We start from the raw sequence: 115343 nt of genomic DNA on the forward strand, positions 1-115343 counted from the left end.
ACTTTAGTCACCGCATTAGACGTGGTTTGTTCGAATACACCACCCAAGACAACTGTCTCACCATTATTCACCAAGACATTGGTATTGATCGCATTTTTATTTAAAATGGCCTCACCGTTTTGGGCATAACTATTGATCGAGTCATTGGCAATATTCAGTTCCATCAAAATTTTACCGTCTGGGGTAATGTTGGGTGTGACTTCCAGACTGAGCAATGCTTCTTTAAATGAGGTTGTGGCAGTTGATCCTGCTGCCGAATTGGTGGTGGACTGATACGGCACTTCCACACCGGTTGCTACTTTGGCTTTTTGCTTGTCGGCGGACATCACTTTCGGTGTTGAAATCACCTCACCGTATCCGTCAGCCTGCAAGGCAGACAGCTCCAGGTCCAGCATAAAATCAGACAAACTGATTAAACCAAATGAAATACTGCTGGCGCCTGCTGTCGATACCCCTAAGTCAACACTTAAGTTATTGTTAATGGTGTCGCCATTACGCAAGTTCCATAAGGTTGAATTTTTACCTGTGACCTGTAAATCATTGCCTGTCGACAAGACGCCCCATTTCACTCCCATTTCTTTACTAAACGAGGTCGATGCACGCACAATCCGTGCTTCAATCATGACTTGTTTCACCGGAATATCCAGCAAATCAATCATGCGTCGGATCTGGTCAATCTTTTGCGCAGTGTCATTTAAAATAAGAGTGTTGGTACGCGGATCAAAAGAAATCGTGCCACGCGGGCTTAACAAAGTGCCAACGCTATCGCCCAAAGGCTCCACCGTCGCACTACCAGTCGTAGCAGTACTGGTAGTACCGCTGTTTCGACCTTGAGTAATCAATTTTTCAATATCTACCGCTTTGGCATATTTAAGCTGAATAAACTCGGTTTGTAGCGGCGAGAGCTTGGTACTTTGTGCAATCGCTTTGGCTTCATCTTCTTCAGACTTGATCATCTCGGTGACAGGTGCTATCCAGATCACATTTCCATTACGGCGCTTGTCCAGATTTTTTGTTTTTAAAATAATATCCAGCGCCTGATCCCACGGCACGTCTTTAAGGCGCAAGGTAATATTGCCTTGTACAGAATCTGCGGTCACCATATTGATATTGGTAAAATCGGCCAGTAACTGTAATACGCGGCGTACTTCAATGTCTTGAAAATCGAGTGAAATCTTCTTACCCGTATAGTTTTGGTTGTTTTTTGAGTTTAGTCTGACATTATCTTGTGGACGCTTTAGACTGATGGTGAGTTTATTTTCGGCCTGATACGCCATGTATTCATAACTGCCCGTCGACTGAATCGAGACCACACCGTTGCTGCCATTATTGAATGCATCAATCGATGCCACAGGCGTTGCAAACTCGGTGGTATTCAGGCGGCGCGCCAGATGCGTCGGAATTTTTATGCCGGGAAAACGCACCACCACCTTGCTGCCTTCTTGCTGTACATCGACAGGCGTGGTACTGCCTTGCAGATCAATCACTACCTGCCCTTCACCTTGTGCTCCTTTTTGAAATCCAATATTTCCAATAGAAAGCTGGTTTTTTAGGGCTGGAGCGGCAAGTGGAGTCGCGGCAGAGGCCAGATTATTAATTTTAAGAATGAAGACATTGCCTTCTACACGCGTAGTAAATGCACCTGAATTTTTAAGATTCACCGTGACACGGGCGCGTTTTTCATCTGCACTGACTTCAATTCCCGAGGCTTCATTGCTGGTGATCGCAATATTGCGTTTGGCCAGTTTTTGCGTGGCTTGATCGAAATCCAGAATCAGACGAGAAGGCTGCTCAAGTTGATACGACTGAGGTTGTGGCGGCAGTCCATTAAACATAATCCGCACTTCGGTCCCTTGTCCCGGAATCGTCATCGGGACGACATTGGTAATGGCGACCTGCGCACTTGCAACTTGCATCACGGCATAGGTCACACTTGCCATCGTAAATTGACGAATTACCTGTTTCATCGAGACTCCCCCAAGCATAAAAACGTTCAAGCTTTTTCTCATTATTATTCCCCTGTGCACTAGGGCTTCGGTCCAATTAAAACCAAAGATCGTGGCCGTTCAATAAATCCATCACGTCCATCTGGCACAATTTCCATTAAATCAATTTGTGTGGGTGAGATGGCTACAATCCGCCCTTCATTCAGCCCCATATAATTGCCAATTTGTACCCGCTCAATTTCACCATCAGGCGTTTGAATTAATGCCAGAATTTGGCCATTGATGCGGCGCATACTGCCTTTCATGTTTAATGATTCAAGCGCATAACTTTCAAGTGGCTGTTTGGGTCTGGATAGATTTGGGTAAACGCGTTTTCCAGACATCACCTTGAGTTCTGCGGCAATCGAGTTCGGCAAGAATGGATTGCGTAACTGATTGGCAGAATAAAGGTAGGGCGGAACAGGCATAAATACAGGCGCAGGCTCAATCGGTAACGGTGGCTGACTTCGAATAGCGGCCATTTGCTGCTGCACACTGTCAATGCGTGAGTCACAACCCGCAAGCCCCAGCACCACCACACTCAAGCACAGAAGTTGACGTATCATTAAGGTGTCCCCCCTTGTGCTGCTGCGGGTGCGGCAGATGGCTGAACCGACGAGGCAGCGTTTTGCTCGTCTACACCGATATAACGATATGTTTTCGCCTTGACGCTGTAATCGACCTGCGGAATATCCGAGGTTTCTTTGGCAGGTTTTGCTTCAATGACAAAATCATGCATGGTCACGATACGCGGCAAGGCCGAAATACCACTGACGAAGGCACCAAAAGCATGGTAGTCACCCGTGGCTTCAATCGAAATTGGCTGCTCTACAAAAATTTCTTGTTTGACCTCATTTTCAAGCCGAATATTTTTAAATTTTAAACCCGAGTTCACACCCGTCATGTTGATGTCTTCGACCAAGCCCGGAATCTCACTTTCCTTTGGAAGTTGCGTCAGTTGCTGATTAAAGCTGGCCTGCATTTCGACCAATTGACGCTGATACTGCTGTAGATTGCGTAGTTTGGATTCTTTTTCTTTAAACTCATTCAGAAGGTTTTGTTCTTGCGCACGCGCGGTCTGTATGGTGTCTAACTGCGGACGAATCATGACAAAATAACCAAGCGCCACCACTAAGAAAAAAATAAATATCCAGCAGGTGATTTTGACCGATTTGGGCCAACTCCCGTAATTGCTCATGTCGAGCGTATTAAACTGCTGAAAAAACTTATCCACCGTCATGCGTTTTTTCTGCACAGGTTCTTGCTCAGGTGCCGTGTGATCGACTGGATCTCGTTTCATGGCTTGGCCCCCGCATTGGCTGCTGTTGCAGTGGTGGTTGGTGGCGCATAGGCCACACCAATTTCACCCAAATCGACACTGACCACAAAACTGCCGTATGCTTCTTCAGGTCTTGGCACAACAGACGTTGGCGCCTTCTCTTTGGTATCGTCGACCGCCAGAAATGAATTCATAAAAGCATTACGATACCAAGGCGATGCCTCAAGGTTGCGTAATAATTCGGCTACGGTATTCGGGCTTTCGGCTCGGCCTTCTAGCGTGAATTTATCGCCAGTCCGGGTAAATTTGGTCAGATACATATTGTTTGGTGTAACCCGAACAATTTCATCAATGAGGCGAACTGCCACAGGACGCTGCGATTGCAAGCCCTGAATCAGTTTCATCCGTTCTACAATCGCATCTCGCTGCTGCTGTAAACCATCGAGTGCTTTGAGTTGATGGTCTAAGGCTTGATTGGTAGTAATAAGTAACTGATTGGCCTGCTCTTGATCATTAAGCTTGAAATTAAAATACGTCCAGCCCAATGCAACGGCAGCGCATCCGAGTATTGCCACCAAACCACTGAGTAAAATAAATTCTTTTTTACGCTTTTCTCGCAGTTTATCGCGCCATGGAAGGAGGTTAATGCGTGTCATCATCGAAACTCCTCAAGGCCAGCCCGCATGCCACCATGAGCGATGCAGCATCATTTTCGATCTTGCGAACATCCACCTGTGGTGAAAAATCCATTTGTAAAAACGGATTGGCCACCGTCACCCGATAGCCCAGTTTTTGCTGCAACAATCGGGCTAGCCCCGGAATATTGGCATTTCCGCCTGCGAGCAAAATATGGTCAATTTCGTTGTACTGCGAAGATGAAAAGAAAAACTGTAATGAACGCGCCGCCTGCTGAACCAGCGCTTCTAGGTAGGGCTCAAACACTTCTGCGGTAAAATCCTCGGGCAACGAGCCGTCTTTTTTGGCACGTCCTGCTTCTTCATAAGACATTCCATAGCGTTTTTGAACGTCTTGAGTGAGTTGTTTACCGCCAAAAACCTGCTCGCGGGTATAGATAATCTTGCCCTTTTGCATCACCGACAGCGTGGTCATGGTATGGCCAATATCTAAAATTCCCACCGTACTTACACCCATCGGCAAGGTATCGGCAAAAACCTGAAATGCACGCTCCATGGCATAGCTTTCAACATCTGCCACCTTAGGCGTTAAACCTGCCAGCTCTAGCACTTCAACACGCGTATCGACATTTTCGGTACGTGTCGCTGCAATCAGGACATTGACCCGATTAGGATTGGCTGGGCGTTCTGGCGTGACTTCAAAATCAAGACTGACTTCATCTAAAGGAAATGGAATAAAACGCTCGGCATCCATTCGAATCTGAACTTCTCGCTCATCATCGGTCATGTCGGCATCCATTTCGATCAGTTTGTGTACGACCATTGAGGTGGGCACTGCAATGGCCGCTTGGGTCGCTTGTGGATTGGCCAGATTGATGGCGCGCGTCAATGCGTCGGCCACCGCTTCAGGATTAAGAATATTTTTCTCAACTACACTGCTTTCTTGCAGCGGAATCAAGCCATAACTTTCTACACAGTAACGATCATTTTTGGCAGAGAGCTCGAGTACTTTGACCGAAGTCGAACTGATATCAACCCCAACCAACCCCTTATTGGTTTTACGGTATAATCTGAGCACGTAAATGGTGTCCTATTATTTTTCTGTCCCCAAAGAAGCAAGGGCTAATTTTATCTAGGTCATTAATTTTATGCGGATACAATATCTCATCTAACAATCCGCTATTCTAAAGGATATACTGACCCACAATTAGTTTGCGTTAAGCTCTTATTAAAACCCACTTGTTATGAAAAAGCTATCCAGTTCAGGCCGCGTTCACCCATTTTTTTTGTTCATTATCATGGTACTTGTCTCAGTTCCGATGGGTTTTTATGGCATGTATCTCTATATTGCCCCGTCTTTGCCTGAAATGAGCTCCTTGAAAAAGGCGCCGTTGCTTAAACCATTACAGGTTTATACCGCAGATAATCAATTAATCGCAGAATATGGCGGTAAACTTTCAGTTCCGGTTGAATATAATCAAATTCCACCACATTTTATTCATGCTTTTTTGGCAGCTGAAGACTCATCTTTTTTTGAGCACAGCGGGATTAGTTTTAAGGGTTTGGGGCGTGCATTAAGTGAAACCGTAACCGGTTCAAATGTACAAACGGGTGGCTCGACCATTACCATGCAGGTGGCGAAAAACTATTATTTATCGCCAGAGCGTACTTTAAAACGTAAACTGACTGAAATTTTCTTGGCGCGAAAAATTGAGCAAAACCTGAGTAAACAAGAAATCTTGACGCTATATGTCAATAAAATTTTCTTGGGAAAAAATGCTTATGGTATCGCGGCTGCCGCCAAGATCTATTATAACAAAACCCTTGATCAGCTCAGTATTGCTGAGATGGCCATGATTTCGGGCTTGCCTAAAGCACCCTCTAAGTACAATCCAGTGGTTAATCCAGAGCGCGCACTTGAGCGCCGAAACTGGATTTTAGGACGCATGTTGCAACTTGGCTATATCAATCAGACCGAGTATCAACAAGCAGTGGCCGAACCTATCAATCTCGATATGCCAGACCGTGGTGTAAGTAACCGCTTCCCGTATATTGGTGAAATGGTACGTGTAGAGTTGGTCGAAAAGTTTGGTGAACAGGCAGTCGATTCTGGTTATAAGGTTTACACCACCATCAATAGCCAGCGCCAAGCCTATGCCGAGCAATCGGTACAAGATGGGCTTGAAGCCTATGATCGCAGACACGGCTGGCGGGGTGCAGAGGCACATGACAAACCGCTGAATCAATTTATTCCTTATGCCAATACCTTTCCTGCAGAAGTCATTAAAGTCGGAAGCAATACATTTGAAGCACGCATGCAGGATGGACAGACCGTCACGGTGCCTTGGTCGGGAATGTCGTGGGCACGCCGCTATCGCAATGCCAATAGCGTAGGCGAATTGCCGTCACGCGCGTCGCAGATTGTGAAAGTCAAAGATATTGTGCGCTTACGTCCGAATGACGATAAATCTGCTTGGTCATTGGTGCAAATTCCACGGGTTCAAGGTCAATTAATTGCACTGAATCCAAATGACGGTTCGATTGAAGCCGTGGTGGGTGGATATAACTTTTACCAATCAAAATTTAACCGCGCATTACAAGGCTGGCGTCAACCGGGTTCGACCATCAAGCCGTTTATTTATGCCTTGGCCATTGAGCGTGGTATGACACCGTACTCCATGGTCAACGATAGCCCGATTACCATCGGACGCTGGTCGCCGAAAAACTCCGATGGCCGCTATCTAGGCATGATTCCACTACGTCGAGCGCTGTATTTATCACGTAACACCGTTTCGGTGCGCTTATTACAAACTGTGGGCGTTGAACGGGCCCGACAGTTGCTGATGGATTTTGGTTTGCAAGACAATCAGATTCCACGCAACTTCACGATTGCCTTGGGTACCCCGCAAGTCTTACCGATCCAGATGGCAACTGGCTATGCCACTTTTGCCAACGGCGGTTATCGTATTCAACCGCACTTTATCCGTCGTATTGAAGATGCTTACGGCAAAGTTATTTTTGAAGCAAAACCTGAGTATGCCTGTATTCCTTGTATCAATGAACAGCCTGCTGCTACAGATACAGCACCTCAAACCCCAGATGATGAAGTGATTGAGGTCAATAACCAGACCTTGCAGCAACCACCCGCTCCTGCTGTAACAGCATCTGAAGATACTGCCAACTATCGTCAAGCACAGCGGATTTTAAAATCCAGTTCAGCTTATGACATGGCCAATATTCTTCGGGATGTTATTTTGCATGGTACAGGGCGCGCGGCGCTTAAAATTGGTCGTGACGATTTAGGCGGTAAAACCGGTACCACTAACGATGCCAAAGACGCCTGGTTTGCAGGATTTAATGGCAAACTCGTTGCAGTGGCATGGGTCGGTTTCGACCAGCCTACAACGCTGGGCCGACGTGAATATGGCGGTATTGCAGCACTACCGATCTGGACCAACTTCATGGATCAGTCGCTAAAAAATACACCATCTGCGTGGGTACGTCTGGACAAAAATGCCAAAGCGCCAATTTCACGCGAAAAACCAACCATTGAAATTAATAATCGCAATGACGATAAAGCCTCACCACCGCTGGCACGTCCGCTATATGTGCCTGCGCCTGTGGCACCTGTTGCAACACCTGACAGTGATTTTGCCGATTTACCGGGTGAAGAGATTCAGGTTCCACCATCGAATACCGCGCCATCGACACCCAAGAAAAGCGATGCGCCCAAACGCGGCGATGCGCTAGAAGGCCTGATTAATCAGGTCACTTAATCGAAAAAAAAACAGCCATCAAATTGATGGCTGTTTTTTTCGGACTTTAAATAGATAAAGCTGGAAACTTGCGGTGAGGTGCATGCCCTCTTGCGCTTCAAGTGCTTCTCGTTTTTCAGCTTTAGCTTTATACGCATATGGCGTCATGGCGATTAAATGCTTGAGTTGGATTTGATTTAAATCAAACGTACTTTCCACACTCACAGATTTAACCAGTTCGAAATCGTGCTGAAGCTGCTCGACAAACTTTTCAGGAGTATGCGGATTCACTTCATCAAACAAGGCCGCGCGCATACCAAGTAAATGCTGGGGTGCTGGCGTGGCCACTATCAAGTAACCTTCCGGTTGAAGGACACGTAAAATTTCCTTTTGGGGAATCGGACTAAATAGACTGGTGCAGACATCTATGGACTGATCCAGTACCGGTAGCACTGCGCCAGTTCCAACCACCCACGTCACCTGTCGATTCAGTTTTGCTGCACGTTGAACCGCCGTCTTGGCGATATCCAGCCCAATACAGTGCTTTACATGCTGTTGCATGGCATCGGTGTAATATCCTTCGCCGCAGCCAATATCGAGCAAGTACTTTGGATTTAAGCTGGCGAGTTCAGCTTCTAACGCATCGCGTAAAGGCTGATAAAATCCCTCGCTTAAAAAAGCACGTCGGGCCTGAACCGACTCAGGGGTATCGCCCGGACTTTTACTGTGCTTGTGCTGCACCACATGCAAATTTACATAGCCTTGTTTGGCCACATCGTAGCTATGTCCTTGCGTACAGCGCCAAGTCATCTGATCAAGCGCCAGTTTGTCGCCGCACACCGGGCACATCAACACATTCATATTCGGTTTCCTCATAAAAAAAGCCGGCGGTGCCGGCTCTTTTTGTCTGATGGGTAGCTTAACGCAATTTTAAAGTCATTAGCCCCAAAACCACCAGCATAATTGTAATAATCCAGAAACGCGTCACGACCTGCGTCTCTTTCCAACCTTGTTTTTCGTAATGGTGATGCAGCGGCGCCATCAAGAACACCCGCTTATTGCGCATTCGCAGCGATCCGATCTGTAAAAATACCGAAACGGCTTCCATCACAAAGACACCGCCCATAATGGCAAATACGATTTCCTGACGCACCATAACTGCAATCGTGCCCAGCATCGCACCCAGTGCGAGTGCACCGACATCACCCATAAAGATTTGCGCAGGGTGTGCGTTGTACCATAAAAATGCAAGACCTGCACCCACCATCGCCGAGCAAATCACCACCAGCTCAGAGGTATATTTCACATATGGAATATGCAAGTAATTGGCAAAACGGATGTCACCAGCCAAATACGCAAATACCCCTAAACCTGCTGCCACCATCACAATCGGCATAATGGCCAAACCATCCAAACCGTCGGTCAGATTGACCGCATTGGAAGCGCCATTGATTACCAGATAAGTAAATACAATAAACGCCAGACCCAAAGGAATGGCCGACAACGGAATGGTGAGATTTTTAAAGAATGGGATCAATAAATCCAGCATGTTGGCAGTGTGAATCGGATTGTCTTGATGTTGTGCAATCACATACAAACTGATTCCCGCACCAATAGAGGCCAGCGACGTCCAGAAAAACTTTTTACGTGCAGGCAGTCCAGCATTGTCTTTATAACGAATTTTGATCCAGTCATCGGCCCAGCCCACAGCGCCAAAAACCACCATCACGCCCAGCACAATCCAAACGTATGGATTGGATAAATCTGCCCAGAGTAAGGTGCTGATTCCAATCGAGAGCAAAATGAGCACACCACCCATCGTGGGTGTTCCCATTTTTTTGGCATGATTTTCAGGTGCAAAAGAACTAACGGCCTGACCGTATTTCAATGCTTGTAGTTTACGAATCATCATCGGACCAAGCATCAAGCCAATTGCCAGTGCCGTAAGGACACTGAGCAACGAACGTAATGTTAAATAACGAATCACTTGGAACGAGCTGTTATAGCCCGATAGATGTTCAAACAACCATAACAGCATTTAAAGTTTCTCCATCAAATCAGCCATCAACGTTTCCATATGGGTATAGCGAGAACCTTTAAACAAGAAACTCATGGACTGGGGTTGATGTTGGTGTGTTAATTCAATTAAAAATGGCAGCGCGTCTGCCTGTGTTGCAAACGCAGTTAATTTTTCTGGATGCTTACTACGCTGGGCACCCTGTTGCATGGCGGCCGCATACTCACCTACCGCCACGACATAATCAATCGCTTCGAGCACAAGATCATGCCCTAAATCGAAATGTTCCTGCGTGCTGGCGTCACCGAGCTCACCAATATCACCCGTCACCATCACTTTTACACCGGTCTGCTGCGCCAGTACGCCTGCGGCAGCCCGCATGGATCCCGGATTAGCATTGTAGGTATCATCGATAAACAGATGCTGCTGGTGACGAATAAAGTTGAGTCGTCCTTTAGCGCCTTGCGCATGCTCAAGCCCTGTCACGATATCATTCAGCTCAATACCCATTGCCAACGCAAAGGCAGTTGCGGCCAATGCATTATCGACATTGTGTTCACCGGCAAAGGGCAAAATCACATGCGCTTGACCACGTGGAGTATGCAGATGAAATTCACTCGATTGTGCATGCAGCACCACATCCGTGGCATATACCTCGCCCCCGTCACCAAAACTTAAATGTTTTTGGGTCCGGACGGCTTGGCGAATCTGCTGGGTAAAGTCGTCATTGGCCGGCACAATTGAAGTGCCTGCAGCATCGATATGATGATAGATCTCGGATTTTGCACGGCAGATACCATCACGCCCACCAAACTCACCCAAATGTGCCGTACCGATATTTAAAATACCCGCCACATGAGGTTGTACCAGTTGCGACGTATAGTCAATTTCGCCCTGATGACTGGCACCCAGCTCCATGACCGCATAACGGTGCTCGGGTTTTAGCTCAAGCAGCATCATCGGTACACCCAAATCGTTATTTAAGTTACCGCGCGTGACCAGCGTCGGCGCCAGTCGCGACAAGATGCTGCCCAACATTTCTTTGGTGGTGGTTTTACCACTACTTCCAGTTAGCGCCATGACCTGTAAGTCTGGATATTGCTGACGACGATAAGCGCCCAAATGCCCAAGCGCCAAGCGGGTGTCCGAAACCACCAATTGGCAGATGTCTAAATTTAGTGGACGCTCTACAATCGCGATCTGACAGCCGTTGGCAGCCACCTGTGCCACAAAGTCATGGGCATCAAAGCGCTCACCTTTGAGGGCAAGAAACACATCGCCGGCTTCGGCATGGCGTGAGTCTGTTAAAATTCTTTTAATTTGCGTACTTGGCGCACGCCCGTTGTGCCAATGGCCTTGGGTCGCGTGCTGTAATTGTGCTGCGGTCCACGGCTCAAGTGGCACCGTACTGGTTGTCGACGTATGCATAAAAAAACCTACTGCGCAGAAGAGGCCGAAGAAATCGATTGATGCTGAGCGTCTAGGGCATTTTGTACCTCGACAACATCATCAAACCAATGGCGTACACCCTGAATATCCTGATAATTTTCGTGGCCTTTTCCAGCGATCACCACAATATCGCCCGCTTGTGCATGATTGACCACATAACGGATTGCATCACGTCGATCATGTAGTTCATACACCTCATGACCAGAAAAATCGATGCCGGCTTTCATATCTGTAAAAATCTGCTCTGGATTTTCTGTCCGTGGATTATCCGATGTCAAAATGACTGGATTTGCGCCATTTAAGGCTGCTTTGGTCATCAGCGGGCGCTTACCCCGATCTCGATCGCCACCACAACCAAACACCGCCCACAAACGCTGCCCGACATGACGCTGCAAAGTTTTCAACACTTGTTCAAGCGCATCTGGTGTATGGGCATAATCCACTACAAAAACGCGCTCTTGATCGCGGATCACTTGCATACGCCCTGGCGCGCCTTTGAGCTGTAGGGTGCTTGCACAAAGCACTGCCAGATCAAAACCGGCTTGCTCTGCTGCAATTAAGCTAGCAACCAAGTTTTCGACATTAAAATGCCCAAGCAATGGGCTGTGTACCGGATACTCGCCCTGCGGCGTAACCAAAGTAAAGCGCGCACCTTCCAAGCTAAAGCTTAAATCTTTAACGCTATAGTCTGCGGCCTGTTGAAGCGAATAGGTAAGCACTTTAGGCTGAGCGGGATTCGCGCGAGCCACTTGCAGCATGAGCGGTGCAAAGGCATCGTCTAGATGAATAATTGCAACTTTTAATGATTCAAAGGCAAACAAACGCGACTTGGCTTCTGCATACGCTTCCAGCGTGCCGTGGTAATCCAGATGATCACGACTTAAATTACTAAATACCGCGATTTCAATGGCACAGCCTTGCAGTCGGCCTTGCTCTAGTCCATGCGAGCTGGCTTCTAGCGCAGCAAATTTGGCGCCTTGCTGTGCATAGTCATGTAAGGCAGACTGAAGCTGTAGTGCGTCGAGTGTGGTGTGCGTCGATGGATTTAAATGCGGTAAAATTCCGTTACCAGTGGTGCCCATCACGGCACAGGTCTGATGTTGCAAGGTCAATAGCTCTGCAATCAGGCGTGAAATAGTGGTTTTACCATTGGTCCCCGTGACGGCGACAATCCGTGCAGGCTCAACAGGTGCAGTATGCTGCAAATAAGCACGTTGCCAGATACCCATGCGGTGGCGGACATCTGGACACACCCATTCTTTTTCCAGCCCCAAAGGCTGTTCGCAAATCACACCTAAAGCACCATGTGCCAGTGCCGCTTCGGCAAAAGCACGGGTTTTTTCTGGCTGTGAATAACTGGTCAGTGCAATAAAAAGCTGATCTTTTTTAATAAAACGGCTGTCGAGACAAAATCCCTGAAACGGTTGATCTCGCCAGCAAACCGCCGCATCTACTGCAGCGATCATTTGAAATGAAACGCGCATTCTCCACCTCTTATTGGCGTTTTAAAATTGGATTACTTGGCGTATCCAATGGTTTATCGAGTGGAACATTCATTAAGCGAAGTGATTCTTGCATCATTCTGGTAAATACAGGCGCTGCCACCAAACCGCCGTAGTAACGTCCTTGCGGGTTTTCCACCACCACAATCATGGCCAAGCGCGGATCACTCACTGGCGCTACACCCGCAAACAGGGCGCGGTATTCATTTTGTGCATAGCCTTTACCATCGGCACGTAATTTATGCGCGGTTCCTGTTTTACCCCCAACACGATATCCCGGAATATTGGCCTGTGTTGCAGTTCCCCCAGGCATTGTCACCTGCTCAAGCATCATCAGCACCTGATCGGCAATTTTTGGGTTGAGGACCTGCTCACCTTTAGGCTTTTCATCCAGTTTACGCAGGCTCAATGGCATTTTTACCCCATGATTGGCCAGCATTGCATAGCCTTGCGCCAACTGTAAAATGGTGGCATTGAGGCCATAACCATAAGCCATGGTTCCAATTTGCGACGGGGTTAGCTTGCTTGCAGGTAAAATCAGACCACCACTCTCGCCGGGAAAATGCACGGCTGATCGCTGACCAAAACCGACACGGCGGAAAAAGGTCGGAATCGAATCTTTCGGTAGCGAAAGGGCAATTTTGGCAGAACCGACGTTGGACGACTTTACAATAACCCCTGTCAGGGTAAGCGCACCATAGTTATGCGTATCGCGAATGGTATGCCAGCCTAAACGCATCGAGCCCGGTGAGGTATTGACAATGGTATTTGGCGTATATTGACCACTTTCGAGCGCTGCTGCCACCGTAAAGGGCTTCATGGTCGAGCCCGGCTCGAACATATCAATCGCGCCGCGGTTACGCATGGCATCCTTATTTGACAGACCATTTTTGTCATTCGGGTTATACGATGGCCAACTCGCCATCGCCAGAATTTCACCGGTTTTTACATCTACTGCAATGGCAGAGGCCGAACGCGCATTGTTGGCCACACCCGCAGCAGTTAACTCACGATACATGATGTATTGCAGACGTGAATCGATACTCAAGGTAATATTTTCGCCTGGCTCACCCTCTCGAATAACTTCGGAGATTTTTAAACGATTACCGCGCTTATCACGAATGACTTTTTGCTCACCATCAATTCCGGCCAGTTGCTTGTTCAGCTGCATTTCCAAGCCTTCAACCCCAATGCCTTCGCTATTGGTTAAACCAATGATCTGGGCATTGGCCTGCGGCTGTGGATAGAAACGCTTATAGTTTTTCTCGGTATAAACACCCTGAAAATTACGCTTCATGATCAGATCTGCTTGCTGCGGCGGAATCTCTTTTTGCAAAACCAGATAGCGCGAACGCGGTCGGGCATACATCTGCTTTTTGAGTTCAGCACGATCCATCCCGACTGCATCGGCCAGTTCATCCAGATTAAGGTTTTTGTCTGGTAACTGTCGCTTGAGCTTGCGATTGTTCGGATCTTTTTTCAGCTCGGCAGAAATTTCATCGTATTCTTTTTTGGTATCGAAATAGTCACGTGGATCAACCACGACCCGCATAATTGGCGTACTGATCGCCAGTGGCACGCCATGACGATCACTAATCACGCCGCGCATCGCTTTGAGCTTTTCTGTTCTTAAAATATTGGCATTGGCCTTATTTTGCAGAAAATCCTTATTGATCACCTGTACATAAAAGGCACGTGCAATCAAAATGGCAAAGCAGAGCAATACCACCGCCCACAGTAAGTAGAACCGCCACAGATCAAACGCCAGTGTGGGTTTCTCTGTAATAGATTGCTGTTTTTTTCTTGTTTGCTTGGTTCGCTTGTCGATCATACAGCAGGCCTTAGTGTTTTTGCTCAGAGGTCATAGGCAATGAAATGACTGCCGTTTGCGCAGCAGGTGGAGAGTACATGCGTAATTGGGTTACAGCACGTGAACCAATTTGCGCGGTTGCACCAAAGGTTTGTTGCTCAATCAGCAAGCGTCCCCACTCGGCATTCAGATCATCTTTTTCACGCATGAAGCCGCTCAGTTCTCGATAATCGTGCCGATACTCAAACACCTGAAATACCACCATCAGCGCACTAACAAAAACCAGAATCACCATTGTGGCATATACCATCATTTTTTTTATCGGCAATGATCCTGCTTTGTCCACGTTGTCTTTTTTATCCATGCTCTGCCTTTATACTAAACGTTCAGCAACCCGAAGCCATGCACTGCGCGAACGCGGATTGGCTTTTACTTCTTCTTCACTGGCCCGTATCCGGGAAATTTTCTTTAAACGGCGCGTATCGATTTGCTGTTGCGGCATGCCCCAGCCAGAATCTTCTGCAATGGTCGATTCCTTTTGAATAAACTGCTTAATCAATCGATCTTCAAGCGAATGGAAACTAATCACTGCCAGACGGGCCTCAGGTTTGAGTAAATCGACCGCCTGTGGCAAAAACTGCTCGATATCTTCAAGCTCTTTATTAATGGCAATTCGAATCGCCTGAAAGGTGCGAGTGGCTGGGTGTTTATGTTTTTCCCACTTCGGATGTGCAGCTTTTACCAACTCCGCCAGTTGTGCTGTAGTTTCAAGTAAACCCGCTTGCTTAATGGCTCTGGCAATACGGCGGCTGTATCGTTCTTCGCCATACTGATAAATAATATTGGCTAACGCTTCTTCTTCAATATGCAGCAACCATTCTGCGGCGGTCTGACCCTGAGAGTTGTCCATACGCATATCGAGTGGCCCGTCTTGCATAAAACTAAAACCACGTTCGGCCTGATCGAGCTGCGGAGAAGACACACCAAGGTCTGCCATAATGCCATCGACATGCTCAATGCCCCGCTGGTTCAACTCGGTTTGAATATCGGCAAAACTGGCATGAATAATGTGAAAGCGTGAATCTTCTTGCTCGAGCTGGTGTGCCACCGCCAACGCTTGCGGGTCTTTGTCAAATCCGTAAACTTGCGCATCTGGGCCCAGTTTGGAGAGCAATAAACGGGTATGACCGCCACGGCCAAAGGTGCCGTCAATATAAATTCCTGTGTCGCGATTGGCCAGTAAGGCATCTACAGTTTCATGAAGTAAGACAGAAATATGCGACATAGGTAAGGCGTCAGAAAAATGTTAAAAATTTAACTGCACATTATCACCTTGTTTGAGCAAAGCTCCAAATGTCTTTTTGTAGGGAAATATTACTTTTTATCGATAAATTCATTTAATTTTTCTTTTTTGTTTAGCTTTAAATCAATTACTTAGCACAGTCTGACTCAAACTGAAAGCAAGCAGGTGAATTTTTGGCCTTTTACCCTCACTTCAACTGCTCAAACATTCAGCAGATATAACCTCCCTTCAGATCATGCGACATTACGGCTTTTCTGTATAAATCTGATCAAAGATGGCGCCATTCACAAAATGGGTCTTTTGCGCTTTGGCCCAGCCACCAAAGACGGAGTCGATGGTAAATAATTTAATCTTGGGAAATTTCGCTGCATATTTTGCTGCAACCTGTGGATTTCGCGGTCTAAAGTTGTATTTGGCTGCCAGTGTTTGCCCCGCAGGTGAATACAGATAATTCAAATACGCTTTGGCCAGATTACGGTTTCCATCCTTATCGACCGTTTTATCGACAATCGCCACCGATGGCTCAGCCAAAATCGAAATTGAAGGATAAATAATTTCAAACTTATCTTTGCCAAGGCCCTGTGTCGCCAGCAGTGCTTCATTTTCCCAAGATAATAGAACATCACCAATGCCTCGTTCGGCAAAAGTAGTCAGCGAGCCACGCGCTCCCGAGTCGAGTACTTTGACATTTTGATACAAGGCCTTAACCAAGGCACGGGCTTTGCTGTCATTACCTCCCGGTTGTTTCAGCGCATATCCCCATGCCGAGAGGTAAATCCAGCGTGGTGCTCCTCCAGTTTTTGGATTTGGCGTAATAATTTCCACGCCCGGTTTGGTCAGATCATTCCAGTCTTTAATGGCTTTAGGGTTACCTTTACGAACCAAAAATACAATGGTCGACGTATACGGCGCTGCATTGTTTGGAAATTGCTGCTGCCAGTTTTTCTTGATCAGACCAGCATTGACAATTTCGTCGATATCATTGGCCAAGGCCAAGGTCACCACATCGGCCTGTAAACCATCTATGACCGCCCGTGCCTGCTTTCCAGAGCCACCATGTGACTGTTTAAAATTAATCTCCTGCCCTGTTCGCGATTTCCAGAAGTGTGAAAAGGCTTGGTTATATTCCTGATAAAACTCACGTGTAGGATCATAAGACACATTTAAAAAGTCTTTTGCTGCATGCGTTTGTACTGCACCCCACCCCAGCAATGCCACAAAAGACAACTTTAAAATATTTTTCATTATTGTTCACCTTTACTATTTTTTGATAAGAAAAACCTCTTTAAAGCATAAACAAAGTTACAAACGAATAGTTATACGAAAAAAATCAGTCTTCATCGCTATTTCTGCTATGCATAAATTTTCGGCTAAACCCATGTTTATCATCAGATTAAGTGTAGCCCGGCTTAACAAATAGGAATCATTCTTACAATCTTCATTGTTTGTACATAGTTTTTCTAAATAATAGATTTGGAGCAGCGGAGTCTCTCTAGCGCACTAAAAGCTCACCAAGTTCTTTGTCTTTTTGTAAAAAATGTGACGTAGTTCAAATTTTATATTGATAAAACATGGTGAATTTGTACAATTAGTGCTACGTAAGATGGACGCTAAAAACAATTCATCGTTGTAATTTTGGGGAAATGAACATGCAGTTTGTTAAAATTTTGGGGCTCAGCTTGAGCTTAAGTATTCTAGCGCCTATGGGATTTGCTGCATCACTCGACAATAGTGCAGTCAAAACATCTGGAATCACCACTGCTCCGTCGCCTTTAATTGAAAAGGCGCTCAATCAGCAAAAACGTAATGTCTCGGCCTTAGGCAACGACAACGACCTGATCATGCTCAATAGTCTGCGCGTGACCGCATCTCAAAACTTTTTTGCGACACAGCATCAGCGTTTTTCACGTTTTGTCCAGTCGCTCTTTCAACCACATAGCTCGTAATTTTCTAAACGTAGCCCCCACTACGTGATTCATCAAAAGCCTGATCTCTGACTAAAATTAATGGTCTAGATATCAGGCTTTTTCCGTTATACTGTCTCTCAAATTTCATCTTGTTTTTTTAGGCCCTATGAAAGTTCGTACGCGTATTGCACCCTCTCCAACTGGTTTTCCCCATGTAGGTACAGCTTACATTGCTTTGTTTAATCTGTGCTTTGCCAAACAACATGGCGGTGAATTCATTTTACGTATTGAAGATACCGATCAGCTTCGTTCGACGCCAGAATCTGAGCAAATGATTTTGGATTCTTTGCGCTGGTTAGGATTGAACTGGTCTGAAGGGCCAGATGTGGGCGGTCCACATGCGCCGTATCGTCAATCTGAACGTATGGGGATTTATAAGCAATACGCACTGGATTTGGTTGAAAAAGGTCACGCGTTTTATTGCTTTGCAACCGCAGAAGAACTCGACCAAATGCGTGCCGAACAGCAGGCGCGTGGCGAAACCCCAAAATACGATGGTCGCGGACTCAAGCTTTCTGAAGAAGAAGTACAGCGCCGTCTGGCTGCGGGTGAACCCCATGTAATCCGCATGAAAGTACCTGAAGAGGGAATTTGTAAATTTAACGATTTACTGCGTGGTGAAGTCGAAATCCCTTGGGCACAGGTCGATATGCAAGTCTTGCTCAAGACAGACGGTTTACCTACCTACCATTTGGCCAACGTGGTGGATGACCACCTCATGGAAATTACACACGTTTTGCGTGGTGAGGAGTGGTTACCGTCTGCGCCAAAGCATCAGTTGTTGTATCAATATTTTGGTTGGGAAATGCCAACGCTGTGTCATATGCCGTTGCTACGTAATCCAGACAAATCCAAACTTTCCAAGCGTAAAAACCCGACATCGATCAATTACTACCGCGATATTGGGGTATTGCCAGAAGCATTGCTGAACTACTTGGGCCGCATGGGCTGGTCTATGCCAGACGAGCGTGAAGTCTTCACGCTTCAAGACATGATTGAGCATTTTGATATTCAACGTGTATCTTTAGGCGGTCCAATTTTTGATGTCGACAAATTAAACTGGCTCAATGGGCAATGGATCAAATCGCTTACGCCGGGGCAATTGCTTGACCGCCTGCTCAACTGGAAAAATGATCGTGCGACGCTTGAAGATATTGCTGCTGCGATTCAGCCACGTATCAACTTGCTGTCTGAGGCAGTGAATTGGGCTGGTTTTTACTTTAATCATATGCCTACCATTACGGCAGAGATGTTTGAAAGCAAAAAACTAAGCAGTGAACAGGTTCGCCAAAGCTTGCAATTTGCAATCTGGCGCTTAGAAAGTCAGTTTACTTGGAACAACGAGACCGTGAGTCAGATTCTGATGGATCTTGCCAATCAAATGGACATCAAGCTGCGTGATTTCATGCCTGCGTTTTTTATTGCAATTGCCGGATCGACCAGCTCTACCCCAGTGATGCAATCGATGGTGACCTTAGGCCCGGATTTAACCTTTGCCCGTTTACGTCGTGCGCTTGAAATTGTAGGTGCACCGAGCAAAAAAGAGCTAAAAGTGTGGGAAAAACTCAATGAAAGCTTGAAATTGCCGAAAAATGAAGCAGTTGATCAATCTTAATTGATTTTATAGTTGACGGATGAGCGCAATCCCCCTAATATTGCGCTCACACAGACTGGGGTCATAGCTCAGTTGGTAGAGCGCTACAATGGCATTGTAGAGGTCAGCGGTTCGATCCCGCTTGGCTCCACCAAATCTCAGATTGTGTAGCCTCACAAGTCCCTATCGTCTAGAGGCCTAGGACATCGCCCTTTCACGGCGGTAACCGGGGTTCGAATCCCCGTAGGGACGCCAAATTCAAGAAAAGCCGCTGACTTACAGCGGCTTTTTTTATTTCTGATTTTGCTGACTCTTCGCTAAAATGAGAAAAAAGCCAGATGGAGATCCCATGCAATACCGTTGCCCCAAATGTCAAAGTGTAAAAATCATGCCGGTTAGTCAAGGCACCACCAGCGCACGCCCCGTGGTTCCTAAAAGTCTGGTGATTTTGCTGCCTTCTATTTTTATTCTGCTGTTACTGGTTCTGATCAGTTTAAGTATGTGGATTTTTGGAGATGGCGCTGGCACCAACCTGCAAATTGCAACCGTGGTGGTTTTTGTGGTGGCTGCTGGTTCTGGTTTGATGTTTTGGCGAGATTTACCAGATTTTAAATTGTCGATGCAATCTTTTATGCAATCGCAAAAACACTGGAAATGCCGTGAATGTCATCACGAATGGCAAATCTAAGTCATCTGATGTGACATATTAAAAAAAACCATCTGTTAGTGCAGATGGTTTTTTTCTGGGTGTGCATGAGTATGTGCATGTGCCACACATTCATCTTCTTCTATCTGTAAGGTAATTTCAGCAATGCCATGTTTGTGCGACAGCATTTCATAGGCCGCATGGTACAAAGCATTACGATCCGCAGTAGGTGCAAACAAATGAACCGTCAAATGAATGTTTTTAGAGGTAATGGCCCAAACCTTAAGCTGATGAATACTTTCAACTCCCTCTAAATTTAATAAATCCTCTCGAAGCTGTTCCACATCAATTTCTTCAGGCACTCCTTCTAGCAAAATGTTGATGCTCTGACGTAGCAAAATCCAGGTACGAGGCAAGACCCAAAAGCCAATCGCGACCGCAATAATGGTATCGACCCAATACCACTGGGTGAAGTAAATCACGATTGCCCCGATAATGACCCCAACTGACCCCAAAGCATCGCTGAGCACCTCAAGATAAGCGCCTTTCATATTCAGATTTTCAGTGGCACTCGACATCAAAATTTTCATCGAGATTAAATTAATGATCAAGCCGAGACTGGCCACAATCAACATGCCCATACTCTGGATTTCGGGAGGTTGGCTAAAGCGCTGATAGGCCTCGTACAAAATATAGATCGCCACCACAAACAACATTAAGGCGTTAAATAAGGCCGCCAAGATTTCAAAGCGCTGATAACCGAAGGTTCGTTTGTCATCTGCCGGGCGTTTGGCAATTTTGATGGCCACCAGTGCAATTGCGAGGGCAGCAGCATCGGTAAACATATGCGCCGCATCGGACAACAACGCTAAACTTTGTGTAATGAAGCCAGCCACCACTTCGACGACTAAAAAAATACAGGTCAATACCAATGCAAAGGTTAACTTTTTGGCATTGTCTTGTGTCACAACAGCATGACTATGATCATGCCCGTGATGTGTCCCCATACTGAACTCCTTATTTTTGAATCGATGTGTTGTAAATAGACGCCTCTATGTACGTTTTAAAATAGTCAATCGAGTCTTCATGACATCATGATGTAACATGAAGACCCGTTACAGTGGTTTAATGATCGGTAGCAATTGCGTGTTTTTGTTCGCGTCGCTCATTCATCCAGCGATATACCACGGGTAAGATCAGCAAGGTGAGTAGCGTCGAGGATAAAATCCCGCCAATGACCACAGTTGCCAAAGGCCGCTGTACTTCGGCTCCTGTACCTGTGGCCAGTGCCATAGGAATAAAACCAAACGATGCCACACATGCTGTCATCAACACTGGGCGCAAGCGGAGAATCGCCCCGCGCCATGTGGCGCTATGCACATCCAGAGTCGAGCGCAACTCCTTAATAAAGGTCAGCATCACCAGCCCATTGAGCACGGCTACTCCCGAGAGTGCAATAAATCCGACACCTGCCGACATCGACAAGGGAATATCACGAAGCCAAAGCGCCACAATACCGCCCGACAACGCAAATGGTACGCCACTAAAAACCAGCAAGCTTTCGCGCAGGTCGTGAAATACCGCCATGAGCAGAATAAAAATCATCAGCAAAGCCAGCGGAATCACGATTTGCATGCGTGCGGCGGCTGAAGCCAGATTTTCAAATTGCCCGCCATAACCCAGCCAGTAACCACTCGGCAATTTTTGCTGGGCCAAGCTTTGCTGCATCTCGGCCACAAAAGAGCCGAGATCTCGATCACGTACGTTGGCGGTCACAATGACACGGCGTTTGCCATTTTCACGGCTCACCTGTGAAAAGCCCAAAATCGTTTCCACTTTAGCCACATCTTGTAATTGAATCAGGCCACCATTAGGCAATTGCAACGGCAGCATCGCCAGTTGCTGCGGGGTACGCAATTGATCATCTAGTCGAATGACAAAGTCGAAGCGTCGGTCTCCTTGTAAAATTTGACCCACACTCGCGCCCCCGATACTGGTTGCCACCAGATCCTGAATGGCTTTGATCGAGAGGCCATATTGCGCGGCCAAGGCATGATCGATCTTCACATTGAGCAACGGCAAGCCATCGGTTTGCTCGACTTTGACCTCACTGGCGCCTGAAATGGTTTTAAGCTGCTGAGCGATTTTTTCTGCTTCACGATTCAGAACTTCTAGATCATCGCCAAACACCTTGACTCCGATATCACTACGTACGCCCGAGATTAGTTCGTTAAAACGTAATTCGATGGGCTGGGAAAACTCGCTGTTATTGCCCGGTAGCTGTGCCACGGCATCCAACATACGAGCACGCAGTTCATCTATGGTTTCGGTTGAGTCTGGCCATTCTTTACGTGGTTTAAGCAAAATAACGGCATCTGAAATATTTGGTGGCATCACATCGGTGGCGACCTCTGCCGTGCCTGTTCGTGCAAAAATCGCTTTGATTTCTGGAAATTGCTTTAAAAGCTGTTGTTCAACCTGTGTCTGAATTTTTAGTGATTCCTCAATTCCTGTGCTGGGTGCACGCATCAGTTGCAAGGCAAAATCTCCTTCACTGAGCTGTGGTGCAAATTCACTTCCCACTCGGGTCGATATCGCGGCTGTAATGAGTAAGATACCAACCACACCGGTAAGCACCACACGACGCCATGCATACGCCCAATCTAGCAACGCTGCATAAGCTCTTTTCAGTGCCAGCATCCAACGGCTTTCGGTTTCCTTCACTTCTCCAGTCACCCAAAGGGCAACAGCCGCGGGTACAAAGGTAATCGACAAAATCATGGCGCCTAAAAGTGCCAAGACCACCGCAATCGCCATAGGATGAAACATTTTTGCCTCAACACCAGACAATGCAAAAATGGGCAAGTACACCACCATAATAATGAATTGACCAAAAAGCAGCGGCCGACGAGCCTGTTTTGCTGCCAAAAAGACTTCTTTAAAACGCTCCTGACGGGTGAGTAGACGGCCTTGAAGCTGCTGTGCTTCGGCCAGTCGACGGATACAGTTTTCCACAATAACCACTGCACCATCGACAATGATGCCGAAATCAAGTGCGCCCAGACTCATCAGGTTGGCACTGATGTGCTGCTGAGCCATACCCGCTAGCGTAAATAGCATCGACAGCGGGATCACACACGCGGTAATCAATGCCGCCCGAAAATTACCCAGAAAAATAAACAGCACCACAATCACCAAAATGGCGCCTTCAATCAGGTTTTTGGCCACGGTCTGAATGGCACGATCCACCAAGGTACTGCGGTTATAGACGGTTTCCAGTACCACACCCGCGGGTAGAGAGGTCTGGATTTGTGCCACTTTGGCATCGAGTGCCTGCGCCACGGTTTTGCTGTTTTCGCCCATCATCATCATGGCGATGCCGAGCACGGTTTCTTCGCCATTGTAGGTGGCGCCACCCGTGCGCAGATCATGTCCGATCGAGACCTTTGCAACATCCGAGACACGTATTGGCAAGCCACTTTTGGTCTCTAGCGTAACATTTTCGATGTCTTGAATACTGCTTAACATGCCTGGCACACGGACGGTGAGTTGCTGACCATTGTCCTCGATAAATCCTGCACCACGGTTCTCGTTATTGTCGGTCAGGGCTTGTTGCAGTGTCGTAAGGGAAAGATTAAGCTGCTGCAACCGATTTAAATCTGGCGATACAATATAGGTTTTATTGTATCCACCAATGCTATTAATTTCGGCGACTCCCGCCACACGCTGCAATTGCGGACGTACAATCCAGTCTTGAATTTCCCTAAGATCCATTGCTGTGTAGGATGAGCCATCGGGCTTTTTAGCCTGAGGTTCAGCCTTGATCACCCACTGGTAAATTTCTCCCAACCCTGTCGAAATTGGCGACATTTGTGGATCGACACTCGCTGGAAGTGCACTTTTTGCTTCCTGTAAACGCTGATTAATCAGCTGACGTGCCCAATAAATATCGGTTCCATCTTTAAAAATAATCGTGACTTGCGACAAACCATAGCGGGAAATCGAACGGGTTTGCTCCATGCTGGGCAATCCGGCCATGGCATTTTCAATGGGATAGGTAATCCGCTGCTCCACTTCGGTTGCAGTAAAACCATTGGCTTGTGAATTGATTTGAACTTGTACATTGGTGATATCGGGAACAGCGTCAATCGCCAGATTTTTGTAGCTGTAAATGCCGATACCGATCCATGCGACCATAAACAGCAACACCCAGATGGCATTCTGGATGGCGAACTGGATCAAACGATCGAAAAGCCCTTGTGCAGGCGGCAAGCTATCTGTGTGCTTAGTGTCCATGCTCAGCCTCGCCTTTTTCCAGTTCAGATTTCAAAACGAAGCTTCCCTCACGCACATACTGCTGCTGTTGGGTCAGTCCAGAGACAATTTCAACCCATGCACCATCGCTCGAGTAGCGACCAGTTTGTACGGGCTTTGGCTCGAAGCGCAGCCCTTTTTTATCTTGAGAGACCACAAACACCACCGACTGGCCTTCTCGTTGCTGAATCGCACGCTTGTCTACACGTAAAACAGGTGCAGCATGAGGTGTTTCGAGCAGCACATTAACCATCAAATTCGGACGTAATTCTTTGGCCGCAGTCAGCACCTTGCCACGTACTTGCAGACGACCAGTGTCTTGATCGGCCTGTGCGGTTAAGCTCTGAATTTGTGCCTCAAACTCATGTTGGGTTTGCAAGGAAACAAATTTTATTTTTTGACCCGGTTGCATGGCGACTGTGCTGCTATTGGGCAAAATAAACTCCAGCCATAATTGATCGAGCTGATCAATGACAAACAAAGGTTTACCTGTCGCGACTTGCTCGCCCACCACAATATCTTTGCTGCTGATGGTGCCACTCAGCGGCGCACGCACAGCGTATCGACCCTGACTTCCTGCGCTGGCCCCGTAGGCCGAAAGCCGCTGTGTCGCCGCCTGAACCTGAATTTGTGCCTGACGATAGGCATTGTATGCACGCTGATAGTCCTGACGTGCAGACACGCCTTGATTCATCAGTTGCTTCTCACGTTGATAGTCTTGCGCTGCAAGATTGAGTGCTTCACGTGCCAGACTTAAATTGGCCTGTTGATCAATCAACTCGGGAACAAACAGCGTCGCCAAGACTTGCCCTTTTTTAACCGACTGTCCAAGACTGACATTCACTTGCTCGACTTGCGCCATAAAAGATGCTCCCACATGCGCCTGTGCATCGGTATTGACCACCAGTTTTGCCGGATGCCGGGTCTGTTGCTGAATTTCGCCCAAACGCACACGATCGGTCACAATGCCAAATTGCTGAAGCTGCTGGGCTGTAAAGATCAGTTCTGGCTGCTCTTCTTGATGCGCCTCTGTGGCTTTTTCTTGATGTGCTTCATGACCGGATTCTTCAGTCTTAGCCTCTTGCGCCTCTGCATGTGCATGCTCAGCTCCACCCCCATTCATAGCACTCGATTTTTTGCCGGAAAATAGCAACATGCCTGCCACGACCAGACTGATGATCAATACCAGCACCACCCAAAACCACTGCGATTTTTTTGTTAACATTAGTTTGCTCCATTACCAGTATTGAGGCTTTGCGTGTCTTGCCAGAGGGTATACTGGAGTTGTTCCAAGGCATCGGCCGACATAATCGTATCGGGTGAAATCCCGAGTGTGCGTGCTTCAAGTTGCAGCGTGCTTTGCCATGCCTGTTTCAAAAGTTGATTTTTTTTAAGCTGCTGCTCATGCAATTGCAAAGCAGCTTGCTGTACATCGGTTATGCTGAATTTTCCCGCCTGAAAACCGAGTAGCATTTTGTCGAGTACCTCGACTGAGAGCGGGATCTGCTGTTTTTGCATCAACTGATATTGCATATTTAACCCTGTTAACTCGGTTTGAAGTCGCTTGAGCTGATTGAGGTTTTGCTGCGCATAAAAACGCTGCTGCTGATCTAACAGTTGCTGCTTGGCGGCATAGCCCTGCAAGGCATACTGCTGCCGGTCAATCAGATTCAGTGGAATTTCAACAGCGGCGCGGATTTGATTATCACGTCCGCTCATGCCTGCCTGCTTGCTCTGTACCACTCCAAGCGTGACGGTCGGATTGGGCCGACGTTGTGCTTTTAAATAATCTATTTCTAAACGCTGCTGCTCGGCCTGCAACTGCATGGCTCGTGTATATAGGTTGGGTTTCGCATCGAAAGAAGTACTTGTAGCGGGCCAGATCGCTGCGGTGTCATCTGCCACCTGATAGTTCGTGATTGACTCTCCCCAAAGTGCCGCCATTTTTTGTTTGGCCAGATTTAAGCCAAGTTCACTTTCTTGAAAGGCACGTTGATTTTCAACATGATTCATCAGACTCCGATCAAAATCGACCTGTGCGATACTGCCCGCTTTATAGCGTAAACGCGCAGCATCCAGAATTTTTTGGCTACTGCTGAGTTGCTTGAGCAAAATGGCATGCTGCTGATCAGCCACCACCACCTCGGCATAGGCAGCTTTAACAATCAGTTTCAGCTGCGCATCGAATAACATTTGTCGATGATTAACCTGTTGCACCTGTATCTGTGCCAATCGCGTTGCGGCGCGGCGTTCACCAAATAGATCCAGTTTTTGACTAATCCCAAACTCAAGCTCTTGATCATCGCCAGATTGAAAACCGGTCTGTTGCACAGTCACATTTGGATTAGACCATAGCTGGCTTTGCCGAACGGCAGCATGGGCTATTTTTTGCTGGGCCTCCCAAATGGGAATATGCGCCTGATAGCGTTGAACTTTTGCTAAAATCTCGGCGTAATGAAGAGCAGATGATGTGGTTTGAACAGCTTTAGAATGAGCTGGAGATGTGTATTGTGCTGCATATAATGGGGGTGAAACCCATAATGCGCCCAGTAATATCCCGCCGAGCATCAATGAAGCGCCATGCGTATCCACGCGCAATACGCGCGGTAAAGATAGAAAAATAGACATAAAATAACCCTATGAAATAGTTAATATTTCTGGTGGGTTGTTTTGGCTACCCCACCAATAGCGGGGTTAAAATAGGCGGCGGGTTCGGGTGAAATAAATGCGGCGACTGATACGCGTTTGCCCAGCTATAATGCTGCTGAATCAGCTGACCCAAACGTAATGGCTCTGTGGCAGATTGCTGCTCAGCAATAGACAATACGTGTAAGCAAGTGGGTAAATGATCGTGATGATCCTGAAACACCGCAGGATTAGAAGATGCAGATACGCTGGATGAATATGCAGCGTGTGACTCTGCCACTGGCGCATGATGACCAAAATGATACGCCACCGTTGCAGTGGTCGATTCGTGTGCACAAAACGCGGCCGCCACATTCCAAAAAGTTTGGAACATGAACAAACTCATCAAGACGGTTATCCAAACAGTCGAGCGCTTCATACAAAGCCATCATTTAAAATCGTGCCAAGTATAGCAACGCTGTGGCATGTAATAAAATTACTTTTACCCACACATGCTGATATAAAAAAACCAGCCCTTAGGCTGGTTTTTCATGCAGGAATTAACCTGTAATTTTTTTGTATTTGCTGCGCTTTTGCACTGCATCATCACCTAAGCGAGACTGACGGTACGCTTCGTATTCTGCATAGTTACCTGTGTAGAATTCTGGCTGTTCATTCTCAAATGACAAGATGTGCGTTGCAATACGGTCGAGGAACCAACGGTCATGCGAGACCACCATTACAGTACCCGGGAACACCAGAATAGCATCTTCAAGCGCACGTAAGGTTTCAATATCCAAATCGTTTGATGGTTCATCCAGCAAAATAACGTTGGCACCCATTTGCAAGATTTTCGCCAGTTGTAAACGGTTACGCTCACCACCAGACAATTCACCTACACGTTTTTGCTGATCTTGGCCTTTAAAGTTAAAGCGACCAATATAAGCACGCGATGCGATTTCGTAATCACCAATTTTTAAGATATCCAAACCGCCAGAAACTTCTTCCCATACGGTTTTGTTGTTATCTAAGGTGTCACGAATCTGACCTACATACGCCACTTTCACTGATTCGCCCAGTGTGACCGTACCGGTATCAGGCTGCTGCTCGCCAGTCATCATACGGAATAAGGTGGTTTTACCTGCACCGTTTGGACCCACGATACCAACAATTGCCGTTGGCGGAACGGTAAAGGTCAGGTTTTCATAAAGCAAACGGCCATCAAATGATTTGCTGATGCCTTCAACCTCAACCACTTTGTTACCCAAACGCGGGCCAGGTGGAATATAGATTTCAGAGGTTTCATTTCGTTGTTGGAATTCTTTCGAGTTCAGCTCTTCAAAACGCTCCATACGCGCTTTGTTTTTCTTTTGCTGACCTTTAGCATTCGAACGAACCCATTCAAGCTCTTTCTTCAAGGCTTTGGCAAATGATTCTTCTTGCTTTTGTTCCTGCTCTAAACGCGCATTCTTTTGTTCTAACCAAGAGGTATAGTTACCTTGGTATGGAATACCATGCCCGCGGTCAAGCTCCAAAATCCACTCGGCGACGTTATCGAGGAAATAACGGTCGTGCGTAATCGCCACGATGGTGCCCGGGAAATCTTTCAAGAAACGCTCTAACCAAGACACCGATTCGGCATCCAAATGGTTGGTTGGTTCGTCAAGAAGCAACATGTCTGGCTTCGACAACAGCAAACGGCACAGTGCAACACGGCGGCGCTCACCACCAGAAAGCAAAGAGACATCGGCATCCCATGCTGGAAGATTCAAGGCATTTGCCGCAATTTCCAACTGGTTGTCGAGGTTATGTGCATCCCACGTTTGAATAATTGCTTCAAGCTTTTCTTGCTCTTTGGCTAATTTGTCAAAGTCGGCATCTGGATCTGCATATTCAGCAAAAACCTGATCAAGGCGCTCAAGCGCATCGAGGGCTTCACGCACGCCATCTTCAACGTTGCCACGCACGTCTTTATTTGGATCTAGCGGTGGTTCCTGCTCGAGGTAACCAATTTTGATGCCCGGCTGTGCACGTGCTTCACCTGAGAAATCTTTGTCTACGCCCGCCATAATACGAAGCAAGGTCGATTTACCTGCCCCGTTTAAGCCGAGCACACCGATTTTGGCACCCGGAAAAAATGATAAAGAGATATCCTTGAGGATTTCGCGCTTTGGCGGAACCATCTTGGACACTCGGTTCATCGTGTAAATATATTGGGCCACTTAGGACTCCTCAATTGAAAAACCAACAGATCGCAATGAGCGAAAAATAGCAGCTATTATATGCTGAACGCGGCAAAAAAATAAGGCGTGATTGAGTTTAATCGGTTTTTATGACTGATAAATGTCGTCAAAATTGTTTCCTGATATAAAAAATGCATGACGCTAGATCATGCATTTTTTATTGATATCCCGACTCAAAGATGCATACTTTTAAATAAATTTATTTAATAAAATTATTCACCAACAAATTTTTAACGTCATCTACTCGGCCCGACATCAAGGCCTTGATTGCATAAAGTGAAGTAGACGACACCTGATTCAGATTCGGATCTGGCGGCATTACCAGTTCCATCGGATTAGTATGCACATCGAGTAATGCCGGGCCATCATGCTTTAAAAATTGTTCGACTGCTTGCTCTAAACCAGCACCGTGCGTTACGGTCTGCCCATGCAGCCCAATCACACTGGCCAGCTTGCCAAAATCAGGATTAACCAAGTCCGTATAGTGGTCAAGCATTCCTTCCACTTTTTGTTCAAGCTCCACAAAATTCAGTGAACTGTTGTTAAACACCACAATCTTGATCGGTAGTTTTTCCTGAATGGTGGTGAGTAAATCACCGAGCAACATGGCCAAGCCCCCATCTCCACAAAGTGCAATAATCTGACGCTTCGGAAAGGCTTTTTGTGCGCCAAGTGCCTGTGGCATGGCATTGGCCATCGTGCCGTGCAATAAACTGGTAAAGGTTCGGCGTTTACCGTTTACATCAATATGTCTGAGCACCCAGACCATCGGTGAGCCACCATCGCCAAAGAAAATTGCATCCTGATCGGCGTAACGGTTCAGCAAAGACACCAGATACTGCGGATGAATCAGTCCGTCTTTTCCGACGCGTTCCTCTTTATGGCGTGTTTCATCACTCTGATGTTTCAGTTCAAGACAATGATCCAAAAATGCGCGTTCTTGACGTGTTTCAAGCAGTGGCAATAAGGCATTGAGCGTCGAGGAAATTTTACCTACCGCACCGAGTGTAATGGGATGGCGTCGCCCTAAATGTGTCGGATCAATATCGATCTGCAAGATTTTGGCATGACTTGGATAATACTGTGCCCATGCAAAATCGGCCCCCAGCAAAATCAGTAAATCGCAATCCATGAGGGTGTGATAGCCCGCTTTATTGCCAAAAATACCCGTCATGCCCATGTTGTACGGATTGTCATATTCAACAAAATCCTTGGCACGTGAAGTATGGGCAACAGGTGCTTTTAACTTCTCTGCAAAAGCCACGAGCTGATCATGTGCATCTTCACATCCTGCACCAGCATAAATACCAATTTTTTGATGCTGTGAAATCAGCTCAACGATCTGCTTAAGCTCGGATTGACTTGGCAATATGTCTGGATGTGTTTGGCGTGGCACGAAAGGCAAGCCTGCTTCAGCCGATGCTTCACTGATGTTGGCTGGCACAATGACCACGGCGACACCACGCTTGGTCAGGGCAGCCTGACACGCCATACTCATGATATGTCTGGCCTGAGAAGGCTGCGTGATTTCTTCACAAAAAACCGAATTTTTCGCATAAACCGATTTAAAATCGACATATTGCGGGAAGTCGATAAATCCTGCCATTTCGGTCGAAATCTGGCTGGCAATCAAAATAACGGGCGCACGATTTCGGTGTGATTCATACAAGCCATTAATAAAGTGCAGACTGCCCGGCCCGCAAGAACCAGCACATGCCGTTAAGTGACCACTGAGTAATGCATCCGTACCTGCTGCAAAGCCACCTACTTCTTCATGGCGCACATGAATCCATTCAATTTTACTCTTCGACATAGAGTCAGTGACATGGTTTAGGGTATCTCCCACGATACCGTAGCAACGTTGAACACCTGCTTGCTCCAGCACCTCAATGATAATATCAGATACTTTTTGAGTACTCATTATTTCACTTCTCCAGCTTTTTTATCATGAATTGAATAACTTGTATTTTTATAGTGTTCTTGCCACGCTCAGACTGCCAGTAAGTTTTTGTGGCGTTCTCTCAACATCGTGTAAAGTCATAAAGATGCTGGGCAAACATCCAGCTCAAAATTATTATGCTTAAACCTGCTGAACTTTCCATAAAAACGTCTAAATCACGCATAAAGAATATGCTAAAAAAATGGATCATTCTTTGATCATTTCAATAAAAACAATGACACATCGCTACCAAGACGAAACACTGGCTATTCATGCCGGTTACCAGCCCGACCCCACCACCAAAGCCGTGGCCGTTCCGATTTATCAAACCACGTCTTATGCCTTCGACAATACCCAGCACGGTGCAGACCTCTTCGATTTAAAAGTACAAGGCAATATTTATACGCGAATTATGAACCCTACTACAGCCGTGCTGGAGCAACGCCTTACCGCACTCGAAGGGGGAATTGGTGCCTTGGCACTGGCATCAGGTATGGCCGCCATTAGCTATGCCATTCAAACCATCACCGAAGCCGGCGACAATATTGCGTCTGTGTCTACACTGTATGGTGGCACCTATAATTTATTTGCGCACACCCTCCCCAAGCAGGGCATTGAGGTACGCTTTTTTGATTACCAGCAACCAGAGCAGTTGCACAGTTTAATTGACGAGAAAACCAAACTGGTTTTTGTAGAATCGATAGGCAATCCTTTGGGTAATATTATCGACTTAGAAGCAATTGCCCAGATTGCCCACGAATATGGCGTGCCCGTGGTGGTCGACAATACTGTGGCCACTCCCGTGCTGCAAAAATCGTTTGAATTTGGTGCCGATATTATCGTGCATTCATTGACCAAATATATTGGCGGTCACGGCAATAGCATTGGTGGCGTGATTATCGACAGCGGCAAATTTCCTTGGGCGAAATATCCTGAGCGCTTTAAAGTGTTAAATTCGCCAGATCCGAGCTATCACGGCGTCAATTATGTCGAGGCTTTGGGAGAAGCCGCATATATTGCCCGTGCGCGCGTGGTGCCACTTCGTAATACAGGCGCAGCGATTAGCCCTTTGAGTGTTTTTCTGATTTTACAGGGCCTTGAAACACTCTCTTTACGCATGCAAAAACATACCCAAAATGCGCTTCAAGTTGCGAAATATTTAACACAGCATCCGAAAGTCAAATGGGTGAATTACGCGGGTTTAAAGCAACATCCGCAGCATGCGCTGGCTCAGAAATATGTGAAGGGTACGCCCTCTGGCATATTATCCTTTGGTGTTGAGCATGGTCGTGAAGGCGGAACGCGTTTTATCGATGCACTGCAACTCTTTACCCGCCTCGTCAATATCGGAGATGCAAAAAGTCTGGCGTGTCATCCTGCTACCACCACACACCGTCAGTTAAATTCAGATGAGCTCAAGGCTGCAGGTGTTTCAGAAGATATGGTTCGACTCTCGGTTGGAATTGAGCATATTGACGATTTACTTGCCGATCTGGAACAGGCATTGGCTCGGGTGTAAATGATCTTTTATAAAAAGCGCCTCTCAATAGAGGCTTTTTTTGTTGTACTGCTTCAATATTTTGTGCTAAAAGTAAACTTATCCGCTAGATTCAATTAGAGCAATTACTCTAAAAACTTTTGTAATTTCATGGACTTATGACTAGATTTTTTCTTTAAATCAATTTAGATTAATTTCATCGACGAGTCTCATTTCACCCTATTGAAGAACCTAATCGACTAAAATAACTATAGCCATTGCTTTGTGACATAAATCAGGGAAAAACGCGTGAATAAAAAACTTGAAGCTCTTTTTCAACAGAACGTAAAAGGTAAAGTTGCCTTAATTACAGGTGCCTCTAGCGGTATTGGTCTGACAATTGCCAAACGGATTGCTGCTGCGGGAGCACATGTTTTACTGGTGGCCAGAACTCAAGAAACGCTTGAAGAAGTAAAAGCTGAAATTGAGCAAAAAGGTGGGCATGCCTCTATTTTTCCGTGTGACCTGACCGACATGAATGCCATTGATGAACTTTCTAAACAGGTTATGGCACATGTCGATCACGTCGATTACCTGATTAACAATGCGGGGCGTTCAATCCGCCGTGCCGTTCATGAATCGTATGATCGTTTTCACGATTTTGAACGAACCATGCAGCTCAACTACTTTGGTGCAGTGCGCTTGGTCTTGAATCTCTTGCCTCATATGATCAAACGTAAAAATGGTCAGATCATTAATATCAGTTCGATTGGTGTTTTGGCCAATGCCACACGTTTTTCTGCCTATGTGGCGTCTAAAGCTGCCCTAGATGCATTTAGTCGTTGCCTGTCTGCCGAAGTCCTCAAGCATAAAATTTCAATCACCTCTATTTACATGCCTTTGGTTCGTACGCCAATGATCGCGCCGACCAAAATTTATAAGTACGTTCCGACACTTTCACCAGACGAAGCGGCCGATCTGATTGTCTACGCGATTGTGAAACGACCAAAACGTATTGCGACCCATCTTGGACGTTTGGCCTCAATTACCTATGCCATTGCACCGGATATCAATAATATTCTGATGTCGATTGGCTTTAATCTGTTCCCAAGCTCGACAGCCGCCATTGGTGAACAGGAAAAATTGAATTTGCTCCAGCGTGCCTACGCCCGTTTATTCCCGGGTGAACACTGGTAAGTTTGTATAAAAAAGCCTCTCTATATGAGAGGCTTTTTTATAGAATATGAAAAAAAATAAAGAATTAAACGAATACAACGAAATTATAATTTTACCTTTAAATTGAAAATTTTTATCAGCGATTAAGCCGCATTATGATTAAAAAATCTACATGTATAGTAATATTTTTATATGTGCTGTAGCAATAATTTATTCATAAATTGCTTGAGTAGGCACTATTAATATCGTGTTAGTTAGTATCACTTAGAGAATTAGATAAATTGGCCTAATAATGACTACAGGGACCAAAAAAAATATAAATTATATTTATTCTTCTGAATTTACTACAATTATTATTTGGTTTTAAAGTAATAGTACTTAGAATATCCGTTATCTTGATTGCATTCAAAATTCCACCCATTTTTTTTAAAAAAATTAATTGCATTAACGTTTCGTATAGAGACTAAAGCTTTCCAACAGTCTGATTCATTAAAAGAATTACTATTAATAATTTTATTTAAAATTTTGCTACCATATCCCTTATGTTGATAATCTGGATTAATTGAAAAATCAGATATAGCATAATAATTATACTCAGACTGGGGTAAATAAATACCACATACTGCCAATAGAGTATTATCTTTAAAAATACAAATCTGTTTAAAATCTTTTTGATTTAGTACAGAATCCAACCACTCCTGATCTATATGCTCTAAAGCAGAAGAAATACTTTCATGCTTAAACCATTTATCGTATTCTAAGAAATCATGTTCAGTAAAGTCTTTAATATTTATTTCCATTCAAACTTCCTAAATCAGTTTTTGTATTATTTTCAATTATTTCATGCTTATGAGTGATAATAATTTAGATTTTTAAAAATCTTTACAACCGACAAATTGAAAGTGATAAGTTATCGAGCAACATGTGAACAGAGAACCTTACACAAGCATTACGTAGGCAATGACGTATATGAGATAAAGAGCACCAACGCTGATTCATCATTCAGATAGAGGCTCTCAACTATGCTCTTAATTATATCATCATGCTTTACGGGAACGAATCAATGACATACTCAAGCAGGCATTTTTAACTACACTATGTAAAGCGATGAGGAATTTAGACCATTTAATTCTGAATTATTTTGTGATTTATAACCGCTATATATCAAAATTAATTTCAAACCCGCTTACCCGTAATCAAATGAATAAGAAAGCGAAAACCGAGTGAATTGCTTAACTCGGTTTTAAATAAAATACTGTCAATCTATTTCATGATGGGACAAAATATCAAGTCGGGATTAGAGAAAGTTGACTTTGCCTGTTTTCACATCATAAATGGCGCCTACAATATCAATCTGTTGATGCTCAAGCATCTCTCGAAGTACGGCACTGTGCTTGATAATGTACTGAATATTGTAATGCACGTTCATGGCAGTCACCTGATCAATAAACGCGGGCGTGAGACTACGAGGCTGCATGATGTCATAGACATTATCCACCGAGTGCATCAGTGGCCCAAGTACATATTGAATATGCGGCATTTCCTTAATATCTGCCACACTTTGTTTCTGCAAGCTCAGCTGGCAGGCACTGGTCACGGCCCCACAGTCGGTATGACCCAACACCACAATCACTTTTGCGCCTTTGGCCTGACAGGCAAATTCAAGTGAGCCGAGCACCTTCTGACCGGCCACATTTCCTGCAATGCGTAAACTGAACAAATCACCGATGCCGACATCAAACAGCATTTCTGTCGGTGCACGCGAATCCATACACCCCAGCACTGCTGCAATCGGATGCTGACCTTCATCTGCCGTAACGCGAATCTGGCGATAGATATCGCGCTGCAAACGCTCATTTTTAACAAAGCGCTGATTGCCCTCTTTAAGTAATTTCAGCACATCCGATGGCTTAAGTTTGGACTGCAAATCACGTGTGCTGATGTCGATATCCAGTACAGCATCATCGAGTTCTTGATAATGTTGTTTAAAACCGATCAGCTTTAAATCAATCTGGCGTTTTATTGCTGTTTCGTTTTGGTATTCCTGAATCACTTGATAAATATCAGGATCGATACTGTCTGACTGTGTGGCATCAATCACCAGTTTTTCATGCTTATGTACCCGTTCAAGCGCAGAAATAAGCGATGCCCGATTTAAAAAAGTCACCTGAGAAGGCAGTTCGATTCGGGTAATCACACCGTGCAAATGCTTTTCACGATATACACGTACGCCTTTATGCAGATTTCCATACAAGATAAACACGATACTGCTGGCCAAACCAATTAAAATCCCGACAAGCAAATCGGTCAGTAAAATCGCCACCAAGGTAATCATAAATGGAATAAACTGCGTCCAGCCTTGCTGATAAAGCTTTTTAAACAGACCTGGATGGGTGAGTTTAAAGCCCGTTAAAATCAAGATTGCGGCCAGCGCAGACAATGGAATCATGTTCATGAGTGGCACAAAAAACAGCACCGCGAGTAACAATAATATTCCATGAATAATGGTGGAGCATTTACTGCGTGCGCCAGTATTGGCGTTAACTGAGCTACGCACAATCACTGAGGTAATTGGCATTCCACCAATCAAGCCCGAAATAATATTGCCTGTGCCCTGCGCCCAGAGCTCACGGTTCGGTGGTGAAGCACGCTTGTGTGGATCAAGTTTGTCGGCGGCTTCCAAATTTAACAACGTTTCAAGCGAGGCCACCACTGCCAACGTAATCGCACCGGTATAAATCAGTGGATTGGTGAGCGCGCTCCAGTCGGGAAAAATAAAAGCACTTTCTGTCGCATTGAGCAAATTAGGCAACTGAATCAGATTTTCAGTCTGAATGGCCCATGGTGACTGTAAGTAGGTCAAGACGTAGTTCAGCACTGCTGCAACCAAAACTGCAATCAATGCCGAAGGTAAAACCAGTTTTTTTAAAGGGGTTTTATCCCAGACTAAAATGACCACAACACTAAGCAACCCAATGGCCATGGCACCGGCATCTAGCTGAATATTGGGATTGATACCCTGATCGCTCCAGAGTTCGCGCCAAGAGAAATTTCCAAGCCCAAGCAGATACGGAATCTGCGTTGCAATCAAAATCACACCGATCGCGGCCAAAAGCCCTAAAATCACATTGTTGGGAATATAATTTGCAAAGAAACCTAGCTTAAACAGACCGAATAAAATCTGTAAGCCACCCGCAAAGATAATACACAATAAAAAGGCGGCATAATTGCCGCCTAACTGTTCTAACTGTACCAAAATCACTGCCGTCAGGCCCGCGGCAGGTCCGGCCACACTAATGTGCGAACCGCTTAAGAAACCCACCACAATGCCACCAACAATGCCTGCCAGAATTCCGGATAAAATCGGGGCACCAGAGGCCAGTGCAATACCCAGACACAAGGGCAATGCCACCAAAAAGACCACCAGTCCCGAAAGCGCATCTTTAATATGTAACCTGTTTTTGACTTCAAATAGCGTCATAAAAATAACCATTTTTTAAAATAATTTAAGCGCAACTTCGAGTTTCTCTAGATGAAACATCGACTCATTTTCCTCATGAGCGCCTTGATATTGTCTGACAATCTTTGTGACTTAAAGTTGAGTTCTGCTGTTGGGTTGTTATTGTTGAGGCATATTTCGCTACTTTTTTGTTGATCTTCAGATTCACCTCATGTTGCGCTCTGGTTTTATTATTGAAATGACAATACCTAAAGCAAAAACAATAGGCGTAAAAAAACCTCCCATCCAGGAGGTTTTTTTATTTCAGTTTTACTTACAAACTTTTTACTTAGAACCTTTGATGCCGGCTTGGAGCAACAAAGCACCTAGGCCGCCAATTTTTTGTTCTTGAGGCTTTTCTTGCTTAGCACGCTGTGGCTTTTTGCTCGAATCGCCTTGACGTGCAGCCTGCTGTGGACGCTTATGCTGTGGCTTACGCTCAGGACGTGGCTCATTATTTTCGCGACGTGGCGCACGCGCAGCTTTCGCCGGCGCTTCTGAACCTTCAGGACGCATACTTAAATTGACACGCTTACGCTCAACATCGACCTGAATCACTCGAACTTGTACGATCTGACCCGGCTTCACCACTTTGTGCGGATCCGAGACAAACTCATTCGCCAGTTCAGAAATATGCACCAGACCATCCTGATGGACGCCGACATCCACAAATGCACCGAAGTTGGTGACATTGGTCACTACACCTTCAAGCTGCATGCCTTCAGTGAGCTGTGCCACTTCGGTTACGTCATCACGGAATTTGGCTGTGCGGAATTCTGGACGTGGATCGCGGCCCGGTTTTTCAAGCTCTGTCAGCACATCTTGAACGGTTGGTAAACCAAAGGTGTCATCGACAAACTCATCTGCTTTGATCTGGCGAATAATTTCCGAATTACCGATCAGGTCTTTTACAGTCGTGGCTTTGGCTTGTACCATTTTTTCCACCAAACCGTAGCTTTCTGGATGGACAGCAGACGCATCAAGTGGTTCAGAACCATTCAAGACACGCAAGAAACCTGCTGCCTGTTCAAAGGTGCGCTCACCCAAACGTGGTACATTTTTCAACGACTGGCGGTTGTCAAAACGGCCATGCTCTTTACGATATTCCACAATTTGCTGAGCAATCGCTTTGTTTAAACCGGCGATGTAACCCAAAATGGCAGACGATGCGGTATTCACATCGACACCCACGGCGTTTACGCAGTCTTCAACCACCGCATCGAGCGTTTTTGCGAGACCCGTCTGATTGACATCATGCTGATACTGACCCACACCAATCGATTTCGGATCGATTTTTACCAGCTCCGCCAATGGATCTTGTAAACGACGGGCAATAGATACGGCACCACGAATCGATACATCCAGTTCAGGCAATTCTGCTGCTGCCAGCTCGCTTGCCGAGTAAACCGATGCCCCTGCTTCACTGACTGTTACACGTGTCAGTTTAAGATCGGTATTGGCAGCCATCATTTCAGCAACAACGGCTTCAGTTTCACGGCTTGCTGTACCGTTGCCAATTGCAATCAGATCCACATTGTATTCACGGCACAAGCGTGCAAGCTCGGCAATCGAGCCTTCTTTGTCTTCTTTAGGTGCAAATGGGTAAATGGTACTGTGCGCCAATACATCGCCCGCTTCGCTGACCACAGCCAGCTTTACACCGGTACGAATACCAGGGTCGACACCTAAAGTGGTGCGACTGCCCGCTGGTGCAGACAATAATAAGTGACGCAAGTTTTCTGCAAATACCTGCATGGCTTCAGCTTCGGCTGCAAGGCGTTTTTCGGTCAGCAAAGAATGCTCGATTTGCGGACGAATTTTACCTAACCAGAACAGTTTTGCCGTTTGCTTTAAAAAATCTTGACGGGCTTGTGGCTGTACTTGATCCAGATTGTATTCGGTTTCAATGCGTGCCAAAGGTGCATCGTCTTGTCCGTCTACCTTAAGGCCCAACACATTTTCTTGACGACCGCGTAGCATGGCAAGTAAACGGTGTGAAGGAAGTTTGTTTAAGTTTTCAGAAAACTCAAAGTAATCACGGAATTTTTTACCAACTTCTTTTTTCTCATCAGAAGCCACCGTACTTTTGAGGCTGGCCGTCTTGGCGAACAGGCTTTTAAGCTCTGTGGTCAAGGCAATGTTTTGTGCCCAGTCATCAATAATAATATGTTGCACGGCATCGAGCTGGCTCTCGGCATCTGGATAATCGGTATGCTCAAATCCAGCCAGCGCCTCTGTCGGTTCAATTTGCTCGGCAACAATGCGCTCTGCTACTGGCCCAAGACCGGCTTCACGTGCCTTGAATGATTTACTGGTGCGCTTTGGACGATATGGCGCGTAAATTTCTTCAAGTGCATTTTTGGTTTCGGCAGCGTTAACACGTGCCAATAAATCATCGGAAAGTTTGTTCTGTTCTTTTAGCGACTCAATGACTTTTTCACGACGTTCATATAAATCACGCAGATAAGACAAGCGTGTGTCGAGTTGGCGTAGTTGCGTATCGTCTAAGCCTTGCGTGACCTCTTTACGGTAACGGGCAATAAAAGGAACACTGGCACCTTCATCAATTAAACGGATGGCAGCTTCTACTTGGTTTGGACGTACGGCAAGCTCGCTTGCCAACTGCTGAACTAAGTCAGTCATCGTGTTCGATTCCACAAGGATTAAGTTTAAAAGCACTGATTATAAAGACCGAGACTATAAAATCCACACTTGTTTTACTTATTCAAAACGTTTTTTTGAATCATGCGCTGGGTTTTGACAAAAATTCGAATCAATTACAGTACATTTATTCTATTTAATAGGTCTGATCGGTCACTCAAACAGATGTGATATTTTGCACATTTAATACATCATTTACGGGCTGCTGTTTTATTTTAAGGAATCTGGCACCGAACGTACAAATTTCATCAACTTGTCACTTGTAAAAACAGTCACTTAGAGGCATAAATACAAAGAATGGTGAACAGGGATTAATCTGGAATATTCATGAAAGATATACAGTGCATCAAATGCTTTTAAGATGTTGTTTTTTGGTTTCAAATTTCGCCGAAAATTGTAATTTTGAGCAATTTGATACATAGTCTAAACAAGAATATCGGCATTATACTGCATTGATCCAATAATCTATAAATTATGACTTAAATAAAGGGAGTACATCATGAGTTTAGTTGTACCTGCTGAACATACTGAAACTGTACATAACGACACCGATCGCGTCGAACGGATTCTTGTCGTCGATGACGATGTACGTTTGCGCACCCTTTTGCAACGCTTCTTGGAAGACAAAGGTTTTGTTGTTAAAACGGCCCACGATGCAACTCAAATGGATCGTTTGCTTCAGCGCGAATTATTTTCTTTAATTGTTTTAGATTTTATGCTTCCAATGGAAGACGGTTTGAGTATCTGTCGTCGTTTACGTCAGTCTAATATCGACACCCCGATCATCATGCTGACTGCACGCGGCAGCGACTCTGACCGAATTGCAGGGTTAGAAGCTGGTGCAGATGACTATTTGCCAAAACCGTTTAATCCAAACGAGCTACTGGCACGTATCCGTGCGGTACTGCGTCGTCAGGTTCGTGAAGTGCCGGGCGCCCCAAGTCAGCAAGTTGAAGTGGTGAGCTTTGGCCCATGGTCACTCGATCTTTCTACACGCACCCTGACTCGTGAAGGCCAAGTGGTGACACTTACCACAGGCGAATTTGCAGTCTTGAAAGCCTTGGTGCAACACCCACGTGAACCTTTGACCCGTGACAAACTGATGAATTTGGCGCGTGGTCGTGAATGGGGTGCAATGGAACGTTCAATCGATGTACAGGTTTCACGTTTGCGCCGCCTCATCGAAGACAACCCAGCACGCGCACGTTATATCCAAACCGTGTGGGGCGTGGGCTATGTATTTGTTCCAGATGGTGCAGAATAAGGCATAATTTAGACTTAGGATGATTGAGTGAAGCTCGACCCCATCGACCCGCAAGCGTATACCGATTACGTTGCGTATTCCGAACGTAAACGAACCCGATGGGAACGCTTTCTCGACAAAATTAAACCGCGTTCAGCTGCAATGCGCACCACGGTGCTGGTGCTGTTCGTGGTGGTGTTTAGTCTGATGATGTCGCTGTGGTTTTTTTGGCGCACCTTATATTTGCCTGAAATCCAGCAACATGCGCGCTATCTGGCTGTCGAGCTAGAACTGGTGAATAACCCCGACATTCGTATTTTCCATCGTGATGTTGAGGTTGATGTCGATACATGGCTTAAAAACAGAGTCGGAATCGAGTACGTTACAGACCCCAAAGAATATCCCAATGTCCGCGACAAAGTGATTGCGGATTTCTTTACCAATCATGTTGAAGATAAACTGGCCAATGAGCTAAAAGTCGATAATGTCATTGTGTATTTCCAGTTTAAGCCAAGCCCACGTATCTGGATTCAAACGCCAGAAATGCACGGCAATTGGGTTCGTGAACCCTTAAAAACCTATGCCAACTATAGCCCTGAGCTGGTGTTTGGCTGGCTACTTGGCGTTCCGCTTCTGTCTGCCATTATTATTTTGACTTTGGTGCGTCAGCTTAACCGCCCACTGCGCCGCTTACAAAATGCAGCCAATGCCTATAGTAAAACCGGTAAGGCGCCCTATTTGGGCACCAACCACGGTCCATTAGAAATTCGTCAGGTGAATCAAGCGTTTAATCATATGATTTATACACTTGAGCAAACCGAACGTGATCGGCAAATCATGCTGGCGGGTATTTCCCACGATTTACGTACGCCGCTCACTCGAATTCGTTTGACTGCCGAAATGCTACCCGATGAGTTTTTACGAGAAGGGCTGGTCTATGACGTCGATGATATGGACGCCATTTTAAATCAGTTTATTTCGTATATGCGCGATGGCTCCGACGAAGAACTACGCGACACCAATATTAATATTTTGCTGCAAGAATTGGTGGTTCAATTTAAACCACTCGAGATTCACTTCGAAGCACAAGATGTTCCGATTATTCCTGCACGTAGCTTGTCGCTAAAACGCCTGATTGCCAATCTGATTAACAATGCCAAACGCTATGGTGCAGAGCCAATCGAGCTGACCGCACAGGTCGAAGGCGATCATATTCTGATTATTGTTGCCGACCACGGCGAAGGTATTCCAGAAGATCAGATCGAAGAACTGATGCAACCCTTTGTCCGCGGTAATTCAGCGCGAACAATTCAGGGCAGCGGTTTGGGGCTAGCAATTGTCAAACGGATTGTCGATATCCACCAAGGTGAGCTACTGATTCATAATCGTCCTGAAGGTGGGCTCGAAGCGCGTATTTTATTGCCTCTTCCAAAGCATTTAACCCCTGAGCCACTACCAGCCAATCCGATTGAAAAAATTAAGCAAAGTTTCTCAGATCGATTTTAAGCCGAACATATTTTCAGCAGGCCTGTTTGAGTCGCTACTTATTTCTCAATGTTATTTTCTAGATAAATAAATGAGTTAGGCGTACATCACAAAACGTGATTATTGTATTTTTTTCAAAAATTAGACCTTAGCCTAACACGGCGTCAAAAGTAAACGAACAACGGTACAATCTGGCATGTGAACTAAAACAGATTGAGAGTAAACCCATGTCTTTAGATCGTATCCGATTGGCCTCATTACACAACAAAGTGATTAGCGCAGATGATGCTGCAGCATATATCCAAGACGGCATGACTGTAGGTATGAGCGGATTTACTCGTGCGGGAGAAGCGAAAGCGGTCCCACAAGCTTTAGTTGAACGTGCAAAACAAAACCCGTTAAAAATTACATTAATTACGGGCGCGAGTTTAGGGAATGACCTCGATAAACAGTTAACCGAAGCGGGTGTATTGGCGCGTCGCCTACCCTTCCAAGTCGACAATACCTTACGTCGTGCCATTAATAATGGCGAAGTAATGTTTATTGATCAGCACTTGTCTGAAACAGTTGAACAAATGCGTAATTTACAGCTCAAACGCCCAGACGTTGCTGTAATTGAAGCCATTGCGATTACTGAAGATGGCGGCATTATTCCTACCACTTCTGTTGGAAACTCTGCAAGCTTTGCCATCTTTGCTGAAAAAGTGATTGTTGAAATCAATACCTCTTTAAGCGAAGCGTTCGAAGGCTTACACGATATTTATATTCCGTCATACCGTCCAACACGTCAGCCAATTTCACTGACCAAAGTAGACGAACGAATTGGTACCAGTGCCATTCAGATCGATCCTGCAAAAATTGTCGGGATTGTATTTAACGACACTGCGGATTCGCCATCGACTGTGACACTTCCAGATGATGAAACTCAAGGCATTGCCAACCACCTGATCGCTTTCTTTGAAAAAGAAGTGGCTGAAGGTCGTTTACCCCAAAATCTCGGCCCTCTTCAAGCCGGGATTGGTTCAATTGCCAACGCCGTACTGACTGGCCTGAAAGATTCAAACTTTGAAGATTTGGTCATGTACTCTGAAGTACTTCAAGACTGTACCTTTGAATTGATCGATGCTGGAAAAATGAAGTTTGCATCGGGCAGCTCGATTACCCTGTCGGCGAAATGCGGTGAAAAAGTGTTTGGCAACATTGAAGCCTACAAAGACAAGTTGGTACTTCGTCCGCAAGAAATCTCAAACCACCCTGAGTTGGTACGTCGTTTAGGGATTATCGGCATCAACACTGCACTTGAGTTCGATATTTACGGTAACGTCAATTCAACGCACGTGTGTGGAACCAAAATGATGAACGGCATTGGCGGTTCGGGCGATTTTGCACGAAATGCACACTTGGCTATCTTTGTCACCAAGTCGATTGCAAAAGGCGGTGACATCTCGTCGATCGTCCCAATGGTGTCGCATGTCGATCATTCTGAGCATGATGTTGATATCTTAGTGACCGAGCAAGGTCTGGCCGATTTACGTGGTCTGGCACCGCGCGAGCGCGCTGTGGCGATTATTAAAAACTGTGTTCACCCACTGTATCAAGATGCGCTTAATGACTACTTCAACCGTGCATGTGCTAAAGGCGGACATACGCCACACCTGCTACGCGAAGCATTGTCTTGGCATGTAAATTTTGAAGAAAATGGACACATGCTGGCCATCGAGCCTGAAGCCAAATCTGCTTAAGCCTTCCTTTTTTTTACCCAAAGCACTCTGATCACAGGGTGCTTTTTTTATACAAAAAAAAGGCTTATCAAGTGATTTCTTTTCTTTTATCTTAAGGCTTAAACATCACCACAAGAAGAACAACCCATGTTTATGATTCGCCAGTTTAGCCATACCGATATCGAAGATATTGTCAGTTTATGGGAGCTTTGCGGGCTGAGCCGTCCGTGGAACAATGCTGAAATTGATATTTTCCGTAAAACTGAACAAAACGATGGGCTATTTTTAGTGGCTCTTCGCGACGAGCAACTGGTAGCGACCGTCATGGGCGGTTACGACGGCCACCGTGGTTGGATCAGCTATCTGGCCGTTCATCCGCAGTATCAGCGTCAGGGCGTTGCCACTGCACTGGTTCAGCAACTAGAAAAGCGTCTGATCGCGCGTGGCTGCCCCAAGGTCCAGTTGCTGTTACGCAAGGACAATCTGGATGTACAAGGCTTTTACGATGAATTGGGCTACGAAGAAGTCGATGCCATTTGTTTAGGTAAACGACTGATCTCGGATTAGAGTATCGAACTAACATGCTCTTGGTGGGTTATTAGCGTACCTGTACACCCACACGTAGCAGCACTGGAAAGCGCACCTCAACGATCTGATTCAGATCGGCGCAAGCTGCATTTAGCTCCTGTAATGGATCTGTACCTTTTTGCAAAATATAATGCTGAACAGCAGACCATGTGCCTAAATACTGTATTAATTGCTTAAAACTCCAACGCAAGCGAATGTCAAAGTTCGGCATCTGGATTTCCTGAAATGGAAATGGAATGGTACGGTAATGCTGATCGATATAACGCCGCTCTGGATCCCAATGCCCTCTCAAGGTGTGATGATACAACTGCTGAATCTGCATATGGAACAAGGGATCATCCACCTCAATCAGTCCATATCCAATAATGGCAAAAATGCCACGGGGTTTCAGGGTACGCTTTACCTCGGCATAAAAGGCCTCAAAGTCAAACCAGTGTACGGCTTGCGCCACAGTAATCAAATCAAAGCAATGGTCGGGAAAGGTGGTTTTTTCGGCAGGTTGAACCTGATAACTGATGTTGTCGTAATATTCGGCATGATCGAGCTGGCTTTGACTGATGTCTGTGCCGACCACCTGCTCAAAATAAGGTGCCAGCATATGCGTGAGCTGGCCCGAACCTGCACCACAATCCCATGCCAGATCACGCGTATGCACGTAACTTAAGAGATGCTGAAGCATGGCTTGCGGATATATCGGTCGAGCTTGCTGGTAACGCCGACTGTCCAGTGAAAATAAATCCTTCACGCCTGATTGTCCTTATATTTTATTCTTCCTGTATAGCGCTACTATAAGTGAAAATTTTTACAGGCAAGCTAAAATTGTCAGACAAAAAAAAGCCCCTGATCGAATCAGAGGCTTTTTTGAATATGGTGGCGTGAGGCAGGATCGAACTGCCGACACACGGATTTTCAATCCGTTGCTCTACCGACTGAGCTATCGCGCCGATGGGATGTATTAAGCCGTATCTGTCGGCATTAGTCAACAAAAAATCGTGATTTTTTAACTAACTGCGTAAAATTTCGCCCAAAAAAAATCCCTGATGGGATCAGGGATTAGAAACTTTCAAATATATGGTGGCGTGAGGCAGGATCGAACTGCCGACACACGGATTTTCAATCCGTTGCTCTACCGACTGAGCTATCGCGCCGATGGGGCGTATTAAACAGGTTTCGTCATCAAAGGTCAAGTCAGTTACGCGTTTTTTTATTTAAGCGGCTATTTTTAAACCAAACCACTCAATAAATGGCTCCGATCAAGTCGATAGTTTGCCAATATGCGCCAAACAGCGGTGAATGGCCCCACAGCCCGGCTCAAAACTGTTTACACCTTTTTCTTCTTCAAGGCGGCATGCCTCGCTGACCAAGCGCTCGGCGACACCTCGGCCACGATTGGCTGGATGCACCACCACATATTCAAGAATCTTGCTTTCTCCTTGTCCTGTACACCAGATTGCACCTATAATCTTGCTGTTAAATTCGGCTGTATAAACCGTGGTATACTGAGCCAGATTTTGCTCTAATTGTTCAACTGCATCTTGCCCGTCACCAAATTCAGGACTTGTATCGTACAGTCGCTCAAGCTGGGTGCGCATTTCTTCGTTTTCGAGTGAAGTATAAGCATGTACGGTTATAGGCATTGATTAACCCTCCTGAGCAAGCGATGGTGCTGTCACTTTTTTTGTCACAGCGAATTGATCTTTATATTCATCATTTTTGACGTTTTTTGAGGAACGTGTCCATGACAGAACGTATCAGTGAAGTGGTAAGAAATACCAATGAGACCAAGATTCGAGTTCGTTTGAACCTCGACGGATCGGGTCAGGGTACACTGAACACTGGAGTTCCATTTTTAGACCATATGATTGATCAAATCAAGCGACATGGACTATTTGATATTGATATTCACTGTGATGGCGATCTGGAGATCGATGACCATCATACTGTCGAAGACTGTGGTATCACCTTAGGCCAAGCCTTTGCACAGGCTTTGGGAGATAAAAAAGGTTTACGTCGCTACGGTCATTTTTATGCACCGCTCGATGAAGCCTTATCGCGTGTGGTGGTCGATCTGTCTGGCCGTCCGGGTCTGTTCATGGATATTCCGTTTACGCGCGCTCGCATTGGCAGCTTTGATGTGGATCTGTTTTCCGAATTTTTCCAAGGCTTTGTCAATCATGCCCTGATGACACTTCATATCGACAATCTCAAAGGTAAAAACAGCCACCACCAAATCGAAAGCGTATTTAAGGCCTTTGCCCGTGCCCTGCGTATGGCCTGTGAAATCGATCCGCGTGCGGCAGGTACCATTGCATCGACCAAAGGGAGCCTGTAATGACCCGTGTAGCCCTTCTCGATTATGGTATGGGAAATTTACACTCTGCGGCAAAAGCGCTTGAGCATGTGGGGGCTACGGTCGATGTGACCAATGACCCGAAACTGATTGCCAAAGCCGATAAAATTGTCTTTCCGGGTGTTGGTGCAATGCGTGATTGTATGCAAGGTATGCGTGATGCCGGTATTGACGAAGTCGTGCGTCATGCTGCATTTAATAAACCGGTACTGGCGATTTGTGTGGGCATGCAAGCTTTGCTTGAGCGTTCGGAAGAAAATGGCGGAGCGGATGCGCTGGGTATCTTTGAAGGTGTAGTGAAGCACTTCCCCGATATCGATGGCCTTAAAGTACCGCATATGGGCTGGAATCAGGTCCATCAGGGCGATCCGAGCCATCCAATGTGGAACAACATTGAGCAAGATGCCCGTTTTTATTTTGTGCATAGTTACTACGTTGAGCCAAAGCAGCACGACGTGATTGCAGCAACCTGTGACTATGGTCTGCAATTTTGTACGGCAATACACAAAGACAACCTGTTTGCCACGCAGTTCCACCCAGAAAAAAGTCATACCGCAGGCTTGCAACTGCTCAAAAACTTTGTGGAATGGAACATCTAAACCTTTTTTAGCCACTTCGCCTAAGATCAGGCGAAGTGGCAGCAATAACATTTTTGAATCGTATGTTTGACTATATTTTTAATGATTAAATCATTTCCATAACAATAGCATTGATGAAAAGGCCTATAAAAATGACGATACCTGATAATACTCCGCCTGCCCTACCTGGCAGCATTGATCACCCTTTAAACTCCCGAGGCCGTATGGGCCGTTTGTCCTTTGCAGCATGGAGCCTGCTCTCTACCATTTTGGTGGTGGTTGCCGTTCTGGTTATTAGTCTGATTTTTACAAGTTTTCCTTCTGAGTCGACGGCCGTGCAATTGATCAGCACGTTATTGCTGATTGCCTGCTATGTGGTGTTTTTATTTTATAGCTTTATTTTTATGATCCGCCGACTGCACGACCGTAACCACAGTGGCTGGTTGTCTCTGTTGTTTATTGTGCCGCTGATTAATGCAATTTTGGTGCTGTATTTACTGTTTGCCAAAGGCGATGCAGGCGCCAACCGATTTGGTCTGCCACGTGGCACACCGGGTTGGGAAAAAGTATTGGGCTGGATGTATCTGGTGCTGTTGCCGATTCTGTTTATTGTTGGCTTTAGTACCAGCATGTTCAGTTCGTATCAAGAATATACCGAGCGCGCGACGGTGTTTCAGCCAGATACATTGCCAATCCAGCATTCAACACATTCGACACGTTTAAGCAGCTGATTTCGCGAAAAACCGATACTTATGGGCTTAGCGATTTGCAATTAGTTTGTTAAGATGGATCAAATTTTAGTTACATGATGATGCAAGGAACGAAAACATGCTGATCATCCCTGCAATTGACCTGAAAGATGGTAAATGTGTTCGCTTAAAACAAGGCCGTATGGAAGACGATACCGTTTTCTCTGACGATCCGGTGGCAACGGCACAGCATTGGGTCAATGAAGGCGCGCGTCGCTTACATTTGGTCGATTTAAACGGCGCTTTCGCAGGTACGCCAATTCATAAGCCTGTCGTTGAAGCGATTGCCAAAGCTCAGCCTGAACTGCCAATTCAAATTGGTGGTGGTATTCGTTCACTTGAAACCATTGAGCATTATCTCGATGCTGGCGTTTCTTTTGTGATTATTGGAACCAAAGCTGTGCAAGAGCCTGAGTTTGTCGAGCAGGCTTGCAAACAGTTTGCCGGTCATATCATTGTGGGCATCGATGCCAAAGATGGCATGGTGGCAACCGATGGCTGGGCCAATGTGACCAACGTGAAGGCCACCGATTTAGCCAAACGCTTTGCAGATGCAGGCGTATCAAGCATTGTCTATACCGATATTGCGCGTGACGGCATGATGCAAGGCGTTAACGTAGAACAGACCGTTCATTTGGCGCAGTATTCTGGCCTACCTGTGATTGCCTCAGGCGGTGTGACCAATCTGGACGACGTGCGTTTGCTCAAAGGCCAGCCGGGAATTTTAGGTGCCATTACTGGTCGTGCCATTTATGAAGGCAGTTTAAGTCTGCGTGAAGCACAGCTATTGCTGGATCAAAACGTACTGAACTAAAAATATTAGTACAAAAAAAGATGCCCCTTGAGGCATCTTTTTTTTGCTATTACTGTGTACTTATCCATTGGTCCACGGCTGTGCCGGTGAGCCGATCCAGGCCGATTGTGCCGGAATTTTTTCGCCTTTCATGACCAAGGTCAGTGGCCCAAGTAAGCTTTGATCGCCCACCTCAGCATTGTACAGCACGATACTGCGACAATGTACGGTCACATGCTGCCCAATTTCCACACGACCGATTTTCATGATGCGATCTTCAAACAAATGTGTTTGCGGCCCACTAAAGCTATTGAGTTCGCTGTAATCTCCAATCGAGACACAGTCAAATTCGGTAATGTCTGCGGTGTCCATATACACTTGCTTACCCACTTTAACGCCCAATAAGCGCATCAAGGCTGGGAGTAACGGCGTACCGCGCACATAGTTGAGGCAGTTTGGTATCGCGATCGATTCGTACAGGCTGGTAATGCCCTCACTTACCCATACAAACATGGTCCACATCGGGGCTGAACGCGGCGTATAACGACCAATCAATGCCCATTTCAGCAATACAATCACCAAGAAGCTGGCAATGCCGTACACCACACCAGACACCGCTAGAGTCAGTAACCCGATTGCCCAGCCCTGATGTACCACGTGGTCAATCACAGACAATACAATCATGTAACCCATGCCAATGGAGAAGGCCAGCGGCAATACAATGCGTAACCCTTCAATTATACCGCGCATGAAGCGACGACCAAGACTTGGACGGAAAGTAAGATGCTCTGGAAATTCACCAACCGATTCGCGCGCAGGCAAGCGTAGTGCAGGTGAACCAAACCAGGTTTCACCACTTTTTAAAACATCGTGCTCTGGAATTTTCGACTGCACGCCAATCAGTACGCCATCTGGCAAGCTTGTGCCGTCGGCAATGTAAGCACTGTTGCCCACAAAACTACGGCAACCAATCATGGTCGGCTGCAATACCATCCAGCCGCGGCTAATTTCTTCATCACCAAGCATAACTGCATCGGCAATAAAGCTCTCGTCACCCAATGACAATAGTTCAGGCACCACACCGGTTGCAGTCGAGACTTCGCTGTCACGTCCAACCTTGGCACCCATAAGGCGAAACCAGGCAGGTGCATAAATCGTGGCAAAGAGGCCGTGAAGGGTTTGCAAACTGGTTTCAAAAATCTGGGTAGCAAACCATTTACGATAATAAGTACCACTGTGTAACGAATAGGTACCTGCTTTTAAATTCGGCAAGATCACTTTTCGTAGCAGTGCAGCAAAGAGTGCGGTAAACACCACCATGACCGCACTGGCCGGAATGGCAAACAGGAAGTAACGGAACGCGGTAGACACACTGTTGGATGCCTGCAAAATACCGTGAAAGTAGTTCACATCAAACCAATCGACCAAAATAAAACTTGGGAAAATCGGAATGAAGAACAAGCAGCTAATAAATACCACGCTCAAAGCGTAATAACCCAGCTCTACTACTTTACGCCCTGCCGATGCTTGGGCACGTGAAGGCAAATGCGCAACATCTAACTGCTTGCTATAGCGTGCTGGTGCACCATCCCACACTTCAAAAGCGGGCACGGTTTTACCGTTACTTAAGGCAGAGAGCGCATTTAAATGGGCGTACTCTTGCAGTTCGGTATTTTCTTCAAGCACACTGTACGAACCGACATAGCTTTCTTTTTGCAGGCGGATCTTGCCGAGTACCAACTGCCCTTGCTCAATTTTGGCATTTTCCAGATTCACCTGCGAACCCACACTGACCCCATCTTCAATGGTTAACAGATTAGGCATACGGATATGCACCGATCCGATATGAACGTTTTGTCCAATCTTGGCACCCAAAGCTTTCAGATACAGATTATTGAGTGTTGAACCTGCCAGCAAATAATGCGGCGCAATGCCTTTTAAACGATCGGCCAACCACCAGCGGAAATACGTTTTGCCCCAGAGTGGATACTGGCCCGGACGAATGCCTTTTAACAGTAAACGACTGCCCACAATTGAAATGGCAAAACTGAGGATCAGGCTAAGTACGTATACACCGAGCGAAATACCCATGGCGCGAAGCACGCTGTCACCCGGACTTCCCGTAAAGTAATGGTAGCTAAAAAATGGCGCCAGCCATTGCAAAATGGTCAAGCCAATCAAGACTGGAATCACCATCATTTGTGCCACACCACAGCGGATACGTTTGGCATTATCGATATGATAGGCTTTGACTTCACGCATTTGCTGCTGCTTGGCCTGTTGCAGCATAAACTGACTGATCGCGCCGACTTTACGAAGCTGGTAAATATTTTGAATGGTCATTTGTGCATATTGCGGATATTCACGCAAATGCGAGGTTAAAACGGCAGCCAGTAGCGAGTGCCCACCTAAATCATCAAAAAAATCTGCCGAAAGCTGAATGGCCTGATTCGGAAAAATTTTCGCCAGACAATCAAATAAAATCTGTTCGGCTTCGTTTTGTGGCTCGTCAGATACCGCGCTATCGATGTGCTGACTTAACTCCAGTTTGCGCAGCGCGTTACGATCAATTTTACCAGAAAGTAGGCGTGGTACCTGATCGACCAGTTCAAAGCGATTCGGCACCATGTAGGCCGGTAAGCGTGCTTTTAAATAGGCACGAATGTCCTTCACCTGAATGCGGTCTTTTTGTTCCTGATCGAGAACAATAAAAGCCACCAACTGGTCCATATCGTCGTCACGGCGCAGCACCACGGCCGCGGTTCCGATGCCGTTTAAATCACACAGGCTGGCTTCAATTTCACCCAGTTCGACACGAAAGCCACGAATTTTGACCTGATCATCGGCACGGCCAAGGCATTGAATCTGTCCGTTTTCATCCAAACGCGCCAAATCACCAGTACGGTAAAGTTTAAGTTCGTGCTCGTTGTTGGCCCACGTGTTTTGAATAAATTTTTCTGCTGTAAGTTCCGGCCGCCCAAGATATTCACGTCCGACACTTGGCCCAAAAACACACAATTCGCCCACTTCGCCCTGTGGCACCAGCTCAAGCTGGTCATTGAGTACCAACATCCCGTAGTTCGGTAATGGCACCCCAATGGTCACCGGTTCGTTGGCATAGACCCGTGCCAGACTTGAAGTAACCGTAGTTTCTGTAGGTCCGTAGGTATTAAAAATCTGGTGATGCGGTAAATCCCAACGTGCAACCAGTGCTTCGGGGCACATTTCACCGCCTAAATTGATAATCCGAAGGTTGGGTACATCTTCTGGAAATAAAGCCAGTAAGGTTGGAACTGCATGCAGCACCGTGATGTTGTGCTGCTGTAGCGCTTTACATAAACGCTCTGGGTCGGTTACCAGATCTTTGGGGGCAATCCAGATGCTGGCCCCCACCAGATATGAAATCCAGACCTCTTCAAAAGACATATCAAAGGCAACTGAAAAGCCTTGATAGACTTTATCGTCATGCCGAACTCCCAGCACTGAGTTTTCAGAACGTAAGAAATGACAAATATTGGATTGTTCAATCACAATCCCTTTGGGTTTTCCGGTCGAACCCGAAGTATAAATAATATAGGCCGGATCGGAGCGCGCCGCACGCTGCATCACAGGCGGAAAATTCGTTGGCTGGTTCAGCTCGGCCACAGGCCACACGGTCTGAGCCAGTTGGGTCAATTGTGCTGCCCAGTCTGTGCTGGTCACAATTCCCTTGGCTTGTGCATCGTCTAGACAGACCTGAATGCGCTCGACAGGTACATCCATATCGAAGGGTAGCCATGCCGCGCCTGCCTTACAAATCCCGGCTTGTGCGATTAACAGATCGGCACCGCGCGGTAGCCACAACCCCACAATATCACCAGCCCGAATACCGCGTGCGATCAGTTGCTGCGCAATCTGATCGGCTTGTGCTGCAAGCTCTGCGTAGCTGATCTGACGATCTTGATCGATTAAGGCAATATGCGTCGGGTACTGTGCTGCCGTGGTGTCTAAAATATCTGAGAGAACCTCAGCCTGGATAAAGTCGGGTCGCTGTTCGCCACGAATGACTGAAGGAATATGAATTATTGCGTTCATAGGATATCCAAATGTTCGCCATCGATTGTATTTATCGTTCATTTTGCGGAACAAAATTGAGGATAAACCCCGTGGTCGATCTGCTGCGGTTAATATCAGCGCATCACCACAAACAAGCACCCAAGAGTTTTATTTATTCTTTAGGCAGATTGTTCAGGTTTTATACTAGGCAAGATTGCTTAATTCAGAATTAAAAAAATTACCTGTTTTTTTAATCTGATTTTAAGCTTTCATATTCGATTATGAATAAGTAAATGTATTTTATTCAATTTCAAAAAGATCAAAAATAATCATGGAGAACGCTTTACAAAATCTGTGTAATTATTTACGCGTGTCAAACGTGTAGTGTTCAGTGGTTGCTTTTTTTGCATCGGCTAACAATTGGTCTAGATTGATCACCTGATCGGCCAGTGCTATGCAATCTTGAGCATGCGTCACCATAACAACACTAGGCACTTGTTTTAAAATAAAAAACATAACGTGTGCTGCTGTTTCAGCATCTAGGGCGGATGTCGGTTCATCGAGCAACAATACTTGAGGTTTTGCCAACAATGCCCGTAATAAACTGATGCGCTGTTTTTCTCCACCTGAAAGATTTTTAGTTATATCCTCTAAAGGAGTATCTAAGTCGATATTATTTTTTTCTAAAATCTTGTCGAGTTTGAAGTCTTTTAACCATTGTAATAATTCATGATCAGAATAAACATAATGACTATTATAAATTAAATTATCTCGCAAACTTCCTGAAAAAATAACTGCATTTTGCCCAACAAAAGCCACCTCATTAAATATGTCTAAAGCAAAATCTTGAGAAATATCTAAATCTTTATAATACAACCGACCCGACTCAAGCTTGGAGAGGCCAATTAAATAATGCAACAGCGAGGTTTTACCGCGTCCTGTTTGTCCGATAATGACATAACGTTTATGCGCATGAATCTCCAGATTAAAATCTGATATTTTCTGTTTGCCCAGCATCAACGTGGCATTGAAAAAACGATACAGTACCGGAGCAGCATGATTTCCAATGCGCTGGTGCTGATAATTTTCATGTGGTAGATCAAAATACTGTCGATAAATTTTTAATGCCACGACATTGCCATTCACACGCATCAGGCTTTGAGAAATCATTAAAAAGGGCATGGTTAGCTGAATGATATAAGTACTGACTAAAACAAAATCCCCCGAAGTGATTTGTTGAGTTTGAGAAATATAGGCGGTATAGAGCATAAATCCGAATAGGAACACAAATACAAAAAACACCTGTAGCATCATTAAAATGCCAATATGCAGATTGGTTCCTTTAATTACCTTACGGTACTGCGCTAAAGTATGTGCAAGACGTTTTTGCTCGAAAGCCTGTGCATGTTTAATTTTAATTTCATAGCTTTGCGAGACTTTTTCCAGTATCGCCTGATTAATCTTGTTTCGCTGTGCATACATGCGGTCAAAAATATGACTGCTTTTTCGACTTAACCCAAAAGAGGTGACAAACGCGACCAAAACAGCCAGTACAAAAAATAAGCTAAAGGCGGCATTAATGGTTTTAAACAGCACTACAAAAATAAAAGAGAGCTGCAATACAATTGGCCCGAGCAAGATAAAAATTGAAAAGGTCATTTCATTGATCGCACTGCCACCACGCTGTAAATCCGTGATGAAAGATGCCACTTCAATCTCATCTTGCTGAGATTTTGGCAATGTTAAAAAATTTTCAACTCCCTTGGCCATTAAGGAGGTTTCAAAATTCACCGACATCACCATGCTGTACAGATTTTTACCCCAACTGAGTAATTGAGACATAAGCCATGCCATGGCATAAGCAATGACCAACAAATACAGCAGTTTAATTTCAAATAGAGAACGAATCTGCAAGCTTCGATTTTGCTCAACCTGATCAATCAGCAATTTCATTAAATAAGGAAATAGCGTTTCAAAGAAAGCCACCAGCAAGACCAATACGAACATGCCGATAAAATCCCACTTTAAGCGCGGGTGCTGCTGTACACTGATTTTGCAGGCAAAAATATAATTTGCAATCGGTTCGAAATTACGAAGAAACTTCATCATGCTATTATTTTAATTTAATCGTTATTGAGTAGACCTTCAGTCACGATCTGAATATTTTTTATTAGATACATCCAGATATAAGCAAACTGAATGAATGCAGAAAAAAGAGTCTGAATACACTCTTTTCTCTGCGAGTGCGATGAACAATTAAAGATACATCGCCTTATTGTCATTTAACGCAATCAAACCACGAATTGCACGGTAGACAATCCAGATCCACGAAAGACCAATCACCGCCACACAGAAGGTACTCGCAGACAACGCCACGCCAGCAAATAGATTGTCGTTATTGCCTGTGAAAAATAAAAAGAAAAATGGCACAAAGGCAATAATATTCCAGAACAGATACCACCAAAAGGTACGGATCTGCCATGTAAAGTGCGAGGCAAGCCAAGTGCCTTCTACATCCTGACGCTTCACATAATTGATAATGAGCGCGATAATGGCCAGTAAGCCGGCACTAAAAATTGCAGCAATATATAAAATATAAAGGACCAGTGTGAGGGTTTTATTAGATTGAAGTTGTTCAGCAGGAAGATTCATACGTCACCTTTTCGTTTTTCTATTTAAGGCCTCTCTAATGGATCAAAACATTCAGCGGAGAGACCAACCACAGTAATAAAATTATATTTAACCCTATGGTACAAAAATAAATCTTACGAAAAGGTTGTTTTTGTGTTTTATGTCGCAATCTTTGTTGTGCCAGCCACGCAGCCGGCCAGCCACCCAAAAAAGCCACCACATGCAAGGTACTTTCCGCAATACGCCGAGTACCGTTTTGCGCGGCTTCTTTGTCTTGTGCATATAACCAGTAGCTCAACACATTCATGAGCGTAATAAAAATAAAGCTAAAGGGTGGCAGCAGCTTGCTAAAACTCAAAACGGCCACCACCACAATATACAGCACAGCAGCCAGCTGCATAGGCACCAGCGCAGGACGCGCCGCAGGCACCACCGAAGGCGCCTTTGAACGACTTGGCGCGCGGCTATTTTTGGCTTTGACGTAGACCACCTGCTTGGCCCGAAAACGCCCCTGCTCGTCTAAAATTACCACATAATCCAGTGCACAGCCCACCAAAGGACGCGGCCCTTTGCGGGCAAAGTCGCTGATATGTAAAAACACACGTTCTTTGTTCATATCGTCGGGTTGAATAAAGCCATAGCCTTTTTCATCAAACCATTCGACTAAGCGTCCCTGATCACGCATGGCAATGTCTTCCTTAGGCAGCAACAACCTGTAAACGATTGATTAACATCTGACGCATTTCAAGCGGATTTTTTTGCATGATGTCGTCTCCCGTACGCCCTTCTTCCAGATTACGCTGAGCCACTTGCAAACGCATTAACCAAAAACGACAGGCTGCCATAGCCAGATAAACACCCAGACAGGCCTGTTCATCTTCAGTTAAAACACGCACGCGCTGATAGGCTTCAACAAACGCATCGGCATGGGCCTGATCCAGCTCTGGCAACGGATAGCGTGTACAAAAATCATTGATGGTAATGGCGATATCAAACAAGAAGTCATCTTGATTGAGTTCGGAAAAATCTAAAATACCTTCCAGCACATCACCCACAAACAAGGTGTTGTCTCTAAACATATCCGAATGAATCCAGCCGCGAGGTAAATCGGGGTGCTGGGTACGGGTCTGGTTAAATAGCGCGTAAACATAATCCAGCAATTCAGCATCTTCCGATGACATTTTTGGCTTGAGTTGCTGGCCCACAGCAGTCCAGTAGGCATGATTACGGCGCACACCACGTTCGAAGGTTTTGTGTTGCAACGCCAGATGCAACTCGGCCTGCGCTTTGGCGATGGCTTCAATCTGGGCTTGTGTAGCCGGAATCGGGTGCTCGCCTGCAATACGCGGCGCAATCTGTGCCGGTTTGTTGGCAATGCTATGAATATATTTGCCCGCATAGCTTAAAGGCACCGCCACAGGTACGTGATGCTGGCCTAAATGTTCAAGCACAGGGGGCAATTCGCTGGCACCTTGTTCGTCAAGTTGTTCAAACACAGTCAGCACATACTGTTTGTGCGCGCTGTCGACTATAAAGTAGTTGGTGTTTTCAATACCTCCCTGAATTGGAATCAAGTCAATCACCTCTAATCCGTAAGGCGATGCGAATGCTTGAACGTCCTGTAAACTCAACGGGGTATAAACCGACATAGAAAACCTGCGTGAAACAAATATAAGTTTGATAGAATAGCCACACAGTTTACCAAGATTCTTGATGATCTCGGAAAATTTATTTATTTAGACTCATACTGTTGGATGTCACAATGCTTGCAAAACGTATTATTCCCTGCCTTGATGTCGACAATGGCCGTGTCGTAAAGGGCGTACAATTTTTAGATATCCGTGATGCAGGTGACCCTGTGGAAGTCGCACGCCGCTACAACGAACAAGGTGCAGACGAAATCACTTTTCTGGATATTACAGCAACGCATCATGGACGTGACACCACCTATCGTACAGTCGAACGCATGGCAGAAAGCGTTTTTGTTCCGCTCACCGTAGGCGGTGGCGTACGTAAAGTTGAAGACATCCGTTTATTGCTCAATGCAGGTGCAGACAAGGTCAGTATTAACTCGGCCGCGGTGTTTAATCCGGAGTTTGTACAAGAAGCCTCACAACGCTTTGGCGCGCAGTGCATTGTGGTGGCCATCGATGCCAAAAAAACCGGCGAAAACAAATGGGAAATCTTTACCCACGGCGGACGCAAACCTACCGGTATCGATGCGCTGGAATGGTCAGTCAAAATGGCCGAATACGGTGCCGGCGAATTGCTGGTGACCAGTATGGATGCCGATGGCACCAAAGCCGGTTATGATATCGCTCTGATGCGCGAAATTAACAACCGCGTTTCAATTCCGACCATTGCCTCTGGTGGCGTAGGGAATTTGCAGCATTTGGCCGATGGTATTTTACAAGGCGGTGCCGATGCCGTGCTTGCAGCCAGTATTTTCCATTTTGGTCAGCACACCATTCCAGAAGCCAAACAGTTTTTGGCAGCGCAAGGCATTGAAATGCGTCTTTAATTGGCAGCACATCATCAGGCCACCTTGCGTGGCCTGTTTTGTTGATGGGTGCAATCGGTAGCAGTCAGCGCAGTGGGTGTCCACTTTACAGGGCGTAAGCGCTCAACCACATGGGTGAATCGCTGTGAAACAGCCCGAGGCAACCAAATACCCAGCGGATTGGCCTCTTTTAAATCGGGTGAAGATACCACACGTGTTCCAAGTAGATAATCAAACCACGGTTTGGTTACGCACCAGTTGGCATCCTGATTGGCATTCATATGATGATCGACATGCCATGGAATACGGCGCTTGGCCCAATCGGGCTGTAAATGCGCTTTTCGATGCACATAAAAATAATTGATTGCACTGTAGGCCGCCGCAATGGCCATGCCTTTGGAAAGCGGTGCAAATACGACCATAGAGGTCGCTGCGACCACGCCAAGTGACAGCAGTTCATTACGTGTACGCCAGCTGGCTAGCCCCTCGACATAACAGTCATCATGAAAATGCTGTGTTTTTACTTCACGATGATGTGCCCAGTGTGACGCCATACTTCGAGGAACCGGGCTATAGCGCGGCTGTCCTATACGGTGTACGCCATGCAGAATATATTTATGTGCCACCCATTCAAAGCCGTTGGCCACAATTAATCCGGCAATAAATCCTTTAATCATAGTGTTCTCCTCAATCCTGACTTGAATATATGAATTTTTCTGTGCTATGTATTGACGAAAAACCACGCAATATTGACAAAACACGACAACATGGAAAGTCGCTATGCTCACAGTGAAAAATTATGCAGGCTCGGTTTATGGCGGACTTGGGCAACTCCTGATGTGCTATTGCGAGGCCGAACAGCTGCCAGTACCCGACCGTTTACAGGCGATTCAACGGCTTGAGCGCTTTGACTATGTAGTGTGGCGTGAGCTATTAGATGAGTTGTATCAGTTACGCCCTATAGCGGGGCTGGGCTTAAAAATTGCGAGCCACGTACAACCTAAACATTTGGGCATTTTGGCTTATATTGCGCTGTCGTGTGAAAGTTTGGGCGATGCACTCAAGCGCTATCAAGATTTTTATCGACTGGTTTACGATGGTAGCCCGCTGAAGGTCGAGCAGTACGGTGCTTATTTTTCTATTCGCTGGGAAGAACCCGAACCCCACCCGACCCAGCTTACCGACGAAATTGCCATGGCGCTGATGCTGCAATTTTTACAGCAGTTTATGTGCAAAACCCGTATCGAGCTGTATGAAGTGCATTTTATCAATCCACTTCCCAAAGATGCGCCAGTCTATAACCGTTATTTTCAGTGTCCGGTACGGTTTTCACAGCCGAAAACCCAGCTTTTGATTCCGCTTAGTGAAGCCAGCAAGGTCGTGGGCAATGCCGATCACACCCTACAGCAATTGCTGATGCAGCAAGCACACGCCCTGCTCGATCGCTTGCCACACTCGACCCAACTCGACCAGCGCTTGCAGCAAATGATTTTAAAAGGCTTACAGCAAAACCAGTACCAGATTGAAGTCATTGCACAGCAGCTGGGTACTTCGGTACGCCAGTTACAGCGCCATTTGCAGCAGCAACACAGTAGCTATCAGCAGCGGGTACAGCAAGTGCGCTACATGCTGGCCACCGAATACCTGAGCGATCCGCACCTCAGCCTGCAAGACATCGCCTTGTTACTGTGTTATTCAGAACAAAGTGCTTTTCAACGGGCCTTTAAACACTGGTCGGGGCAAACACCGCAGCAGTGGCGACAGCAATCACGCCGTTAGGCAAATGGATTATCGATTTCGTCGGGATCGGGGCGCTCTAAACGTTCGGGCAAAGGTGATGCCTCAAGCTCGGTCACCACAGCATTAATGACACTTTGTAAGGCTTTGGCAAATGCTAGGCCTTGCTGATCTTTGGTCAGTTGTAGATTGCCATAAACGCTCACGCAGTCGGTCTGGTTTTCGATGGTAAGATCGTCAATTGCCATGGACTCGGTGCCATTGACATAAGGTGTAAACATGCTCGGCCTTTTCTTATGATTGTATGAGTGTTTTAGCTTGCAGCGATTTGCGCGTGATTGCAACGGGCAAATCGCTGTATGCTGTTAGCGTAAAATCTGCAAGAAATAGTGCAGTAAGGCATCGACCAGTTGCTTGATTAAAGCCTGCTTGGTGTCGTCGTCGATTCCGTCCGAAGACGACGGTGGCATCGATCCGCTGCTTTGCTGGGTAAACTGCTTGCTTGTGGCTGCAATGGTGTCAGAAGATGCCTCTTCGGCACATTGGCTCTCGCCATCCCAGTGTGCATAGGCCAGTGGTTGGTTTGGCTTAACCTGCGCAGCGGTTTTAGGCAGCTGATAGACATTGCGTTTTTGCTCTTCGGTCAACTGCGGGAACAGGTTGATTCCGAGTTTTTCCTCTAAATAACACACACTGACCACATTGACCTGCAACGAGTTGTTGTTGGGTGCATAGTACGCGCCAACGGCACCTGTTTTCGGGATATACACCGCCTTATACACCGCAGTCGGGACAATCACGCCACGGCCAATGGTTTTTAGGCGTTGCCCTTCAAATAATGGCCCGGTGACCACGTAGACATCTTGCTTTTGCTTGACCACAATCGCACGGGTGGCCTCTTCAAGCTCACGCCAAATATGCTGATTGTTTTTGGGTGCCTGTGGCACCATGTTTGCCAGTGAGAAACTGTCATGCTGGGCTTTTAAATCGCCCATGTCACCGTTGGGTGCCATATGCCCGCGGTCGTAGCCCGAGCCACGATAATCGCTCAATAATGCGCGATGTGCTGCATTGCCTACACGGGTTTCTTCATGAAAACTGTCTTCACGCTTGAGCTTCACGCTCAGGCGCGCTGGATTGAGATATTCGGCCGACCACAATGGTGTTTTGGAAACCCCGGAATACATCACATTAAAGCCGTTAAAGCACAGCGCATAACTATTGTTTTGCAGGCTCTGCTTCATCAGCACAGGTGGAACGTCACGGTAAAACTGATTCAAACAGCCCGTGTTATGTTTGAGCGGTGATATCCACTGGCTGATTTTGCCTTCGCCAAAAGCGACCGCAAAACTGCCCACGGCCACTACGCCCAACAGGAGTTTTCCCATGTACTGATTCTTTTTTCGTGCCACGCGCGATTCGATATCTAAACCAAAACAAAAGCTTAACAAGCCCGGATTTGCCTGTACATCAAGGCACACCCCAATCGATCAAAGCATCAACACAAATTGATCAATAAATAATCTATACGCGTAACAATTTGTCGTTTTAATTTTATTGTTCGCTTTCAAAGTGCTTGTGTTTCGTATCTTTGATTGAAACAGCCGTCAGGGTTATGACAAGGTAGACCCCTGTAAACGATAAGATGAAAAATAGGTATTACATATGAAAGCCCAGTTATTGTGTTCAGTCGCGTTGATTACAGGTACGCTTAGCATGACCGCATTTGCCGAAGCGCCTGTACAAGCAGGCGAAACGCTTGAAAGCTTATCGCAAGTGAGAGTATCGACCACAGTGAATGGCCAGCCAGGCTCAATTGCAGATTTGGTTAACAGCGGTAAAGTGCAAGTGATTGCAGGTGCTCAGCCTAGCGCACCAGCGATGCAACCAGCGCCCGCTCCTGAAATGGCGGGTGGTGCCGAAGCGCCTATGCAGGCGCCAGCAAATGCAGCGATGCCAGCACCCGAAGCCGCAGCGATGCCGGCACCTGAAGCAACTACACAACCATCTGGTGCAGCAGCGCCACAGGCTCCACATGCCAACGCCATGCCTGAGCAGCCTGCGCCAATGCAAGCTGAATAAGCCAACCGGCATAAAAAAACCAAGGCAGTTGCCTTGGTTTTTTTATGTTCAGATTTCGATTTGACTGCCCATTTCGACCACACGGTTAGGCGGGATCTGATAAAAATCACTCACCGGACTGGTATTACGTTGCATCGAAATAAACAGCTTTTCACGCCAAGGCGACATGCCGTCTCCTACGGTATGAATGAGACGATCACGAGAAATAAAGAAGCTGATTTGCATCATGTCAAATTCGAGACCCAATGCCTCATAAGCCTGCTGTAACGCTTGCGGAATGTTGGGCTGATCTTTAAAGCCGTAATTCATCGAAATACGATAAAAATGATCGTCCATTTTTTCAATCTCGATCCGATCGGCATCGCTTACATACGGAATATCCTTGGTAAACACTGTCACCATGATATTGCGATTGTGCAACACCTTGTTGTGCTTGATGTTGTGCAACATGGCATGCGGCACAATATTCTGATTACCGGTCAGAAAAATTGCATCGCCCGGTACAAAATGAGTTTCCGAGCTTAAACCGATACTTTTAATAAACAGCCCTATCGGTAAGGCATCGGTTTCCAAACGATGATGCACAATTTCACGGCCACGTTTCCATGTCATCAAGATGGTAAACACCACCACCCCAATCACAAACGGCACCCATCCACCAGACAGAATCTTAAGCGAGGTCGACGCCACAAAAATTGCATCGAGGGTAAAAAACGGAATAGCAAACAGTGCCACTTTCCACCACGGCCACCCCCAGGCACCATGTGCAAGTACCGCAATCAAAATGGTGACACAGAGCATGGTCATGGTGACTGCTACCCCGTATGCACTGGCCAAATTGCTGCTTTTTTCAAACAGGATAATCAGGATAAATACTGAGATATACAGCACCCAGTTGATAAACGGCACATAGATCTGGCCTTGCTCGACATCGGAGGTATGAATCACGGTTAAACGCGGTAAATAGCGCAATTGAATGGCCTGATTAACCATAGAAAATACACCGGTAATTACCGCTTGCGAGGCAATGACGGCGGCCGCAGTGGCCAGCCCGATCATAGGAAAAAGCGCCCACTCGGGTACCAGTAAATAAAACGGATTCGACACCGCTTGCGGATCGCGCAACAACAGCGCGCCCTGACCGGCATAGTTCAGCATCAGGCTTGGACACACCACAATAAACCACGCCAGACGAATTGGCATACGCCCGAAATGGCCCATATCGGCATATAAGGCTTCTCCACCTGTCATGGTGAGTACCACAGAACCCATGGCCACAAAAGCCACAAACGGCTGATGTATGGCAAACTCAAACGCCCAGATTGGATTGATAAACCATAAAATATGTGGAGTTTGAATAATACTCCATAGCCCAAGTGCGCCAATGGAGATAAACCAGAGCATGGTGATCGGGCCAAAAAACTTGCCCATGGTGGCCGTACCATGGCGCTGAATTACAAACAGTGCCGTAAGAATACCCAGCCCAATTGGCATAAGCCATTGATCAAATGCAGGCGTGGCAATACTTAAGCCCTCGATGGCCGAGAGCACCGAAATGGCAGGCGTGATAATACCATCGCCAAAAAATAGCGAGGCACCAATAAAGCCCAGCGCAATCAGGTAGATTTTTTTGTTGGGATCAAGCTGTTTGATACGCAGCAACAAGGCCAGTAGCGACATAATGCCGCCTTCGCCGTTGTTGTCGGCACGCATGACGATGCTGACGTATTTGAAACTGATGGAGAGCGTAATGCACCAAAAGATTAAAGATAGGATGCCAAAGACCGTCGCTTCAGAGATATTCACATGCGCACTGGTGAACGTCTGAGCAAAGGCATACAAGGGACTGGTCCCGATATCCCCAAACACTACCCCTAAGGCGGCTAAAGTCATCGCTGGAAGCGCGACTTTTTTTGCAGAACTTTGCATATAATATCTTCGATTTGGAACAGTATTTTTTCGCAATATTATCACTAAGTTCTAAGTTTTTCTCTAAATCAATTGTTTCATACTTGGCAGAATACAAAATATTCGCTATTATCGCTCGCCTTGGTGAGGTGTCCGAGTGGCTGAAGGAGCACGCCTGGAAAGTGTGTATACGTTTACGCGTATCGAGGGTTCGAATCCCTCTCTCACCGCCAAAATATACGAAGTAGCCACCGTAACGAAAAAGCTTGATCTTGAAGAGGTTGGGCTTTTTTTATGTCTGAACGAATCTGATTTCAACTATTGTAATCTTGATATATCGGCAAGATATAAATGATAGGCAGGATTATTTAGTTGTAATTTTACCCCAAACTCTAAACGGAATGATCAGCGCATACTGAAAAGTACCCTTTTCAGAGCACTCTCGATGGGGTGGATTAGAAACAGTAAAGTTATTATTAAAGAAACAACCTACTTACACGACCTTTCTATATTTGAAAAAGATCCGTTCCCTACTTTAGGTAATTTGCCAATTGATCAAATTAAAGGGAAAGATGCACTTGTCTGTGCTAAAAAATTGAAGAACGCGACGCACAAGAAATAACTAAACGCTCAATACTTTCAACTGGACGTATTTTCCGCTTTGCGATTCGTAAAGGCATTAGTGAGAATGATCCTACATCTCACTTACAAGAAGCCCTAAAGCCCCGTAAGTAATAAATATGGCGCGTCTGGATATTTCCGAATTTCTTGCCTTTTTTTGAACGTATGGATCGCTATCATGACAAACTCATTATTAGATAAGTCCTACATTTAATGACTCTCACCTTTGTAAGAACAGCAGAGCTTAGAATAATGGAGTTGAGTGAGATTGATTTTGATAATCATTTATATCTTATTCTTGCATACAAAATGAAAATGGCTCTACTTCATATTGTTCCTTTGTGGAGACAAGCTGTTGAGTTAGTTGAGGGGATAAGACCTATCACAGGTAACAAGCAATTCGTTTTTTTAATCACAGTAAAGCGAAACCCTTAAGTAATAATGCTCTTTTGAGGGCAAATCGAACAATGGGATATATGGGAAAAATGACAGGGCATGGATTCCGAGGACTTGCATCTACAACATTATATGAACAAGGTTATATGCATGATGCGATTGAAATACAACTAGCACACACCGTTGGCAACTCGGTTTCTCAGGCTTACAACCATGCCCAAAATCTAGGCTACCGAGTTAAGATGATGCAGGAGTGGTCTGTTTTCATTGATGAGTTGAGGAATAAATAATCCTTCAACATAAAACAGAGCCCCAGAATATTAAAAGTTGGAAAGTAATTTTTAGAGGAAGCAAAAGATAGTCTCAATCGATTACTCATTGACGTTAAGGACTTTTTCTACAATGATGTATTCATTAGGAATTACGATCTGTTTCTCAATATTTTTAACTTTATAAGAAATTAAGGTATTTTTACCAATACCCTGAAATAAGACTTTTATATCTTTAAAGATAAAAATTTTATGCTGGCTCAGTTGTTCAGTAGTCGTTTTTGGTAGTTCAATCAAATTGGCATAAGGTTCTTTAATATACAGAGTAGTCTTTTCTATTCTAACACCTGTTTTTTGCATCGTGAAATCTAAGAATATTTTGCCAATATCTCCAATAAAAAACATAGGTACAATAGGAATAAGGATAAGAAAGAACGATATTTGTATACTGTCTTTAATATGTGTTTCTAATCTCTTTAATTTAGCTCTTGCGAATGTTTTAAGATTTTCACTGGCATCAGAATCATCAATAATATCTTGCATGTTCTCAAACTTATTACTAAATTCCTTTATCTTCTGCCTATTTATGAAAAAAGCATAGTAAAACAGAGAAATAAAGGATGAAGTAAGAGCTACGTAAAGGCTAATTTTCCAGTGCAATAGCAATAAATCCGAAATAATATGTAAAAAATATAAAGATATTCCTAATGTGAGGATGCTAATTTTTGGAAAGGGAAATTTTTTGCCTATTCTCGTATGTGGTGGTGAATACTTATCTACGATGCTAAAGATAAGGTATACCATTGGCATCAAGGAGATACCAAAGAAAAAGAGTACCATGCTTAATCCCGCATAAACGATAGAACATGCAACAAAAATAAGTAAGAAAATAAGTGTATCACCAAAACTAATTTCAGAAGGGATATATCCAATAGTTAGAAGATAAGCAACTAAACACAATATTCCTATTGCAACAATAGCTTTAATTATTGTTAACCCCACCTCATGCCACTGCATAAAGTTATTTAAAAGTCTTATTATTAAGTAACTCATTAATTGTCTGACCAAATTTGCGTAATGCTATTTTTAATTTCTATAGTTTGACTATCCCACCCTAGTCAAAATTCAATGTTAACACATTGATTTAATTAAATATATACCAAAATAATTTAACTTAAAGACTACTTACTCAGTAAACAGAAAAAATAGAACTTATGAAAAGCTAAAATTAACCACTTTTTTACCATTTGATAAACTGGAATGGGAGACTCGAACTCAATTTGAGCCTAGCTCTGACGTCTTAGATTGTCATACAATAAATCAATTTTTCTAGCTTTTTATCATTCCTGTATGTTTGAAATCTCAATTTTGCTAATATCCTCTTCAACTTTCGCTTTATCCTGATGTTACATTCAATATGGCTATCAAAAAATCTGAACTCTATTCTTCACTTTGGGAAAGTTGTGACAACCTGCGTGGAGGCATGGACTCAAGCCAATATAAAGACTACATTTTAGTTTTGCTGTTTATAAAATATGTCAGTGATAAAAAAGAACAATTAGATTTTATCGATATTCCTGAATCTGCCACTTTTAGTGCCATGATTGAGTTCAAAGGTAATCCTGAGATTGGTGACTTGATTAATAAACAAGTTGTAGCACCTCTTGCTGAAGCCTGCGCGCTTAACGTTAAGGCTATGCCAGACTTCAATGACTCAACCAAATTAGGTGATGGTCAGGAAAAAGTAGATCGTTTAACTGACTTAATTGCAATTTTCCAGCGTCCAGAACTCGACTTTTCTAATAACCTTGCGAGTGGTGACGACTTACTTGGTGATGCCTTTGAATATCTTATGGGACACTTTGCTTCAGAAAGCGGTAAGAGTAAAGGTCAGTTCTATACTCCAACTGAAGTAAGCCGCATCGTAGCATCAATTGTAGGCATTGATGAATTTAAAGCACGTGGCGATACTACTGTTTACGATCCTACATGCGGTTCTGGCTCATTATTACTTCGTGTAGGTGCAAAAGCCAATCGGGATGTTTCTCTTTACGGTCAGGAAAAAGATGCTTCTACAAGTGTATTAGCACAAATGAATATGTTCCTACATGGATCACCAACAGCAGAGATTCGTCAAGGGAATACTTTAGCCAGCCCTAAATTTATTGAAAATGGTGAATTACAACGTTTTGATTTCATCGTAGCAAATCCCCCATTTTCAGATAAAAAATGGTCTATGGGTCTCGATATTTCGACTGCGGATGCTGATACTTATGGTCGTTTTGAAGATTTTGGTATTCCACCCGCCAAACAAGGTGACTATGCTTACCTACTTCACATTGTCAAATCTTTAAAATCGACAGGTAAAGCGGCATGTATTCTGCCTCACGGTGTTTTATTCCGTGGTAATGCTGAAGCCGATATTCGACAAAAATTGGTGGATTATGGCTTTATTAAGGCCATTATTGGTTTACCTGCTAACTTGTTCTACGGTACTGGTATCCCTGCTTGTATTATCGTGATTGACCGTGAACATGCCGCAGCACGAAAAGGCATTTTAATGATTGATGCCAGCCAAGGCTTTATTAAAGATGGTGCAAAAAACCGTTTACGTGAGCGTGATCTACATAAAATCATTGATGCCTTTAAAAAGCCTGAAGAACATGATGAGCGTTATGTTCGTATTGTCGGTTTAGATGAAATCATTAAAAATGGTTATAACCTTAACTTGCCACGTTATATCGACAATAGCGAAGCTGAAGATATCCAAGATATTGAAGCGCATTTACAAGGTGGAATTCCAAACGCAGATATTGAAGATTTAGCAGACTATTGGAAGGTTTGTCCTCAGCTTAAAACCAAACTCTTTAGCTCACTACGCGATGGTTATGTTGCCCTTAACTGTGCGACACATGAAGTAAAAAGCTTTATTAACCAAGATGCTGAGTTCGTTGCATTTAAAGAAAAAATGCAAGCGCATTTCCAAGTATGGGCAGATCAAGCTGAAGTCAAACTGAAAGCACTCAAAGCCAATGAATTTGAGCCTAAAGAATTAATTACTGAGCTGTCAGAATCTTTACTTGCCCACTATAAGGGTCAAGATCTTGTCGATCATTACAGTATCTATCAAATCTTAATGGATTACTGGGAAGGCATTATGCAAGATGATGCTTATATCATTGCTGCCGATGATTGGGAGGTCAATGCTGAACGTATTATCGAAACAGTTAAAGCCAAAAAACAAGGTGGTAAAGACCAAGTTAAAGATAAGGGTTGGAAAGCTGATCTTGTTACAAAAGAAAGCGTAATTAATCGTTATTTCAAAGACCGTCATGATGAACTGGTAAGTGAACAAACCAAGTTAGATGAACTGACTCAAGAACTAACCGAGCATGAAGAAAATCATTCAGGTGATGAAGATATCCTTGAGCAAGGGATTAAAGAAAAAGATGTCAAAGAACTTTGGCAGGCAGAAATTTTAGATGTTGCACCAAAAGCATATGCAGCCGATTACCGTCAATATGAAAAAGCACAACAACAAGAAGAAATGGCGAAAACTGAGTTAACACAGCTTGAACTTGCTCATCCGATTGTGCGACAGATGGTTAAAGATAAAATTAATACGACGAATAAGATAAAAGCATTTGCTGAACATCAAGCTCAAGAGTTGGTCGATATTATTTTTAACTACGATGAAACGCTAAAGTCTTTAAAAGCAGCTCAGCGAACCATAAAGACCAAATATGAGATCTTTGATTCAGGTATTTCAGCAACGTTAAGCAAAAATGAAGGTGCTGACTTATTTGATAATTTTGATAATTTGTCTGTTCTTTACCGTTGGTTAGACTTAAGCAATAAGATCAAAACTGCTAAAAATAAGGTTAAAGAGCTGTTTACAAAGCTTGATGACGATACCTATAAATATTTCTTCACTTTAACCGAGTCTGAAATTAAAGAATTAGTCACTGATGATAAATGGCTTGCCGATTTAGCCAAGCAAATTAATGCTGATGTTGAACGTGTGGCACAACGTTTAACTGTACGTGTACGTGAGTTGGCAGAGCGTTATGAGTTTACTTTAGGGCAACTCACACAAAGTGTTGAAGAGTTAGAAAAGCAAGTTGAAGCTCATTTGGTTGCAATGGGGTTTGAGCTATGAATATAACAACAAGACCAGCTAACTATAGAACACTATCTCTATTTGAAATTGCAGATAAAAATAAAGCTCAATTTAATGATGGAGATTGGATAGAAGCACAATATATTGTAGATCAGGGTATAAGACTCGTTCAAACTGGTAATATCGGCAATGGTTTTTTCATATCAAGAGAAAAACATAAAAAGTTTATTTCTGAAGAAACATTTAATCAGCTTAAATGCAAAGAGCTGAAATATGGTGATATTTTAATTTGTAGATTAGCAGAACCTGCTGGTAGGGCTTGTATTTATACGGAAAATGAAAAATCAATTGCTTCCGTTGATATCACTATTTTTAGACCTAATCCTGAAAAGTACAATTTAAGATACTTAGTTTATCTAATGTCTTCGAATGCATGGTTTTTGAAAATATTAGAAAATGTTGGTGGTACTACTCATAAACGTATATCTAGAAGTAATCTTGGTAAGCAGATTTTAAAAGTAGTCCCACTAGCCGAGCAACAAAAAATCGCTCAATCCTTAACTGATGCAGACAATTATATTTCTGCATTAGAAAAACTCATCGAAAAGAAAAAGATGATCAAAGAAGGTTTAATGGTCAATCTTTTAACAGGTAAACAGCGTTTAAAAGAATTTGCTTTTAATGAGGATGGTACAGCAAAAGGCTATAAAGAATCTGAGTTAGGAAAAATTCCTGCCGATTGGGAAATTGGAAATTTAGGCAACTTAACCACACTCAAAGCCCGTATTGGTTGGCAAGGCCTAACCGTTGCAGAATATTTAGATCAAGGTGACTATTATTTAGTAACAGGTACTGATTTCAACGAAGGTTTTATTGATTTTGATCATTGCCCTTATGTAGATAAATCAAGATATTCACAAGATCCTAATATTCAGCTTAAGAATAATGATGTTCTTGTCACAAAAGACGGAACCATTGGAAAAGTCGCTTATATTGAAAATCTCGACTTACCTGCTACTTTAAATAGTGGAGTATTTGTAGTTAGACCAATCGGTTCAGGTATCAATAGTAAATTTCTTTATTATATTTTGATGTCCAAATATTTTGATGATTTTTTAAAAAAAATTACTGCTGGATCAACGATCACTCATCTTTACCAAAAAGATTTTGTTCATTTTGATTTTGTATTACCCACTTTAGACGAGCAGAACTCAATTGTAAGCTGTTTATCTAACATGGATCACGATCTTATGATCTTAGAGGGAAAGCTAAATAAAGCTAACAACATTAAACAAGGCATGATGCAAAAACTACTCACTGGCGAAATTCGTTTGGCCTAGAGCATTTATAAAATTTTAGGGGGGGAGTAATCACAATATGACTTTAGAAACAATCAATATGGACTATACCGTAAACAATGAATCACATACCCAACAACAAGTCATTGCTGTATTAAAAACCTTGGGATTTAGCTATTTAGGTAATTGGCAGTACCGTGAAAACAATAGCAATATTGAGCCTGAATATTTAACTGAATTTTTGAAATCGCAAGGTCATTCAGATCATGAGATCAGCAAGGTCTATGACGAGTTAAATAAAGTCTTCTCGAATAGATACGATGGCTTATATGAGGTCAATAAAACCTTCTATAGTAAATTGCGCATGGGCGTTGGTGTCAAAATTAGTGCCGAAGAAAATGAAAAAACTATTTTTCTCGTCGATTGGAAAAACCGAACAAATAACCGCTTTTATGTGGCTGAAGAAGTCACCCTGAAAGGTGTCGAAGCAAACCGTCGCCCTGACCTAGTTTTATACGTCAATGGTATTGCCATTGGAGTTATTGAACTCAAACGTGGTAGCGTGTCATTAGGTGAAGGCATTGCCCAATTGGTATCCAATCAACAAACTGAGTTTAATCCTTGGTTCTTTGACACTACACAACTTTTAATTGCAGGTAACACTTCACAAGGCTTGCAATATGGTACGACCCTCACCCCATCTAAATTTTATTTAAACTGGAAAGAAGACACTGACGTCGAAGAAGATAATATTCTGTTTAAATATTTGCGCCGTTTGTGTAACAAAGAACGCTTATTAGAGATTATCTACGACTGCATTATTTTCGATGCAGGTGTAAAAAAACTGCCTCGCTCACATCAATATTTTGGTCTAAAAGCTTCACAACAATACATAAATAAAAAACAAGGCGGAATTATTTGGCATACCCAAGGCGCAGGTAAAAGTATCCTGATGGTGATGCTTGCTAAATGGATTTTGCAAAATAAACCGCATGCGCGTGTATTAGTTGTGACTGACCGTGATGAGCTTGATCAACAAATTGAAATGGTCTTTACACAATCAGGTAGAAAAGTTACACGAGCAAGCAGTAGTGCAAATTTAATGTGTGCCTTACAAAATCCTGAGGAACGCTTACTATGTACGTTGATTCATAAATTTGGACAACGTGATGTTGAAGATATTGATACCTTCATAGCTGATCTTGCCAAACAAAAATCTAAAGTTTTTGGTGAGGTGATTGTCTTTATTGATGAGTGTCACCGTACCCAAAGTGGTGATTTACACCGCTATATGAAAGCCATTATTCCACAAGCCGTGATGATTGGTTTTACAGGAACGCCTCTACTTAAAAAAGATGCTAAAAACAGTTTAGAAGTATTTGGTGGCTATATTCATACCTACTTATTTAAAGAAGCTGTAGAAGATGGCGTTATTCTAGACTTGGCATATGAGGCACGTGATGTCGATCAATACATCTCAGATCAAGATGCCATTGACGATTGGTTTAGAGAAACAGTACGTAATCGCAACTTAAATGAATGGCAAGAAGTCGAACTCAAAAAAGAATGGGGTACACGCCAAAAAATCAATAGCTCTGAGCAACGCATGCGTAAAATCATGCTTGATATTAATAAAGATTTTGTGCAAAAAATTCCACGCCTTAAACAACGTGGTACAGCAATTTTGGTGGCAACGAGCATTTACGAAGCTAGTAAATACTACAATTTAATTCAAGACAGCAACTCGCCTATTCTTAGAAATCGCTGTGCACTAATTACCTCATATGAACCAAGTCCTACCAAAGTCAGCAAATCGATTGTAGATAGTCATACCGAAACCGAAGAACAGTATATTTATGCAACCTATGAAAATATTTTACAAAATGTAAAAGCCGAGCCTCACAAAACTAAAGCAGAAACCTATACTGATAGCGCAAAGAAAAAATTTGTCGATCATCCAACAGAAATGAAATTACTGATTGTGGTCGATAAACTATTAACAGGTTTTGATGCGCCATCTTGTTCAGTCTTGTACTTAGATAAATCGATGCAAGATCATGGACTTTTCCAAGCCATTTGTCGTACTAACCGTTTAGACAGTGCCGACAAAGAATATGGTTTAATCATTGATTACAAAAACTTATTCCAAAAAATGGCAAAAGCAATTGCTGTCTATAACTCTGAATTAGATACCTCAGCAACTGAAGACGCGCAAATTGAGATTAAAAATCGTAAAATTGTGGCAAGAGAGCACCTAGATAATGCGATGGAGCAACTCAATTTGCTTATGCAAATAGTGCAACCCAATCGATGTGAAGAAGATCGCTTAAAGTTTTTTTGTGGTAACTCAGAAAATCCAGAAGACCTTAAAACCACCTATCAAAGACGTATTACGCTATATAAGTCTGTTGCTACTTTCTTCCGCGCCTTTGCCAATGCCAAAGATGAATTTGTAGAGCTTGGTTATTCAGCAGAAGAAATCAAAGAGATAAAAGCTAAAGAGACCTTTTATTTAGATTTAAGAGAAAAGGTTCGTTTACGTGCTGGTGAGTATCTTGACCTCAAACCCTTTGAAGCTGATATGCGTTATCTGATTGATAATTATATTGATGCTAAAAACTCGGTAAAAGTCAGTTCGTTTGAAGATAAAACCTTGATTCAATTGATTGTGGAAACAGGTCTTGCAGAAACCATTACTAATAAATTAAACAACATGAAGGATCGAAACTCAGTCGCAGAAACCATTGAAAATAACATCCGTAGTACCTTAATTAAAGATCATCTCGCTGACCCTGCTTTCCATGCCAAAATGTCAGGACTCTTAGTAGAGATCATCAAAATCCGTAAGGACAGTGCAGATCGTTATGCTGAGTATTTAAAAGAAATTGAGAAACTCGTAAAACAAGTGCATTCTGGTACTGTCACTCAAACAAGTTCTAAAATTGATAGCCGTGGTAAAAAAGCCCTCTTCAATCTATTGAAACATGAAGAGCAAGCATTAGAGCTCCATGACTTTGTCCTCAATAATAAAGAAGCTGGTTGGCAAACGCATCATATCAAGACCTCAAAATTACGTAATATGATCAAAAAGCAAAAAATAGAAGAGAGTTTATTAGATAAACTTATGGAAATTCTTTTAGCTCATGAAGAATACAAATGATTCTAAAATTAGGTGACATCTTAGTAGATTTAACCCAAAAAGATGTTCAGAACATACATCTGAGTGTCTATCCCCCTAATGGTACTGTGAAAATGACAGCACCACTTTACATAAGCGAAGAATCATTACAGCTTTATGCAATTTCAAAATTATCATGGATAAAAAAAGAGCAAAAAAAATTTAAAGATCAAGCAAGAGAATCAAATCGCATTTTTATTCAAAGAGAAAGTATTTATTTCTGGGGTAAGCGTTATCTACTTGAAACCAACTTTACCAAATCTCGACCAAAAATCGAATTTGATGAGTTTAATATTCGGCTGTATATACCAGAACATTACACATTAGAACAACGCATACATTATTTTAACCACTGGTATAGAAAAAAATTAAGAGAATTTGCTGAACCATTGATCTATTTTTGGGCAAATAAGTTACAGGTAACCCCTAATAAGCTATTGATTAGTAAAATGAAGACAAAATGGGGAAGCTGTAATCCTATTGATAAAAATATCAGATTGAATACAGAATTAGCTAAAAAACCTAAATCAAGCGTGGAATATATTATTGTGCATGAATTAATTCACTTAATTGAATCTAGTCATAATGATCGATTTGTGACGCTCTTAGATCAGTATTTACCAGATTGGCAATTGAGAAAAGAGCAATTAAATGAGCTACCCATTCATTTCAACTAACGATATATTTATAACTTAACCTGCATTTCTTCCCAATCTTTATAGCTTATTTGTGATTCACCCAATAGTTTCCAAGTAGAGGGTCCAGAAGTTGGACGACCAAATAACATTGCAGCAGGCGTTGAAGAACTAGTAAAAGCGACATCATGAGTAAATTCTATTTTTTCGTCAATGACACGAATCATTCCTTTATCTATTAAAGATTGTCGCTGATTAATGATAAAATTATGTTGCGATGAGGTCTGCTGTTCCTTACCAATAGAACCTTGTCTCACATAAAAAATACCGTCTTTTATATACGCTTTCGCATCTACTTTTTTATCACGGCTTAAAACAAAAAATTCTGCTTCTATTGCTTCATCTATAGTAGAAGCAAATTGAGTATTTGATTGGCTTGGGATTTTTACAACTGGTGTAAGTATGTTCACACCTAATGCAGGTAAAACGAAACTTAAATTATCTAGAAACGTGTCCATATCTGAAATATCAGCATCTGACAACCTTCCTGCATAACTTTTTAATGCTTGTTTATTTTCAATACCATAAAGTGTTTTATCTTTAATAAATTGATAAACTTGATACTCTAAATATGCACAATGCGTTTTAGTTAATGTTGTATCCTTAGATTGCACTAAAATGACTGTATCCCAAAAATCTTTATTATATTCATGGTGTTGCATTCTCTGAATACCATTCACAGTCTCGCCAACATAAACGCTATATTTACCCTCAAGCTCTTGTGCCTTGCTGATCAAAAAATAAATTCCAGAACCATGTGCATCATCTTTTTCAATAAGTTGTTTTAAACTGGCTCTTGGCGCTGCATAAACATAACCTGTCCAATTCATCAGCTCGGCTCTAACAATCCCATTATGCTGACCATCTACATAAAACAAACGAATTTGGCGCCCACGTTTTTGCATTTTTTCCCTTTAAAGTCATAGAATTTATAGAATATTAAACGTAATAAATTTCTTTTAACCTCATATTTATCAGTCAATAATTTGATTTATTTAATATAACTCAATCTATCTTTCTGGATAATTTTATACCGCTCTACAGTCTTTTATATATTAGATTAAAATGGCAAAGCAATTATGGTTAATTTATCAGTTTCTGTATGGAGTTTCCTAAATTTCGACAGCTATCCAACTTTATTTCCATTAGTTTCTATATCTAAAATCGCAACAAATTGACTCCCCTTTCCCCACAGATTATCATTCCCCTACTGGCCTACATTGCCAGTCGGTTTTGACAGACCGTTTCCTAAGAGCACTAAAAGATCAATTCTTTTGGTGTGCACCCCCGTGCTCCCCTCTGCGGTAGAACGGGAGGGGGACACCTTCGGGTGTGCTGATTCTTAGGTTCAGTCTGTCAACCCCCTTTCGTTCTACCACCATAATCAATTGACAGTGATTCGGTAGAACTTCTTAATTACCTAAGGAGTCATAGTCATGACTATTGTTAATCATTTGTCTAACTATTTATCACATCTTTCTATTTTGCCTTTGTACTTATCCAAACGCAGATCACCCATACCTTCATGATCTTTTCTTAAATTAAGATCACGGCATGTTTACGTTTAATTTTTAATATTTGGAATGCTTTTCCATAGGTTCGCTTGCCCAAAAAAATTCTAGCGCCAAAAAAATCATTCCATCATAAAAAATAAGGATAACAATAGATGAAAGGCAAAATACTCGATTATTCCGTTCAAACCAATACCGTCATTATTCGTACCGAAGACCAAAAGCATTATTCATTTTTAGGCGCTGTGTGGCGCGAGTGGATTGTCCCCATGCCGGGCATGCATGTATCTTTTGAATTAGATGCGCAAGGCGAGGTAAGTGAGGTATTTATCGATGAGCCCACCGACGAGCCACTTATTGCGCCAACAGACCATTCACCTACAGCTCTGGCCAAGGCCAACGCCTACAATACACGCGCTGCGCAGCATCAAAAAAATTTAGAAAAACAAGCCTGCTATCGCACCTTGGACTGGGTGTTAAAATGCATAAAGCACAGCTTCGATTTTAAAGGCCGTGCCCGCCGCCGCGAGTACTGGTCATTTATGGGGTGCTATGCCCTGCTCGGCTTAAGCCTGCTGGTGTGTTGCCATGTATTTAACTTGGCAAATAGCCTGTTTTGGGGCGTTATGCTCACTATGCTCATACCTGCACTTGCGGTGAGTGTGCGCCGCCTGCATGACATTAACCGCACGGGGTGGCTATTACTTATCAATTTGGTGCCCATCGTGGGTATTGTGATGGTGATCTTTTTCTTTACCCTTGAAGAAGGCGATACGCACAGCAATCGCTATGGCCCAGCCTCAAAATAAAATGTGTGTTTGGTGTAAGGGATTCAGGAAGTGAGCGGGTTGCATCACTTCCTTCACTGCGCTTACTTTGGCGCATTTTGGTCGGGTTCGTCTTGGGTTTCTGCATCATTTAAAAACTGTGCCGAATGCTTGGGTGCAATTAAGGGCGCCGTAGGCCGTGGGTGGGTATTGGTGTATTGCATGCCCACACTGGCATACATATCGTCGGCTGCAATTTCGGTTTCATAGCGCTCTTCATCGCGCTCACGAATTTCGCGAGTAATCTGCCGAATCTCGCGCTCATCGATGCCCAGCTCTTTCAGCACGGCCCCGCCAAACACAATGGCAGACTCAAAAGTCTCGCGTAAAATATAATCTACATTTTGCTTGACCAAATACAGCGAATGCTCACGGTCGTAAGATCGAACCAGCAGCTTGGCCAGTGGAAACTCATGCTGCACCAGATCGACAATTTGATTGGTCATCTCTTTCTGATTCACACATACCAAGATCGCTTCGGCATGTGCCGCTCCGGAGGCCTGTAAAATATCCAGCCGCGAGCCGTCGCCATAGTAAATTTTAAAACCGAATCTCTCGGCGTTTTTAATCATGTCGATATCGGTATCGATAATGGTCACATCCACCCCGCGTGCCAGTAAAAGCTGACTGGTGACCTGCCCAAAGCGCCCGAAACCAATCAAGAGCACACTGCCGCAAAGGTCTTTAGCCACCTCAACCTCATCCAGTGAATGCTGGCTTTTCTCTTGGGTAAAGCGCTTAAGCAAAATGCCGAGTACCGGTGTAAATACCATCGAGAGCACCACAATGGCAGTCAGATTGGCTTTAGTGCTGGCATCAATCACCTGTGCACTGGCCGCCGCGGCAAACAGTACAAAGGCAAACTCGCCGCCTTGCGCCATCAATACCCCACGATCAAGCGCCTCATGGTGCGAACTGCGGGTCATGCGTGCCACGATATAAATCATGAGGGTTTTTACCGCCATAAAAGCCAGCACTGCCGCCAAAATAAATGGCCAATTCTGCCTTACAACGGTCAGGTCGAGCGACATGCCCACACCCAGAAAAAATAGCCCCAGTAAAATCCCCCGAAAGGGTTCGATATCGGCTTCAATCTGGTGTCGAAATGTCGATTCCGACAGCAACACACCCGCCAAAAATGCACCCATTGCCATAGAAAGCCCACTCACCTGCATCAGTAATGCTGCACCCAGCACCACCAACAGCGCGGCCGCGGTCATCACTTCGCGGGCTTTAGAGGCAGCCAGCAAACGAAACAGCGGATTGAGCAGCCAGTAGCCTGCGGCAATCAGGCCGGCAATAGCAAGTAACCCAATGCCGATACTTTCAAGGCGCGAGCTGGTGGTTTCGATCACGTGCGTAGGCGCCATAAAGGCCACCAAAGCCAGAAGCGGTACAATCAGTAAATCTTCAAACAGCAAAATCGAGACAATTTTTTGCCCTTTGGGCTGGTTCAGATCGCCACGGTCACCCAGAAGCTGCATCACAATGGCTGTAGAGGTCAGTACAAAGCCTGCCGCCGCAATAAACGCAATTTGCCACTTCAGGCCAAACAGCATGGCGGTGCCGGTCAATGCCAGCGCACAGGCCACAATTTGCAAGGTGCCCAAACCAAAAATTTGACGGCGCAGCCCCCACAAATGCGAAGGTTGCATTTCAAGCCCGATAATAAACAGGTACATCACAATGCCCAGTTCGGCAATGTGTAAAATAGAAGCCGGATCTTGAAAAAACGCCAGCCCAAATGGCCCGATCACCAACCCCGCAATCAGATACCCCAGTACCGAGCCAAGACCAAGCCGCTTAAATATCGGCACCGCAATAACGGCCGCCGCCAGCAACACCACAGGCGCCAACAAACCAATCGAATGCGCTTCCTCGCTCATGCTGTTTTTCTCTTTTTTATGTTTCTTGGTTTGACTATAGGGCGAAATGCATGAATTCAAAAGCACAATTTTTTTCTATGTAAGCCAGTATGCGCTGCAATTGCACACAGTTTATGCAGATAACACCGCGCAATACTTGACCTTTGCTAAGCTTCCTGTAAAATTCAGCCTATTCAAAGATGCCGGCATAGCTCAGTTGGTAGAGCAACTGACTTGTAATCAGTAGGTCCACAGTTCGAATCCGTGTGCCGGCACCATCTTCCCTTCTGTTGTTCTTCTCTTTCTCTAATTTATTTTCTTCGCTTATTGCTTTTCTGCGGCAATTTCGACGTAACGAATCACGCCATCGTCATATAAATATCGACATAGCTTCGCGGTCATCTGTATTTTAAGCAGGTCGAGTGTGTGATCTGGTGTACCCTGCCGCTGTGTAATGTAGTCTGCAAATCCGTTTAAAACCGGTGTACTGATATCACGCAGTGATAACAATTTAAAGCCTTGCTGCTCAAGGCTTTGCTCAAGGCGTTGCTGGTCGTGTAATTGTCTTAAATCGACATCGGCCGCCCGAAGCAGATAATAATATTTCTGTTTTTGCCACATCGATAATTTATACCACTGCGCTGAAAGCATCAGGGTATGAAAGCCCAGCCGTCCGTGTGTGGCAAGTACGCGTTTGCTAGACGTTAAAAATGCCGCCAAAGGGCTGTGATAGGCAGCATCGATACATAAAGCCACATCGAAGGGCTGCGAAAAAACAGCCGGATCGAGCGCCAGAAAAGACCCTTGTAATACCTGATCGACTGCAGCCAGTTGGCTTTGCACCCGCTTTACCTGTGCCAGCTGTAATTCCACGCCCGTGACATGCTGAACATGATGCACGCTGAGCCAGTGCTGTAAGCTGGCGCCCTGACCACAGCCCAGATCGAGCAGGCGGTCATGCGGCTTTAAGCTGACCGCAGCGGCCAGTTGATCGGCCAGTTGTGCACAGGCCGTTGGGTAGTCGGCGGTCTCTTTCCAGTACCCCAGATTACTCCATGCCAGTGCGCGCGCATCGCCCAGCGCCGCCGCATTGATGGCATATTTATGCGGTAGGCGACGTGTCAGGGCGTGCGGTAGCTTCATGGTTTACTCACCTAATAACCAGACTTAATAGCCCAGTTGCGGTGCCACTTCTACTTTAGGTTTAACCCCGACAAATGGCAGCGGCGCACCAAAAATTTCTGCAATATTCATGGCAGAGGTCACTGCCGATTCTAAAATCGGTAAGCCATCACACGACCACGAACCACAGTAAAACACTTTACGATCTGGATCTTTATGGCGCTGTTGCAGCTCTTGGTTAAGCGCTACAGTTTGCGAATCGACCACGGCACGCGTCAGCTTCACCGACGAAATCACTTTTTTCGGATCGATTGGAGTAACCGGGCGCCACGTTTGAAATACGGGAGATTTACCCACTAAACTTGGCTCGACGGCGTTCATCCATACAGTAAACTGTTGACGGGTAAACTTGCGGTCCATCATGTAGCTCAGTACTGACCAGTCCTTACGTTTTGGCGGCATTACGGTGCTATCGGTATGAATCACCAGATCGCCCTGCTCAAAACGGAATTGCTTTAACAGCGCCAAATCGTCTGCAAACTGTGTAGTATTTAAAAACACATCAATTTTATCGGTTGGTGTGGCCACCACCACACGATCAAAAAACTGCTGTTCGCCCTGATCATTTTCGACCAGTACTTTTTCGCCTTGCTGTTCAACCTTCACAATCGCAGAGCCACTACGGATGTCGATACCTTGAATCAAACGGTCGACAAATGCCGGCGTGCCACCTTGCATACGCAGCAAGGCATCGCCATCGGTCAACTGACGTAAAAAGGTCAAAAGTGGTTTTGCAGGCCAGTCGCCAATGGTTTTGGGGTTACAGGTACAGATGGTATACAGCACCGGCATCACGGCGCCGTGCCAAAACACTTCTTCGATATCGTTTTGGTTAATAAACTCGGCAAGGGTAATATCTTGATTTTTAGATTTAAAAAACTGGTTAATCGCGGTTTTTAGCTGCAACATACCTTTGACCAGTCGCCAGCCATACTGCTTGATGCCCTTACGGTTGTTAATGATTGGAAAATTTCCAATGCGGCTACGCGTTGTAGTCAACCATGTTTCGGTTTTGTCTTCAAACAACCAGCTACACGCCATGTAGGTACGTACCGGAAACATGGTCATACCCAGATGCGTGGCCAAACTTAAGGTATTTTTCCATAAATACGGATTCATCACACGCAGAGGCGCATCGATGTTTCCCCCCTCAAATTCAATACTATGGCTATCCATTCCTCGACCAGGAAGGGCTTCAAATATCGTGATTGCATGTCCTGCATCTTTTAAAATTCTTGCGGTCGCAAGGCCTGCCATGCCGCTACCTATAATTGCGATATCCAAAATGATGTTCCATTCGTGAGAATATTTCTTTTGATTATGACCCACAAAATCTTAAAATGCGGTATTAAAAACTACCAGATTTAAGGGTTTTGTGCGGCGCGCCTCCTGCAATCTTTTGAGGTTTTTCATATACATATTGAAACAATTCACTAATAAAGTATTACAGATATAAAAATGGCACTCAAAACTCTGCTTTATTTAAAAAGCTGATAAAAAAAAGTAAGATAAATTAACCAATTTTTTTGTAACAGCACTTTCATCATCATAAATTTTGAGCTATCATGCTTCAAAAATGAGAACCACATCACATTAATTAAATGAGGGTTCCAAACAATCAGTGCATGAAAATAATGAAACAACAGCGTACGGCTCTTTATCAAAATTGATAAAGGGCTTTTTCTTTGGCTCTGCTTCAACGTCCTGAATACAGCACGGTGTATGACGAGCATTTGGCGTTGACCAAACTGATCAGGCTGCTCCTGCCTTCGGGTTTTGTCGAACAATAAAAAACCCGTTATGAATGGGCATAACGGGTTTTAAAGGATCAGCTATGAAACCTACTCAGAAACATCGATACACAGGTATTTCATTTCCAAATATTCTTCAATTCCGTGCTGGGAACCTTCACGACCTAAACCGGACTGTTTTACCCCACCAAATGGTGCCACTTCATTGGAAATAGCGCCGGTATTGACCCCAACCATTCCATACTCAAGTGCTTCGCCCACGCGCCACTGACGCGCTGCGTTTTGGGTAAACACATACGCAGCCAGACCAAACTCGGTATCGTTGGCCATTTCAATGGCTTGCGCTTCGGTTTCAAAGCGGAATAACGCAGCCAGCGGGCCAAAGGTTTCTTCTTTAGCAACACGCATGTCTTGGGTAACACCACTGAGTACCGTCGGTTCAAAGAAGGTGCCGCCCTGCGGCGCGAGTTTGCCGCCGATTTCGACCTTAGCGCCCTTTTGGGTGGCATCGTCGATATGCGACTGCACTTTGGCTACGGCACGCTCGTCGATCAGTGGCCCTTGCGTCACGCCATCTTCACGGCCATCGCCCACACGTAAGCCTGCCACAACTTGAGTCAGACGTTCGGTCAACTGGTCATAAATACCCGCTTGAACGTAAATACGGTTGGCACAGACACAGGTTTGACCGCTGTTACGGAATTTGCTGGCCATAATGCCTGCAACCGCCTGCTCTAGGTTGGCATCGTCAAAAATGATCACCGGCGCATTACCGCCCAGCTCGAGCGAGAGTTTCTTGATGCTTGGTGCGCACTGCTGCATCAAGATACGGCCCACTGGCGTAGAACCTGTAAAGCTGAGCTTTCTGACCACATCGCTTTCACACAGGGTTTTGCCCACTTCCACTGCATCACCGCTAATGTTGAGCAATACATCTTGTGGCAAGCCTGCTTTTAAAGCCAGTACTTCGAGCGCATAGGCTGTCAGTGGTGTCAGGTCTGCCGGCTTCACCAGCATTGAGCATCCGGCAGCAATGGCCGGCGCTGCTTTACGGGTGATCATGGCCGCCGGGAAGTTCCACGGTGTGATGGCTGCCGTAACACCAATGCCCTGCTTGATCACCAGTAAACGCTGATGCGCAACGGTTGGCGGTAAAATTTCGCCATCAATGCGGCGCGCCTGCTCTGCAAACCAGCGAATAAACGAAGCAGCATAACCAATTTCACCACGCGCTTCTGCCAGTGGCTTGCCTTGCTCGGCAGTTAAAATCTGTGCCAGATCTTCCTTATGCTCAAGCATAAGATGGTGCCACGCCCACAAGATATCGGCGCGCTGCAAGGCGGTTTGGGTTTTCCACGCCGCTTGCGCTTTTTCCGAACGTTGAATTGCGGCTTCTACAGCGGCACGGTCACTGGTTTTTACCCAAGCCAGTGATGCACCTGTCGCGGCATCTTTGACCTCAATTGCTGTGCCTGTTGCAGGTGCAGTAAACGAGATATCCGGATGTGCGAGTAAATACTGTAAACTTTCTTGAATCATGCTGTTTGTCCAACTGCTGTGCTGTGGGTTTCTGCATTCAACGCTAAAACACCTTGTTTCAAGATTTCAAGACCAGAACGGAACTGTTCAGTCGGAATCGTCAATGGATACAAGAAACGGATGACGTTGGCATACTTACCACAGGTAAGTAATAACAAGCCATGCTCCATGGCATAGGTTTGTACGGCTTTGGCCTGTTCCGCTGTTTCAAATTCTGCGGCAACCATTGAGCCTAAAGCACGAATATCGATAATCGCCTGATCGGTTGCTTGCTGAAGCTGCTCAAGTACGCTCACCAGCTCTGCACCGAGTACATTGGCACGTTCGCACAGTTGCTCTTCTTCGATGGCATCAATCACCGCGTGTGCTGCTGCAACCGCAATTGGGTTACCTGCATAGGTTCCGCCCAAACCACCCGGGTTTGGTGCATCCATCACTTCTGCACGGCCAACGACGCCTGAGATCGGGAAACCACCGCCCAAGCTCTTGGCCATGGTGATGAGATCTGCTTTGGTTTCGTAATGATCCATCGCATAAACTTTACCTGTACGGGCAAAACCACTTTGTACTTCATCGGCAATCAGTAAAATACCGTGTTTGTCGCAAAGTGCGCGCACGCGTTTTAAGAAATCGGCCGGTACAATATTAAAGCCGCCTTCGCCCTGTACTGGCTCAAGTACAATCGCTGCAACGTCGTGCGGTGCAACGTCTTCACTGAAAATGTTGTCGATACTTTCCATTGCGGCATCGACAGTAATACCACGTGATGCAACTGGATAGCGCGCATGGAACACACCGCCCGGCATTAAACCGAAATCGCGTTTGTAAGGTGCTGTTTTACCGGTCATGGCCATCGTCATGAATGAACGGCCGTGAAACGCATTACCAAAGGTAATGATGCCTTGGCGACCCGTGTATGAGCGTGCGATTTTAACTGCATTTTCAACCGCTTCTGCACCTGTAGTGAAAAATGCGGTTTTGGCAGGGCCTGCAATCGGTGCAAGTGCATTGATACGCTCTGCAAGCGATACATAGCTTTCGTATGGTGTAACCTGATAAGCAGTATGTGTGAATTTTTCAAGCTGTGCTTGAACGGCAGCAATCACTTTCGGATGACGATGACCCGTATTTAACACCGCAATACCGCCTGCAAAATCGGTAAAGGCATTGCCTTGTGCATCCCAGATTGTGGCGTTTTCAGCCTTGTCTGCATACCACTGGCACATCACACCCACACCACGTGGAGTTGCTTGCTGTTTACGCTGATTAAGTGCAGAATGTTTAGTGTCCATCTATCTATCCTCTAGTGTTATTCATTACAGCTTTGGTCACACATTCCCGCCATCTTTTACAGGATGCTTTACAATAGCTGTCTACCACTGTAATTTCGCGCGTCTTGCGTCGACTGACGAGAGCCATTTATCAACTCAGGGAGAGAGCCAATTGCGTAGTTTGCTGGGCGATCATTTATTACAACGTTTACAACAAGATGTAGACGGAAAACTTCATCAACGTTTATTTCGCTGTTTGCAAGGCGCAATTGTTGAAGGTGTTATACCCCCAAAAACGCGTTTGCCGGCTTCACGTGACCTCGCCAAAGAAATTCATGTTTCACGAAATACAGTGTTATCGGCCTATGAACAGCTTCAGGCTGAAGGCTATTTGGAGGCAAAAACCGGACATGGCACATGGGTGGCCGAGCAGTTACCCGAAGCCTTTTTAAACACGCCCAACGGCAAACAGCGCGTGGGGCTGCGGAATCCGCCGCGCTCGTATCAATTGTCGCAGCGCGGTAGCCAACTGATTGGTTATGCTGGTGCCTCGCCTTACCAATGGGGTGCATTTGTGCCAGGTGCGCCAGATGTGACCGAATTCCCACATCATATTTTTAGCCGTATTCAGGCGCGGTTAAGTCGCGAGCCAGATATTCATCACCTGATTTACAGTAATGCAGGCGGTTGCACCGAACTGCGTAGCGCCTTGGCCGATTATCTGCGCGTGGCGCGCTCGGTACAGTGTGATCCCGATCAGATCATTATTACCGAAGGTATTCATCAGGCGATTGATCTGGTGTCGCGTGCGCTGAGCGATATTGGCGATCCGGTCTGGATTGAAGATCCGGCCTATTGGGGCATGCGCAATACATTGCGCATCAATGGACTGAATATTCAGCCCATGCCGGTCGATGCCGATGGTATTGTTCCCAAGCAGTATCCCGAAGAGCCCCCCAAACTGATTTTTGTGACGCCGTCGCATCAGTATCCGCTGGGGTCGCATCTGAGTCTTGAGCGCCGCAAATCTTTGCTCAATTTGGCCAAGCGCTACGGTAGCTGGATTGTAGAAGACGATTACGACAGTGAATTTCGTTTTTCTGGGCAGCCTTATCCGTCTTTACAGGGCCTTGAAAGCGATGCGCCCGTAATTTATATGGGCACCTTTAGTAAAACCATTTACCCTGCCTTACGCATTGGCTATTTGGTGGTGCCAAAGCCACTGTTTTCATCTTTACGGATATTGGCTGCCGAGCTTTATCGCGGCGGGCATTTGCTTGAGCAAAAGGCATTGGCCGAGTTTATTCGTGAAGGCCACTACGAAGCACACATTCGCCGTATGCGGCTGTTGTACGGCAAACGGCGTGCTTATCTGGTCGATCTGATCAAGCGTTATTTAGGCCCAGAATTTTTGCATGAATACAACGATGATTCTGGTTTGCATTTGGTGCTTAAATTGCCCGACAATTGCGATGACGTTGCGGTTGCCTCGGCTGCACTCGAGCGGGGCATTAAGGTTCGGGCATTGTCGCAATATTATATGCATGCGCATGCCCACGCCGAACGTGGCCTACTGATGGGCTTTGCCTGTGTGAGTGAAAAAGACATGGTCATGGCCTTTGGGGTGTTGCTACAGTGTTTGCGCGAAGCCAATATTCCAACCCGCTCATAACGGCAAGCCAGCAGAATTGACAGATAAAAAAAAAAAGAACCTCTTCAAGAGGTTCTTTTTTTGAGCCAGATGATTTAGCTGACTGAGTTTTTATTTTCTTGCAGCATGTGTTGGCGAGCTTCCTTTCCCCAGTTAAATTTGTGGGTCAGTACGCCCAGCGCCACAATCACCAGCGCCAGTCCTGTGGTGTAAATCACCTCTTTAAAATATGTTCCTTCAATCAACATGGTCACAATCGCACCAATGATGATGAAAATGACCAGATAGGTTAACCATGGAAATAACCACATTTTAAAGTCGATGGCTTTACCTTCGGCTTCGATTTTCTTACGCATGCGTAGTTGAGAAAATGCCACGGCAAGGTACACATACAATGCCACCGTGCCGGTTGCCAGCATAAGAACATCGTATACATTCATGCTTTCACTGGCTGTGAGGTACACCGCCACGATAGAGAAAATACTTGAGAAAATGACCCCAACCCACGGACTGCTGTTGCGGTTGGTTTTTGAAAACGCTTTTGGTGCATCGCCACGCTTAGACAATGAAAACATCATGCGTGAGCAGGTATAAAGTGCCGAGTTAAAGCAGCTACACACCGAAGTCAGTACCACAAAGTTCACAATATGACGCGCTTCTGGAATACCAAGCGCAGACAGCGTGACGCTATAGGTTCCCCATGTTGGGTCTTTTAACAATGGATTGTTGTGTGGAATCAAGCACACAGTGATAAACATCGAGCCGACATAAAACAGGATAATCCGCCACACAATCGAATTTGAGGCTTTACGGATTTCACGTGCCGGATTTTTTGATTCTGCGGCTGCAACGGTCACAATCTCGGCGCCCATATAGGCAAACATGACTCCAAGCAATGCAGTGACTACCGATGAAAAGCCCCCGGGCATAAAGCCTTGTGCAGTTAAGTTGGTAATGCCTGCTACAGCAGGTTCACCCCATGGCCATAAATGCATAATAGCCAAGCTTCCCACGACCAAGAACAATACAATTGCAATAACTTTGATCAAGGCAAACCAGAATTCAAATTCACCGTAGTTTTTCACGTCTTGCAGATTGACCCAGACCAAGCCAATAATCACCATCAGCATATAGCCCCAAATGGGGATAAACGGGAACCAGCTGTTGAGAATCTTACCGGCCACATAGGCTTCCCAACCCATGAGTAAAGTCCAGAAACACCAATACAGCCAGCCAATGGTAAAACCAGCCCAACGACCAATCGCACGATCGGCATAAGTAGAAAATGATCCGCTGTCTGGATTCATGACTGCCATTTCACCGAGCATTCGCATAATCAGTAAAACCAGCAATCCCCCAATGGCATAAGCTAAAATCGCTGCGGGGCCCGCAGAATAAATCACACTGCCCGAGCCCACAAATAAAGCGCCGCCAATCACGCCGGCAATTGAAATCATGGTGAGGTGACGCGACTTCAAGCCACTTTTAAGCCCTTCGGCTTGGCCTGATTCAGTCGCTGTTTTGAGCGCTGCCATAACTATTTTCCTTAATACCTCAAAAGCAGAGGCCTGCAACATCGCCTTTGCAGTGCGCCTCTCCTTTTAACCTGTTGTTGACTGGGCCGTGCCGGCTTTAACTGCCTGTATAAGGCCCAATCGAACGTTTCCGTATGCATACTTCTAATGAATCTAATGTGTCTTTTTGGTGGCCAATAAACGAGAGCCATTTGTCTATGGTAATTGGGGGCCAATCTTGTTTTTTTGCACCAAAATAGTGCTAAAAAATGATTCGGATCAGTGCGCTCCTAAACGCGCTACGGTTAATTGAATGTTTTGATTTATTATTTTTACTTATCGCGCTTCGATATTTTCTTTAATTTAAGTAAAAAATAGTGTGTACGATATCGCTCAGATCATCATATTTTCAAAAAATATAAAAATTTAGAGATAAAAAAACCTCACGCAAGGTGAGGTTTTTAAGTCATGTATTTTAGAACGGTAAGTCGTCGTCTAGATCTGCTGGAGCAGGTTGCTGTGGCGCTTTAGGTGCATAACCACCTTGATTGCCCGCAGCATTGTTGCCATAACCGCCACCTTGATTGGCACCAGCGTTGTTTTTGTTGTTATAACCACCGCCTTGGTTGTTGTAGCCGGTGTTTTGCAGCGGTGCATTGTTGTTAAAGCGTGGCTGGTTGTAGTCCTGACCACCACCCATAGGCTGCTCGCCTTGGCTACGTGTATCAAGCATTTGCATCTGGTCGCCACGAATTTCGGTGGTATAGCGCTCTTGACCGTTTTGATCTGTCCACTGGCGGGTACGTAACGAACCCTCAATGTACACTTTTGAACCTTTACGCAGGTATTGCTGTGCAATTTCACCTAAACGGTTATTCAACACAATACGATGCCATTCGGTTTGCTCTTTACGCTCACCCGTACTTTTATCTGTCCACGATTCGCTGGTTGCAATCGAAAATTGAGTCAATGACCCGCCATTTGGAAACGTTTTGGTTTCCGGGTCACGGCCCAAGGTCCCAACTAAAATTACTTTATTCACACCACGCATGAGCTTTAATCTTCCTATCTATTTCTGTCTTTTACTTTATAAGAGTTATGATTAAATGGCTACCTCTGACCCCAACAACTGCGTTAAATGTTGTCGCGCAGCATCATCGATGACGCGTTTATCCACTTTTATATACGCTACACGCTGTTCGGTCATCACCACGACTTCTTCAATTCCGCGGATCGCCAGCAGTTTCGACGTCCACTCGGCTGTGTGAGTTACCTCAGGTAAAGGCAATACAATCGACGACAAATAGCGCGGCTGCGCCAACCCGAAGCTCACCAGCAACCACAGTATAGCAATCGCGGCCAAGATACTCCAACCCAGTGAAGTGTTGTGCAGCATCAGCAATTGTCCACCCAGCGTACCACCAAAAAAGGCACCCAAAAACTGGCTACTGGCATTGATGCCCATAGCAGTGGCTTTAGATTGAATCGGGGCAGATTTCGATAACCAAGACGGTAACAGCGCTTCCATCACGTTAAATGCAATAAAGAAAATACCCAAGCCTGTTAAGAGTACATACTTCGACTCATAACCAAAAATCAGAATGAGCAAACCTGCAATAATACCGGCAATGGCGGTCAGGAAGATGCCGCGCATTTTGCGATATTTTTCTGCCACAATGATACTTGGAAAAGCAAAAAACAAACTCACCACAAGTAGCGGCAAATACACTAAGCCATGTTTGGAAAGTGGAATATCGGCAAACTCAATCAGTTGAGAAGGCACATAAATAAACATCGCGGTAAGTAACAAATGCAGTGAAAATACCGACACATGCAAGCGGTTTAAATCGCCCATCTTGATAACTTGTTTAAGCTGAGCCAGATAACCCTGCTGATAATTTTTATGATGACGCGTGACTTTAGGCACCAACAGCAGCATCGAAATTGCCACCAGTCCCATCAGGGTGGTGACCCAGAATAGTCCGGAAATGCCCACCAGACTGGTGAGCCAAGGCCCTAGGCTAAACGCCACCACAAAAGATAAACCAATACTCATGCCCATCGCGGCCATGGCTTTGGTACGCTGCTCTTCACGTGTTACATCGGCCAGCAAGGCCATGACGACCGCCGATACAGCCCCGGCGCCTGCAATGGCACGCCCGATGATCACGCCATAAATGGTGTCCGACATGGCCGCGACCGCGCCGCCCAAAGCAAACAGCAACAAACCCAGCACCACGAGCGGTTTACGGCTAAAGCGGTCGGCTATCAGACTAAACGGAATTTGCAAAATGGCCTGACTCAAACCATAAATACCGACTGCAAGACCAATTAAGGCGGGCGTTGCGTATTGATAGGACTGCCCTGCAATTGAAAATACAGGAATAATCATGAACAGACCCAACATACGCAAGGCAAAAATACTGCTTAATGCAAAGGTTGAGCGACGCTCCAACGCATTCATCATATCGACACGCTTATCTAAACTTAATCAAATTATAGAGGATTCAAGATTAAACTTCGCCTAAATTGACGAAATTCTGATACCTGATAAAAAAGGGTGCCGAAGCACCCTTTTTAGACTACGCAAGCTAACTGAAAGCCAGCTTAATCGGTTTGCGCGTGATGCTTGCTGTATCGAATCGAAGCCAAGACAGCCCACACAATAAACGCAACCCCAATCAACCCTGTGACCACCTCAGGTACGTGTACACCAGTCCCACTTGCCAGCATGATAAAAGCCAAGGCACCAATGGCATAATGCGCACCGTGCTCGAGGTAAATGTATGCATCGAGAGTGCCCTTTTCGACCAGATAAACGGTCATCGAGCGCACAAAAATGGCACCAATGGCCAGACCGAGCATAATAATCACCACATCGCTGGTAATGGCAAAAGCACCAATCACACCGTCGAAACTGAACGATGCATCGAGCACTTCAAGATATAAGAAACCACCAAAACCCGCTTTAATCACACCCTTAGATGCCCCAGAAGCATCATGCGATACTGCATTGCCATTTTCATCAATTTCAGGCTCGCCGCCGAGTAAGTGACTCAACACCTGAACACCGATATAGACCACCAGCCCCCAGATACCCGCCATCGTCACCACAAGGCGTTTGTCGTCGGCCACATAGGTTGCCATGATCAGCAGCGCAACCAAGGCAATAAAGACCGACATTGCTGGCACATTGGCCAGATTGGCCAGCTTGGCTTCAATCCATTTAAACCAGTGAGTGTCTTTGCCGTCGTCGAAAAAGAAGTTTAAAAACACCATGAGCAGGAACGTTCCACCAAATGCTGCAATTTCAGCATGATGTTCCATCAGGCGTGCAGAATAGGTTTTTGGATCATTCAGTGCCATTTGGGCCACTTCAATCATGCCCATGTCGGCGGTGACCGCCACGATGGCCACCGGAAAAATCAAACGCATGCCAAATACGGCAATTAAGATGCCGACAGTGAGAAAAAGCATTTTCCAAAAATGATCCCAACCACGCAAAACAGACGCATTGACGACTGCATTATCAAACGACAGCGACACTTCCATCACCGCCAGAATAGCGGTAATGGTGAGTGCTTTAAACATGGTCGAAATGCCTGCTTCCGGACCATGGGTATAGCCCCAATACGCCGATAACGCCAGACAGATGACGGTAAAGAAAATGGAAAAACGAAAATGCTTCATGAATGCCCTAAATCAAAATAAGATCAAGTATTAGAATTTCGGGATGTATTATGCGCGTTTTTTAGCTGAAAGCAGATGACATTTATCACTTTTACGCAAAATATTAAGTCTAAATTAATAAAGTGGTTTACAACGCTCACGCCGATCGATTTTTGTTATAGTTCTTGGCACGCAAAAAATCGGATTTAGAGCAGACGACTTATGAGCTTTACTCAATTACTTTGGCAAAAAAATACCGCGTTATATGAGCAGATCCTCAATTTACCGTTTAATCAGGAACTGGCTGCTGGCACATTGGCGCCTGAGGCATTTTGTCATTATGTGATTCAGGATGCGCATTATTTGTTGGCCTATGGTCGTGCCTTGGCAGTGGCAGCCGCCAAAGCTTACGATGCAGACGACGTGATGCAGTTTTCTGAAGCTGCTAAAATCGCGATTGTGGTTGAGCGTAGTCTGCACAATGACTTTATGACGGCATTTAATGTGAGTAAAGAAACCTTTGAGTCGACACCACTAACTTTGGCTTGTCATCATTACACGTCATTTTTAACCGCAACGGCGTGGTCTGAAAGTTATCCTGTGGTATTGGCAGCGCTCCTGCCCTGTTTCTGGATTTATGCCGAAGTTGGCCGTGCCATTGTCAGTCAGTCGGTGCCGAATAATCCGTATCAGGCATGGATTGATACCTATGCGGGTGAAGAATTTCACACTGCCGTGCGTAATGTGATTGCAACCGTCGATAAGGTTGCAGCGCGTTGCGATGCCGATACGCTAGAAAAAATGCATGCGGCCTATACCATGGGTGCCAAGCTGGAATGGCTGTTTTGGGATAGCGCCTACCATCAGCGTCAGTGGTTAGGCTTATCCAACTAAAATCATCTATAAAAAGTGAGTCACAAATTGAATCTGCTGTTATGGCAAGATTAAAGTTCGGTTTGTGTACTCACTGCATGATGAAAAACATAGGGATCTGAAATTAATTCGTATTGCTCATCATCTGGATACGTGACTGCAATCTGATAATCGTCACCTGCAAATGCCTTGATTGAGCTTAAATCATCCCAGTAAGTCGCCAGAAAAAAATGGGCCCACTGATTCTGAATAACCTGTTTTACAAAAGCACCCTGATTTCCTGCAATCGTCTTTGCATGTTTTACGCCTGTACGCTGCAAATGTAAGGCAAAGCCTTCAGCATGTAGTAGTGGTACACATCCATGCCATGTTCTGACGATCATTTCGGTCATCTCCTCTATATATTAAATACACGATGATTCATATTAATTAAAATAAGTATTCCAGCCCAATAACAGAAGACCTGCAGCCAGTACCCACGCCAGTGTCGCCAGACTTAAGCACCACCCAATCGAGACCCGTTCAGCCAGAAAATACACCATCCCCAGATAGATTGCATAGGGAATCAATGACCATAAACCAAATAGCGCCGTTTTACGCAGTGCCTCAGCACCTTGCTGACCAAATACAATGATATGCGCAATCAAAGCAAAGGTCGGAAAAAGCGGCACCAAGCCCGCAATATAAAAGGTTTTGCTTTTAGATAAAATAGAAATGAGCAGCACAACTGCTGCACCTAGGGTGCATTTAAAAAACAAACCAAGCATGCCAATACGTCACTTTATTTGCTGAGTCGAAACAACATATGCAGATTAAACGCCAAAATGAAGCCTATCGCTACACACTATAGTAAATAAACACTTAACAGTGCTAAAAATGCAGGTAATGCCTGAATAAAAAAGATTTTTTTACTGGCGGTCATGCCGCCATAGAGGCCAGCCACCAATACGCAACCCAGAAAAAAGCTCGCCAGTGGAACAAATAACGCTTCGGGCGCGCACAATGCCCAAAAAAGACCGGCTGCTAAAAAACCATTATATAAGCCCTGATTTTGTGCCATCACTTTGGTGATTCGGGCTTTTTCAGGCGTATTTCCAAAGGCTTTTAAGCCATAAGGCCGATCCCACAAAAACATTTCGACCACCAGAATATAAACATGCAGCAGTGCAATCAGCGCAATCAAAATCAGTGCAAGCATGGTGTCCCTTCTTGTTTATTGTATTCAATGTGATAACGCTCACTATAGCCATATTAGATGATTGCTGAACAGAATAAATTGTGAACCTGATCGTTTTGATACTTATGAAAGCTCTAGCTGACTGAAAATAAATACCAAATGACGCTGACACAAAAAGTTACATGAATACGTTACAAATTGTGTAAAAAATCACAAAAAATTCTTTTTTTAAACAGTCAAACACGATTTGAGTGATTAATATAAATACAGCTTATTGACGTGTTTGCTCCAAAAACACGTGAGAAATCCAACAACTATTTACTCAATAAGGACACAATAATGGATAACACTATCAATCGCACATTTGTTAAAACAATTTCTTGGGCCAGTATCTTTGCAGGTGTACTCGCTGTACTTGCAATCTCCTTTTTGCTTTCATTACTCGGCGCTGCGCTTGGATTTTCTTTACTCGACCCGATGTCGCACGATGACATTTCCAATGGCTCTGGTACTGTGGTGACCATTTGGACGCTCATCTCGTTACTGGTCAGCCTTGGCATTGGTGCTTATCTGGCGGGTAAGTTCGCAGGTTTAGATGGTGGCATGCATGGATTTTTGGTCTGGGCATTATCACTGCTCATTGGTCTGATCTTAAGTATCATGACTTTAAACAGTGCAGTTAAAACAACAGCCAATACAGTCGGCTCAATTGCCAGTGTGACCGGAACACTCGCCTCTGGTATTGGCAAAGGCTCGGTCGAACTGATTAAAGAAAACAATATTTTAGACAACGTCATTCCCTCTATCTCTGACCTGACCGATGGCACTGATTCTAAAATTGCTCAAGCGCTTGAAAAAAGTAAGGTGCCGGAGCTTCAACCGAATTACTTAAGTTCACAAGTTGACTGGGCGAAAAAACAGACGGAAGAAGCCGTGAAACAAGTGGCGCTGAATCCGAGTCAGTACAAAGAAATCACTAAAAATCTGTTAACCACTATCGAGCAGCGCGTACAAACCATCAATGCTGCCATCAGTAAAGACGATGTGAAAAAAGCCATTATGGCCAACAATCCATCATTTACCGCTGCTGAAGCTGATCAAGCCGCAGAAAACTTTATGCAGGCACGTACTCAAGCCACGGTTAAAGTTCAAACCTTCTTTAACGATTTGACCGTCAACATCAATAATTCAGAGAAAAAATACGAACAGTTAAAAGAGCAAGTCCGTGAGCAGGCTGCTGCTGCTGCCAAAGCGGCTGCCAAAACTGCGTTGTGGTCGTTCATTGGATTGTTTATTGGAATGCTGGTTACGATTTTTGCAGGTCGTTTCGGTGCAACTGCATATCGCCGCTAATTAAATAATCTAAGTTTGCCTCATGGTACGGTGTGCCGTGCCATGACGGATCTCAGTATGATGGTTTCTCCTGCCAATCAGACACTCCGACACAAAATGTCGCACAAAAATGAAAAGTTTGGGCTTGAACATTTTTCATGCGCTATCATATACCTCTTTTAAAAATTCATTTTAGGATCGATTTATGAGCCAAAGCCATATCCGTATTCGAGGTGCACGTACCCATAACCTAAAAAATGTGTCTCTCGATATCCCACGTGATAAATTTGTGGTGATTACGGGACTCTCAGGCTCTGGCAAGTCATCTCTTGCATTTGATACGCTTTATGCCGAAGGCCAACGCCGTTATGTGGAATCGTTATCGGCTTATGCGCGTCAGTTTTTATCGCAAATGGAAAAACCTGATGTCGATGCAATTGAAGGCCTCAGTCCTGCAATTGCCATTGAGCAAAAATCGACAAGCCATAACCCGCGTTCGACTGTGGGAACCATTACCGAAATTTATGACTATTTACGTTTGCTCTATGCACGCGTCGGAACGCCCTATTGTCCAGAACACGATTTGCCGATGGTGGCACAAACCGTTTCCGAAATGGTCGATGCAGTCAAAGCCTTAGAAGAAGGTACAGCACTGATGCTGCTGGCACCTGTGGTACGTGAGCGTAAAGGTGAATATTCACAGCTCTTTGAACAACTACAAGGTCAAGGCTTTGTGCGGGCTCGTGTTGACGGTGAAATTGTCGATATCGATGCGGCACCTGAATTAGATAAAAAGAAGAAACATACCATTGAAGTGGTCGTGGATCGTTTTAAAGTACGCGATGACTTGGGCAACCGGATTGCAGAATCGTTTGAAACTGCACTGCGCCTCGGTGGCGACTTGGCTATTTTATCGTGGATGAACGCCGAACAGCCCGATCGTGTATTTTCGGCCAAACACTCCTGTCCGGAATGTGATCGTGCTGTGGCAGAGCTAGAACCACGGATGTTTTCTTTTAATAATCCGTTTGGTGCTTGTCCAGTCTGCGATGGCCTGGGCACGCGCAGCCATTTTAGTGCAGAAAAGCTGATTCCAGATCCGAGCTTGTCACTGAGTCAAGGTGCGGTACGCGGTTGGGATCGCCAGCGCCCGTATTATTATTCGATGCTGCAAAAAGTGGCGGAGCATTTTGAGTACTCGCTCGATACACCGTGGAATACGCTTGAAAAAGAGGTACAAAAGAAATTCTTATACGGTACCGGTAAAGAAAAAATCGATTTAAGTTATATCGATGAACGTGGCCGTCGACATAACCGCGTCATGCCATTTGAAGGCATTTTAACGCATCTCGAACGCCGTTACCGTGAAACCGAAAGTAATTATGTGCGTGACGATCTGGCACAGTATTTGTCAAATGCTGCATGTGATGCCTGTGGTGGATCTCGTCTGAATGAAATTTCCAGAAATGTGAAAGTGAAAGACAAAACCATTGCACATATTACCCAGATGTCGATTGGTGATGCCGAACAGTATTATCAAGATTTGAATCTTGAGGGTGCTAAAGGCGAAATTGCCGATAAAATTTTTAAAGAAATTCGTGAACGTCTGCACTTTCTGGTGAGTGTCGGTTTGAACTATTTGAGTTTGGCTCGTTCAGCCGAAACCTTGTCCGGCGGTGAAGCACAGCGTATTCGACTGGCCTCACAAATTGGTGCTGGCCTGATGGGTGTCATGTATGTGCTGGATGAACCTTCGATTGGTTTGCATCAGCGTGACAATGACCGTCTGCTACAAACCCTGATTCGCTTACGTGATTTGGGCAATACCGTGCTGGTGGTCGAGCACGACGAAGACGCAATCCGTGCGGCCGATCATATTATTGATATCGGGCCGGGTGCTGGGGTGCATGGCGGTGAAATTATTGCCGAAGGGACAGCCGATGAACTGAAAAAGCATCAGGACTCTCTCACTGGGCAATACCTCTCAGGCGCGCTTAAAATCGCCGTGCCAGCGCAGCGTTTGAGTTCACCTACACCAGATCAGACCATTAAACTGTGCGGTGCAGCCGGACATAACCTTAAAAATGTGGATTTAACAATTCCCCTAGGCATCATGACCTGTGTGACGGGTGTGTCGGGTTCGGGCAAGTCGACCCTCATTAACCGGACCTTGCTGCCATTGGCTGCCACTCAGTTAAATGGGGCCACCACGCTTACCGCAGAAAAATTTGATTCGATTAATGGCTTGCAGCATTTGGACAAGGTAGTAGATATCGATCAGAGTCCGATTGGCCGTACCCCACGTTCAAACCCGGCCACCTATACCGGATTGTTCACCCCTATTCGTGAGTTATTTGCACAGACGCCAGAAGCCAAGGCACGTGGCTACGCGGCTGGTCGCTTTTCATTTAATGTTAAAGGCGGTCGCTGTGAGGTTTGTGAAGGTGACGGCATGATCAAAGTGGCAATGCACTTTTTACCCGATATGTATGTACCGTGCGATGCCTGTCATGGCAAACGTTATAACCGTGAAACCTTGGAAGTGACCTACAAAGGTAAAAATATTTCTGACGTACTGGAGATGACGGTAGAAGATGGTGCCGAATTCTTTAGTGCCATTCCGGTGATTCACCGTCGTTTGGAAACCCTCACCCAAGTGGGGCTGGGCTATATCCGTTTAGGCCAAGCAGCCACCACACTCTCTGGTGGTGAAGCGCAGCGTGTGAAACTGGCACGTGAGCTGGCCAAACGCGATACGGGCAAAACCCTGTATGTGCTAGATGAACCGACGACTGGCCTGCATTTTCATGATATTGCCAAGCTGCTCGACATCTTGCATGAGCTTCGCAACAAAGGAAATACCATTGTGGTGATTGAGCATAATCTGGATGTGATTAAAACCGCAGACTGGGTGATTGATCTTGGGCCAGAAGGTGGTGCGGGTGGCGGTCAGATTATTGCCGAAGGTACACCAGAACAAGTGGCCGAAGTGGAGATTTCGCATACGGGGCGTTTCTTAAAGCCGATGTTGAGTTAAGTTAAGCCACCATTTCGTTTCTATAAAGGGTGAATAAGGTCGACTTATTCATCCTTTTTTTATAGTTAAATAATCATTATGAAAGCGCTACTTCCACCCGATTCTTTCCTTTGGCTTTCGACTGGAGTAAGGCGGTATCGGCTTTTTGAAATAACGTCAGCCAGTTTTCTGCTCCTACCGCTACTCCCATACTCACCGATACATCAATCTGTAATTCAATCGAAATAACCTCAATTTGGGCACGGATCATTTCTGCGACATCAAGCGCATCATTTCGTGCGATTCGCTCAATCAAAAGTAAGAATTCATCTCCACCATATCGCACCACCAGATCAAATTTTGATTCGTGAGCCATGAGTTGCCGAGCTACCGCTTGAATCACATGATCGCCTGCAATGTGTCCGTGTTGATCATTGATTTCTTTAAAAAAATCGATGTCCAGTATTATCAAGCATAAATCTGACCACGGTGCCGTTCTAGCTCCCAAATAGGCATTAAGGGCCTTACGGTTTGCTACACCACTTAAGGTATCGGTATGGGCAATTTTGCGAAGCTTGAGCTCGAGTTTATCTTTTTCCACTAAAACGTCTCTCAGCCTCGCAATTGCGTCAAAGAGCTCGACAAATTCACCATGTACGCGTTTACTTTTTGATTTTTGGCGCAGCGGCGTCTGTGGATCGAACAAGTGTAAAACTTCTTCGCGGGCTTGAATTAATGGCGATAAAATATAACGCTCAATATAGTGTAGCGTTAGCACAGACACCAGTAGAGACAACAAAGACAATATCACAGTGGTAATAAATTTTTGTTTTGCTTCTGCCTGCTGTGTAGTCGCCTCATCGAGTGTTTCTTTAACCAAATAGCTTTGTAATTCAATAATTGCACTAAATTTTTTCACAAGATGTTCGGTCAGTTGCGTTGCCGTGAGTGAATACGGTTGTTTGCGGTCACTTTCTTGAATCAGGCCAGATACCAATCCAATTCCTTGATCGAGAAATTGGATTTTCACTTGATGGTATAAATAATTATATTCCGCAGTACGCGGATATTGTGTCTGCAATGTATCGATCATTTTCCATAGGTATAGCGCCTGATACTGGGTTTGCAATGATCTTGCACGGTTTTCTTCAGGAATTTGTTGTTGATAACTAATCGAGGCAATGATATTTGAGGCCACTCGCCCAGACTGATCACGAAGATCTGAAACCAATAAAATTAAAATCATATTTCGAAACAATTCGTCATTTTGTTGATCGGAATTGATGATCTTCATTTTCAAGGCTTCACGATAATAATCCCACGCATTAAACATTTGTTTTACAGCACGATCATATTGTTGAAAACTTTTTTGTTCGGGCTGGGTCTGTGCATAACGATCGACGGACAGACGAGCTAAATTTAAATTTGGTTGTGCTTTCGTGATTAAATAATCTGCAATTTCTTTATTATCGTTTGAGCGCAGCAATTGAATTGTCGTGTTCAAAGATTGATCAACCTGAGCACGATAATCAAGTAATTGTGCACGTCGCTGATCGATTTGCTCTGGCGGACTAGACATCAGTTTATTGGCAAATGCACGTTCTTTAGAAATATGATTGGCACCCTCAGAAAGTGCTTTTAATAATTTAATTTCAATTAAAGCATCATTACTTTGCTGGTATTGCTTATAGCTGCTCAAAATAAGTGGAATTGCAATTACTAAAAAACAAAGTATTAAAATGAAAACAAAAAAGAATAAACGATGACGTATTGATGAATTGGCTTTAGTGGAAGTAAAAACAATTTGACGCTGAGGATCTATTTTTTTTGACTTCACTACATTTATTTTTTGCTGATTATGTCACCATAGTTTAACTGAAGTTGCTTAAAATTTGTCAAGAACTTGTCATAGTGAAACGATACGAGCACCGAAGCTCTGAAATCATCGTGTTTCTCAATCATAATTATAAAAATAAACAATTTTGCAAATGATGAAAAATTCCGCATCATACACTTAAGGATTAAATCATGATGTTTTTAGCTTCCTCTAAGGATGTTCTCCCAATCAAATAACATCCTTTTCGCCTAGTGACCCCTCTTGAGCACTAGGCTTTTTTTTGTCTGAATAATTGTCACGTTCCACACAATTGACACATTCAAAAGCAAAAAAATACCCAGTTTTAGGGAAAACCGGGTGAGTTGAATAATACAATCGACAGCGTTACAGAACGATAGAGGGATCATCCATTGCATTCGACGTGTATTATCAGCAAAAACAAGTACTACCCAATCAAACTACCACAATAATGATAAACAATCAACATATTTAAAATATATTGAGATTTAAATCACATTAAAACCTATTTAATTTCAGTCAGATATTCATATTCAGTTACCAATATGTAACAATGTAAAAATAGGTAAAATTAAGATTTAACTTTAAATAAGCTTCACTTTAGTAAAAATATGTGACATAAGTCACATTAAAATTACTTTTAAAGTAAGTTTTTACCGATAATTTAAATAATAACCATCTATTTTTACAATCGAAAAAACGATGTATATTTAACCAAAATGTAATATTTATTGCTTCATTTTCCATCTAGTCGATTGTTATACAGACTATTTTTCAGGTTGACACGACTCAATTTAACTGTATTTTTTTTGTGCAATATTTTTAAGTGTTTTTTTGAGCAACAGATGCCAGGCTGAAGACACATTGACTAAATAAATTGTTACAATAGAATGACCACAGCTTAATCTCTTGTTAATGCTGGAAACTCTTATGAAAAAACTCGGTTTAGCCACTGCTTTATTACTCGCCATGACCGGCGCTCAAGCGTATCAAGTTGAAGTTCAAGGTCAATCTGAATATGTAGATACGACTGCAAACGACAAAAACTTCACTGGTGACGTTGCTGGTACTTTCTATTTGAAAGATGTTGATGCGTCTAAAGGGCCTTTAGCCGAAGCCGCGTTCTTGAACCAAGCATCTAGCGTATCGCTTGGTTATAGCTACCAGCAATATGACCAAAACAACGGTCTTAACTACCACGTAGGTACTTACGGCGTGAAGGGCGAAACATACATCCCTACGCCATACCTACCAGTATACGCAAGCGCAACTTATAACCATACTGACGTTGATGGTAAAAATGCGATTTCTCGTGATGACAACGGTGACCGTTATGCATTAGAAGTGGGTGCAATGTTGCTTCCTAACTTCTTGATGAGCGTAGGTTACACAAGCGTTGCAAACCAGTTTGCATTAGATAACTTTGGTATCGTAAACAACGGTATTTATTCTGCTGTGAACCAAACTGCTGCGATCCAAAACGATCAAGACGCAGTAACAGCTCGTGCAAAATATGTTGGTCCAATCGATGGTACCAACATGGCAATCGGCTTTGAAGCTGCTGGTGCATTTGGTCAAGAAAACCAATACGGTTTAAAAACTGACCTTTACCTCACACCTAAGTTGAGCGTTGGTGCAACCTTCATCGGTAACGATGGCGAAGCAAACATCAAAGGTCAAGACCTTGGTGAATTCCGTCAAGCATGGGGTGGTAACGTAAACTACTTCGTTACTCCAGCAATCTCTGTTGGCGCATCGTACATCAAAGCAGATGCTAAAGGTTCTGCATTCGATACGCAAACAATCGGTTTAAATGCAAAAGCTCGTTTCTAATCGAAACTGAACTACGCATAAAAAAGGACTCATTTGAGTCCTTTTTTTATTGCTTCAATTAGTTGATGGTTTGGCTGCGCATCACATTTAAGAAATACAGGTGGCGTTCATACTGATCGATAATATCTTGAATCAAATCTTCTTCAGTCCAGTCCATCACATCATAGTTTTGCCCGCCCTCACGTAAAAACACTTCAGCCTGAAAATATTTATCGGTAGTTTCCTGCTCGGATTGCAGCATGAAACTTGGTGGAACTGTTTCACGTGAAACCACATGATAGATAAAATTAATTTCATTGTGATGATCCACTTTGAGCATCAAGCCTTCGTCGGTTTCATGAATCTGTACCATTAACTGACGGCGCTTAAATTCGCGCTGCAAGTTATGAAAAGCATCTTTTACGCGGCCTTGAATAAATGCATCCACGTCTGCTTTAGCGTGTGGATAATGCATGATCAGCCCAAGACGTTGCTGCCAGCTTCGTGGATTCTGAATGGCCCGCGGTGTGGTTCTTGCTTCCTGAATCGCCTGCATTTTGGTGGAGTCAATCCGTAATGCCTTGATCAGTCCCCAGCAAATGAACAGCATGATGACCGTAAATGGTAAGGCGCTCATGATAATCGCAGACTGTAAGGCATTGAGTCCGCCAGCGAGCAGCAGCACAATCGACAGCCCCGCCATCACCACAATCCAGAAAAGACGTTGCCACACCGGTGAATCATCCGTCTTGGCGGTAAGATAATCCACCACCAAAGCCCCAGAATCGGCAGAGGTCACAAAAAATAAAATGATCAACACTGTGGCCAATAAGCTCATCGGTCCAGCAAATGGCAATGAATTTAGAAACTCAAATAAAGCCACGGATGAATCACGTTGCACCGCCGCCAACAGCATCTGATTGCCTTCATGCAAAATACTGTAGAGTCCTGCGTTGCCCATAAAGCCCATCCAAATCAGAGTAAAACCTGTTGGAATCAGCATGACACCGACAATAAATTCGCGAATGGTTCGTCCACGAGACACCCGCGCAATAAACATGCCGACAAAAGGTGACCATGAAATCCACCATGCCCAGTACATGATGGTCCACCCACCAATCCAGCCATTGGGTTGATAGGCATACAGATTGAAGGTCATTTCAAATAAATTAGAGATGTATTGTCCGGTGTTTTGAACCGTGGTTTGTAATAGATAAATACTTTGGCTGGCAAAGAATACAAATGCCAGTAAAACCAGAGCCAGTATCAGATTCAGCTCGGCCAGACGCTTGATGCCCTTATCGAGACCAAATCCGACAGAAAGACCCGCCATGGCACTGACCACAATAATCAAAATAACTTTGGACCACGCTGTTGATTCAAAGCCAAATAAATAATTTAAGCCTGAACCAATCTGGGTGACACCAAAGCCCAATGTGGTGGCCACACCAAAAATCGTTCCGATTGTGGCAAAGGTATCTACGGCATCACCAATGGGGCCATGAATTTTTTTACCAATCAGCGGATATAAAGACGAGCGTATTTTTAAGGGTAAATCATGCCGATAGGCAAAGTAAGCCAGCGAAAGAGCGACGATGGCATAAATACCCCATGCATGTAGCCCCCAGTGGAAAAAGGTCACCCGCATGGCCTGCTGTGCTGCCAGTACCGTTTCAGGCTGTCCCGAAGGCGGGCTCACATAATGCATGATCGGCTCGGCAATACCGAAAAACATCAGGCCAATCCCCATCCCCGCTGTAAACAGCATGGCAAACCATGACCGATTACTGTAGTCGGGTTGGCTATGATCGGGCCCGAGTTTGATCTTACCGCTCGATGAGCAGGCAATAAACGCCAAGATGATTAGAAACAAAGCCACGGACAACACATAGAACCAACTAAAGGATTCTGTGATCCAGTTTTTGAGCTGCTGGGTCAGAAACTCAAATGAATCTGGCATTAATAAGACAATCGCCAGAAAGATCGCAATAATGATGATCGTACTGACAAATACATTTGGATTAATATTTGCAAACCTAGATGAGGTTTTGGAAGGCATACATCCCCCATATTTTTTTTGATAAAAACCAACGACAACGATGTGTCAGAAAAATTCACTGTCGTGAAAAGCAAAAAGGCGCATTAAGCGCGTTATTATTGTATAGCCTGCTGAAAAATAAAGAAGTTACAGAGCTGTAACAGGCTATGTATCGTCGTGATGATTTTTTTCTGGCAAATGCGAAATATATTGCAATGCCACCAGACGTGACACCACCACGGCCAAGAACATCACGCCCATAAACATTTGAAGAATTGAAATTACCCGTGCCGCAGGGCTGATCGGAAAAATATCGGAAAGTCCGGTAGCCGATTGTAAACTAAAACTCAAAAATAATAGGTCTAACCAGCTTTGTAAGCCCTGATGATCGGGTTTACTAAAACTCATCGGCACCAACAACTGGCAAATGTTGTATAAAAAGGCAAACCCCCATGCAATGAGTGTAAACACTGCCCCTGCTGCAAATAGCTCATCTTTGGTTAGATATCGGTCTGCAAACATATAGCGCAATAAGCCATAGGCCGCATAGAAATAAGCACATGCCTCGAACCCATGCGTCAGAATCTGAATTGAAACCTGATTAAAGCCCAGTAAAATCAAGACTGAAAAAAAGAGTGCGCCCAACACAAAAAATAAGCCCGTGAGAGTAAATACACTGGTTTCACGAATGACTCGACCAATCAATAAAAGTGCCAGTACCCCCAAAATCCAAGTCAGTACACGATAGGCACCATGATCATAAGTAAAAAAAGACAAAATCAAAATGAACAGTTGCACCACCAGTAGCCAAGCCGAAGGCAGTAAACGGAAATGTTGTTTGAAATCTTGAGCAATCGACATAAAAAGAGGCGTCCCGTTCTTGTTGTTTTCATCTGAGCGAATGTCTGAATCTTGTCGTGTGCTTTAGCAAGTCGTCAAGTGATTTTATAGAGGAAAGCGGAAATAGATCACGTTTTATGACATAACATTATCAAACTGCACTATTTGACCCGAAATAATCGGTGCATACTCAAAAGTATCAATGAAGCGAAGAGGGCTTTATATGCATATCAAAACAACACTCATGGGCTGCTGCATGGCCTCGCTGCTGTTTGTCGGATGCAGCAAAATCAATCCGATGCTAGAGCAGCATCCAGAATATATTGGTCAGTGGAAAAGTAGTCACAGTAGTTTGGTGATTGAAAAAACCGGGCAAGTGGATTATCGGCAGAACGTGACTCAGGAACAAAAAACGCCAGATCACGATTTGAAATATGCTGCCAAGTCAGACTTAAAAGCCAGTATCAGCGACTTTAATGCACAGCAGTTTCAGATCGGTCAAGGCGAATTTAGTCAGGTGTTCAAAATTGATCGCGCGCCGTATCAGATGAATCAAAAATGGCATATGCAGCTTAACGGCGATGTATACACCAAACAATAAAAAAAGCGCCAACGGCGCTTTTTTCATGTGTCTGACAGATGCACCTTAGTGATCTGAAGCACCCGAAATTCCAATACCGGTCATTGAACGCACATACTGCGCATCAAATGCTTTACGTTCTGCTTTGGCACGGGCCGAATTATCAGTCACCGAGAACAACCAGCAGCAAATGAACGACAACGGCATTGCAAAAATTGCTGGGCCATTAAACGGATTGATCGGTGTATCTGAGATTTTAAGTGTGTCTACCCACACGGCTTTAGACAGAATAATCAGGACCACAGCCGTCGTCAGGCCAACCACGCCACCAATCACGGCGCCACGTGTGGTTAAACCTTTCCAGAACATTGACAATACAAGCACCGGGAAGTTCGCACAGCACGCCACAGAGAAGGCCAAGCCAACCATGAAAGCAACGTTTTGTTTTTCAAACAAGATACCCAGAATCATGGCGAAGATTGCCAAGCCCAATGTTGCGATTTTTGACATACGCAATTCAGATTCTGGTGTGGTTTGACCTTTTTTGAATACGTTGGCATACAAGTCATGTGAAATTGCAGATGCACCCGACAAGGTCAAACCTGCCACTACAGCCAAAATGGTTGCAAAGGCAACAGCAGAGATAAAGCCCATGAACAGATCGCCACCGAGTGCATCACTCAAGTGAACCGCTGCCATGTTGTTTCCGCCGACCAATTCAAGCTTACCTGTTACTGCTGCTTTGGCAACATCAAGGAATTGCGGATTGTTCGAAACAAACAGAATCGCACCGAAACCAATAATAAACGTCAGCAAGTAGAAGTAGCCAATAAAGCCAGTCGCCACCACTACAGATTTACGCGCTTCTTTAGCATCTTTTACCGTAAAGAATCGCATCAAAATATGTGGCAGACCCGCTGTACCAAACATGAGCGCTAAGCCAAGAGAAATCGCATCAATTGGGTTGGCGGCCAGTTTCCCTGGTCCCATAATTTTTGCTGCCTCTTCCATGCTGATACTACGCACATTGGCATAAACATCGATGGCTTGGGTAAACATGTTACTGAAGCTAAATCCAACCGCTTTCATCACCATAAACGCCATGAAGGTTGCACCAGACAGCAACAGTACCGCTTTGATGATTTGTACCCATGTGGTCGCCAACATGCCGCCAAACATCACGTAGGCCATCATGAGTAAACCCACAATTACAACCGCAATGTTATAGTTCAAACCGAAAAGTAGTTTAATGAGCTGCCCTGCACCCACCATTTGCGCAATCAGATAAAACGCCACTACCACAAGCGAGCTAAAAGCTGCCAAGGTACGTACTGGTTTTTCTTCCAAACGAAATGACACCACATCAGATAAATTGTATTTACCCAAATTACGTAAACGCTCTGCGATCAAGAACAATACGATTGGCCAGCCCACCATGAAACCCAGTGAATAAAGCAAGCCATCGAAGCCTGAGCTAAAGACTAAAGCGGAAATTCCCAAGAACGATGCCGCAGACATGTAGTCACCGGCAATCGCCAAACCGTTTTGAAAACCTGAGATTCCGCCACCTGCCGTGTAGAAATCTTTGGTATTGGTGGTTTGTTTGGCTGCCCATTTGGTAATGAACAAGGTTGCACCGACAAACATCACAAACATGATAATTGCGTGCCAGTTGGTGGCCTGTTGCTGCGCTTCGCCCAAATCAGGCCCCGCAACTGCGAGGGTTGACATCAGCAAGCTGATTGCCATCAGTGCTGGCGCTTTAAATGAAGTCCATTTCATCTTAGTGCAGTCCTTTCTCATGAGTGATGTTCTCAACTTCTCTCAATGCAGCTTCATTGAGATGGTCAAGGCTGTTGTTGGCGATATACGAATACACACCGCACAAAACAAATGACAGAACAATAATGCCAAGACCAAGCGGGATACCCCAGGTGGTGACACCGCCACTAAAAGAGCTCATTAGAAACTCTTTGTTGTATCCAACCAACAGCATAAAGCCCACATAGACCACCAGCATAATGATGGTAAGAGTCCAACTGAGTGTGGCTTTTTTGCTGACCATTTTTTTAAATTTTGGATTCTGTAGAATTCTTTCTACCTGAACGTCATCCATAATCTGCTCCTTTTACCGCGGCCATCGTCGGACGCTTTTTGTAATCCTTTTTCTTCACGCTATAACGTTAGCAATGTTGTATGAGGTTCGTAACTTAGACTTTGGTCGCTAAATTTTAATCAACATGCAGGGCTTTAAAGTGGCTTAAGGTATGATAGGCCTGTGTTTTCATAGATTCGATCGCATGAACAGCTGGCTTATTATCGGCGGACTCGCCCTCTATATTTTAGTCTTATTTCTCTGCGCTTTTTTTGGTGAGCGGCATGCCAGCCGTTTAGGGCCTCGCGGACGAATGCTGCTGTTTAGCCTGACACTGGGTGTATATTGTTCATCTTGGACCTTTTACGGCGCCACGGGTGCCGCTGTGCGAGACGGTATTATTTTCCTGCCCATTTATCTGGGCCCCCTGATTTTTATCTGGTTTGGCTACGATATTTGGCGACGCCTAGGCCGTGTTCGCCAGCACCATGCTGTCTCATCGATTGCCGACTTTATTGCTGCACGGTACGGTAAAAGCGGGACCTTGGCTTCACTGGTGACCATTTTGGCGGTGATTGCGATTATTCCGTACTTAGCGTTGCAATTGCGTGCCGTGGCATTGAGTACTGCGGTGATTTTAGATCAGGCCACCGATCATTTGACTACGGCCACCAATAGCGTATTGCTCCTGACCGGCATATTGGCTTTGCTGGCCATGATGTTTGGTACACGGCAAATTGCCAATACCGAACAACATGGCGGTCTCATGCTGGCAGTCGCCTTTGAGTCATTTGTCAAGCTGTTTGCCCTGCTGTGCGTGGCGGTTTTTTTTCTGATTGAATCACCCGCCAATATGCGACAAGTGAGTGAAGATGTTGCCAAAACCTTTCACAATGTACAGATGTTTGGTGTACCAGAAACCTTCTGGATTCAAACGCTACTTGCCGGACTGGCCATTATTTGTTTACCGCGGCAGTTTCATGTGGCGGTGGTCGAGTTACGTGACGAAAAACATATTCGCGGTGCGCGCCGCTGGTTTGCGGTGTATTTAATTTTAACCACCGTGGCAATTATTCCGATTGCCAGTTGGGCACTGCATGCATCACCTAATTTTTTAACTATTCCAGATGTGGCAGTACTGTCACTGCCATTAAGTTTTAATCAGGATTGGCTCAGCTTACTGGCATTTTTGGGAGGTTTTTCGGCATCAACCGGCATGCTTCTGGTATCGTCAGTGGCTTTGTCGATTATGCTCAGTAACGATCTGATCATGCCGGCGCTCTGGCGCCTAAATTTATTATCCAGACACGATAAACGCTTACCACAATTTTTAAAGCTCACCCGACGTATTTGTATTTTGGCTGTGATGCTACTCGGGTTTTTATTTTTCCACTTTTTTAATGATATCGATCAGCTTTCAGTCTTTGGCTTACTGGCCTTTAGTGCAGTAGCACAATTTGCGCCCTCACTTATTGGAGGTTTGTACTGGCGCGGTGGAAGCCGTCAAGGCGTATATGCCGGACTCATTGTCGGTTTTTTTATGTGGACCTATACCCTGCTGTTCCCGACAATTTTAAGAAGCCTTCCAGACGCCTATCAAGCCTTCGCGCATCAGGTGCTGGTATTTGGTCCTTTTCACTTAAACCTCTTGCGCCCTGAGGCTTTGCTTGGCTTCGAATCTTTTGCGCCACTGACTCACGGGGTGATCTGGTCATTGGGCCTCAACACCATTTTGTATGTCTGGATTTCCAAGATTTATCGCCCCAGTGTGGCAGAGCAGATTCAGGCGGAAAGTTTCTTTTACTACGAAACCAAGCCTTTACCATCGCATCACACCTCAACAGATATGAGCTATCTGCATCACGATGCGGCTCGGCTTAAAGTGGGTGATTTGATTACGCTGGCCAAACGCATTACCGGTGAAGGGCCAACACAACAGGCCTTCAAACAGTTTTGTGAGCAAAATGATGTGCTGCTTAATCCCAACAGCGTCGCCAACGGCATGTGGTGGCGCTTCACCGAGCAGTATTTGGCGGGCACGATTGGGGCGGCATCTGCACGGACATTACTCACCACCGCCATGGTTAATAATGGACTGGCCTTGGGTCAGGTGGCCAATATTTTGGACCAAGCCTCGCAGTGGCAGCGCTTTAACCAGAATTTGCTCATGACCATGATCGATCACATGACCCAAGGCGTGAGCGTGGTCGATGAAAATATGTGTCTGGTGGCATGGAACAATCAATATTTAAAGCTGTTTGATTACCCGAAAGATCTGGTGTACGTCGGCTGTCCAATTGCCGATCTGATTCGTTATAACGCCGAACGCGGTGAATGCGGACCAGGCTCAATTGAAGAACATGTACGTAAGCGAATTCACTGGATGAAAGTGGGCAGCGCACACGAATTTGAGCGGATTCGTAAAGATGGCCGTGTCATTCAAATGCGCGGTAATCCTATCGAAGGCGGTGGCTTTGTTACCACCTTTGCCGACATTACGGCGTTTCGTGAAAATGAAGCGATTTTGGAAGCACGGGTCAGTGATCGTACCCAACAGCTTGAAACCGCTTTGGCCGAGCAACAGCTCGCACGTGAACAGGCCGACAAGGCCAATATGTCGAAAAGCCGCTTTATTGCTGCAGCCAGTCATGATCTGCTTCAGCCCATGCATGCTGCGCGTTTGTTTAGTACTGCATTAGAGCAAAGTGTGTCTCGTGAGGACGATCGTAAAACGCTCCAACAGCTTGATCGAGCGCTACATGGTGCCGAAAGCATGTTGTCGGCATTGCTCGATATTGCACGTCTTGAAGGCGGCTCATTGCAGCCCAAACGACAGTCTTACCCACTGCATGATTTATTGAGCGATCTCGAACTACAATTTAAGTCGATTGCAGCGCAGCGTAATATTCGCCTGAATGTCCACGATGCCAAATTCTGGATCGATACCGATCCACAGTGGATTCGTCGGATTATTCAAAACTTTGTCAGTAATGCCTTACGCTACACCGCCAAGGGCCGTGTGGTGGTGGGCGTGTTACGCCATAGCACCCGACCACAGCATATCCGTATAGGGGTATGGGATACAGGCCCTGGTATTGCAGAGGAACAGCGCATCAAACTGTTTCAAGAGTTTGAACGCTGCGGCCATACTTCGCCTTGGGGTGAACAAGGTCTAGGATTGGGTCTGGCGATTGTACAGCGTATGACCAGTTTGCTCGATCATCCGGTCGAGGTGTACTCCCAAATTGGTCAAGGCTCATGCTTTATCATTGAGGTACCTACCGTAGATGCGCCTAAAGTGATGGCACCGCAAGCACAGGCGATTCCCCTAAAAACCAAAGCTTACCGGATTTTATGTTTAGACAATGACGAAACCATTTTGGAGGGGATGAGTACGCTGTTGTCGAAATGGGGGTATGAAGTCTTTAAAGCCACAGAACCCGAACAGGCCTACACCTTGATTCAACAGCATAATATTCAGGTCTGGTTGATCGATCAGCATCTGAACAACCAGCAACTCGGCCTCGACTTTATTTTGCAGCATCGACAAGATCAGGTTCCGGTTGCACTGATTACCGCAGACTCAGATCCGGAGCTGCCACAGCGACTCAAAGAGCTCAATGTGATGTTACTCAAAAAGCCACTTAAACCGGCCGGATTACGGGCATGGTTATCTGGCTTGAAAATTTCATCTCCAACTCGCTAAAACGCTTGGCTCTACCTACCCGCTTCAGGCCATTTTTTGCAAGAAATGACCTGAAGCCATGCCACATAGACGAATGGTTGGCAAAAGTGTTCAGATAGCGCGCTTTTTTTTGGCGATTGATTGATCAAATCCAGCAAAGTACGAGTGACTATGGCAAAGTCTGACCTTTTTGTAAATGAACACTGCCATAGTTAGTTACAATTCAATAATGATTTGAAAAATAAAACTTTTATCATAAAAATAGCCATTATAAAACTTTAGTCTAATATCTATTGCATTCCAAAAAACTCATAACAGTGAAAAGCAGCCCACATCAACCCGATCGGTTGATCTCTTGCAGATATAAGAAAGGACATTCGTCATGATTACCTCAGATGATGCAGCTTCATTCGATCTACACAGTTCACAGCAATTTTATCGTGAATACAGTGCCAATGCCCTGTTACCCGATATCGATTGGAACGTTTTGTTTCCACACAGTAAACTCAAAGCAGAACACAAACAGGCCCTCGATACCATATACCGCAGTGTTGTGCCACTGGCCTTGCAAGTGTTTGATGAGTTACAGCTCGACGTGTTTGAACCGGCCATGTATCGCCCACAAGGGCTCGGATTATTTGAAAAACTTGCCCAAAAAGAAGAAGATCTCCTGCAACAGCTTGAATCGGAAGGCAACATGCTAGATGAAAAAATCCGCCATCAAATGTGGAGCATGTTACTTCGTGGCGGTGCGGTGTTGGTGTTTAAAGCATGGCTTGGACGAGTCAAACACGGTCATGAAGCACTGGATATGTCGCAGTTTGATGAACTATCGGATCTACTTTTTATCAAGACAGCACCTAAAAAGCTGGCCCAGCGCTTGAATGTCGACATGCGTGCCGAAGATGATCATATCTTTTTAATGTATGGCGACGATATCTTTCTGGATCGATTCAACAGCCTCGAAACGGCGGCCTTGTTTGTCGATTTAGGGGTGTATGATGCCACTTTTTTGAGCCTGCGCGATGATCGAGTGGCCGAGTACCTCAAACAAAAAGGTTATGTGACTCAAGATCAAATCGATGAACTGCACTGTGCGCTCAATCCGCTGTACTGTGACAACATTACCACCAAGCAAGACTGTCTGGCTTAAATTTTTGACCATAAAAAACAGGGGATTTTCCCCTGTTTTTTACATATACACTTCAATAGTTAAAGTCTTTTGTCTTCAATATTTAGGGCATTAATCGCCAATACCGCTTGGGTACGATTTTGTACGCCCAATTTACGGAAAATAGCGGTCACATGCGCCTTAATGGTCGCTTCTGAAACATCTAATTCATAGGCAATTTGTTTATTGAGCAAACCTTCAGCCACCATCATTAAAACGCGAAACTGCTGCGGCGTCAGCGACTGAATACGTTCGGCCAGTTCGGTTTCATCTGCAGCGCGCGGATCGAAACTTAAATTATTAGGTAAGTTGGGTGGCAACCAGATTTCACCTTCCAGCACATGGCGGATGGCTTCGCCAATATGACTTGGATGCGCAGATTTTGGAATATAACCCATGGCACCATGAGCAATCGCACGCTGGATAATCGAGGTCTCTTCATGTGCAGACACCACAATAATCGGTAGCGACGGATATTGCGCACGCACATGCACCAGCGCAGAAAAGCCCGATGCACCCGGTAAGTTTAAATCCAGCAATACCAGATCTGGCTCTGCTCCACTTTCTAAGCGCTCGTAAAATTCATTGACTGCTGCAGTTTCATAAATTTGAGCTTGAGGCAGACTGTATCGCACCGCCTGAATTAGGGCATGGCGAAACAGAGGATGATCATCGACGATTAAAATATTCATAAGCGAAACGAGAGATCTCTGGCGCAGTATCTTGATTTTACTCATACTGCTGGCTTTAAGGATAGAACCATATTACCCAATTTTTATATAAAATGTCGGTTAAGCCGTTAGATTTCAGTATTTTTTTCGTTTTTTCAAAATCGCTTAAAGCTTAGTGATTATTGTTATAATTTTATTAAAAATACTGAAGACCTTATCTTAAAGAAGAAAATAAAATAAATTCATAGGGTTAAAATAGCCTTTATACACCGATGAATGCATGTGCCAATATAGAAGAAAAAACGATAAGGTTTCACAATTTGATTATTTTACCTGAGGCTGGAAATACCGATTAATAGGATCAATTGTTTTATTTGCTATTTAGGTTGATCATGCCACAACATTCAAATACTCAAAAACCACTCAATATTGTTGCCGTTTCTGGCGGTTTAAATCATCCATCTAAAACTGAAGCGCTGGTTCAAGAAATTCTAAATGAGCTGGCCGATGCAACCCCGATTCAGGTGCATTTTATTAAGTTTAGCGAAATCGGTCATTTGCTTGGCGGTGCGATTTACCGTAACCAGCTTCCCCAGCGCGTGCAAGACGATCTCGCCAAGGTTGAAGCAGCCGATGCCTTGATTGTAGGTACGCCGGTATACCGTGCATCTTTTACTGGCCTGTTTAAGCATTTTTTTGATTTCGTTGAACAAACCGCGCTGGTCGATGTCCCTGTTTTGCTGGCAGCCTCAGGTGGTAGTGACCGCCATGCCCTCGTACTTGAACATCAGCTACGCCCATTGTTTAGCTTTTTCCAAGCCCAAACACTGCCAATTGGGGTCTACGCCACCGATCGCGACTTTGCGAAAGACTATAGCATTCAAAGCGATTTACTTCGTGACCGTATCACGTTGGCTGTGGCACGTGCATTGCCTATTTTGGAATGGGCACCTGCCAAAGGCCAGCGCGCCGAGGTGGTCAAAGACAAAACGGCACAGGCCAACCAAAATCTGGGCATCAACAAACAAATCGAGCAGGACGAAGTTTTGCCATCGGCTGCGGTTCCCAATCTGGACGCTGCCGAATCTCTCTTGCATCCTAAAAATTTAAAAAGCAACGTGGCCTAAGCCGTACCGTTTATGAGAAGGAGTTTTGCCATGAGTCAATCAACTGCACCCATCAAATTTGCGTACTGGGTCCCCAATGTCAGTGGTGGACTCGTGGTCAGCAATATCGAACAACGAACTGACTGGAGCTACGAATACAACATTAAACTGGCTCAGGCCGCAGAAGCAAATGGCTTTGAATATGCCCTGACCCAGATTCGCTTTACTGCGGGCTACGGCGCAGAGTATCAGCATGAATCGGTGAGCTTTAGTCATGCCTTATTGGCCAAAACCGAAAAACTTAAAGTAATTGCGGCCATATTACCCGGCCCATGGAAACCCGTACTGGCAGCCAAACAACTGGCGACCATTGACTATCTCACGCAGGGGCGTATTGCCATCAATGTGGTGAGTGGCTGGTTTAAAGGTGAGTTTGATGCCATTGGCGAACCATGGCCAGAGCACGATCAGCGCTATGCACGCTCTGAGGAATTTATCCGCAGCCTCAAGGGCATTTGGACACAAGACAATTTTAGTTTTGACGGCAAGTACTATCAGTTTCAAAACTATACCTTAAAGCCAAAACCGCTACAGCAACCGCATATCGAAGTCTTTCAAGGAGGCAGCTCACGGGCAGCACGTGATATGGCTTCCCGGGTATCGGACTGGTATTTTACCAACGGCAATAGCGTCGAGGAAATTCAAAAACAAGTACACGATATTCGCAGCAAAGCCAAGGCCAACCAGCATCAGGTTAAAATTGGAGTAAATGCCTTTATTATTGCCCGAGATACAGAACAAGAAGCGCAAGCCGTATTACAGTCAATTATTGATCAGGCCAATACCGAAGCGGTACATGCCTTTGGCGATGCCACACGTCAGGCGGGAGCTGCCAGCCCCGAAGGTGAAGGAAACTGGGCCAAGTCGACCTTCGAAGATTTAGTGCAGTATAACGATGGCTTTAAAACCAATCTGATTGGAACACCGCAGCAAATCGCAGAACGCATTGTTGCCTTGAAACATGTGGGGGTTGATCTGATTTTGTCTGGGTTTTTACATTTTATCGAAGAAGTCGAGTATTTCGGACAGCATGTGTTGCCACTGGTACGCGAACTGGAGCAGCAGCAGGAAATCACCGCCAAATCTGCTTAAGGAGAAATTATAATAATAACGTGGTGGTACATACATCTTTACCCTGAGACTCGGCTCGGGGTATTTTTTATTTTAAAAATGCTGTAACGCAATCATTCGTCAAAACACAATAACTCATGAGATAACGAAGCCCAACAATTTTACCTCAATCTGACATGGTATCGAGGGATATTCCCATTTAACCTAAAAACATCGCATCATCAAAACGAGAATAAACCATGAAACAAGCGTTGCTGATCATTGATGTACAAAATGACTATTTTGAAGGTGGTGCAATGACACTGGCGGGCCCAGACCAAGCGCTCAG

87 protein-coding genes, 6 tRNA genes and 1 pseudogene (2 of these 94 running past the window's edge) are annotated in these 115343 nt (G+C 44.8%); 38 read left to right on the forward strand and 56 right to left on the reverse strand.

The genetic code is table 11. The features are described from left to right. The 5 genes in view from Aso01_RS03240 to Aso01_RS03260 are tightly spaced (at most 59 nt apart) and all read right to left on the reverse strand, a layout consistent with a single transcriptional unit that may run on beyond the window. Positions 1-1967: the 5' portion of a type IV pilus secretin PilQ gene (locus Aso01_RS03240; RefSeq protein ID WP_004934227.1), read on the reverse strand. 130 nt of this gene lie to the left of the window's left edge; the window shows 1967 of its 2097 coding nt (coding positions 1-1967); it begins with the start codon at positions 1965-1967; its stop codon lies beyond the left edge, outside the window. A gap of 59 nt (positions 1968-2026) precedes the next feature. After that, on the reverse strand, positions 2027-2551 hold the full coding sequence (locus tag Aso01_RS03245; RefSeq protein WP_004934225.1) for a pilus assembly protein PilP: 525 nt from the start codon (positions 2549-2551) through the stop codon (positions 2027-2029). Further along, complete coding sequence (locus Aso01_RS03250) at positions 2551-3285, reverse strand: type IV pilus inner membrane component PilO (RefSeq protein WP_004934223.1); 735 nt, start codon at positions 3283-3285, stop codon at positions 2551-2553. The genes Aso01_RS03245 and Aso01_RS03250 overlap by 1 nt, the downstream gene beginning before the upstream one ends. Continuing rightward, positions 3282-3920 carry a PilN domain-containing protein gene (locus Aso01_RS03255; protein ID WP_004934222.1) on the reverse strand — a complete coding sequence of 213 codons (639 nt, stop codon included), beginning with the start codon at positions 3918-3920 and terminating at the stop codon, positions 3282-3284. The genes Aso01_RS03250 and Aso01_RS03255 overlap by 4 nt, the downstream gene beginning before the upstream one ends. Next, the gene (locus Aso01_RS03260; protein WP_004934220.1) at positions 3907-4977 is read right to left on the reverse strand and encodes a pilus assembly protein PilM; all 1071 of its coding nucleotides are present in this window, start codon (positions 4975-4977) and stop codon (positions 3907-3909) included. The genes Aso01_RS03255 and Aso01_RS03260 overlap by 14 nt, the downstream gene beginning before the upstream one ends. A 166-nt stretch (positions 4978-5143) precedes the next feature. Here Aso01_RS03260 and ponA point away from each other — a divergent pair, with 166 nt between their 5' ends. After that, on the forward strand, positions 5144-7675 hold the full coding sequence (gene ponA, locus Aso01_RS03265) for a penicillin-binding protein PBP1a (RefSeq protein WP_004934219.1): 2532 nt from the start codon (positions 5144-5146) through the stop codon (positions 7673-7675). An 18-nt stretch (positions 7676-7693) separates the two neighbouring features. Here ponA and Aso01_RS03270 read toward each other — a convergent pair whose 3' ends face one another. The 8 genes from Aso01_RS03270 to Aso01_RS03305 all read right to left on the reverse strand — a co-directional run bounded on the left by Aso01_RS03270 (position 7694) and on the right by Aso01_RS03305 (position 16980). Further along, complete coding sequence (locus tag Aso01_RS03270; RefSeq protein WP_004934217.1) at positions 7694-8515, reverse strand: putative RNA methyltransferase; 822 nt, start codon at positions 8513-8515, stop codon at positions 7694-7696. A gap of 58 nt (positions 8516-8573) precedes the next feature. After that, positions 8574-9692, reverse strand: coding sequence for a phospho-N-acetylmuramoyl-pentapeptide-transferase (gene mraY / locus Aso01_RS03275; protein WP_004934213.1), 1119 nt, complete (start codon positions 9690-9692; stop codon positions 8574-8576). Further along, a complete protein-coding gene (locus Aso01_RS03280) occupies positions 9693-11099 on the reverse strand; it encodes a UDP-N-acetylmuramoyl-tripeptide--D-alanyl-D-alanine ligase (RefSeq protein ID WP_004934211.1) in 1407 nt (468 codons plus the stop codon). An 8-nt stretch (positions 11100-11107) separates the two neighbouring features. Next, positions 11108-12604 carry a UDP-N-acetylmuramoyl-L-alanyl-D-glutamate--2,6-diaminopimelate ligase gene (locus tag Aso01_RS03285; RefSeq protein ID WP_004934209.1) on the reverse strand — a complete coding sequence of 499 codons (1497 nt, stop codon included), beginning with the start codon at positions 12602-12604 and terminating at the stop codon, positions 11108-11110. Positions 12605-12614: 10 nt separating this feature from the next. Beyond that, positions 12615-14453, reverse strand: a complete 1839-nt coding sequence (gene ftsI, locus Aso01_RS03290; protein ID WP_004934206.1) for a penicillin-binding protein PBP3 — start codon at positions 14451-14453, stop codon at positions 12615-12617. 10 nt (positions 14454-14463) lie between these two features. After that, positions 14464-14745, reverse strand: coding sequence for a cell division protein FtsL (ftsL, locus tag Aso01_RS03295; RefSeq protein WP_307888367.1), 282 nt, complete (start codon positions 14743-14745; stop codon positions 14464-14466). Between the two features lie 60 nt (positions 14746-14805). Next, the gene (gene rsmH / locus Aso01_RS03300) at positions 14806-15717 is read right to left on the reverse strand and encodes a 16S rRNA (cytosine(1402)-N(4))-methyltransferase RsmH (protein ID WP_004934200.1); all 912 of its coding nucleotides are present in this window, start codon (positions 15715-15717) and stop codon (positions 14806-14808) included. A gap of 261 nt (positions 15718-15978) precedes the next feature. Further along, positions 15979-16980 (reverse strand): sulfate ABC transporter substrate-binding protein, encoded by a 1002-nt coding sequence (locus Aso01_RS03305; protein ID WP_004934196.1) that lies wholly within the window; start codon positions 16978-16980, stop codon positions 15979-15981. A gap of 404 nt (positions 16981-17384) precedes the next feature. Between Aso01_RS03305 and Aso01_RS03310 the strand changes: the two genes are divergently transcribed. From Aso01_RS03310 to Aso01_RS03330, 5 genes are all read left to right on the forward strand, one after another. Then, the gene (locus tag Aso01_RS03310) at positions 17385-17681 is read left to right on the forward strand and encodes a hypothetical protein (RefSeq protein ID WP_004934193.1); all 297 of its coding nucleotides are present in this window, start codon (positions 17385-17387) and stop codon (positions 17679-17681) included. Between the two features lie 127 nt (positions 17682-17808). Beyond that, positions 17809-19317: a glutamate--tRNA ligase gene (gltX, locus tag Aso01_RS03315; protein ID WP_004934191.1), complete on the forward strand. Its 1509-nt coding sequence runs from the start codon at positions 17809-17811 to the stop codon at positions 19315-19317. 57 nt (positions 19318-19374) lie between these two features. Continuing rightward, positions 19375-19450, forward strand: a tRNA-Ala gene (locus Aso01_RS03320). A gap of 25 nt (positions 19451-19475) precedes the next feature. After that, positions 19476-19551, forward strand: a tRNA-Glu gene (locus Aso01_RS03325). A gap of 94 nt (positions 19552-19645) precedes the next feature. Further along, the gene (locus tag Aso01_RS03330; protein ID WP_004934189.1) at positions 19646-19984 is read left to right on the forward strand and encodes a hypothetical protein; all 339 of its coding nucleotides are present in this window, start codon (positions 19646-19648) and stop codon (positions 19982-19984) included. Positions 19985-20019: 35 nt separating this feature from the next. Here Aso01_RS03330 and Aso01_RS03335 read toward each other — a convergent pair whose 3' ends face one another. The 7 genes from Aso01_RS03335 to Aso01_RS03365 form a co-directional block, all read right to left on the reverse strand. Then, positions 20020-20949, reverse strand: a complete 930-nt coding sequence (locus tag Aso01_RS03335; protein WP_004934186.1) for a cation diffusion facilitator family transporter — start codon at positions 20947-20949, stop codon at positions 20020-20022. 118 nt (positions 20950-21067) lie between these two features. After that, positions 21068-24238 carry an efflux RND transporter permease subunit gene (locus tag Aso01_RS03340; protein WP_004934184.1) on the reverse strand — a complete coding sequence of 1057 codons (3171 nt, stop codon included), beginning with the start codon at positions 24236-24238 and terminating at the stop codon, positions 21068-21070. After that, positions 24228-25481 (reverse strand): efflux RND transporter periplasmic adaptor subunit, encoded by a 1254-nt coding sequence (locus tag Aso01_RS03345; RefSeq protein WP_004934181.1) that lies wholly within the window; start codon positions 25479-25481, stop codon positions 24228-24230. The genes Aso01_RS03340 and Aso01_RS03345 overlap by 11 nt, the downstream gene beginning before the upstream one ends. Continuing rightward, the gene (locus tag Aso01_RS03350) at positions 25481-26884 is read right to left on the reverse strand and encodes a TolC family protein (RefSeq protein WP_004934176.1); all 1404 of its coding nucleotides are present in this window, start codon (positions 26882-26884) and stop codon (positions 25481-25483) included. Before Aso01_RS03350 ends, Aso01_RS03345 begins: the two co-directional genes overlap by 1 nt. A gap of 46 nt (positions 26885-26930) precedes the next feature. Continuing rightward, positions 26931-27320, reverse strand: a complete 390-nt coding sequence (locus Aso01_RS03355) for a cation efflux protein, CzcI-like (protein WP_212749824.1) — start codon at positions 27318-27320, stop codon at positions 26931-26933. A 121-nt stretch (positions 27321-27441) separates the two neighbouring features. Beyond that, on the reverse strand, positions 27442-29103 hold the full coding sequence (ettA, locus tag Aso01_RS03360; RefSeq protein ID WP_025094646.1) for an energy-dependent translational throttle protein EttA: 1662 nt from the start codon (positions 29101-29103) through the stop codon (positions 27442-27444). A 220-nt stretch (positions 29104-29323) separates the two neighbouring features. Next, complete coding sequence (locus tag Aso01_RS03365) at positions 29324-31045, reverse strand: thiamine pyrophosphate-dependent enzyme (RefSeq protein ID WP_004934166.1); 1722 nt, start codon at positions 31043-31045, stop codon at positions 29324-29326. Positions 31046-31298: 253 nt separating this feature from the next. Here Aso01_RS03365 and Aso01_RS03370 point away from each other — a divergent pair, with 253 nt between their 5' ends. Together Aso01_RS03370 and Aso01_RS03375 are read left to right on the forward strand one after the other, a co-directional pair. Continuing rightward, positions 31299-32582, forward strand: a complete 1284-nt coding sequence (locus Aso01_RS03370; RefSeq protein ID WP_004934163.1) for an O-acetylhomoserine aminocarboxypropyltransferase/cysteine synthase family protein — start codon at positions 31299-31301, stop codon at positions 32580-32582. Between the two features lie 267 nt (positions 32583-32849). Beyond that, positions 32850-33737: an SDR family NAD(P)-dependent oxidoreductase gene (locus Aso01_RS03375; protein ID WP_004934161.1), complete on the forward strand. Its 888-nt coding sequence runs from the start codon at positions 32850-32852 to the stop codon at positions 33735-33737. 332 nt (positions 33738-34069) lie between these two features. Here the strand turns inward: Aso01_RS03375 and Aso01_RS03380 are convergent, their stop codons facing one another. The 3 genes from Aso01_RS03380 to Aso01_RS03390 all read right to left on the reverse strand — a co-directional run bounded on the left by Aso01_RS03380 (position 34070) and on the right by Aso01_RS03390 (position 39858). After that, positions 34070-34516 carry a GNAT family N-acetyltransferase gene (locus Aso01_RS03380; protein ID WP_004934158.1) on the reverse strand — a complete coding sequence of 149 codons (447 nt, stop codon included), beginning with the start codon at positions 34514-34516 and terminating at the stop codon, positions 34070-34072. A gap of 497 nt (positions 34517-35013) precedes the next feature. Beyond that, positions 35014-37197: a bifunctional SulP family inorganic anion transporter/carbonic anhydrase gene (locus Aso01_RS03385; protein WP_004934155.1), complete on the reverse strand. Its 2184-nt coding sequence runs from the start codon at positions 37195-37197 to the stop codon at positions 35014-35016. A gap of 303 nt (positions 37198-37500) precedes the next feature. Then, on the reverse strand, positions 37501-39858 hold the full coding sequence (locus tag Aso01_RS03390; RefSeq protein WP_004934152.1) for a Tex family protein: 2358 nt from the start codon (positions 39856-39858) through the stop codon (positions 37501-37503). 517 nt (positions 39859-40375) lie between these two features. Between Aso01_RS03390 and ompR the strand changes: the two genes are divergently transcribed. The 4 genes from ompR to Aso01_RS03410 all read left to right on the forward strand — a co-directional run bounded on the left by ompR (position 40376) and on the right by Aso01_RS03410 (position 44892). After that, entirely contained in the window at positions 40376-41140 is a 765-nt protein-coding gene (gene ompR / locus Aso01_RS03395; protein WP_004934149.1) for an osmolarity response regulator transcription factor OmpR, read from the forward strand. Between the two features lie 27 nt (positions 41141-41167). Then, a complete protein-coding gene (locus Aso01_RS03400) occupies positions 41168-42625 on the forward strand; it encodes an ATP-binding protein (protein WP_004934146.1) in 1458 nt (485 codons plus the stop codon). 206 nt (positions 42626-42831) lie between these two features. Continuing rightward, on the forward strand, positions 42832-44346 hold the full coding sequence (gene scpC, locus Aso01_RS03405) for a succinyl-CoA:acetate CoA-transferase ScpC (RefSeq protein WP_004934143.1): 1515 nt from the start codon (positions 42832-42834) through the stop codon (positions 44344-44346). Between the two features lie 126 nt (positions 44347-44472). After that, the gene (locus Aso01_RS03410) at positions 44473-44892 is read left to right on the forward strand and encodes a GNAT family acetyltransferase (protein ID WP_004934141.1); all 420 of its coding nucleotides are present in this window, start codon (positions 44473-44475) and stop codon (positions 44890-44892) included. Positions 44893-44923: 31 nt separating this feature from the next. Here Aso01_RS03410 and Aso01_RS03415 read toward each other — a convergent pair whose 3' ends face one another. From Aso01_RS03415 to Aso01_RS03430, 4 genes are all read right to left on the reverse strand, one after another. Then, positions 44924-45658 carry a class I SAM-dependent methyltransferase gene (locus tag Aso01_RS03415; protein WP_004934138.1) on the reverse strand — a complete coding sequence of 245 codons (735 nt, stop codon included), beginning with the start codon at positions 45656-45658 and terminating at the stop codon, positions 44924-44926. 123 nt (positions 45659-45781) lie between these two features. After that, positions 45782-45857 (reverse strand) — tRNA-Phe (locus Aso01_RS03420). Between the two features lie 128 nt (positions 45858-45985). Then, positions 45986-46061: transfer RNA gene (locus tag Aso01_RS03425), tRNA-Phe, on the reverse strand. A 105-nt stretch (positions 46062-46166) separates the two neighbouring features. Further along, a complete protein-coding gene (locus tag Aso01_RS03430; protein WP_004934135.1) occupies positions 46167-46550 on the reverse strand; it encodes a GNAT family N-acetyltransferase in 384 nt (127 codons plus the stop codon). A 101-nt stretch (positions 46551-46651) separates the two neighbouring features. Here Aso01_RS03430 and hisB point away from each other — a divergent pair, with 101 nt between their 5' ends. From hisB to hisA, 4 genes are all read left to right on the forward strand, one after another. Beyond that, a complete protein-coding gene (gene hisB, locus Aso01_RS03435; RefSeq protein ID WP_004934134.1) occupies positions 46652-47245 on the forward strand; it encodes an imidazoleglycerol-phosphate dehydratase HisB in 594 nt (197 codons plus the stop codon). Next, positions 47245-47862, forward strand: coding sequence for an imidazole glycerol phosphate synthase subunit HisH (gene hisH, locus Aso01_RS03440; RefSeq protein WP_004934131.1), 618 nt, complete (start codon positions 47245-47247; stop codon positions 47860-47862). Before hisB ends, hisH begins: the two co-directional genes overlap by 1 nt. 131 nt (positions 47863-47993) lie before the next feature. Then, entirely contained in the window at positions 47994-48572 is a 579-nt protein-coding gene (locus Aso01_RS03445; protein WP_004934129.1) for a DUF805 domain-containing protein, read from the forward strand. Positions 48573-48669: 97 nt separating this feature from the next. Next, positions 48670-49404 carry a 1-(5-phosphoribosyl)-5-[(5-phosphoribosylamino)methylideneamino]imidazole-4-carboxamide isomerase gene (hisA, locus tag Aso01_RS03450; protein WP_004934127.1) on the forward strand — a complete coding sequence of 245 codons (735 nt, stop codon included), beginning with the start codon at positions 48670-48672 and terminating at the stop codon, positions 49402-49404. 60 nt (positions 49405-49464) lie between these two features. On the opposite strand, the gene Aso01_RS03455 is transcribed toward hisA, so the two are convergent. From Aso01_RS03455 to Aso01_RS03475, 5 genes are all read right to left on the reverse strand, one after another. Beyond that, entirely contained in the window at positions 49465-53457 is a 3993-nt protein-coding gene (locus Aso01_RS03455; RefSeq protein WP_004934125.1) for a Pls/PosA family non-ribosomal peptide synthetase, read from the reverse strand. Between the two features lie 321 nt (positions 53458-53778). After that, the gene (locus Aso01_RS03460; RefSeq protein ID WP_004934123.1) at positions 53779-55527 is read right to left on the reverse strand and encodes an ATP-binding cassette domain-containing protein; all 1749 of its coding nucleotides are present in this window, start codon (positions 55525-55527) and stop codon (positions 53779-53781) included. Positions 55528-55674: 147 nt separating this feature from the next. Further along, positions 55675-56070: a DUF4870 family protein gene (locus tag Aso01_RS03465; RefSeq protein WP_004934122.1), complete on the reverse strand. Its 396-nt coding sequence runs from the start codon at positions 56068-56070 to the stop codon at positions 55675-55677. Between the two features lie 34 nt (positions 56071-56104). Beyond that, positions 56105-56734 carry a DUF1294 domain-containing protein gene (locus tag Aso01_RS03470; protein WP_004934120.1) on the reverse strand — a complete coding sequence of 210 codons (630 nt, stop codon included), beginning with the start codon at positions 56732-56734 and terminating at the stop codon, positions 56105-56107. A gap of 13 nt (positions 56735-56747) precedes the next feature. Beyond that, positions 56748-57698 (reverse strand): homoserine kinase, encoded by a 951-nt coding sequence (locus Aso01_RS03475; RefSeq protein ID WP_004934118.1) that lies wholly within the window; start codon positions 57696-57698, stop codon positions 56748-56750. A 113-nt stretch (positions 57699-57811) separates the two neighbouring features. Here Aso01_RS03475 and hisF point away from each other — a divergent pair, with 113 nt between their 5' ends. Further along, positions 57812-58570 carry an imidazole glycerol phosphate synthase subunit HisF gene (gene hisF / locus Aso01_RS03480; protein WP_004934116.1) on the forward strand — a complete coding sequence of 253 codons (759 nt, stop codon included), beginning with the start codon at positions 57812-57814 and terminating at the stop codon, positions 58568-58570. Positions 58571-58584: 14 nt separating this feature from the next. Here the strand turns inward: hisF and Aso01_RS03485 are convergent, their stop codons facing one another. Next, positions 58585-59226: a hypothetical protein gene (locus Aso01_RS03485; RefSeq protein WP_004934113.1), complete on the reverse strand. Its 642-nt coding sequence runs from the start codon at positions 59224-59226 to the stop codon at positions 58585-58587. Positions 59227-59329: 103 nt separating this feature from the next. Between Aso01_RS03485 and Aso01_RS03490 the strand changes: the two genes are divergently transcribed. After that, entirely contained in the window at positions 59330-60328 is a 999-nt protein-coding gene (locus Aso01_RS03490) for an AraC family transcriptional regulator (protein WP_004934112.1), read from the forward strand. Here Aso01_RS03490 and Aso01_RS03495 read toward each other — a convergent pair. Beyond that, positions 60325-60567 carry a hypothetical protein gene (locus tag Aso01_RS03495; RefSeq protein WP_004934110.1) on the reverse strand — a complete coding sequence of 81 codons (243 nt, stop codon included), beginning with the start codon at positions 60565-60567 and terminating at the stop codon, positions 60325-60327. The genes Aso01_RS03490 and Aso01_RS03495 overlap by 4 nt on opposite strands. An 84-nt stretch (positions 60568-60651) precedes the next feature. Beyond that, positions 60652-61674 carry a DNA/RNA non-specific endonuclease gene (locus Aso01_RS03500; RefSeq protein ID WP_042065176.1) on the reverse strand — a complete coding sequence of 341 codons (1023 nt, stop codon included), beginning with the start codon at positions 61672-61674 and terminating at the stop codon, positions 60652-60654. A gap of 277 nt (positions 61675-61951) precedes the next feature. Here Aso01_RS03500 and Aso01_RS03505 point away from each other — a divergent pair, with 277 nt between their 5' ends. Next, positions 61952-62368 (forward strand): hypothetical protein, encoded by a 417-nt coding sequence (locus Aso01_RS03505; RefSeq protein ID WP_004934104.1) that lies wholly within the window; start codon positions 61952-61954, stop codon positions 62366-62368. A gap of 48 nt (positions 62369-62416) precedes the next feature. Here Aso01_RS03505 and Aso01_RS03510 read toward each other — a convergent pair whose 3' ends face one another. After that, positions 62417-64297: a potassium transporter Kup gene (locus Aso01_RS03510; RefSeq protein WP_004934101.1), complete on the reverse strand. Its 1881-nt coding sequence runs from the start codon at positions 64295-64297 to the stop codon at positions 62417-62419. A 122-nt stretch (positions 64298-64419) separates the two neighbouring features. Between Aso01_RS03510 and Aso01_RS03515 the strand changes: the two genes are divergently transcribed. Next, positions 64420-64509, forward strand: a tRNA-Ser gene (locus Aso01_RS03515). 185 nt (positions 64510-64694) lie between these two features. Then, a pseudogene (locus Aso01_RS03520) lies at positions 64695-65583 on the forward strand (tyrosine-type recombinase/integrase); the annotation flags it as partial. Between the two features lie 81 nt (positions 65584-65664). Here Aso01_RS03520 and Aso01_RS03525 read toward each other — a convergent pair. After that, a complete protein-coding gene (locus Aso01_RS03525; protein ID WP_039909779.1) occupies positions 65665-66615 on the reverse strand; it encodes a hypothetical protein in 951 nt (316 codons plus the stop codon). 364 nt (positions 66616-66979) lie between these two features. Between Aso01_RS03525 and Aso01_RS03530 the strand changes: the two genes are divergently transcribed. From Aso01_RS03530 to Aso01_RS03545, 4 genes are read left to right on the forward strand one after another with little or no spacing between them, the layout of a single operon-like run. Beyond that, on the forward strand, positions 66980-69721 hold the full coding sequence (locus tag Aso01_RS03530; RefSeq protein ID WP_004934086.1) for a type I restriction-modification system subunit M: 2742 nt from the start codon (positions 66980-66982) through the stop codon (positions 69719-69721). Next, the gene (locus Aso01_RS03535; protein ID WP_004934082.1) at positions 69718-71022 is read left to right on the forward strand and encodes a restriction endonuclease subunit S; all 1305 of its coding nucleotides are present in this window, start codon (positions 69718-69720) and stop codon (positions 71020-71022) included. Before Aso01_RS03530 ends, Aso01_RS03535 begins: the two co-directional genes overlap by 4 nt. A gap of 37 nt (positions 71023-71059) precedes the next feature. Continuing rightward, entirely contained in the window at positions 71060-74140 is a 3081-nt protein-coding gene (locus Aso01_RS03540) for a type I restriction endonuclease subunit R (RefSeq protein WP_004934077.1), read from the forward strand. Beyond that, complete coding sequence (locus Aso01_RS03545) at positions 74137-74835, forward strand: M48 family metallopeptidase (protein ID WP_004934073.1); 699 nt, start codon at positions 74137-74139, stop codon at positions 74833-74835. The genes Aso01_RS03540 and Aso01_RS03545 overlap by 4 nt, the downstream gene beginning before the upstream one ends. Before the next feature lie 8 nt (positions 74836-74843). On the opposite strand, the gene Aso01_RS03550 is transcribed toward Aso01_RS03545, so the two are convergent. Further along, entirely contained in the window at positions 74844-75758 is a 915-nt protein-coding gene (locus tag Aso01_RS03550) for a GIY-YIG nuclease family protein (protein WP_004934071.1), read from the reverse strand. A 761-nt stretch (positions 75759-76519) separates the two neighbouring features. Here Aso01_RS03550 and Aso01_RS03555 point away from each other — a divergent pair. Continuing rightward, a complete protein-coding gene (locus Aso01_RS03555) occupies positions 76520-77173 on the forward strand; it encodes a DUF805 domain-containing protein (RefSeq protein ID WP_004934068.1) in 654 nt (217 codons plus the stop codon). 62 nt (positions 77174-77235) lie between these two features. On the opposite strand, the gene Aso01_RS03560 is transcribed toward Aso01_RS03555, so the two are convergent. Further along, entirely contained in the window at positions 77236-79077 is a 1842-nt protein-coding gene (locus Aso01_RS03560) for a monovalent cation:proton antiporter-2 (CPA2) family protein (protein WP_004934065.1), read from the reverse strand. 181 nt (positions 79078-79258) lie between these two features. Here Aso01_RS03560 and Aso01_RS03570 point away from each other — a divergent pair. Next, a tRNA-Thr gene (locus Aso01_RS03570) sits at positions 79259-79334 on the forward strand. Positions 79335-79380: 46 nt separating this feature from the next. Here Aso01_RS03570 and Aso01_RS03575 read toward each other — a convergent pair. The 4 genes from Aso01_RS03575 to gabT all read right to left on the reverse strand — a co-directional run bounded on the left by Aso01_RS03575 (position 79381) and on the right by gabT (position 84820). Continuing rightward, complete coding sequence (locus Aso01_RS03575; RefSeq protein WP_004934062.1) at positions 79381-80199, reverse strand: methyltransferase domain-containing protein; 819 nt, start codon at positions 80197-80199, stop codon at positions 79381-79383. A gap of 24 nt (positions 80200-80223) precedes the next feature. After that, the gene (locus Aso01_RS03580; RefSeq protein ID WP_039909778.1) at positions 80224-81522 is read right to left on the reverse strand and encodes an FAD-dependent oxidoreductase; all 1299 of its coding nucleotides are present in this window, start codon (positions 81520-81522) and stop codon (positions 80224-80226) included. A 557-nt stretch (positions 81523-82079) separates the two neighbouring features. After that, a complete protein-coding gene (locus tag Aso01_RS03585) occupies positions 82080-83528 on the reverse strand; it encodes an NAD-dependent succinate-semialdehyde dehydrogenase (protein WP_004934057.1) in 1449 nt (482 codons plus the stop codon). Continuing rightward, positions 83525-84820 (reverse strand): 4-aminobutyrate--2-oxoglutarate transaminase, encoded by a 1296-nt coding sequence (gene gabT, locus Aso01_RS03590; protein WP_004934054.1) that lies wholly within the window; start codon positions 84818-84820, stop codon positions 83525-83527. The genes Aso01_RS03585 and gabT overlap by 4 nt, the downstream gene beginning before the upstream one ends. Before the next feature lie 151 nt (positions 84821-84971). Here gabT and pdxR point away from each other — a divergent pair, with 151 nt between their 5' ends. Further along, the gene (pdxR, locus tag Aso01_RS03595) at positions 84972-86471 is read left to right on the forward strand and encodes a MocR-like pyridoxine biosynthesis transcription factor PdxR (protein WP_004934051.1); all 1500 of its coding nucleotides are present in this window, start codon (positions 84972-84974) and stop codon (positions 86469-86471) included. A 74-nt stretch (positions 86472-86545) separates the two neighbouring features. Here the strand turns inward: pdxR and Aso01_RS03600 are convergent, their stop codons facing one another. From Aso01_RS03600 to Aso01_RS03615, 4 genes are all read right to left on the reverse strand, one after another. Then, entirely contained in the window at positions 86546-87985 is a 1440-nt protein-coding gene (locus Aso01_RS03600; protein ID WP_004934048.1) for an amino acid permease, read from the reverse strand. A gap of 454 nt (positions 87986-88439) precedes the next feature. Beyond that, positions 88440-89015, reverse strand: coding sequence for a single-stranded DNA-binding protein (ssb, locus tag Aso01_RS03605; protein WP_004934045.1), 576 nt, complete (start codon positions 89013-89015; stop codon positions 88440-88442). Between the two features lie 51 nt (positions 89016-89066). Then, a complete protein-coding gene (locus tag Aso01_RS03610; RefSeq protein WP_004934041.1) occupies positions 89067-90431 on the reverse strand; it encodes an MFS transporter in 1365 nt (454 codons plus the stop codon). A gap of 140 nt (positions 90432-90571) precedes the next feature. Beyond that, positions 90572-91654, reverse strand: a complete 1083-nt coding sequence (locus Aso01_RS03615) for a DUF475 domain-containing protein (protein WP_004934038.1) — start codon at positions 91652-91654, stop codon at positions 90572-90574. Positions 91655-91855: 201 nt separating this feature from the next. On the opposite strand from Aso01_RS03615, the gene tenA reads away from it, so the two are divergent. After that, positions 91856-92527 carry a thiaminase II gene (gene tenA / locus Aso01_RS03620; RefSeq protein WP_004934034.1) on the forward strand — a complete coding sequence of 224 codons (672 nt, stop codon included), beginning with the start codon at positions 91856-91858 and terminating at the stop codon, positions 92525-92527. A gap of 50 nt (positions 92528-92577) precedes the next feature. Here tenA and Aso01_RS03625 read toward each other — a convergent pair whose 3' ends face one another. From Aso01_RS03625 to Aso01_RS03635, 3 genes are all read right to left on the reverse strand, one after another. Next, a complete protein-coding gene (locus tag Aso01_RS03625) occupies positions 92578-92889 on the reverse strand; it encodes a hypothetical protein (RefSeq protein WP_004934031.1) in 312 nt (103 codons plus the stop codon). Positions 92890-92931: 42 nt separating this feature from the next. Continuing rightward, the gene (locus Aso01_RS03630) at positions 92932-93273 is read right to left on the reverse strand and encodes a GlpM family protein (protein ID WP_004934029.1); all 342 of its coding nucleotides are present in this window, start codon (positions 93271-93273) and stop codon (positions 92932-92934) included. 77 nt (positions 93274-93350) lie between these two features. Next, positions 93351-93704, reverse strand: a complete 354-nt coding sequence (locus tag Aso01_RS03635) for a DUF1304 domain-containing protein (RefSeq protein WP_004934026.1) — start codon at positions 93702-93704, stop codon at positions 93351-93353. Between the two features lie 318 nt (positions 93705-94022). Here Aso01_RS03635 and Aso01_RS03640 point away from each other — a divergent pair, with 318 nt between their 5' ends. Both Aso01_RS03640 and uvrA read left to right on the forward strand, forming a co-directional pair. Further along, complete coding sequence (locus Aso01_RS03640) at positions 94023-95036, forward strand: hypothetical protein (RefSeq protein ID WP_004934022.1); 1014 nt, start codon at positions 94023-94025, stop codon at positions 95034-95036. A 184-nt stretch (positions 95037-95220) separates the two neighbouring features. Next, a complete protein-coding gene (gene uvrA, locus Aso01_RS03645; protein ID WP_004934020.1) occupies positions 95221-98052 on the forward strand; it encodes an excinuclease ABC subunit UvrA in 2832 nt (943 codons plus the stop codon). Positions 98053-98128: 76 nt separating this feature from the next. On the opposite strand, the gene Aso01_RS03650 is transcribed toward uvrA, so the two are convergent. Then, positions 98129-99730: a GGDEF domain-containing protein gene (locus Aso01_RS03650; protein WP_228127965.1), complete on the reverse strand. Its 1602-nt coding sequence runs from the start codon at positions 99728-99730 to the stop codon at positions 98129-98131. Between the two features lie 1086 nt (positions 99731-100816). Between Aso01_RS03650 and omp33-36 the strand changes: the two genes are divergently transcribed. Beyond that, the gene (omp33-36, locus tag Aso01_RS03655; RefSeq protein ID WP_004934013.1) at positions 100817-101719 is read left to right on the forward strand and encodes a porin Omp33-36; all 903 of its coding nucleotides are present in this window, start codon (positions 100817-100819) and stop codon (positions 101717-101719) included. Between the two features lie 58 nt (positions 101720-101777). Here omp33-36 and Aso01_RS03660 read toward each other — a convergent pair whose 3' ends face one another. Both Aso01_RS03660 and Aso01_RS03665 read right to left on the reverse strand, forming a co-directional pair. After that, on the reverse strand, positions 101778-103757 hold the full coding sequence (locus tag Aso01_RS03660; protein WP_004934009.1) for a glycine betaine transporter: 1980 nt from the start codon (positions 103755-103757) through the stop codon (positions 101778-101780). A 144-nt stretch (positions 103758-103901) separates the two neighbouring features. Next, positions 103902-104597 carry an ion channel gene (locus tag Aso01_RS03665; protein WP_004934007.1) on the reverse strand — a complete coding sequence of 232 codons (696 nt, stop codon included), beginning with the start codon at positions 104595-104597 and terminating at the stop codon, positions 103902-103904. A 202-nt stretch (positions 104598-104799) separates the two neighbouring features. Here Aso01_RS03665 and Aso01_RS03670 point away from each other — a divergent pair, with 202 nt between their 5' ends. Then, positions 104800-105177: a hypothetical protein gene (locus Aso01_RS03670; protein WP_004934005.1), complete on the forward strand. Its 378-nt coding sequence runs from the start codon at positions 104800-104802 to the stop codon at positions 105175-105177. Positions 105178-105222: 45 nt separating this feature from the next. Here the strand turns inward: Aso01_RS03670 and Aso01_RS03675 are convergent, their stop codons facing one another. Both Aso01_RS03675 and Aso01_RS03680 read right to left on the reverse strand, forming a co-directional pair. Further along, a complete protein-coding gene (locus tag Aso01_RS03675; protein WP_004934002.1) occupies positions 105223-106938 on the reverse strand; it encodes a cation acetate symporter in 1716 nt (571 codons plus the stop codon). A 1-nt stretch (position 106939) separates the two neighbouring features. Continuing rightward, positions 106940-107272 carry a DUF485 domain-containing protein gene (locus tag Aso01_RS03680; protein WP_004934001.1) on the reverse strand — a complete coding sequence of 111 codons (333 nt, stop codon included), beginning with the start codon at positions 107270-107272 and terminating at the stop codon, positions 106940-106942. A gap of 184 nt (positions 107273-107456) precedes the next feature. Here Aso01_RS03680 and Aso01_RS03685 point away from each other — a divergent pair, with 184 nt between their 5' ends. Together Aso01_RS03685 and Aso01_RS03690 are read left to right on the forward strand one after the other, a co-directional pair. Continuing rightward, positions 107457-110957: a hybrid sensor histidine kinase/response regulator gene (locus Aso01_RS03685; RefSeq protein ID WP_004933997.1), complete on the forward strand. Its 3501-nt coding sequence runs from the start codon at positions 107457-107459 to the stop codon at positions 110955-110957. Between the two features lie 361 nt (positions 110958-111318). After that, on the forward strand, positions 111319-112089 hold the full coding sequence (locus Aso01_RS03690; RefSeq protein WP_004933995.1) for a hypothetical protein: 771 nt from the start codon (positions 111319-111321) through the stop codon (positions 112087-112089). A gap of 59 nt (positions 112090-112148) precedes the next feature. Here Aso01_RS03690 and Aso01_RS03695 read toward each other — a convergent pair whose 3' ends face one another. After that, entirely contained in the window at positions 112149-112799 is a 651-nt protein-coding gene (locus Aso01_RS03695) for a response regulator (protein WP_004933991.1), read from the reverse strand. Positions 112800-113170: 371 nt separating this feature from the next. Between Aso01_RS03695 and msuE the strand changes: the two genes are divergently transcribed. From msuE to Aso01_RS03710, 3 genes are all read left to right on the forward strand, one after another. After that, entirely contained in the window at positions 113171-113905 is a 735-nt protein-coding gene (msuE, locus tag Aso01_RS03700; RefSeq protein WP_004933988.1) for an FMN reductase, read from the forward strand. Between the two features lie 30 nt (positions 113906-113935). Then, entirely contained in the window at positions 113936-115036 is a 1101-nt protein-coding gene (gene sfnG / locus Aso01_RS03705) for a dimethylsulfone monooxygenase SfnG (RefSeq protein WP_004933984.1), read from the forward strand. 218 nt (positions 115037-115254) lie between these two features. Then, on the forward strand, positions 115255-115343 hold the 5' end (the start) of the coding sequence (locus Aso01_RS03710; RefSeq protein WP_004933982.1) for a cysteine hydrolase family protein. It continues 463 nt past the right edge of the window; 89 of the gene's 552 nt are visible here — the first part of the coding sequence; its start codon is at positions 115255-115257; its stop codon lies beyond the right edge, outside the window.

The sequence above is a fragment of the Acinetobacter soli genome (assembly GCF_000760595.1).
GTDB classification, from domain to species: Bacteria; Pseudomonadota; Gammaproteobacteria; order Pseudomonadales; family Moraxellaceae; genus Acinetobacter; species Acinetobacter soli.

Excerpts from the sequence above, each read along its gene's own strand:
- Aso01_RS03245 (WP_004934225.1), bottom strand. The coding sequence starts at position 2,551 with ATGATACGTCAACTTCTGTGCTTGAGTGTGGTGGTGCTGGGGCTTGCG.
- Aso01_RS03250 (WP_004934223.1), bottom strand. The coding sequence starts at position 3,285 with ATGAAACGAGATCCAGTCGATCACACGGCACCTGAGCAAGAACCTGTG.
- Aso01_RS03255 (WP_004934222.1), bottom strand. The coding sequence starts at position 3,920 with ATGACACGCATTAACCTCCTTCCATGGCGCGATAAACTGCGAGAAAAG.
- ponA (WP_004934219.1), top strand. The coding sequence starts at position 5,144 with ATGAAAAAGCTATCCAGTTCAGGCCGCGTTCACCCATTTTTTTTGTTC.
- Aso01_RS03270 (WP_004934217.1), bottom strand. The coding sequence starts at position 8,515 with ATGAATGTGTTGATGTGCCCGGTGTGCGGCGACAAACTGGCGCTTGAT.
- mraY (WP_004934213.1), bottom strand. The coding sequence starts at position 9,692 with ATGCTGTTATGGTTGTTTGAACATCTATCGGGCTATAACAGCTCGTTC.
- Aso01_RS03280 (WP_004934211.1), bottom strand. The coding sequence starts at position 11,099 with ATGCATACGTCGACAACCAGTACGGTGCCACTTGAGCCGTGGACCGCA.
- Aso01_RS03285 (WP_004934209.1), bottom strand. The coding sequence starts at position 12,604 with ATGCGCGTTTCATTTCAAATGATCGCTGCAGTAGATGCGGCGGTTTGC.
- ftsI (WP_004934206.1), bottom strand. The coding sequence starts at position 14,453 with ATGATCGACAAGCGAACCAAGCAAACAAGAAAAAAACAGCAATCTATT.
- ftsL (WP_307888367.1), bottom strand. The coding sequence starts at position 14,745 with ATGATGGTATATGCCACAATGGTGATTCTGGTTTTTGTTAGTGCGCTG.
- rsmH (WP_004934200.1), bottom strand. The coding sequence starts at position 15,717 with ATGTCGCATATTTCTGTCTTACTTCATGAAACTGTAGATGCCTTACTG.
- Aso01_RS03305 (WP_004934196.1), bottom strand. The coding sequence starts at position 16,980 with ATGAAAAATATTTTAAAGTTGTCTTTTGTGGCATTGCTGGGGTGGGGT.
- Aso01_RS03310 (WP_004934193.1), top strand. The coding sequence starts at position 17,385 with ATGCAGTTTGTTAAAATTTTGGGGCTCAGCTTGAGCTTAAGTATTCTA.
- gltX (WP_004934191.1), top strand. The coding sequence starts at position 17,809 with ATGAAAGTTCGTACGCGTATTGCACCCTCTCCAACTGGTTTTCCCCAT.
- Aso01_RS03330 (WP_004934189.1), top strand. The coding sequence starts at position 19,646 with ATGCAATACCGTTGCCCCAAATGTCAAAGTGTAAAAATCATGCCGGTT.
- Aso01_RS03335 (WP_004934186.1), bottom strand. The coding sequence starts at position 20,949 with ATGGGGACACATCACGGGCATGATCATAGTCATGCTGTTGTGACACAA.
- Aso01_RS03340 (WP_004934184.1), bottom strand. The coding sequence starts at position 24,238 with ATGGACACTAAGCACACAGATAGCTTGCCGCCTGCACAAGGGCTTTTC.
- Aso01_RS03345 (WP_004934181.1), bottom strand. The coding sequence starts at position 25,481 with ATGTTAACAAAAAAATCGCAGTGGTTTTGGGTGGTGCTGGTATTGATC.
- Aso01_RS03350 (WP_004934176.1), bottom strand. The coding sequence starts at position 26,884 with ATGTCTATTTTTCTATCTTTACCGCGCGTATTGCGCGTGGATACGCAT.
- Aso01_RS03355 (WP_212749824.1), bottom strand. The coding sequence starts at position 27,320 with ATGAAGCGCTCGACTGTTTGGATAACCGTCTTGATGAGTTTGTTCATG.
- Aso01_RS03365 (WP_004934166.1), bottom strand. The coding sequence starts at position 31,045 with ATGAGTACTCAAAAAGTATCTGATATTATCATTGAGGTGCTGGAGCAA.
- Aso01_RS03370 (WP_004934163.1), top strand. The coding sequence starts at position 31,299 with ATGACACATCGCTACCAAGACGAAACACTGGCTATTCATGCCGGTTAC.
- Aso01_RS03380 (WP_004934158.1), bottom strand. The coding sequence starts at position 34,516 with ATGGAAATAAATATTAAAGACTTTACTGAACATGATTTCTTAGAATAC.
- Aso01_RS03385 (WP_004934155.1), bottom strand. The coding sequence starts at position 37,197 with ATGACGCTATTTGAAGTCAAAAACAGGTTACATATTAAAGATGCGCTT.
- Aso01_RS03390 (WP_004934152.1), bottom strand. The coding sequence starts at position 39,858 with ATGACTGACTTAGTTCAGCAGTTGGCAAGCGAGCTTGCCGTACGTCCA.
- ompR (WP_004934149.1), top strand. The coding sequence starts at position 40,376 with ATGAGTTTAGTTGTACCTGCTGAACATACTGAAACTGTACATAACGAC.
- scpC (WP_004934143.1), top strand. The coding sequence starts at position 42,832 with ATGTCTTTAGATCGTATCCGATTGGCCTCATTACACAACAAAGTGATT.
- Aso01_RS03410 (WP_004934141.1), top strand. The coding sequence starts at position 44,473 with ATGTTTATGATTCGCCAGTTTAGCCATACCGATATCGAAGATATTGTC.
- Aso01_RS03430 (WP_004934135.1), bottom strand. The coding sequence starts at position 46,550 with ATGCCTATAACCGTACATGCTTATACTTCACTCGAAAACGAAGAAATG.
- hisB (WP_004934134.1), top strand. The coding sequence starts at position 46,652 with ATGACAGAACGTATCAGTGAAGTGGTAAGAAATACCAATGAGACCAAG.
- hisH (WP_004934131.1), top strand. The coding sequence starts at position 47,245 with ATGACCCGTGTAGCCCTTCTCGATTATGGTATGGGAAATTTACACTCT.
- Aso01_RS03445 (WP_004934129.1), top strand. The coding sequence starts at position 47,994 with ATGACGATACCTGATAATACTCCGCCTGCCCTACCTGGCAGCATTGAT.
- hisA (WP_004934127.1), top strand. The coding sequence starts at position 48,670 with ATGCTGATCATCCCTGCAATTGACCTGAAAGATGGTAAATGTGTTCGC.
- Aso01_RS03455 (WP_004934125.1), bottom strand. The coding sequence starts at position 53,457 with ATGAACGCAATAATTCATATTCCTTCAGTCATTCGTGGCGAACAGCGA.
- Aso01_RS03460 (WP_004934123.1), bottom strand. The coding sequence starts at position 55,527 with ATGATGAAGTTTCTTCGTAATTTCGAACCGATTGCAAATTATATTTTT.
- Aso01_RS03465 (WP_004934122.1), bottom strand. The coding sequence starts at position 56,070 with ATGAATCTTCCTGCTGAACAACTTCAATCTAATAAAACCCTCACACTG.
- Aso01_RS03470 (WP_004934120.1), bottom strand. The coding sequence starts at position 56,734 with ATGCGTGATCAGGGACGCTTAGTCGAATGGTTTGATGAAAAAGGCTAT.
- Aso01_RS03475 (WP_004934118.1), bottom strand. The coding sequence starts at position 57,698 with ATGTCGGTTTATACCCCGTTGAGTTTACAGGACGTTCAAGCATTCGCA.
- hisF (WP_004934116.1), top strand. The coding sequence starts at position 57,812 with ATGCTTGCAAAACGTATTATTCCCTGCCTTGATGTCGACAATGGCCGT.
- Aso01_RS03485 (WP_004934113.1), bottom strand. The coding sequence starts at position 59,226 with ATGATTAAAGGATTTATTGCCGGATTAATTGTGGCCAACGGCTTTGAA.
- Aso01_RS03490 (WP_004934112.1), top strand. The coding sequence starts at position 59,330 with ATGCTCACAGTGAAAAATTATGCAGGCTCGGTTTATGGCGGACTTGGG.
- Aso01_RS03495 (WP_004934110.1), bottom strand. The coding sequence starts at position 60,567 with ATGTTTACACCTTATGTCAATGGCACCGAGTCCATGGCAATTGACGAT.
- Aso01_RS03500 (WP_042065176.1), bottom strand. The coding sequence starts at position 61,674 with ATGGGAAAACTCCTGTTGGGCGTAGTGGCCGTGGGCAGTTTTGCGGTC.
- Aso01_RS03505 (WP_004934104.1), top strand. The coding sequence starts at position 61,952 with ATGAAAGCCCAGTTATTGTGTTCAGTCGCGTTGATTACAGGTACGCTT.
- Aso01_RS03510 (WP_004934101.1), bottom strand. The coding sequence starts at position 64,297 with ATGCAAAGTTCTGCAAAAAAAGTCGCGCTTCCAGCGATGACTTTAGCC.
- Aso01_RS03525 (WP_039909779.1), bottom strand. The coding sequence starts at position 66,615 with ATGAGTTACTTAATAATAAGACTTTTAAATAACTTTATGCAGTGGCAT.
- Aso01_RS03530 (WP_004934086.1), top strand. The coding sequence starts at position 66,980 with ATGGCTATCAAAAAATCTGAACTCTATTCTTCACTTTGGGAAAGTTGT.
- Aso01_RS03535 (WP_004934082.1), top strand. The coding sequence starts at position 69,718 with ATGAATATAACAACAAGACCAGCTAACTATAGAACACTATCTCTATTT.
- Aso01_RS03540 (WP_004934077.1), top strand. The coding sequence starts at position 71,060 with ATGACTTTAGAAACAATCAATATGGACTATACCGTAAACAATGAATCA.
- Aso01_RS03545 (WP_004934073.1), top strand. The coding sequence starts at position 74,137 with ATGATTCTAAAATTAGGTGACATCTTAGTAGATTTAACCCAAAAAGAT.
- Aso01_RS03550 (WP_004934071.1), bottom strand. The coding sequence starts at position 75,758 with ATGCAAAAACGTGGGCGCCAAATTCGTTTGTTTTATGTAGATGGTCAG.
- Aso01_RS03555 (WP_004934068.1), top strand. The coding sequence starts at position 76,520 with ATGAAAGGCAAAATACTCGATTATTCCGTTCAAACCAATACCGTCATT.
- Aso01_RS03560 (WP_004934065.1), bottom strand. The coding sequence starts at position 79,077 with ATGAGCGAGGAAGCGCATTCGATTGGTTTGTTGGCGCCTGTGGTGTTG.
- Aso01_RS03575 (WP_004934062.1), bottom strand. The coding sequence starts at position 80,199 with ATGAAGCTACCGCACGCCCTGACACGTCGCCTACCGCATAAATATGCC.
- Aso01_RS03585 (WP_004934057.1), bottom strand. The coding sequence starts at position 83,528 with ATGATTCAAGAAAGTTTACAGTATTTACTCGCACATCCGGATATCTCG.
- gabT (WP_004934054.1), bottom strand. The coding sequence starts at position 84,820 with ATGGACACTAAACATTCTGCACTTAATCAGCGTAAACAGCAAGCAACT.
- Aso01_RS03600 (WP_004934048.1), bottom strand. The coding sequence starts at position 87,985 with ATGGCAGCGCTCAAAACAGCGACTGAATCAGGCCAAGCCGAAGGGCTT.
- ssb (WP_004934045.1), bottom strand. The coding sequence starts at position 89,015 with ATGCGTGGTGTGAATAAAGTAATTTTAGTTGGGACCTTGGGCCGTGAC.
- Aso01_RS03610 (WP_004934041.1), bottom strand. The coding sequence starts at position 90,431 with ATGATGAATGCGTTGGAGCGTCGCTCAACCTTTGCATTAAGCAGTATT.
- Aso01_RS03615 (WP_004934038.1), bottom strand. The coding sequence starts at position 91,654 with ATGAAGCATTTTCGTTTTTCCATTTTCTTTACCGTCATCTGTCTGGCG.
- tenA (WP_004934034.1), top strand. The coding sequence starts at position 91,856 with ATGAGCTTTACTCAATTACTTTGGCAAAAAAATACCGCGTTATATGAG.
- Aso01_RS03625 (WP_004934031.1), bottom strand. The coding sequence starts at position 92,889 with ATGATCGTCAGAACATGGCATGGATGTGTACCACTACTACATGCTGAA.
- Aso01_RS03630 (WP_004934029.1), bottom strand. The coding sequence starts at position 93,273 with ATGCTTGGTTTGTTTTTTAAATGCACCCTAGGTGCAGCAGTTGTGCTG.
- Aso01_RS03635 (WP_004934026.1), bottom strand. The coding sequence starts at position 93,704 with ATGCTTGCACTGATTTTGATTGCGCTGATTGCACTGCTGCATGTTTAT.
- Aso01_RS03640 (WP_004934022.1), top strand. The coding sequence starts at position 94,023 with ATGGATAACACTATCAATCGCACATTTGTTAAAACAATTTCTTGGGCC.
- uvrA (WP_004934020.1), top strand. The coding sequence starts at position 95,221 with ATGAGCCAAAGCCATATCCGTATTCGAGGTGCACGTACCCATAACCTA.
- omp33-36 (WP_004934013.1), top strand. The coding sequence starts at position 100,817 with ATGAAAAAACTCGGTTTAGCCACTGCTTTATTACTCGCCATGACCGGC.
- Aso01_RS03660 (WP_004934009.1), bottom strand. The coding sequence starts at position 103,757 with ATGCCTTCCAAAACCTCATCTAGGTTTGCAAATATTAATCCAAATGTA.
- Aso01_RS03665 (WP_004934007.1), bottom strand. The coding sequence starts at position 104,597 with ATGTCGATTGCTCAAGATTTCAAACAACATTTCCGTTTACTGCCTTCG.
- Aso01_RS03670 (WP_004934005.1), top strand. The coding sequence starts at position 104,800 with ATGCATATCAAAACAACACTCATGGGCTGCTGCATGGCCTCGCTGCTG.
- Aso01_RS03675 (WP_004934002.1), bottom strand. The coding sequence starts at position 106,938 with ATGAAATGGACTTCATTTAAAGCGCCAGCACTGATGGCAATCAGCTTG.
- Aso01_RS03680 (WP_004934001.1), bottom strand. The coding sequence starts at position 107,272 with ATGGATGACGTTCAGGTAGAAAGAATTCTACAGAATCCAAAATTTAAA.
- Aso01_RS03685 (WP_004933997.1), top strand. The coding sequence starts at position 107,457 with ATGAACAGCTGGCTTATTATCGGCGGACTCGCCCTCTATATTTTAGTC.
- Aso01_RS03690 (WP_004933995.1), top strand. The coding sequence starts at position 111,319 with ATGATTACCTCAGATGATGCAGCTTCATTCGATCTACACAGTTCACAG.
- Aso01_RS03695 (WP_004933991.1), bottom strand. The coding sequence starts at position 112,799 with ATGAATATTTTAATCGTCGATGATCATCCTCTGTTTCGCCATGCCCTA.
- msuE (WP_004933988.1), top strand. The coding sequence starts at position 113,171 with ATGCCACAACATTCAAATACTCAAAAACCACTCAATATTGTTGCCGTT.
- sfnG (WP_004933984.1), top strand. The coding sequence starts at position 113,936 with ATGAGTCAATCAACTGCACCCATCAAATTTGCGTACTGGGTCCCCAAT.